Annotated in this window: 109 protein-coding genes and 2 pseudogenes (1 of these 111 cut by a window edge); 63 read left to right on the top strand and 48 right to left on the bottom strand. The window is 70.5% G+C overall.

Going from position 1 to position 112141, the window contains the following annotated elements; translation table 11 throughout:
• The 3 genes from ACIHCQ_RS33200 to ACIHCQ_RS33190 all read right to left on the bottom strand — a co-directional run.
• Window positions 1-2187: the 5' portion of a hypothetical protein gene (locus ACIHCQ_RS33200; protein WP_399670822.1), read on the bottom strand. Its footprint begins 435 nt before the window's first position; 2187 of the gene's 2622 nt are visible here — the first part of the coding sequence; it begins with the start codon at window positions 2185-2187; its stop codon lies off the left edge, out of view.
• A 190-nt stretch (window positions 2188-2377) separates the two neighbouring features.
• Window positions 2378-2611 carry a hypothetical protein gene (locus ACIHCQ_RS33195; RefSeq protein WP_399670819.1) on the bottom strand — a complete coding sequence of 78 codons (234 nt, stop codon included), beginning with the start codon at window positions 2609-2611 and terminating at the stop codon, window positions 2378-2380.
• Between the two features lie 53 nt (window positions 2612-2664).
• Window positions 2665-2832: a hypothetical protein gene (locus tag ACIHCQ_RS33190; protein ID WP_399670816.1), complete on the bottom strand. Its 168-nt coding sequence runs from the start codon at window positions 2830-2832 to the stop codon at window positions 2665-2667.
• Window positions 2833-3082: 250 nt separating this feature from the next.
• Between ACIHCQ_RS33190 and ACIHCQ_RS33185 the strand changes: the two are divergent.
• A pseudogene (locus tag ACIHCQ_RS33185) lies at window positions 3083-3325 on the top strand (hypothetical protein); the annotation flags it as partial.
• Here the strand turns inward: ACIHCQ_RS33185 and ACIHCQ_RS33180 are convergent.
• Together ACIHCQ_RS33180 and ACIHCQ_RS33175 are read right to left on the bottom strand one after the other, a co-directional pair.
• On the bottom strand, window positions 3236-3736 hold the full coding sequence (locus tag ACIHCQ_RS33180) for a hypothetical protein (RefSeq protein WP_399670813.1): 501 nt from the start codon (window positions 3734-3736) through the stop codon (window positions 3236-3238). The pseudogene ACIHCQ_RS33185 and the gene ACIHCQ_RS33180 overlap by 90 nt on opposite strands.
• A gap of 173 nt (window positions 3737-3909) precedes the next feature.
• The gene (locus tag ACIHCQ_RS33175) at window positions 3910-4464 is read right to left on the bottom strand and encodes a precorrin-3B C(17)-methyltransferase (protein ID WP_399670810.1); all 555 of its coding nucleotides are present in this window, start codon (window positions 4462-4464) and stop codon (window positions 3910-3912) included.
• Between the two features lie 317 nt (window positions 4465-4781).
• On the opposite strand from ACIHCQ_RS33175, the gene ACIHCQ_RS33170 reads away from it, so the two are divergent.
• The gene (locus ACIHCQ_RS33170) at window positions 4782-6677 is read left to right on the top strand and encodes an NB-ARC domain-containing protein (protein WP_399670807.1); all 1896 of its coding nucleotides are present in this window, start codon (window positions 4782-4784) and stop codon (window positions 6675-6677) included.
• Window positions 6620-7204, top strand: coding sequence for a tetratricopeptide repeat protein (locus tag ACIHCQ_RS33165; RefSeq protein WP_399670932.1), 585 nt, complete (start codon window positions 6620-6622; stop codon window positions 7202-7204). The genes ACIHCQ_RS33170 and ACIHCQ_RS33165 overlap by 58 nt, the downstream gene beginning before the upstream one ends.
• 24 nt (window positions 7205-7228) lie before the next feature.
• On the opposite strand, the gene ACIHCQ_RS33160 is transcribed toward ACIHCQ_RS33165, so the two are convergent.
• Entirely contained in the window at window positions 7229-8620 is a 1392-nt protein-coding gene (locus ACIHCQ_RS33160) for a hypothetical protein (protein ID WP_399670804.1), read from the bottom strand.
• 627 nt (window positions 8621-9247) lie between these two features.
• Here ACIHCQ_RS33160 and ACIHCQ_RS33155 point away from each other — a divergent pair.
• The 4 genes from ACIHCQ_RS33155 to ACIHCQ_RS33140 are packed head-to-tail and all read left to right on the top strand — an operon-like array spanning window position 9248 to window position 13685.
• A complete protein-coding gene (locus tag ACIHCQ_RS33155) occupies window positions 9248-10312 on the top strand; it encodes a hypothetical protein (RefSeq protein ID WP_399670929.1) in 1065 nt (354 codons plus the stop codon).
• A 10-nt stretch (window positions 10313-10322) separates the two neighbouring features.
• On the top strand, window positions 10323-11498 hold the full coding sequence (locus ACIHCQ_RS33150) for a toxic anion resistance protein (protein WP_399670801.1): 1176 nt from the start codon (window positions 10323-10325) through the stop codon (window positions 11496-11498).
• Window positions 11495-13069: a substrate-binding domain-containing protein gene (locus ACIHCQ_RS33145; RefSeq protein ID WP_399670798.1), complete on the top strand. Its 1575-nt coding sequence runs from the start codon at window positions 11495-11497 to the stop codon at window positions 13067-13069. The genes ACIHCQ_RS33150 and ACIHCQ_RS33145 overlap by 4 nt, the downstream gene beginning before the upstream one ends.
• Window positions 13056-13685: a hypothetical protein gene (locus ACIHCQ_RS33140; RefSeq protein WP_399670795.1), complete on the top strand. Its 630-nt coding sequence runs from the start codon at window positions 13056-13058 to the stop codon at window positions 13683-13685. Before ACIHCQ_RS33145 ends, ACIHCQ_RS33140 begins: the two co-directional genes overlap by 14 nt.
• A 104-nt stretch (window positions 13686-13789) precedes the next feature.
• Here ACIHCQ_RS33140 and ACIHCQ_RS33135 read toward each other — a convergent pair whose 3' ends face one another.
• Together ACIHCQ_RS33135 and ACIHCQ_RS33130 are read right to left on the bottom strand one after the other, a co-directional pair.
• Window positions 13790-16564: a hypothetical protein gene (locus ACIHCQ_RS33135; RefSeq protein ID WP_399670792.1), complete on the bottom strand. Its 2775-nt coding sequence runs from the start codon at window positions 16562-16564 to the stop codon at window positions 13790-13792.
• 179 nt (window positions 16565-16743) lie between these two features.
• The gene (locus ACIHCQ_RS33130; protein WP_399670789.1) at window positions 16744-17820 is read right to left on the bottom strand and encodes an EamA family transporter; all 1077 of its coding nucleotides are present in this window, start codon (window positions 17818-17820) and stop codon (window positions 16744-16746) included.
• A 106-nt stretch (window positions 17821-17926) separates the two neighbouring features.
• Between ACIHCQ_RS33130 and ACIHCQ_RS33125 the strand changes: the two genes are divergently transcribed.
• On the top strand, window positions 17927-18442 hold the full coding sequence (locus ACIHCQ_RS33125; protein WP_399670786.1) for a CGNR zinc finger domain-containing protein: 516 nt from the start codon (window positions 17927-17929) through the stop codon (window positions 18440-18442).
• A gap of 189 nt (window positions 18443-18631) precedes the next feature.
• Here the strand turns inward: ACIHCQ_RS33125 and ACIHCQ_RS33120 are convergent, their stop codons facing one another.
• The 3 genes from ACIHCQ_RS33120 to ACIHCQ_RS33110 form a co-directional block, all read right to left on the bottom strand.
• The gene (locus ACIHCQ_RS33120; protein ID WP_399670783.1) at window positions 18632-21097 is read right to left on the bottom strand and encodes a SpoIIE family protein phosphatase; all 2466 of its coding nucleotides are present in this window, start codon (window positions 21095-21097) and stop codon (window positions 18632-18634) included.
• A gap of 127 nt (window positions 21098-21224) precedes the next feature.
• A complete protein-coding gene (locus tag ACIHCQ_RS33115) occupies window positions 21225-22913 on the bottom strand; it encodes a bifunctional 3'-5' exonuclease/DNA polymerase (RefSeq protein WP_399670780.1) in 1689 nt (562 codons plus the stop codon).
• A gap of 85 nt (window positions 22914-22998) precedes the next feature.
• Window positions 22999-24288 carry a hybrid sensor histidine kinase/response regulator transcription factor gene (locus ACIHCQ_RS33110; protein ID WP_399670777.1) on the bottom strand — a complete coding sequence of 430 codons (1290 nt, stop codon included), beginning with the start codon at window positions 24286-24288 and terminating at the stop codon, window positions 22999-23001.
• 125 nt (window positions 24289-24413) lie between these two features.
• Here ACIHCQ_RS33110 and ACIHCQ_RS33105 point away from each other — a divergent pair, with 125 nt between their 5' ends.
• Window positions 24414-25331 (top strand): NADP-dependent oxidoreductase, encoded by a 918-nt coding sequence (locus ACIHCQ_RS33105; RefSeq protein ID WP_399670774.1) that lies wholly within the window; start codon window positions 24414-24416, stop codon window positions 25329-25331.
• A gap of 118 nt (window positions 25332-25449) precedes the next feature.
• Entirely contained in the window at window positions 25450-26109 is a 660-nt protein-coding gene (locus ACIHCQ_RS33100; protein WP_399670771.1) for a lipoprotein, read from the top strand.
• Window positions 26110-26356: 247 nt separating this feature from the next.
• On the opposite strand, the gene ACIHCQ_RS33095 is transcribed toward ACIHCQ_RS33100, so the two are convergent.
• A complete protein-coding gene (locus tag ACIHCQ_RS33095; RefSeq protein ID WP_399670768.1) occupies window positions 26357-28489 on the bottom strand; it encodes an ABC transporter permease in 2133 nt (710 codons plus the stop codon).
• Window positions 28483-29208: an ABC transporter ATP-binding protein gene (locus ACIHCQ_RS33090; RefSeq protein ID WP_399670765.1), complete on the bottom strand. Its 726-nt coding sequence runs from the start codon at window positions 29206-29208 to the stop codon at window positions 28483-28485. Before ACIHCQ_RS33090 ends, ACIHCQ_RS33095 begins: the two co-directional genes overlap by 7 nt.
• Before the next feature lie 122 nt (window positions 29209-29330).
• On the opposite strand from ACIHCQ_RS33090, the gene ACIHCQ_RS33085 reads away from it, so the two are divergent.
• Window positions 29331-30446 carry a DUF2786 domain-containing protein gene (locus ACIHCQ_RS33085; protein ID WP_399670762.1) on the top strand — a complete coding sequence of 372 codons (1116 nt, stop codon included), beginning with the start codon at window positions 29331-29333 and terminating at the stop codon, window positions 30444-30446.
• Here the strand turns inward: ACIHCQ_RS33085 and ACIHCQ_RS33080 are convergent.
• A complete protein-coding gene (locus tag ACIHCQ_RS33080; RefSeq protein WP_399670758.1) occupies window positions 30439-30690 on the bottom strand; it encodes a DUF397 domain-containing protein in 252 nt (83 codons plus the stop codon). The two genes, ACIHCQ_RS33085 and ACIHCQ_RS33080, sit on opposite strands and share 8 nt — an antisense overlap.
• A 1-nt stretch (window position 30691) precedes the next feature.
• A pseudogene (locus tag ACIHCQ_RS33075) lies at window positions 30692-30949 on the bottom strand (Scr1 family TA system antitoxin-like transcriptional regulator); the annotation flags it as partial.
• Between the two features lie 97 nt (window positions 30950-31046).
• On the opposite strand from ACIHCQ_RS33075, the gene ACIHCQ_RS33070 reads away from it, so the two are divergent.
• Together ACIHCQ_RS33070 and ACIHCQ_RS33065 are read left to right on the top strand one after the other, a co-directional pair.
• Entirely contained in the window at window positions 31047-31382 is a 336-nt protein-coding gene (locus ACIHCQ_RS33070; RefSeq protein ID WP_399670755.1) for an ArsR/SmtB family transcription factor, read from the top strand.
• A gap of 1 nt (window position 31383) precedes the next feature.
• Window positions 31384-32073 carry a cation transporter gene (locus ACIHCQ_RS33065; RefSeq protein WP_399670752.1) on the top strand — a complete coding sequence of 230 codons (690 nt, stop codon included), beginning with the start codon at window positions 31384-31386 and terminating at the stop codon, window positions 32071-32073.
• A 96-nt stretch (window positions 32074-32169) separates the two neighbouring features.
• Here the strand turns inward: ACIHCQ_RS33065 and ACIHCQ_RS33060 are convergent, their stop codons facing one another.
• Genes ACIHCQ_RS33060 through rpmB form a run of 3 tightly spaced genes read right to left on the bottom strand, consistent with a single transcriptional unit; the run spans window position 32170 to window position 33204 of the window.
• Window positions 32170-32637, bottom strand: coding sequence for a hypothetical protein (locus tag ACIHCQ_RS33060; protein ID WP_399670749.1), 468 nt, complete (start codon window positions 32635-32637; stop codon window positions 32170-32172).
• Between the two features lie 25 nt (window positions 32638-32662).
• The gene (rpsN, locus tag ACIHCQ_RS33055; RefSeq protein ID WP_399670746.1) at window positions 32663-32968 is read right to left on the bottom strand and encodes a 30S ribosomal protein S14; all 306 of its coding nucleotides are present in this window, start codon (window positions 32966-32968) and stop codon (window positions 32663-32665) included.
• The gene (gene rpmB / locus ACIHCQ_RS33050; protein WP_399670743.1) at window positions 32968-33204 is read right to left on the bottom strand and encodes a 50S ribosomal protein L28; all 237 of its coding nucleotides are present in this window, start codon (window positions 33202-33204) and stop codon (window positions 32968-32970) included. Before rpmB ends, rpsN begins: the two co-directional genes overlap by 1 nt.
• 73 nt (window positions 33205-33277) lie before the next feature.
• On the opposite strand from rpmB, the gene rpmG reads away from it, so the two are divergent.
• The 5 genes from rpmG to ACIHCQ_RS33025 all read left to right on the top strand — a co-directional run bounded on the left by rpmG (window position 33278) and on the right by ACIHCQ_RS33025 (window position 35577).
• Window positions 33278-33442 (top strand): 50S ribosomal protein L33, encoded by a 165-nt coding sequence (gene rpmG / locus ACIHCQ_RS33045; RefSeq protein ID WP_399670740.1) that lies wholly within the window; start codon window positions 33278-33280, stop codon window positions 33440-33442.
• Between the two features lie 8 nt (window positions 33443-33450).
• A complete protein-coding gene (locus tag ACIHCQ_RS33040) occupies window positions 33451-33699 on the top strand; it encodes a type B 50S ribosomal protein L31 (RefSeq protein ID WP_399670737.1) in 249 nt (82 codons plus the stop codon).
• A complete protein-coding gene (locus ACIHCQ_RS33035; RefSeq protein ID WP_399670734.1) occupies window positions 33696-34868 on the top strand; it encodes a CobW family GTP-binding protein in 1173 nt (390 codons plus the stop codon). The genes ACIHCQ_RS33040 and ACIHCQ_RS33035 overlap by 4 nt, the downstream gene beginning before the upstream one ends.
• Window position 34869: 1 nt before the next feature.
• Entirely contained in the window at window positions 34870-35115 is a 246-nt protein-coding gene (gene rpsR, locus ACIHCQ_RS33030) for a 30S ribosomal protein S18 (protein ID WP_399670731.1), read from the top strand.
• Window positions 35116-35343: 228 nt separating this feature from the next.
• Complete coding sequence (locus ACIHCQ_RS33025; protein WP_399670927.1) at window positions 35344-35577, top strand: DUF397 domain-containing protein; 234 nt, start codon at window positions 35344-35346, stop codon at window positions 35575-35577.
• A 73-nt stretch (window positions 35578-35650) separates the two neighbouring features.
• Here ACIHCQ_RS33025 and ACIHCQ_RS33020 read toward each other — a convergent pair whose 3' ends face one another.
• Window positions 35651-36163, bottom strand: coding sequence for an ATP-binding protein (locus tag ACIHCQ_RS33020; protein WP_399670728.1), 513 nt, complete (start codon window positions 36161-36163; stop codon window positions 35651-35653).
• A 317-nt stretch (window positions 36164-36480) separates the two neighbouring features.
• Between ACIHCQ_RS33020 and ACIHCQ_RS33015 the strand changes: the two genes are divergently transcribed.
• The 3 genes from ACIHCQ_RS33015 (at window position 36481) to ACIHCQ_RS33005 (ending at window position 39567) form a co-directional block, all read left to right on the top strand.
• Window positions 36481-37344: a helix-turn-helix domain-containing protein gene (locus ACIHCQ_RS33015; protein WP_399670725.1), complete on the top strand. Its 864-nt coding sequence runs from the start codon at window positions 36481-36483 to the stop codon at window positions 37342-37344.
• A 90-nt stretch (window positions 37345-37434) separates the two neighbouring features.
• Window positions 37435-38895 carry an aldehyde dehydrogenase family protein gene (locus tag ACIHCQ_RS33010; protein WP_399670722.1) on the top strand — a complete coding sequence of 487 codons (1461 nt, stop codon included), beginning with the start codon at window positions 37435-37437 and terminating at the stop codon, window positions 38893-38895.
• Window positions 38896-39015: 120 nt separating this feature from the next.
• A complete protein-coding gene (locus ACIHCQ_RS33005) occupies window positions 39016-39567 on the top strand; it encodes a DinB family protein (protein WP_399670719.1) in 552 nt (183 codons plus the stop codon).
• Between the two features lie 298 nt (window positions 39568-39865).
• On the opposite strand, the gene ACIHCQ_RS33000 is transcribed toward ACIHCQ_RS33005, so the two are convergent.
• Window positions 39866-40513, bottom strand: coding sequence for a bleomycin resistance protein (locus ACIHCQ_RS33000; protein WP_399670716.1), 648 nt, complete (start codon window positions 40511-40513; stop codon window positions 39866-39868).
• Between the two features lie 84 nt (window positions 40514-40597).
• Here ACIHCQ_RS33000 and ACIHCQ_RS32995 point away from each other — a divergent pair, with 84 nt between their 5' ends.
• The 5 genes from ACIHCQ_RS32995 (at window position 40598) to ACIHCQ_RS32975 (ending at window position 45434) form a co-directional block, all read left to right on the top strand.
• Window positions 40598-41239, top strand: coding sequence for a PadR family transcriptional regulator (locus ACIHCQ_RS32995; protein WP_399670713.1), 642 nt, complete (start codon window positions 40598-40600; stop codon window positions 41237-41239).
• 77 nt (window positions 41240-41316) lie between these two features.
• Entirely contained in the window at window positions 41317-42294 is a 978-nt protein-coding gene (locus tag ACIHCQ_RS32990; protein WP_399670710.1) for an ATP-binding cassette domain-containing protein, read from the top strand.
• Window positions 42291-43115 (top strand): ABC transporter permease, encoded by an 825-nt coding sequence (locus ACIHCQ_RS32985; protein WP_399670707.1) that lies wholly within the window; start codon window positions 42291-42293, stop codon window positions 43113-43115. The genes ACIHCQ_RS32990 and ACIHCQ_RS32985 overlap by 4 nt, the downstream gene beginning before the upstream one ends.
• A 137-nt stretch (window positions 43116-43252) precedes the next feature.
• A complete protein-coding gene (locus ACIHCQ_RS32980; RefSeq protein ID WP_399670704.1) occupies window positions 43253-44578 on the top strand; it encodes an exo-alpha-sialidase in 1326 nt (441 codons plus the stop codon).
• A gap of 94 nt (window positions 44579-44672) precedes the next feature.
• Window positions 44673-45434: a MerR family transcriptional regulator gene (locus tag ACIHCQ_RS32975; RefSeq protein WP_399670701.1), complete on the top strand. Its 762-nt coding sequence runs from the start codon at window positions 44673-44675 to the stop codon at window positions 45432-45434.
• Between the two features lie 65 nt (window positions 45435-45499).
• On the opposite strand, the gene ACIHCQ_RS32970 is transcribed toward ACIHCQ_RS32975, so the two are convergent.
• Window positions 45500-45865, bottom strand: coding sequence for a YbjQ family protein (locus tag ACIHCQ_RS32970; protein WP_399670698.1), 366 nt, complete (start codon window positions 45863-45865; stop codon window positions 45500-45502).
• A gap of 200 nt (window positions 45866-46065) precedes the next feature.
• On the opposite strand from ACIHCQ_RS32970, the gene ACIHCQ_RS32965 reads away from it, so the two are divergent.
• Window positions 46066-46782, top strand: a complete 717-nt coding sequence (locus ACIHCQ_RS32965) for a DedA family protein (protein WP_399670695.1) — start codon at window positions 46066-46068, stop codon at window positions 46780-46782.
• A 15-nt stretch (window positions 46783-46797) separates the two neighbouring features.
• Here the strand turns inward: ACIHCQ_RS32965 and ACIHCQ_RS32960 are convergent, their stop codons facing one another.
• On the bottom strand, window positions 46798-48456 hold the full coding sequence (locus ACIHCQ_RS32960; protein ID WP_399670692.1) for a threonine/serine exporter ThrE family protein: 1659 nt from the start codon (window positions 48454-48456) through the stop codon (window positions 46798-46800).
• Window positions 48457-48672: 216 nt separating this feature from the next.
• Entirely contained in the window at window positions 48673-49167 is a 495-nt protein-coding gene (locus ACIHCQ_RS32955) for an inorganic diphosphatase (protein ID WP_018959738.1), read from the bottom strand.
• A gap of 234 nt (window positions 49168-49401) precedes the next feature.
• On the opposite strand from ACIHCQ_RS32955, the gene ACIHCQ_RS32950 reads away from it, so the two are divergent.
• The 6 genes from ACIHCQ_RS32950 to folE all read left to right on the top strand — a co-directional run bounded on the left by ACIHCQ_RS32950 (window position 49402) and on the right by folE (window position 56917).
• The gene (locus tag ACIHCQ_RS32950; RefSeq protein WP_399670924.1) at window positions 49402-50871 is read left to right on the top strand and encodes a D-alanyl-D-alanine carboxypeptidase/D-alanyl-D-alanine-endopeptidase; all 1470 of its coding nucleotides are present in this window, start codon (window positions 49402-49404) and stop codon (window positions 50869-50871) included.
• 98 nt (window positions 50872-50969) lie between these two features.
• Window positions 50970-52100, top strand: a complete 1131-nt coding sequence (locus ACIHCQ_RS32945; protein ID WP_399670689.1) for a zinc-dependent metalloprotease — start codon at window positions 50970-50972, stop codon at window positions 52098-52100.
• Window positions 52101-52285: 185 nt separating this feature from the next.
• Window positions 52286-53386, top strand: coding sequence for a tRNA lysidine(34) synthetase TilS (gene tilS / locus ACIHCQ_RS32940; protein WP_399670686.1), 1101 nt, complete (start codon window positions 52286-52288; stop codon window positions 53384-53386).
• Window positions 53387-53441: 55 nt separating this feature from the next.
• Window positions 53442-53981: a hypoxanthine phosphoribosyltransferase gene (gene hpt / locus ACIHCQ_RS32935; RefSeq protein WP_399670921.1), complete on the top strand. Its 540-nt coding sequence runs from the start codon at window positions 53442-53444 to the stop codon at window positions 53979-53981.
• A gap of 171 nt (window positions 53982-54152) precedes the next feature.
• Window positions 54153-56186: an ATP-dependent zinc metalloprotease FtsH gene (gene ftsH, locus ACIHCQ_RS32930; protein ID WP_399670683.1), complete on the top strand. Its 2034-nt coding sequence runs from the start codon at window positions 54153-54155 to the stop codon at window positions 56184-56186.
• A gap of 125 nt (window positions 56187-56311) precedes the next feature.
• Complete coding sequence (folE, locus tag ACIHCQ_RS32925) at window positions 56312-56917, top strand: GTP cyclohydrolase I FolE (protein ID WP_399670680.1); 606 nt, start codon at window positions 56312-56314, stop codon at window positions 56915-56917.
• 55 nt (window positions 56918-56972) lie between these two features.
• On the opposite strand, the gene ACIHCQ_RS32920 is transcribed toward folE, so the two are convergent.
• The 6 genes from ACIHCQ_RS32920 to ACIHCQ_RS32895 all read right to left on the bottom strand — a co-directional run bounded on the left by ACIHCQ_RS32920 (window position 56973) and on the right by ACIHCQ_RS32895 (window position 61987).
• Entirely contained in the window at window positions 56973-57458 is a 486-nt protein-coding gene (locus ACIHCQ_RS32920; RefSeq protein WP_399670677.1) for a DUF3180 domain-containing protein, read from the bottom strand.
• A 47-nt stretch (window positions 57459-57505) separates the two neighbouring features.
• Window positions 57506-58165, bottom strand: coding sequence for a 2-amino-4-hydroxy-6-hydroxymethyldihydropteridine diphosphokinase (folK, locus tag ACIHCQ_RS32915; RefSeq protein ID WP_399670673.1), 660 nt, complete (start codon window positions 58163-58165; stop codon window positions 57506-57508).
• Complete coding sequence (gene folB, locus ACIHCQ_RS32910) at window positions 58162-58521, bottom strand: dihydroneopterin aldolase (protein WP_399670918.1); 360 nt, start codon at window positions 58519-58521, stop codon at window positions 58162-58164. The genes folK and folB overlap by 4 nt, the downstream gene beginning before the upstream one ends.
• Window positions 58522-58738: 217 nt before the next feature.
• A complete protein-coding gene (locus ACIHCQ_RS32905) occupies window positions 58739-59188 on the bottom strand; it encodes a nuclear transport factor 2 family protein (RefSeq protein WP_399670670.1) in 450 nt (149 codons plus the stop codon).
• Window positions 59185-60042 carry a dihydropteroate synthase gene (folP, locus tag ACIHCQ_RS32900; protein ID WP_399670667.1) on the bottom strand — a complete coding sequence of 286 codons (858 nt, stop codon included), beginning with the start codon at window positions 60040-60042 and terminating at the stop codon, window positions 59185-59187. Before folP ends, ACIHCQ_RS32905 begins: the two co-directional genes overlap by 4 nt.
• A 79-nt stretch (window positions 60043-60121) precedes the next feature.
• A complete protein-coding gene (locus tag ACIHCQ_RS32895) occupies window positions 60122-61987 on the bottom strand; it encodes a phosphatidylglycerol lysyltransferase domain-containing protein (protein WP_399670664.1) in 1866 nt (621 codons plus the stop codon).
• A gap of 130 nt (window positions 61988-62117) precedes the next feature.
• Here ACIHCQ_RS32895 and ACIHCQ_RS32890 point away from each other — a divergent pair, with 130 nt between their 5' ends.
• Entirely contained in the window at window positions 62118-63230 is a 1113-nt protein-coding gene (locus ACIHCQ_RS32890; protein ID WP_399670661.1) for an alpha/beta hydrolase, read from the top strand.
• A gap of 40 nt (window positions 63231-63270) precedes the next feature.
• Here ACIHCQ_RS32890 and ACIHCQ_RS32885 read toward each other — a convergent pair whose 3' ends face one another.
• Window positions 63271-64425, bottom strand: a complete 1155-nt coding sequence (locus ACIHCQ_RS32885; protein WP_399670658.1) for an ABC transporter ATP-binding protein — start codon at window positions 64423-64425, stop codon at window positions 63271-63273.
• Window positions 64426-64542: 117 nt separating this feature from the next.
• On the opposite strand from ACIHCQ_RS32885, the gene ACIHCQ_RS32880 reads away from it, so the two are divergent.
• From ACIHCQ_RS32880 to ACIHCQ_RS32860, 5 genes are all read left to right on the top strand, one after another.
• Complete coding sequence (locus ACIHCQ_RS32880; RefSeq protein WP_399670654.1) at window positions 64543-65250, top strand: ABC transporter permease; 708 nt, start codon at window positions 64543-64545, stop codon at window positions 65248-65250.
• Window positions 65251-65311: 61 nt separating this feature from the next.
• On the top strand, window positions 65312-66037 hold the full coding sequence (locus tag ACIHCQ_RS32875) for an ABC transporter permease (protein WP_399670651.1): 726 nt from the start codon (window positions 65312-65314) through the stop codon (window positions 66035-66037).
• A gap of 60 nt (window positions 66038-66097) precedes the next feature.
• Complete coding sequence (locus ACIHCQ_RS32870) at window positions 66098-67069, top strand: ABC transporter substrate-binding protein (protein ID WP_399670648.1); 972 nt, start codon at window positions 66098-66100, stop codon at window positions 67067-67069.
• 105 nt (window positions 67070-67174) lie between these two features.
• A complete protein-coding gene (locus tag ACIHCQ_RS32865) occupies window positions 67175-68278 on the top strand; it encodes a hypothetical protein (RefSeq protein WP_399670645.1) in 1104 nt (367 codons plus the stop codon).
• Window positions 68275-68769: a GNAT family N-acetyltransferase gene (locus ACIHCQ_RS32860; protein ID WP_399670643.1), complete on the top strand. Its 495-nt coding sequence runs from the start codon at window positions 68275-68277 to the stop codon at window positions 68767-68769. The genes ACIHCQ_RS32865 and ACIHCQ_RS32860 overlap by 4 nt, the downstream gene beginning before the upstream one ends.
• Before the next feature lie 16 nt (window positions 68770-68785).
• Here ACIHCQ_RS32860 and ACIHCQ_RS32855 read toward each other — a convergent pair whose 3' ends face one another.
• Both ACIHCQ_RS32855 and ACIHCQ_RS32850 read right to left on the bottom strand, forming a co-directional pair.
• Window positions 68786-69928 carry an NADH-quinone oxidoreductase subunit D gene (locus ACIHCQ_RS32855; protein ID WP_399670640.1) on the bottom strand — a complete coding sequence of 381 codons (1143 nt, stop codon included), beginning with the start codon at window positions 69926-69928 and terminating at the stop codon, window positions 68786-68788.
• Window positions 69925-70959 (bottom strand): SAM-dependent methyltransferase, encoded by a 1035-nt coding sequence (locus ACIHCQ_RS32850; protein WP_399670916.1) that lies wholly within the window; start codon window positions 70957-70959, stop codon window positions 69925-69927. The genes ACIHCQ_RS32855 and ACIHCQ_RS32850 overlap by 4 nt, the downstream gene beginning before the upstream one ends.
• Before the next feature lie 120 nt (window positions 70960-71079).
• Here ACIHCQ_RS32850 and ACIHCQ_RS32845 point away from each other — a divergent pair, with 120 nt between their 5' ends.
• The 3 genes from ACIHCQ_RS32845 to ACIHCQ_RS32835 are packed head-to-tail and all read left to right on the top strand — an operon-like array spanning window position 71080 to window position 73632.
• Window positions 71080-72282 (top strand): sensor histidine kinase, encoded by a 1203-nt coding sequence (locus ACIHCQ_RS32845; RefSeq protein WP_399670637.1) that lies wholly within the window; start codon window positions 71080-71082, stop codon window positions 72280-72282.
• A gap of 36 nt (window positions 72283-72318) precedes the next feature.
• The gene (locus tag ACIHCQ_RS32840; RefSeq protein WP_399670634.1) at window positions 72319-72996 is read left to right on the top strand and encodes a response regulator; all 678 of its coding nucleotides are present in this window, start codon (window positions 72319-72321) and stop codon (window positions 72994-72996) included.
• Between the two features lie 33 nt (window positions 72997-73029).
• Window positions 73030-73632: an AAA family ATPase gene (locus tag ACIHCQ_RS32835; RefSeq protein WP_399670631.1), complete on the top strand. Its 603-nt coding sequence runs from the start codon at window positions 73030-73032 to the stop codon at window positions 73630-73632.
• Between the two features lie 26 nt (window positions 73633-73658).
• Here the strand turns inward: ACIHCQ_RS32835 and ACIHCQ_RS32830 are convergent, their stop codons facing one another.
• Complete coding sequence (locus ACIHCQ_RS32830) at window positions 73659-74780, bottom strand: DUF5937 family protein (RefSeq protein WP_399670913.1); 1122 nt, start codon at window positions 74778-74780, stop codon at window positions 73659-73661.
• Window positions 74781-74885: 105 nt separating this feature from the next.
• Here ACIHCQ_RS32830 and ACIHCQ_RS32825 point away from each other — a divergent pair, with 105 nt between their 5' ends.
• From ACIHCQ_RS32825 to ACIHCQ_RS32775, 11 genes are all read left to right on the top strand, one after another.
• Window positions 74886-75095 carry a hypothetical protein gene (locus ACIHCQ_RS32825; protein WP_399670628.1) on the top strand — a complete coding sequence of 70 codons (210 nt, stop codon included), beginning with the start codon at window positions 74886-74888 and terminating at the stop codon, window positions 75093-75095.
• Window positions 75096-75562: 467 nt separating this feature from the next.
• Window positions 75563-76483, top strand: coding sequence for a Rossmann-like and DUF2520 domain-containing protein (locus tag ACIHCQ_RS32820; RefSeq protein WP_399670625.1), 921 nt, complete (start codon window positions 75563-75565; stop codon window positions 76481-76483).
• A 23-nt stretch (window positions 76484-76506) separates the two neighbouring features.
• Window positions 76507-77511 (top strand): pantoate--beta-alanine ligase, encoded by a 1005-nt coding sequence (panC, locus tag ACIHCQ_RS32815; protein ID WP_399670910.1) that lies wholly within the window; start codon window positions 76507-76509, stop codon window positions 77509-77511.
• Window positions 77512-77516: 5 nt separating this feature from the next.
• Window positions 77517-79274, top strand: a complete 1758-nt coding sequence (locus tag ACIHCQ_RS32810) for an L-aspartate oxidase (protein ID WP_399670907.1) — start codon at window positions 77517-77519, stop codon at window positions 79272-79274.
• Entirely contained in the window at window positions 79271-80302 is a 1032-nt protein-coding gene (nadC, locus tag ACIHCQ_RS32805) for a carboxylating nicotinate-nucleotide diphosphorylase (RefSeq protein WP_399670622.1), read from the top strand. Before ACIHCQ_RS32810 ends, nadC begins: the two co-directional genes overlap by 4 nt.
• Window positions 80302-81099 (top strand): type III pantothenate kinase, encoded by a 798-nt coding sequence (locus ACIHCQ_RS32800; protein WP_399670619.1) that lies wholly within the window; start codon window positions 80302-80304, stop codon window positions 81097-81099. Before nadC ends, ACIHCQ_RS32800 begins: the two co-directional genes overlap by 1 nt.
• 160 nt (window positions 81100-81259) lie before the next feature.
• Window positions 81260-81907: a hypothetical protein gene (locus tag ACIHCQ_RS32795; RefSeq protein ID WP_399670904.1), complete on the top strand. Its 648-nt coding sequence runs from the start codon at window positions 81260-81262 to the stop codon at window positions 81905-81907.
• Window positions 81908-81921: 14 nt separating this feature from the next.
• Entirely contained in the window at window positions 81922-82095 is a 174-nt protein-coding gene (locus ACIHCQ_RS32790) for a hypothetical protein (protein ID WP_399670616.1), read from the top strand.
• Window positions 82096-82222: 127 nt separating this feature from the next.
• A complete protein-coding gene (locus ACIHCQ_RS32785; protein ID WP_399670613.1) occupies window positions 82223-82618 on the top strand; it encodes a BlaI/MecI/CopY family transcriptional regulator in 396 nt (131 codons plus the stop codon).
• A 9-nt stretch (window positions 82619-82627) separates the two neighbouring features.
• Window positions 82628-83149 carry an amino-acid N-acetyltransferase gene (locus tag ACIHCQ_RS32780; protein ID WP_399670610.1) on the top strand — a complete coding sequence of 174 codons (522 nt, stop codon included), beginning with the start codon at window positions 82628-82630 and terminating at the stop codon, window positions 83147-83149.
• A gap of 143 nt (window positions 83150-83292) precedes the next feature.
• A complete protein-coding gene (locus tag ACIHCQ_RS32775) occupies window positions 83293-83628 on the top strand; it encodes an Lsr2 family protein (RefSeq protein ID WP_399670607.1) in 336 nt (111 codons plus the stop codon).
• Here ACIHCQ_RS32775 and ACIHCQ_RS32770 read toward each other — a convergent pair.
• Window positions 83607-84248 carry an SCO3374 family protein gene (locus ACIHCQ_RS32770; RefSeq protein ID WP_399670604.1) on the bottom strand — a complete coding sequence of 214 codons (642 nt, stop codon included), beginning with the start codon at window positions 84246-84248 and terminating at the stop codon, window positions 83607-83609. The genes ACIHCQ_RS32775 and ACIHCQ_RS32770 overlap by 22 nt on opposite strands.
• A 433-nt stretch (window positions 84249-84681) precedes the next feature.
• Between ACIHCQ_RS32770 and ACIHCQ_RS32765 the strand changes: the two genes are divergently transcribed.
• The gene (locus tag ACIHCQ_RS32765; protein ID WP_399670601.1) at window positions 84682-87207 is read left to right on the top strand and encodes an ATP-dependent Clp protease ATP-binding subunit; all 2526 of its coding nucleotides are present in this window, start codon (window positions 84682-84684) and stop codon (window positions 87205-87207) included.
• 78 nt (window positions 87208-87285) lie between these two features.
• Here ACIHCQ_RS32765 and ACIHCQ_RS32760 read toward each other — a convergent pair whose 3' ends face one another.
• Genes ACIHCQ_RS32760 through dacB form a run of 3 tightly spaced genes read right to left on the bottom strand, consistent with a single transcriptional unit; the run spans window position 87286 to window position 92533 of the window.
• On the bottom strand, window positions 87286-90495 hold the full coding sequence (locus ACIHCQ_RS32760; protein WP_399670598.1) for an NACHT domain-containing protein: 3210 nt from the start codon (window positions 90493-90495) through the stop codon (window positions 87286-87288).
• Window positions 90492-90848 (bottom strand): trypco2 family protein, encoded by a 357-nt coding sequence (locus ACIHCQ_RS32755; protein WP_399670594.1) that lies wholly within the window; start codon window positions 90846-90848, stop codon window positions 90492-90494. The genes ACIHCQ_RS32760 and ACIHCQ_RS32755 overlap by 4 nt, the downstream gene beginning before the upstream one ends.
• 41 nt (window positions 90849-90889) lie before the next feature.
• Window positions 90890-92533, bottom strand: a complete 1644-nt coding sequence (dacB, locus tag ACIHCQ_RS32750) for a D-alanyl-D-alanine carboxypeptidase/D-alanyl-D-alanine-endopeptidase (RefSeq protein WP_399670592.1) — start codon at window positions 92531-92533, stop codon at window positions 90890-90892.
• A 319-nt stretch (window positions 92534-92852) separates the two neighbouring features.
• On the opposite strand from dacB, the gene ACIHCQ_RS32745 reads away from it, so the two are divergent.
• Window positions 92853-93476 carry a M23 family metallopeptidase gene (locus ACIHCQ_RS32745; protein ID WP_399670589.1) on the top strand — a complete coding sequence of 208 codons (624 nt, stop codon included), beginning with the start codon at window positions 92853-92855 and terminating at the stop codon, window positions 93474-93476.
• 56 nt (window positions 93477-93532) lie between these two features.
• Here ACIHCQ_RS32745 and ACIHCQ_RS32740 read toward each other — a convergent pair whose 3' ends face one another.
• On the bottom strand, window positions 93533-94108 hold the full coding sequence (locus ACIHCQ_RS32740; protein WP_399670585.1) for a TetR/AcrR family transcriptional regulator: 576 nt from the start codon (window positions 94106-94108) through the stop codon (window positions 93533-93535).
• A 110-nt stretch (window positions 94109-94218) separates the two neighbouring features.
• Here ACIHCQ_RS32740 and ACIHCQ_RS32735 point away from each other — a divergent pair, with 110 nt between their 5' ends.
• The 3 genes from ACIHCQ_RS32735 to ACIHCQ_RS32725 all read left to right on the top strand — a co-directional run bounded on the left by ACIHCQ_RS32735 (window position 94219) and on the right by ACIHCQ_RS32725 (window position 96901).
• On the top strand, window positions 94219-95817 hold the full coding sequence (locus ACIHCQ_RS32735) for an MDR family MFS transporter (protein WP_399670582.1): 1599 nt from the start codon (window positions 94219-94221) through the stop codon (window positions 95815-95817).
• A gap of 113 nt (window positions 95818-95930) precedes the next feature.
• The gene (locus tag ACIHCQ_RS32730) at window positions 95931-96395 is read left to right on the top strand and encodes a helix-turn-helix transcriptional regulator (RefSeq protein WP_399670902.1); all 465 of its coding nucleotides are present in this window, start codon (window positions 95931-95933) and stop codon (window positions 96393-96395) included.
• Window positions 96396-96454: 59 nt separating this feature from the next.
• On the top strand, window positions 96455-96901 hold the full coding sequence (locus tag ACIHCQ_RS32725; protein ID WP_399670579.1) for a VOC family protein: 447 nt from the start codon (window positions 96455-96457) through the stop codon (window positions 96899-96901).
• An 84-nt stretch (window positions 96902-96985) separates the two neighbouring features.
• Here ACIHCQ_RS32725 and cseC read toward each other — a convergent pair whose 3' ends face one another.
• The 6 genes from cseC to ACIHCQ_RS32695 all read right to left on the bottom strand — a co-directional run bounded on the left by cseC (window position 96986) and on the right by ACIHCQ_RS32695 (window position 102262).
• The gene (cseC, locus tag ACIHCQ_RS32720; RefSeq protein WP_399670576.1) at window positions 96986-98308 is read right to left on the bottom strand and encodes a two-component system sensor histidine kinase CseC; all 1323 of its coding nucleotides are present in this window, start codon (window positions 98306-98308) and stop codon (window positions 96986-96988) included.
• A gap of 7 nt (window positions 98309-98315) precedes the next feature.
• Window positions 98316-99050, bottom strand: coding sequence for a two-component system response regulator CseB (gene cseB / locus ACIHCQ_RS32715; RefSeq protein WP_399670574.1), 735 nt, complete (start codon window positions 99048-99050; stop codon window positions 98316-98318).
• A gap of 9 nt (window positions 99051-99059) precedes the next feature.
• Entirely contained in the window at window positions 99060-99797 is a 738-nt protein-coding gene (locus tag ACIHCQ_RS32710; protein ID WP_399670571.1) for a hypothetical protein, read from the bottom strand.
• A complete protein-coding gene (locus tag ACIHCQ_RS32705; RefSeq protein ID WP_399670568.1) occupies window positions 99785-100360 on the bottom strand; it encodes a SigE family RNA polymerase sigma factor in 576 nt (191 codons plus the stop codon). Before ACIHCQ_RS32705 ends, ACIHCQ_RS32710 begins: the two co-directional genes overlap by 13 nt.
• 205 nt (window positions 100361-100565) lie before the next feature.
• The gene (locus tag ACIHCQ_RS32700) at window positions 100566-101495 is read right to left on the bottom strand and encodes an A/G-specific adenine glycosylase (RefSeq protein ID WP_399670565.1); all 930 of its coding nucleotides are present in this window, start codon (window positions 101493-101495) and stop codon (window positions 100566-100568) included.
• A gap of 155 nt (window positions 101496-101650) precedes the next feature.
• Window positions 101651-102262 (bottom strand): phosphatase PAP2 family protein, encoded by a 612-nt coding sequence (locus ACIHCQ_RS32695; protein WP_399670562.1) that lies wholly within the window; start codon window positions 102260-102262, stop codon window positions 101651-101653.
• Window positions 102263-102498: 236 nt separating this feature from the next.
• Here ACIHCQ_RS32695 and ACIHCQ_RS32690 point away from each other — a divergent pair, with 236 nt between their 5' ends.
• Entirely contained in the window at window positions 102499-103323 is an 825-nt protein-coding gene (locus tag ACIHCQ_RS32690) for a hypothetical protein (RefSeq protein WP_399670559.1), read from the top strand.
• 27 nt (window positions 103324-103350) lie between these two features.
• Here the strand turns inward: ACIHCQ_RS32690 and disA are convergent, their stop codons facing one another.
• The 3 genes from disA to ACIHCQ_RS32675 all read right to left on the bottom strand — a co-directional run bounded on the left by disA (window position 103351) and on the right by ACIHCQ_RS32675 (window position 106719).
• Window positions 103351-104472, bottom strand: coding sequence for a DNA integrity scanning diadenylate cyclase DisA (disA, locus tag ACIHCQ_RS32685; protein WP_399670556.1), 1122 nt, complete (start codon window positions 104470-104472; stop codon window positions 103351-103353).
• Window positions 104473-104644: 172 nt separating this feature from the next.
• Window positions 104645-106069: a DNA repair protein RadA gene (gene radA / locus ACIHCQ_RS32680; protein ID WP_399670553.1), complete on the bottom strand. Its 1425-nt coding sequence runs from the start codon at window positions 106067-106069 to the stop codon at window positions 104645-104647.
• Window positions 106070-106116: 47 nt separating this feature from the next.
• A complete protein-coding gene (locus ACIHCQ_RS32675; protein ID WP_399670550.1) occupies window positions 106117-106719 on the bottom strand; it encodes a dihydrofolate reductase family protein in 603 nt (200 codons plus the stop codon).
• 200 nt (window positions 106720-106919) lie between these two features.
• On the opposite strand from ACIHCQ_RS32675, the gene ACIHCQ_RS32670 reads away from it, so the two are divergent.
• A complete protein-coding gene (locus ACIHCQ_RS32670) occupies window positions 106920-108623 on the top strand; it encodes a hypothetical protein (RefSeq protein ID WP_399670899.1) in 1704 nt (567 codons plus the stop codon).
• Between the two features lie 8 nt (window positions 108624-108631).
• On the opposite strand, the gene ACIHCQ_RS32665 is transcribed toward ACIHCQ_RS32670, so the two are convergent.
• Window positions 108632-109462, bottom strand: coding sequence for a hypothetical protein (locus tag ACIHCQ_RS32665; RefSeq protein ID WP_399670548.1), 831 nt, complete (start codon window positions 109460-109462; stop codon window positions 108632-108634).
• Window positions 109463-109512: 50 nt separating this feature from the next.
• On the opposite strand from ACIHCQ_RS32665, the gene ACIHCQ_RS32660 reads away from it, so the two are divergent.
• From ACIHCQ_RS32660 to ACIHCQ_RS32650, 3 genes are read left to right on the top strand one after another with little or no spacing between them, the layout of a single operon-like run.
• Complete coding sequence (locus ACIHCQ_RS32660) at window positions 109513-110484, top strand: Ppx/GppA family phosphatase (RefSeq protein ID WP_399670545.1); 972 nt, start codon at window positions 109513-109515, stop codon at window positions 110482-110484.
• A 32-nt stretch (window positions 110485-110516) separates the two neighbouring features.
• Complete coding sequence (locus ACIHCQ_RS32655) at window positions 110517-111344, top strand: sugar phosphate isomerase/epimerase family protein (RefSeq protein WP_399670896.1); 828 nt, start codon at window positions 110517-110519, stop codon at window positions 111342-111344.
• Window positions 111341-111985 (top strand): TetR family transcriptional regulator, encoded by a 645-nt coding sequence (locus ACIHCQ_RS32650; RefSeq protein ID WP_399670542.1) that lies wholly within the window; start codon window positions 111341-111343, stop codon window positions 111983-111985. The genes ACIHCQ_RS32655 and ACIHCQ_RS32650 overlap by 4 nt, the downstream gene beginning before the upstream one ends.
• Window positions 111986-112141: the final 156 nt, after the last annotated feature.

Here is a 112141-nt window from a genome sequence, read left to right as displayed (position 1 = left end):
GTAATCCGGCAGCGGATTGGCCAGGTGCTCGGCCAGCAGAGCGTCCCAGTCCCAGACGAACCCCTCGGCCAGCAGCCACCCGAGGTCACGGTCGGTGTTCCACTGGCGCATCCGGCGGGCGAGCTGCTTGACCGATCCGGCCTCCTTGGCCAGCTCCCGCAACTGTCGCAGGGCGTCGTCCCGGTCGGATGTCTTGAGCAGTGCGGCGACGGCCGTACGCACCTTGTCCACGAACCAGTCGGGGAGCTTCTCCATCAGCCCGTCCGGTCCCTGCCGTTCCCAGATCCCGAGCGCGAACCGCCACTGCAAGTGCTGCGAACTGATACTGACCCCGTGGAGACAGCTTTCCAGCATTTCCGGATCACCACTGGCGATCCAGGGCGCGAGCCAGACTTTCTTGTCCCTGCGGGTGATCCCCCCGGACAGCTCCGCGAGCACCTCGGCGTCCATGGGCAGCCGCTCGGTGCGGCCGGGGCCGAACGGGACTCCCAGCAGCAGTGCGAGCCGTTCCTCCCATCCGAGTTCGCGCTGGTAGACCAGGCCGGCGTTGACCGCCGGGTCGTCCAGCGCGGCGAGCGCGGTCACCGCCCCGGCCGGCAGATCCCGGCGGCGGGCGAGCAGTACCTGCTCCGTGTGACCGGGGGCCGCCAGCGCTCGTTCCAGCCACTCGGGACGCCAAGTGCCGAGCACCAGCAACTCGTACAGCGTGCGGTCGTCGAGGTGCGGCAGCAGACTCCACTGGATCTCGGGTCCGGCGGCATCGAGCAGCGTCAGGAACGCCGCCCTGGCGCCCTTCGGCGACAGGAGCTCGCTGAATCCGGGCCGGCCGGCCGCCTCCGGCCACGAGCTGTCGGCTCCCTCGCCCTTCGCCGCCCTGGCGGCCGCGTCGTCCAGCAACTCGGCCACGGAGCCCTGGAATCGGCCCAGCCGTCGGCGTACGACCCGCCAGGCCGCCGGCTGGTCGCCGAGCTTCCCGGCCACCAGCGCACCGAGCCGGTCGCGGAAGTCCGTCATCGCGTCCCGCTCCTCTTCACCCGCGGTGGAGACCGCCCCCATCACCTCAAGGACGGCCGCAGCCGGCCGGGCCGCGAGCAGTTCGGCGCCGGACACGGTACGGCCGAGACCCCGCCGGACCACCAGGGTCAACAGTTGCTTGGCGGTGCCGGCGCTCTTGGCCGACGTGGCCGGCTTCGCTCCTGGATCGGGGATGGGGGCGGGGGCGGCCGGCCGGGTGGTCCTCGGCTTGTCGAGCACGGCCAGCGGGAGCGGCCGGCTCAGACCATCCAGCAGCTCCACGAAATGGGGACGACCGACGCACAGCACGGCCAACGCGTCGTCCGGACAGTCCGTCCGCGTCACCAGCGCTTCAAGCACGCCGGGCTCGAACGAGCGATCCTGATGGGCCGCCAGGACCGCGGACCAGTTCAACGTGCCACGCAGCGGCAGGGTGTGCCGCACGCTGCCAGGAGATTCGTAGAGTTCGTCGATGAGGCCTTCCGGGCCCTCGGCGGCCCTGACCGCTGCCCGCAACTCCCCAAGGCCGGCCGGTCCCTGAGCCGCCGCCCTGCCCAGCTCCGCGTCGCCCTGGAGCGCGGCCCGGACCTCCGCGATTCCCAGCAGCCGGACCAGGGCGGCCGGATCACCGTGGACGACCAGCGACTCCATGCCCCGCAACCGCTCCGCGCGTGTCAGCCCGGTGAGCAGATGCTCGACGAGGGCATGCCCCACCACGTCGGAGAAGGGGCAGACCAGCGCCGCCCGCAGCACCACACGGCGGTGCTCGTGGGCCGACGACCCCGCGACCTTCAGCAAATCCCTTGCCGGGCCTCGCTCCTTGCACCAGCGGATATCCGTGGGATCGGCCGCGGCCATCATCGCTCGCAGCTCGGGCAGTTGCCAGCAGGACATGTGGAACACCTGGGCGGCCACCAGTGGGTGCCCCGAGGCCGCCAGGCGCGCCCGCAGGGCGGGATCCGCCCCCATCGCCCCGTCGTTGCCCGCCAGCATCCCCACCCACGGTCCGTCGTCGGCGAGCACCGCTTCCACCAGTGCGGGCGGCACCACCCTGCCGGACGTCAGGAGCGGCTTCAGCACATCCGGCGCCCGCTCGAGCAACTGCCGCAGATCCTCCGGGCGCCCGCGTTCGAGGAGCGGCCGGATTCCCGCGGCAAGTGGTGTATCGATCATGCGGCCCGGCTTTCTTGTCAATAACGGCATACGCACGGGGACCGGGGCAGGGGCCACCGCCGCGTGGCAGCGTGCCCCGCGACGGGCAACACCCTCCCCGCTGAGAAAACCCTAGGTGGCAGGACTGACAACGGAACCGGCCGCACCGGCTGCCGGGCCCCGTCACCGGCAATCACCGGGCAGGGAGCGGTCACCCATGCCGGCCGGCCCGGCAGTTCCCCACGCCCGGTCGGCCGTCACAGGGGCGGCCGTCCCGCGACTCCGGCCGGGCGCCGGTGAAAGCGGCACGGAACCGGCGGTCGCGGAAAACCACGAAAACCGCGCCCGGGTGCACAGCAGGCGCGTCCTCCGACTCCTCCACCGGGGCGCGGGCGACGTGGTTCGTCAGCTCGTCGAGTGCGGGCAGGTTTGCCGAGCGTGTCACCGGGCGGGCCGGTTCGAGCCGCCGCCGGCCCACCGGGAAAGTCCCGGCAGGGTCTACGCGAGCGACAGTGCGCGCACCCGCAGCATCGTGTCGGCGAGATCTCCGACACGGCTCTCCAGTCTGGGTGGTACGCAGTGGGTCGGCGGTGTGCCGCCCGAGATCTGGGCCGTCAGCGAGTCCTCGGCGGCTCGCAGGGCCCCGCCGCGACGATCCGGTCGCACCGGCCCGGCGTGGACGGCTCATGTTCTCGGCGCGGCAACGCGCCAGCAGCTCCACCCGCAACTGCTCGGGCCGCGGAAGCCGAGGTGTCCCTGGATCTGCGCGTCGGCCCTTGTTCTGGCCGGAGGTGATGACGAGTTTGCTCGCGATCTGCGGTACGGGCACGCCGGGGCCGACACCAGTTGGTCTCCGAGTTGACTCGGCATCGGGTGTCCCGGTCGGTTGTCAGTGGGTGCTGTCATATTCGACGGCATGACGACTCCACTCGCGTGGGTGCCCGCGATTCACGGCCATGAGCTGGCCTTGGACGAGACGGACCTGAAATGCCGGAAGGCCGATGGCCAGGTCTTGAAGTCCATCCCCCGTGCCGTACGGAGAAGTCGCGTCGGTGAGCAGTTCGCGGCGCTACAGGAGCAGCGGGCTCGGCATGAAAAGGAGTGCCGGACCACCGTGGAGTCGTGGTTGCTGAGCGGGATGCCGGTCCCCGCCCGGCTTCTCGCACGGGTGTGGCCGGATCCCAGCTGGCGGACCAGTTTGCAGCACCTGGTGGTGTATGTCGATGGGCGGGTCGGGCTGTTGCATGCCTGTGCTGGTGTCGATGAACCGGCCGTAGAGCCAGTCCGTCTCCACGGCGAAGGGAATCCACTCGCGATGCCATCCCAGGCATTCGCGGTCCGGGTAGGGCGACGGCTCCGTCGCTTCGATCCCGGTGCGCCATTCGTACACCTTCACGATCTGCTCCACGGACAGCAGGTGCCAGCCGGAGGGGAGGAAGCTGCTGTAGGTGCCGGCGAACTTGTCGCTCGCGTCATCGTCAGCCATACGCACGCCGTTGTTGGCCGGCAACCACGTCCACAGTTCCTGCGGGAAGCTCACGCCGAGCCCTGCTTCGGCATCGAAGATCATTTTTTGTGTCGCAGGTCCGCACAGAGCAGCCGCGTTCTTCGGGGCGTTCCGCTCAAGCCACCTTGTGACCCGACCCCACGCCTGCCGTACATTCTCTGCCTCGCGTGACCGTAGTTCATTCATGGTGATCCAACCGCGCCCGGTCTGCCGGAGCCCCCGCCCGGTCCTGTCCGTCAGTGGCCGCCCAGGCCCGGCAGACAGGTTCCATCAGCTGTGCGACCGACGACCTCGGCGTCGGCGTGGCCCGTACTGTCGACCGTGCCGTTCACGCAGACCTTGCCCTCGCCGCCGCCCACCAGTACGCCTCGGAGGGGCGCGAAGTCGTCTCCGCGCAGCTCGATCTGCTCCAGGCCCGTCCCGAGTGCCTCGGCGGTCGCGGCGCGGATACCGGTCTTCGTGGTCCCGGCGTCCGCCAGCTTCGTCAGGGCTGCGGCCAGCGCCTTCGCCCTCGGCGCGGCATTGGCTTTCTGCTCGGCGGTGATCGCCATCGGCTCGCGGTACGCGTGGTTCTCCGCCAACCGCGCGTTCCAGTCGAGCGTGATGCAGGGGGACGGCGTCGCTCGCCGCTCCTCGGGAAGCGGGCAGTAGTCCTTCGCTTCGGCCGAGGAAGTCGTCCGTCCCGGGCCGCCCGCGCGGGGATCTGTCCCCGGATCTGCGCATCCGGCCGTCACGGCGGCGAGCAGAACCAGCGGCAGGGCGGCGATGAGTCGGGGACGTAACCGTGTCATGGTCAGATCATCTCACTACGGCCCGGGCCCCGGCCGGTTCCCACTCGTTTCCGACTCCGCGGGTTCTCCCACCGGCGGCCAAGCGATTTCCTTGGACGGCGAGTCCGCCTTGCGTCAGCGGGGAACAACGGACGCGAGACGGACACTTGCCCTTGTTTCGCGTGAACCTGGCAAACAAAACTCGCGCCGGTGGCGCACCTCCCCGGGCCGGTATGAGTACCGGCGCGAGTCGGTGCAGCGCATGCGCTCCGAGTCCGCGGTCTTGCCGATACGGTTGGCAGAGCAGCGAGTTGGGGGAATACCGCGTGGATCCGTTCATGACCATGGTGCTCTCGGCTGTCGGTACGGTCGCCTCGTCCGCCCTGTCGGGAGCGGGCGGGGAGATGGGCCGACGCAGCTCGGAGAGGCTCTTCGGGCTGCTGAGCCGGGCACGCCCCGAGGACGAGGAAGCCGTCACCGGTGCCGGTGAGAGCGGCGGGCAGACCCCCGCCCTGCCGGTCACCGAGTCCGAGCAGAGGACGGCGACCTCATCGCTCGCCGAAGTGGCCCGTAGGTCCCCCGAGTTCGCCCGCGAGGTGATGGAGTGGGCGCGAGAGGCCGAGTGGCTGGCGCCGCGCTCCGTGCCCGCCGTGGCGCATGGCGCCTCCCGTCCGCAGATGCTGTTGCCGACGACCGCGGTGTTCACGGACCGCGAGAACGTGACGTCGTCGATCACGGAACTGCTGGACGAGGCGGACCGTACGCAGGGCGCGCCGGTCGTCGTCGTCCTCACCGGGCCGGGCGGCATAGGGAAAACCGCCACCGCCACTCACTGCGCGCACCTGATGAAGGAGCGGTTCCCTGACGGTGTGCTGTACGTGGACCTGGGCGGCGCGTCCGCGACGACGGCCCTGTCACCGTCCGAGGCGCTGGGGCGCTTCCTGGACAGACTCGGCGTACCGCCCGGCCTGATGCCGGGCGACGAGGCGCGACAGCAGGACGTGTACCGCGACTGCATGGCTGACCGTCGCATGGCGGTCGTCCTGGACAACGCGCACTCCGACGCCCAGGTCATGCCGCTGCTGCCGGCCGCTCCGGGCTGTCTTGTCCTGGTGACGAGCAGGCACCGGCTCGACCGGCTCGTGGCCGGAACCGGAGCTCGGCACCTCACCTTGCCACCCCTCTCGACCACGGATTCCGTACGTCTGCTGACGCGCATCGTCGGACGCGAGCGCATGGTGGACGCGGAGGTGGGCGCCCTGGCCGTGGCCCAGCGGACCGGCGGAATCCCGCTCGCCGTCTGCACCACGGGTGCGCGCCTCGCCGTACGAGAGCATCTCCGTTGGGACACCGTCGTACGGCAACTGTCCGAGGAGGGCGCATCCATGCAGGACGAAACCTCCGGTACCTCTGGCGCCACCTCTGGCACCCCCGCAGATCCCGTACGGCTCGTACACGACGTCACCTACCGCGAACTGAACGGTGCGTGCGCGGCGTTGTACCGCGCTGTCGCCGTGTGGCCCTGGCCGGCCATCACCGTCAGGGCCGCGGCACACGCCGCCGATGTCAGCGAGGACGTGGCCCGAGGACTTCTGGAGCAGCTGGCCGACGTCCACCTGCTGGAAGAAGTGGGGGAGGAGCGCTACCGGTTCCACGATCTGGTACGTGCGCACGCCCACGAGCTCGCTGTCGCCGAGGACGGGCACGGGCACATGGCGGCTGTCGTCCGCCGCGTGGCCGTCGGATATCTGCGCTTCGCGGCGGGCGCCGACTTCCGGGTCATCCCCTCGCGCTGGCGGCTGGGGCCCGCCTACATCGGGCTCACCCTGCCGGAGAACCGTGACCCCCTGGACGGCAGGCGCGCGCTGGAAGACCTGCGCCATGAGCGCGAGAACCTCGCGGCGGCTGTCCGGGCGGCCGAGCGCTATGGCTTCGACGACCTCGTATGGCAGCTCTGCGAGGCGATGTGGGGCCTGCACCTGCGGCTCGGCTTTCACGAGCAGTGGGTCGACACACATCTACGGGGCGTCGAGGCGGCGCGGCGACGGGCCGCCGAATTCGGCGACGCCCGTGCTGTGGGACGCATGCTGGTCCAGCTGCCTTCGCCTATATGGGGCTCGGGCGAGCACGCGACGCGCAGGAGGCTCTCCGGGCAGCGGCCGACGCGGACGAGGCTCTGGGGCACCACCGGGGGCAGGCGACTGCCGTCGAGGCTCTGGGGCTGCTCCGCCTGAAGCAATGGAAGTACCCGGAGGCACAGCGGTGCTTCGAGGAGGCCCAGCAAATCCTGAGCCGTATCCGGCAGGGTGCTGACGGGTGGCCGGACCTACCGCGCGCCCTGGCCCTTCTGGCACATCACATCGGCCGCGCGCAGGGCAGTCAGCAGCGCTTCGCCGACGCCGCCGGCCACCTCAACCAAGCACTCGCGCAGTTCCGCGCCCTGCCCGGCGGCGACCGCTACAACGAGGGCCGTGTGTACATGAGCCTGGGCGAGACGCACCTGGACGCGGGGGACGCCGCCCTCGCCCGTGTCTGTCTGGACAAGGCCATGGCCGCCATGGCCACCGAGGGTGCCGAGCTTCAGCTTGCCGACGCCGCGGAACTGAGGGCGCGGTGCAACAGGCTCTCGGACCGCCCGGCCGAGGAGTCGGATGACCTCCGCACCGCCGCCGTCCTCTACGAGAAGGGCGGGGACCAGGTGGCCCTCGCCCGGGTGCGTGCGCGGCTTGCCGAGATGGGGCCGGCCGAGTTGGGGGAGTGAGCAGCCGGCCGCGGCTGCCCTGCCCTACTCCCGCGGCGGGCCGATGTACTCCACGGTGACGCGGTGCGCCGTGGCGCCCGTCCATACGGTGATCTCGGGGCCCGCCTCCAGCAGGGACTTCCCGCTGCCGGTCCAGGCGTACAGCGCGGAGGCGTACACGGCGGGGTCGCAGAGGTCCGGCCTTCCGTCCGGGCCGGCAACCGCGGTCAGCCGTACGAGGTCGCCCTCTCGGGTGCGTACGACGCAGCGGTCCGGCCCGTCGATATAGGCGGTCAGACCGCAGTACGGATACTGGGCGAGCGCTTCCGACGTCCAGGCACCGGGCGGGCCGATCCGGGGGTCGTCCTCGTCCGCGCGCCGTACGACGACGTCCGCGATACGCAGCCGGCCGGCCTCCCGCGCCTCCTCGTCGACCGCCGTGTGGGCGGCAGCGGCGTACTCGTACTCGTCCTCGCCTCCCGCTGTCTGCTCGGTCTCGAAGTCGGCCTGGGCGCGACGGACCACTACGACCTCCGGCGGATCGGCGCTGACCACGCGGGTCAGCACGCGGATCGGCACAGTGCGCCGGGCCGGCTCGTAGGGCGGCAGGGCCAGCGGGGCGAGGAGCGCCGGCCGGCCGTCGGGTTCGGCGATGCCTATGAGGCCGTAGAAGAGGCGGCGCAAGAGCGTGGCCGACTCGCCGGGTGACGAACTTGTCTGTTCCGCCAGACCCGCGTACCGGCCGTGCTCATGGGCGGCCATCGCCTGGTCGACCTGCGCCCGCAGGCTGCCACGGCGGAGCAGCTTGGGGGCCGTCCGGCCGAGGGCCGCGACCGGAGAGAGCGGATCGAGGGCTTCCGCGGGGAACGCCCCGAGCAGGACGGGGACGCCGATGGACGCCGCGTAGTAGGTGACGCTGCTGTGGTCTCCCAGCACGCAGTCGGCCGCGATGAGCGCCTGCCGCCAGCCTTCGAGCGGAGGAACGAGGCTGAGGCCGGCGCGCTGGGCGCTGTCCAGCCACGCCCGGACCTGTCCGGGGCCGTGGCCGTGCCAGATGTTCGGGTGCAGCACGGCCACGGTCCGGTACTCGTCGGCGGGCAGTTCGGTGGCCAGGCGCGGCAGCAGCCAGGGCAGCAGATCGCCCCGGCCCGCGCCCGCTTCCGTCTCCCCGTTGTCGTCGCCGAAGAGCGAGCGCGGTGACCAGGTCGAACTGACCACGATCAGCCGCTGACCCGGCCCGACGCCCAGGGCGCGGCGGAAGCGGTCGCGCTGGGGGAGGGCGGCGAGGATGCGGTCGTAGCAGGGGTCTCCCGCCAGGACGGCGGTGGGCGCCGCCTCGGGGCAGGACGAGGTCAGCCTCTGAAGTTGTTCGGGGTGGGACAGGACTGTGTCCGCGGCGAGTGGGCGCCCGTCCTGGAGGAGCCACTCCGGCGACATACCGAAGACCGGCCGTCCGGTGTCCGGTGTCCGGTGTCCGGTGTGGCCAGCCTCTTATTGTACCCAACCCCATGCGAGAGGATGGCCAACGGGCCCTGAACCAACCCCAGTTCGCCTCCGTAGCTCGCCGAAACCGCCAGGTCGAACGTCGTGTCCTTGGCCTGTTCCCAGGGCAGTACCGGCAGTCCCGCCTGCGCCAGCAGTTCGGGTACCCCCGCCAGAAAGGGGGACGATCCTGTGCACGTGGCGAACAGCTGCACGCGAAGGTCACTGTGGAACAGCGGGAGTACATCCAGCAGGCGAGTCGCGGACGTCACGTTGTGGACGATGAACAGGACACGGCGGCAGCCCGCGCGGGTGACCCACCGCTCCGCGTCCCCGCCCACCGGAACTCGCAACCGTGCCGCCATGCTCGTCACGCTCGCCTGTCCCCTTGCCTCGGGTCGAGATTCGCCGCCACTGAACCCCGGGATGGGGAGCGTCTGTCCGCTCCGGGCACTCTAGGCCGCGCAGTTGCCGATGGTGGCCGGTTCCGTTGCGTACTGGGATCGGCCCTTCACCTTCCGTACACCCAACCCCACCAGGAATGTCCGATTCCGTGAGCACTCTGCTCCTGTGAAACGCATCGTGGGAATCGTCCTGGCGGTGCTGCTGATCGGCGGAGTGGCAGTAGCCGTCATCGCAGGCCGCGAGAACCAGGACACGAGCACGGCAACGAAGACCGTGCGTGGAGTGATCGGATCGGAGAAGGCCGAGTTCTTCGCCGATCCGGAAGTGGTGAAGGCCCTCGCTGACCAGGGCTTCATCGTGAAGACGGAGACGTCCGGCTCCTGGGCCATGAATGAACTGCCCCTCAAGGACAAGGACTTCGCCTTCCCGTCCGCCAAGGCCCCCGCCGACGAACTGCGGCGGAAGTCGAAGATCCAGGGCGGGCCGATCCGCCCCTTCTACTCGCCGCTCGTCGTCGTCGCGCACAGTCCCGCGGCGAAGGTGCTGGCGGACAACGGGCTCGCCACCCTGACCGGCAAGTCGACCGGGACGCTGCGCATGCGTCCGTATCTCGACGCCGCGAAGGCCGACCGGACCTGGCAGCAGCTCAAGGGGGCCACCCGCCACGCCGAGCTGACCGGGACCGTGTTCATCACCAGCACCGATCCTGTCGCCTCCAACTCGGGCGCCCTGTATCTGGCCGCGGCGTCGTACGTCGCGGACGGCGGCAAGGTCGCCGCCGACGACGCTGCCCTCGGCCGTACCGCCCCGCTGCTGAAGAAGCTGATCAGCGTCCAGGGCGCGCAGCAGACCAGCAGCGACGCACCGTTCCGGGACTTCATCAGCGGCGTCGGCAATCCGCTGGTCCTGGTGTACGAGTCCCAGGTGGCATCTCTGCTGATGCGGAAGCAGGAGGTGGGCGACCTCGTCGTCCTCTACCCGGACACCACGGTCTCCAGCGACCACACGCTCGTACCGCTGTCGGAGAACGGCCGCGCACTCGGCGAACTGCTCGGCTCCGACAAGCGGTTGCGGGAGCTGGCCGTGCGCCACGGCTTCAGGCCGCAGGGTGCCGCGGCCGAGTTCACCGCCGCGACCGCGGGCCACACGGCCTATCTCAATCAGACGTTGACCGGTGTCCATCAGGCGCCCGTGCCGACCGCCGAGGTCCTGCGTGCGATGGCCCAACGGACCCGGTCCTAGGGGGATATGAATGACCGAGCAGAACGAAGCCCTGATCCTCACACCGCCGGAGCCCGTCGCTCCCGTCCGCACCGAGCAGGCAGCCGGCCTGGTGCCGCTGGACGACTCCGTACGTACGGAGATGACCCGCCGCGCCACCGACTATGTCGCGTCACTGGCCGGACTCGACGCCCGCTCGCCCGAGTTCACCACCCGCATCGGCGAGATCGCGGCGCTGGGCTCGGGCGAGATCCGCAGCGCCGCCCAGCAGTCCAACCGGATGCTGGACCGCACCGTACGTTCCCTCTCCGTCGCCGGGGAGGACGCCCAGTCCCGGGTCGGCTCCTCGCTTGTCGAACTCCGGCGCACGGTCGAGGACCTGGACCCGCGCGACACTCCCGGCAGGGGCGCGCGCCGGCTGCTGTCGAAGCTGCCCGGCGGCAACAAGTTCCGTGACCATGTCGCGAAGTACGCCTCCTCGCAGGCCACTCTCAACAAGGTCGTGGGCTCGCTCCGCGGCGGCCAGGACGAACTGCGCCGGGACAACGCCGCGCTCCACACCGAGCGCGCCCGCCTGTGGGAGACGATGGGCAAACTCCAGGAGTACACGGTCCTGACCTCGGCGCTGGACGTGGCCATCGAGGAACGCGTCACCTCCGTCGAAGCGACGGACCCCACGCAGGCGGACGCACTGCGCGCGGATGTGCTCTTCCCGGTCCGGCAGAAGCATCAGGACCTGCTCACTCAGCTCGCGGTCTGCGCGCAGGGCTATCTGGCCATGGACGTCGTACGCCGCAACAACGAGGAGCTCATCAAGGGCGTCGACCGCGCGGCGACGACCACGGTCGCGGCGCTGCGCATCGCCGTGATGCTGGCGTCGGCGCTGGAGAACCAGCGCAAGGTGACCCAGCAGGTGGACGCCCTGCGCTCGACGACGGAGGACCTGATCCGCGGCAATGCGGAGATGCTCGCCTCCCAGAGCGGCGAGATCCAGCGCATCGCGGCGGATCCGGCGGTGGGGGCGGAGACGCTGCGCACGGCGTTCCAGCAGATCTATCAGACGCTGGACGCGATCGACACGTACAAGGCCCGGGCGACGGAGTCGATGGCGGCGACGGTGGAGTCCCTTACGGGCGAACTCCAGGCGGCCAGTGCGTACATCGACCGTACGCGGTCCACGAGCGCGCTCGACGGGGGTCCCGCATGAGACGCCCCGCGATACGCCCGCACCTGCTTCCGGTGCTTGTGCTCGTGCTCTTCGCTCTCGTGAGCGGCTGCAGCGGCAGCGGCAGCAGCAGCAGCGACGACCCCGCGCCCACCGCCAAGGGGAACAGCACCACCATCCGGGTGCTCGCGTCCAGTGAGCTCAGCGACATGGCACCCGTCCTCGACGCCGCCCGCGAAGCCACCGGCGTCACCGTGAAGGCGACCTGGAGCGGAACGCTCGACGCCGTCGAGCAGGTCGTGTCCGGGAAGGCCGACGGGGTGTACGACGCCGTGTGGCTGTCGTCCAACGACTATCTGCGGCTGCGTCCCGGCATCGGCGGGAAGATCAGTTCCGAGACGCCGGTCATGACCTCGCCCGTCGCCCTCGGGGTGCGGAACGAGGCCGTCAAGCGGCTCGGCTGGCAGCCCGCCCGGGTCACCTGGACGCAGGTCCACCGAGCCGTGGCCGACGGGAAGCTGACCTACGGGATGACCGACCCCGTACGCTCCAACTCCGGCTTCTCCGCGCTGATCTCGGTCGCCTCCGGGCTCTCCGGCGCCCAGTCCGCGCTCACCGACGCGGATGTCCGGCGCGCCACGCCCAGGCTCAAGGAGTTCTTCGCCGGACAGCAGCTCACCTCCGGCTCCTCCGGATGGCTGGCCGCCGCGTACGAGCGGCGCGGCACCGTCGACGCGCTCGTCAACTACGAGTCGGTACTGCTGTCCATGAAGGGGCTCACCGTCATCCGGCCCAGCGACGGCGTCGTGACGGCGGACTACCCCTTCACTCTCCTCACGTCCGCTCCCCAGAAAGCCCGTGAGGCGGGCCGCGCCCTGACCGAGTATCTGCGCAGCCCCGAAGCGCAGCGGGCGATCACCGAGAAGACGCTGCGGCGGCCCGTTGTCGCCGGCGTGCGGCCCGCCGCCGCGCTGGACGCCGCGCCGCGGCGCGAGCTGCCCTTCCCCGGTACGCGATCCGTCGCCGACGGGCTTCTCGACGCGTACGAGAACAAGTTGCGCCGCCCCTCCCGCACGGTCTACGTGCTCGATACCTCGGGCTCGATGAAGGGCGACCGGCTCACGCGTCTCAAGGCCGCGTTCACCGAGCTGACCGAGGAGTTCCGGGACCGCGAGGAGGTGACGCTCATGCCGTTCGGCTCGACCGTCAAACAGGTCCGTACGCATACGGTCGACCCGGCGAGCCCCACCACCGCCCTGGCCGCGATCCGTGCCGACGCCGGCGCGCTGACCGCCGACGGCGGGACGGCGATCTACAGCAGCCTGGAGGAGGCGTACAAGCGGCTGGGCGCCGCGGACTCCTCCGAGACCTTCACCTCTGTCGTGCTGATGACGGACGGCGCGAACACCGAGGGCATTTCGTCCCGGGCCTTCGAGGCTTTCTACCGGAGGCTGCCCGCCGAGCGCCGGCACACCCCCGTGTTCCCCATTCTCTTCGGCGACTCCGACCGTACGGAGCTGTCGGACATCGCCGCCCTCACCGGCGGCCGGCTCTTCGACGCGACGAAGGGCTCGCTGGACGGCGCCTTCGAGGAGATCCGTGGATACCAATAAGCCTGCTAAGCCTGCCCAGGGACTCCTCCGGTATCTGGAGTCCCGGAAGAACCTCGCCGGGTGTGCGCTGGGGCTCGTCGGGCTGGCCCTGACCTTCGCCGGGCTCGCGGGCGCGTACTGGCCGTTCGTGATCGCGGGACTGTACGGCGCCGGGGCGCTGATCGCCCCGCCCGAGCGCCCGGCGGCACCCGGCTTCGCCGACGCGGTCGCTCAGCTGGATCAGCTGCGCGACGACTTCGCCACCCTCCACGGCTATCTGGGCGAGGTCGATCTGCCACCCGCGGCGGCCGGCAAACTCACCGAGCTCAACGGCCTCATCGCCGTGCTGCTGGAGCCCGGCTGGGTCACCGACGCGCTCGCCGTGGACCCGGAGGCAGTGCACTCGCTGTCCCGGGCGATCCGCCAGGACATCCCCGAGTCGGTGGACACCTACAACCGCACCCGCTGGTGGACCCGGCTCAACCCGGGCACCGAGTCGCCCGAACGCCATCTGGAGCGACAGCTCGGGCTGCTCTTCGACGAGGCGGACGCCATCGCCACCGCCCTGCGTGAGGTGGAGTCCCGTCGTCAGCAGACTCACACCCGCTATCTGGAGGACCGTAACGGCGCCCCATAGAAGACCCCCCGGCAAAGGGCGCGGGGCGCCGAAGACTTCCGGCACCCCGCGCCCGCTTTCCGCACCGCTTTCCGCACCGCCTGGTGTGCGTCCTGCTGTGCGTTCTACTGTGCGTCCACCACCGTGCCGGTGAGCACCGGGCCCTCCACGGACCCGTCCTCTCCGTCGTAGACGCGCGTCTGGAGCCGCAGCAGTTCCTCCGGCTCGCCGATCCCGTCCGCGAGGGTGGGGACCGTGATCTCGCTGCTCAGCTGCCCCGCGGGTACATCGGCGTACAAGAAGAGTCCTTCCACCTCGGACAACGCTCGCGCCGGGTCCGGAGACTCCTCCTCCCGGGAGTGCTCCGCGAACCAGACCGGGTCGACATCCTTGCTGGACAGCTCGACGCCGTCGCTCACCGGCAGGACATTCACATCGATCCACATATCGGCGTCGGCGACCGCCGACATCGTCAGCCGCCAGGTCAGAGTGCCCCCTTCGGTGACCCGGTCCGCGACCGGCTTCACGCTGATCGTGGGCATCGGGTCGTCGTCCTCCACGGTCAGGCCGCCCCGGTGGGAGCCGACCACCGCGTTCCGGACCGCCTTCACGAACACGGTGTGGCTTGTGCCGCGACCGAAGCGGGTGTTGCCGTGGACATCGACCGGTACGTCGACGGTCTGGCTGCCCGGCCGCACCGTCACCAGCCGGGACGTGGACTCGTCCGTGGCCGGATCGGTCACGAACAGCCGGACCTGGCCGCTGCCCTGCCCCGAGACCCGTACCGGCACGGAAAAGGTCCGCACTCCGGAATCGCCTTCATCGACCGTCAGCCGGCCGATGTCGACGCGAGGCTGCTGGGTCGGCCGCACGGCGGGCGTGCCGGGGCGCCAGCCCCAGGCGTCCACCAGCCAGGCCTGACCGGACCCGCTGCGGGGCGTCAGCTCCAGGCTCTTCAACCGCCTCAGGTCCAGACCGGCCCGGGCCGCGGCCGTCAGCGGTACGCGTACCTCCCGCGCCCAGTACGAGGCTGTCCGCTCGCTTCCCGGCAGCCCGTCGACACGGACCCGGCCGAGGGTCGCCCGCCGGCCGGTGGCGTCGGCGACGGAGACGTCCATCGAGGTGCCGGTGGTGTTCGGCGGGACGATGACCCGAAGGGTCAGCGCCTGGGCGCCGGCGAGGGAGACCGGCCGCACGGGACTCATCCGCACCACGGAGCCGGGTGCCGACCAGCGCAACGCCACCGCGTGGCGGCCCGGTTCCGGCGACGTCTCCCACTCTGCGAAGTGCGGCGAGGCCCCGGGCTCCTCCGGGTTGAGGCAGGCGGTGGCCGGGTCGGCATCCACCTGCGCGCACAGCCGGCCGCCGTTCACCGCGACCGACGCGTCCGGCAGGAACGAGCCGGTCCGGTTGGCGCCGACGGCGTGCGTGAGTACGCGAGCGGGGCCCGCCGACTTCGCCCGTACGCTCGAGCCGTCCAGGAGCGGACGTACCCGGTCGTCACCCGCGACGAACAACCTGGCCGCGGCGGCGATGTACGTGGAGCCGACGGCCTGTTGCCGCGTGGCGGTCAGCCGGGTCGCCGTGCCCACCGAGCACACCGGGTCCGGTTGTTCTTCGTCCTCATAGAAGTCGTCGTTGGCCGGCGCCTCGGCCTGCCCCGGCGTCCACTCGCTGTTGAAGAAGTTGTGGTTGGCGCCCGTCACATAGACCGCGCTGTGCAGGGCGGCACCACGGCTGACACCGCGCGTGCCGTCCACGTAGATCTCACCCTGCAGATCCGAGACGTCGCCGTCGCAGCCGGGCAGGATCGTCACGGACGGCACCTCGGGCGCCGGATTCTGCCCGAAGATGGTGGGGCCGATGAGGACGGTGCCGCGGATCTTCCAGCGCACCGGGCCCCGGTAACCGTCCTGGTCGGCGGGCGGCTTGGAGAGGCTGTCCATCGCGGCCCGGTTCACGCCCTCCCCGCCCCGTGAATGGCCGACCAGCAGCACCCGGGACAAGTCGGCGGGCGGTGCCGCCCGTACGCTCGCGGGTGCCGTGGCGCGGTCGGCACCCGCCCAGGCCGCCCAGCGGGCGAGGTGCAGCCGTACCAGGGACGAGCGGGCCTGCGCCCCGCCGTCGTCGGCCAAGTAGTCCTGCCCGTTGATGCCGTTGGCGGAGATGGACACCGTGACGTACCCCTGGGACGCCAGGACCTTCTGGGCACTCAGGTAGCCGCGGTGGCTCGGTATCGGCTGCTCGCCGGCCGGGCATGGCCACTCGCCCGAAATCTCGCCCTCGGGGGTGAAGCAGGTGGAATGGCGGCCGTGCAGGAGCAACGCCAGCGGGCGGCGGCCCGGGGCACCGGCCGGCGCCACCACCTCCGCGCGCATCTCCACGGGAGCGGGGAAGCCGGGCAGCTGTACCGACTTGAGCGTGTACTCGCCGGTGACCGTCCGGTACGGGCCCGGGACACCGGGGTCGACGGGGTTGGCCGGCAGTGGGAGACCCGGCAGCTTCGCCACGGGTGGTACGGAGCGTCGGCCCCGGGCGCCTGCCTCGGCGCCCGCCTTGGCGCCCGCTTTGGCACCGGCTTCGTCGAGGCGGCGCCCACCGGCGCGTACCTGCAACTCCGTCACCGGTCCCAGCTGTACGCCGGCGAGGCTGAGGCTGAACGCACGGCGGTCCTTCGCGGCCACGGGCGTGCCGAGGAGCCGTTCTCCGGCGTAGAACTCGACCTGGGCGTCGCCCATGGGCACCGGCTTGGCCGAGTGCCAGGTCAGCTGCTGACCGGAGTCGCCGCCTGTGAACTGCCAACCCTCCGGGAGTTCGCCGTCCGGGCTGGTCCGTGGCGCGGACGGCAGGGGAGCGGCCGACTGATGAGCACTCGCCGGCCCTGGCGAGGCCACGGCCATGGTGAGTAACGCCGTAGCGGCGACCAATATGCTCCGGGCCCCAATCAATGTGCTCCTCCTGGTGGTTGGCACTCCTGCCGAGGCGTCCGGGATTTTTCGGGCGCCTCTTCTACCACACGAGGATGTGAATCAAGACCAAAGGGTTGCTTGGCGTTACTGCCCGGGCGTCCGGTCGGCTCTCACCTGAGTGACTTCGCTGCCGGGACCGACCTCAGCAGGTGACCGTCCACCAGCACCGTCAGGCAGCCGCATGGTGACGTGCAGTATTCGACCAGGCCCTCCGTCGTACGGTGCTGGGATTCCAGCGTCCAGGTGAAGTCGCCCGGCCGTCCGCAGATCGGGCACTGGTCCTCGCCCCGGGGCTCCGGGGCGTGCGAGGGCTCGGGAGCGTGGTCGTCGGCGTCGCGCGGGTCCCGTGAGGCGCCGATGGACCACGCCGTCGCCCCGACCACCAGCGCGAGCGCCAGCACCTGCCGTGAGGTGAGGTGTTCGTCGAGGAACAGAGCACCCACCGCCGCGCCCACCGCCGGGCTCAGCGAGAGCAGGATCCCGAAAGTGCGGACGCTCACGCGGCGGAGGACCGTCATGTCCAGGGCGTACGGGATGAGGGAGGACAGCACCGCCACCAGCAGGCCCACGCCGAGCAGACCCGGGTGCGCGGCCAGCTCGGGGGCTCCGGACAGAACCGCCACCGGGGTCAGCGCGCACGCGCCCACCGCCAGCGCCAGCGTGAGGCCGCTCGCGTCCGGGAACCGCCGGCCCACGCGGCGGCTGAGCACGACGTAGGCGGCGCGGCAGAGCGCCGCCGAGGCGGCGAGCAGCAGGCCCGCCGCAGGGAGACCGCCGTCCGGGGTCGCCAGCAGTAGGACGCCGAGCAGTGCCAGCAGCCCCGCGGCCAGGTCCCTCGTGCGGCGGGACAGGGCGATCGCGAGCGTCAGCGGGCCCAGCAGTTCCACCGTCGATGCGATGCCGATCGGCAGATACCTGATGGCCTGGAAGTACGCGACGTTCATGGCCGCGAGGACCAGGCCGAGCGCGATCACGGCCCGCCACTGGCGCCCGTCGAGCCGCCGGGGGCTGGGACGGACGATCGCCCACATGATCAGGGCGGAGAACAGCAGTCGCATACCCGCCAGCGCGGTGGGTCCGACCTGTGGATATACGCCCTTGGCCACCGCGGATCCGAGGTGCAGGCTGCAGATCTGCGCCAGCACCAGAGCCAGCGGAAGCAAGCTCGCGTGACGATGCCTGGACATCCTGGACATGGCGTGCGGCTCCCTCTTGGACGCCCTCTTGGACCCCTTTGGGCGCCCTTTTGGACTCCCTCTTCGGTCGGGATCACCACCATGCTGTAATTGCTTTATGCAGTTCAACCATTACGGGGGTGAGGCGGCCCGCCTTGCCGCCACTCTCGCCAACAGCCGTTCCCCGTGGACGCCGGAGGAGCTGGAGCGCATCCTCGGCGCTCATGGATCGAGCGGGCGCGTCCTCTCCCCGGCGCAGACGCGCGAGGTCTGGGAGTGGAGCCGGCGGCTCGGTGTCTGCTTCGGGGAGCAGCCCGTCGACCGGCGCTGTGCGGAGATCAACGCCCTGCTGGTGGAATCCGCCAGCCGTCCGCACATTTCGCTGCACGACGGGACGCCCCATCTGCACTACAGCTCCGACGGCGCCGACCCCGCCGCGCACATCAAGGCCCTCACCGCCGCAGGGCTGTCCTACGTTGTGTGCTTCGCGGCCCCGGGGCGGCTAGGCAGGTGTGCACGCGAGACCTGTGACCTGGTCTTCGTCGACACCTCACGCAACGGCCGGCGTACCTACTGCTCCCTCAGGTGCGCCAACAACGACGCCGTACAGCGGCACCGCGGGAAAAAGGGCTGAAACGTCTTATCGGCCGCCTCACTGACCAGAGACGCTGCAACTCCGAAAGCTTGCTCGAAATCTCGCTGGTGTCCATCCCCTCGGCCCCCAGGCGGAGCACACCGATCTCACGCACGGACCTGGCCGGTGGCGGCCCCGCCGCCGAGCCGTAAAGCGTTCTGACAAGGCATCAGCCTGGCCGGCCGTGCCTCAGCCAAGGGGGAACTTGGCCCAGATGGTCTTGCCTGTGTACGTCTGGCGGGTGCCCCAGTCCTGAGTGAGCTGCGCGACCAGCAGCAGGCCACGGCCCCCTTCGTCGAAGATCCGGGCCCGGCGCAGATGCGGGGCGGTGCTGCTGGCGTCGGAGACCTCGCAGATGAGAGCGGAGTCATGGATCAGCCGTAGCTGGATGGGCGGCGCGGCGTGCCGGATGGCGTTGGTGACCAGCTCGCTGACCACCAGCTCCGCGACGAACCCCGCCGCCTCCAGATGCCAGGCGGCCAGCTGCCTGCGGACGCCTCTACGGGTCTCGGCGACCGCGGCGGGGTCGGGCCGTATGTCCCAGGTGGCGACATGGGCCGCGTCCAGGGCACGCGTACGGGCCAGCAGCAACGCCACATCGTCGGTGGGGCGGTCGGGCAGCAGCGACTTGAGCACGGTGTCGCAGGTGGCTTCCAGCGACGGGGCCGGCTGGGCCAGCACTTCGCGCAGCGCGCCGAGGCCTACGTCGATGTCGCGGTCACGGGCCTCGATGAGACCGTCCGTGTACAGGGCGAGGATGCTCCCTTCGGGCAGCTCCAGCTCCGTGGCTTCGAAGGGCAGGCCGCCCAGCCCCAGGGGCGGGCCCGCGTGGAGGTCGAGCAGCTCGACGGTGCCGCCCGGGGTCACCAGCGCGGGCGAGGGGTGGCCCGCGCGGGCCAGGGTGCAGCGGCGGGAGACCGGGTCGTACACGGCGTACAGGCAGGTGGCGCCGATATCGCCGAAGTCGCGGAAACCGGCCGCGATGGCGGATTCGCTGTCGGCGGTCTCGGCGGCCTCGGAGGCCAGCCGGTTCACGACATCGTCCAGGTGCGTGAGCAGTTCGTCGGGCGGCAGGTCGACATCGGCGAGCGTGCGTACGGCGGTGCGGAGCAGTCCCATGGTGGCCGAGGCCTGGATGCCGTGGCCGACGACATCGCCGACGACGAGGGCGACCCGGGCGCCCGACAGCGGGATCACATCGAACCAGTCGCCGCCGATGCCCTCCTGTGTGCTGGCGGGCAGATAGCGGGAGGCGAACTCGACGGCGGCCTGCCGGGGCAGTCGTTGCGGCAGCAGACTGCTCTGGAGGGTGAGAGAGGTTGCGCGCTCGCGGGCGTAGCGGCGGGCGTTGTCGATGCATATGGCCGCCCTGGCGGTGATCTCCGCGCCCAGCAGTAGATCGTCCTGCTCGAAGGGGACCGGGTGCCGGTGCCGGGAGAAGGTCGCCACGCCGAGGGTGATGCCGCGGGCGCGTATCGGTACCGCCATCACCGAGTGGAAGCCGTACTGCAGCACCCGTTCGGCCCGGTCCGGGGCCTGGGCCGCCCACTCGACCACCGTGGCGGGGCCGGTCCTGCGGATCAGCGGGCGACCGGCGGCCAGGCACTCGGCCACGGGCGTCCCGTCCGGGTACGCGGTCATCTTTCCGCGCTCGACCACGGCCTCGGGGCAGCCGTCGAGGACCGACTGGTGCGCGACCCGGCGCAGCATCACGGGGCTGGGCGGTGTGCCCGCGCGCGGTTCGTCGCCGCCCTCGATGGAGGGGAGCAGATCGACGGTGGCGAAGTCCGCGAGCTGCGGAATGGCCACGTCCACGAGTTCCTGGGCGGTGCGGGAGAGGTCCAGGGTGGAGCCGATGCGGATGCTGGCGTCGTTGAGCAGGGCGAGCCGCCGCTGGGCCAGGTGCTGCTCGGTCACGTCGTGCGCGGCGAGGATCACCCCCCGCGTCTTTCCCTCGGCGTTCCGCACCGGAGCGAGGGACGTCAACCAGACGCTCTCGCCCCGGTGGCCCGGCAGGTTCATGGTGGTGTCCACCTGCTGTCGCTCGCCGGTCTCCAGCGCCTGCCGTATGTGCTGCTCGATCCATTGGATCTGTGGGTGGATCACGATCTCCGACAGGCGCAGCCCGCGCATCGCGTCCTCGGGCAGGCCCATCGTGCGCTCCATGTCCGCGTTCACCCGCAGCAGCCGCAGGTTCGTGTCGTAGAGCGCCATCTTGCACGGGGACTCGGTGAACGCGGGCATCATCAGCGGCTCGTCCTCGGGAGGCGGCGACGGGCCTCCCAGCGGCGAGACCAGCAGCCATTCGACGGCGGCGGCGTTGCCGTCGCCGTCGCTGTCCGGCTCCAGGTGGTGGGCCAGCAGGCTCACCGCGACCCGGTGCCCGTCCCGGTGCAGCAGCGTCAGCGTGCCGTCCCACCTCGGCAGCGTCTCCAGGGCCCGCAAGGTCTCGGCGGGCGGCTCCTCGGCGAGCAGCCTGGCCGCGGCCCGGCCCACGACCTCCGCGGGCCGGTAGCCGAGCAGCCGCTGGGCTCCCTCGCTCCAGCCGGTCACGAGGCCACGCGCGTTCACGGTGGCTCTGGCCGTGTCCGCCTGGCCGGCGGGAGCCTTTGACCGCGCCGCCCCATTGCCCCTGACGGTTTCAGATCTCCTCATGCCGCTCATCTCGCCCTTGCGTCATTGCTTCCACCATGGGCCGCAGCTCGCTCAGGGGCAACCGATGGCCGGACGGACAAGGTCCGACGATCGACGGCGTACGTCAGGGTTCACGTGGGGGTCCAGGTCACTTCGCGTCGGCGTAGCACTCCACCACCGCCGTCGTGAACGGAAACCGCACCGGCGTATCCCCGAAGGCGATCCGCCCGGCCAGCTCCCCGGCCGCGCGGATCGCAGCCGCCACCCCCTCCGCCTCCTCCGCCGGACAGTGCACGATCACCTCGTCGTGCTGGAAGAACACCAGCTCCGCGCGCATCGGAGCAATAGCCTGCCGCAGTGCCGCCAGCATCAGCAGCGCCCAGTCGGCCGCGCTGCCCTGCACCACGAAGTTGCGGGTGAACCGGCCACGCGCCCGGGCGTTCGACGAGGCGTAGCCCGGCGTGAACTCCGTGTTCCCGGAGGGGAGCTCTGTGCTCTCCTGCGGGATGCCCGCCTCCTCGTCGTCGCCCGCCCCGGCCGCGCGCGGGCTGGTCCGGCCCAGCCAGGTCCGTACGAGACGGCCTTCCTCGCCGTCCCGCGCCGCGTCGTCCACGTACCCCACGGCCTTCGGGAATCTGCGTCTGAGCATGGCCAGGTTCTTCAGCCCGTCGCCCGAGGTCTGGCCGTAGATCGCGCCCAGCAGCGCCAGCTTGGCGTCGTCGCGGTCGCCGGAGAACGCCCGGTCGGAGAGCGCCTTGTACAGGTCGCCGTCGTGTCCCGCGACCTCCATCAGGCCGCGGTCACGGGAGATCGCGGCCAGCACCCGGGGCTCCATCTGGTCGGCGTCCGCGACCACCAGTCGCCAGCCCTCGTCCGCGACCACCGCCCGCCGGATCACCTTCGGGATCTGCAGCGCCCCGCCCCCATTGGTCGTCCAGCGGCCGGAGACCGTACCGCCGGGCAGATACTCGGGCCGGAACCGGCCGTCCCGTACCCAGTCCTGGAGCCAGCTCCAGCCGTGCGCCACCCAGATCCGGTACAGCTTCTTGTACTCGATCAGCGGCTTCACGGCCGGATGGTCGAGCTCCGCCAGCTCCCAGCGGCGCGTCGACTTCACCCTGATGCCCGCCTGCGCGAACGCCTTCACCACATCCGCGGGCAGATCCGGCCGCACCCGCCGCCCGAACGCCGCCGACACCTCGTCCGCCAGCTCCGCCAGCCTGCGCGGCTCGCCCCCGCCCGCGTACCGCTCGCCGAGCAGCTCATGCAGCAGATCCCGGTGCACATCGGCCCGCCACGGCAGCCCCGCGACGTTCATCTCGGCGGCCACGAGCATCGCGGCCGACTCGGCGGCGGTGAGCAGCCGCAGCCGCCCCGGGTGCTCGGCGGCGGCGTGTCTTCGCTGCTGCTCGGCGTAGACCTCAAGGAGCGCTTCGAGCGGTACGGAGGCGGGCTGCGGCTCGAAGAGGGAGGACTGCGAGCCGGGCACGGCCGCGCGCGGCGGCGGATCGGGCGGTACGGGCCCGCGGTGCAGCCGCGCCCAGGCCGCCGCGGCAGACCGGGGCTCCCCGAGCCGCCCCTCGTGGCCGAGCACCAGCAGCTCGGCGGCCTCGATGTCGTAACACCGCTCGACGCGGACCCCGGCCGCCAGCAGCCGCGGACAGATCTCGGCGGTGGAGCGCCACACCCACCGCCCGACCTCGGGCAGCCGGGACCGGACGGCCTCGACCAGATCGGGTTCTTCCAGGACGGGTCCGGCGGGCAGGGAGTCGGGGCCGAGGGGGACGAGCCGTGCCCCGTCTCCCTCGGTAGTCGCCAGAGCCCATCGTTCGCTCATGGGTGCGAGTGTGGCAGCAGCCACTGACAACGCCCGTGACCTGGGACGACCCGCCCTAGGGCGACACGCCCTAGGGCGACACGCCCTACGCCGCCGCGTGGAAGAGCGCCGACGCCTCGCCCCGCGAGGCGACCCCCAGCTTGGTCAGGATGTTCGCCACATGGAACTTCACCGTCGACTCGCTGATGTGCAACTGCTCCGCGATCACCCGGTTGCGGTGCCCGCGGGCCAGATACGTCAGCACCTCCAGCTCCCGTGCCCCCAGTGAGCCGAGAGGAGCGGCGGGCGCGGTCTCCGGCGCCCCCAGCGGGATCGTCGCCGTGACCGTCGTACCCCAGCCCGGCACCGCGTCCACGTCCAGCCGCCCGCCCAGCGCGGCGAGCCGCTCGCCCACCCGGTGCGGGGTGAACGTGCAGGCAGAGAGGGAGCCGGGCCCGTCGTCCCGTACCGTCGCCCGCAGTTCGCTCTCGGTGAGGTGCCAGCCGACGTGGACCCGGCCCACCTCCACCTGCTCCAGCGCGGTCATCAGCACCACCCGCACGACTGCCCGCGCCGCGTGCGCCACATCGGAGGCCAGCGGGCGGCTGGAGTCGGGCGCGCCCAGCTCCAGACGGACCGGGCTGTGGCGCACCAAGGGCCGGAGCGAGTCCGCGAGCCGGGCGAAGGCCGCCCCGGCGGGCTCCTCGGCGACCGCCCGGTCCCGTTCCGTCTCGGCGCGCAGTTCGAGCAGCGCGCTCACCGCCAGCTCGACGGCGGTGGCGCGGGCCCCGGCATCGTCCAGATTCCGGCTGCGGAGCACACCGAGCAGCCCGGACAGCGCGGTCGCATGCGCCTCGCTCAGCTCGGCGATCACCCTGGCCCGCTCCCCGGCGGAGGCCCGCGACTGGGCGAGGGTGGTCGGCACCGCCTCGGTGGCGAGCCGGTCGCGGTGGCTGGTCACCAGGGACCACATGGCCTGTACGACGGCGGTGTCCGATGCGGCGAGCGCGCTGCCCTCGCTCCGTACGAGCACGAGCAGCGCCCCTCGCGGCGTCGCGTCGCTCGCCACCGCGAGCACCGGGTGCTCGGCCCCGCCGATCCTGGCGGTGCCCTGCCAGGGCTGCCCGTCGGCCACCGAGGCGACCAGCCGATGCAGGTCGGCGGCGGTGATCCGGTGGAGGAGGGAGCTGTCGCCGTGCGTCTTGCCGTACGCCTTGCTGTACGCCTTGAACGGGGAGTGCGCGCACTGCGGCGACAGTTCCGCCGCGGCCACATGCGGCACGAGCCTCTCCAGCGTGGCGGACAGCCGCGGCAGGATCTCGCCCATCGGCTGCCGGAGTACGTCGGAGGCGGCGGCCAGGGCGGACGCGGCGGACACGGATCCGGTGAGTTCCATGACGGCCAGCGTACGGCCGGGCCGGGCGCGGGCCCCTGTTCCTTCGGCCAGGTCGAACTGTCCGAAAGACGGGCCGGGCCTGGCCCGCGCGACACCGAGAGTTGATCACGGCGGAAGGAGCCACCATGGAAGCGATCGTCTTCGAAGAGTTCGGCGGATCCGAGGTACTGCGTCTCACGCAGGTCGAAGAGGTGCACGCAGGCCCCGGCCAGGTGCGGGTCAAGGTCAAGGCGGCCGGGGTGAACCCGGTCGACTACAAGATCCGTAACGGCTGGATGGACCAGCTCTTCCCGACCACGTTCCCCGCGGTCCCCGGCCTGGAGTTCGCCGGCATCGTGGACGAGGTCGGCGAGGGAGTGACGGGTACCGCGGTCGGTGACGAGGTCGTGGGGTGGAGCGTCACCGGCGCGTATGCCACCTACGCCCTGGCCGAGTCCTTCACCCGCAAGCCCGCCGGACTCGACTGGGCTCAGGCCGCGGCCCTGCCGATCGCGGTCGAGACCGCCCAGCGGGTGCTCGACCTGCTCGGTGTCCGGAGCGGCGAGACGCTGCTGCTGCACGGGGCCGCGGGCGCGGTCGGCGCGGCCGCCGTCCAGCTGGCGGTGGCGGCCGGTGCGACGGTGATCGGCACCGCCTCCCCGGCCAACCACGGCTACCTGCGGGAGCTGGGCGCGATCCCGGTGGCGTACGGCGACGGGCTGGTCGAGCGCGTTCGCGCGGTCGCTCCCCAGGGCGTGGCCGCCGTTTTCGACGCGGCCGGCAAGGGCGCGCTCCCGGCCTCGGTCGAGCTGCGAGGCGGCACGACCGACCGGATCGTCACCATCGCGGACCCGGACGCGGCGGCGCACGGGGTGACGTTCTCCGCGAAGACCATGGAGCGTCCGGAGATCGCCCTGGCGGAACATGTCCGGTCGGCGGCGCGGGGCGGGCTCAGGATTCCGGTGGTGGAGAGCTTCCCGCTGGAGGCGGCGGCCAAGGCCCAGGCGCTGAGCGAGGCCGGTCATGTGAGGGGGAAACTGCTGATCGTTCCGACGGGGGCGTAAGAGGTACGGATGACTTCCCCCGCTGGTCGGCTCTCTAGGATCCATCGTGTTTGCCGAACTGAGCCAGGAACCAGGGTGGGGATTCGTAGTGAGAAGTCTGGTGCCAGCAGTGCTGGTGATGGGGATGGTACTGACCGGCTGTTCGACGGAGCCGGAGACGGAGACGGAGCCGGAGCCGGAGAGACCCGCGGCGGCCACGAAGGCCGCCGCGGAGAAGACGGGGGAGAAGGCGGGGGAGAAGGCGGGGGAGAAGACAGCGGAGCCGCCGAAGCCGGCCGCCGAGAAGGGCGGCACGGTCGGTGCTGCGGGGTCGGCGTGCGTCCTGCCGGTCTCGTTCGACCTCGCGGCCGACTGGAAGCCGGAGGCAGTCAAGGCGGACACCGGAGGGGAGTTCGGGGGGCTGTTCACCCAGGGCACGGTCACACTCGCCTGCGAGATCGATGCGAAGCCGGCCGGGAACATCGGCTACATCCGCGTGTGGACCGGAGGCAAGAGCGGCGAGGACGTACGCAAGGCGCTCGAAGCGTTCGTCGCGGATGAGGCGAAGAGCCGGAAGCAGGAGGTCTACAAGGAGATCAAGGCGGGCGACCTCGCCGTCACCGAGGTCACCTACCTCAACACCGGCGAGCTCCTGGACGCGCCGAAGAACGAGCGGGCGTTCGCCGTCACGACCGGGCGCGGCGTGGTCGTCGTGCACCTGGGCGGACTCGACTCCGAGGAGCACAAGCAGATGCTCCCCGCCTACGAACTGGCGAAGAAGAGCGTGCGCACCACCTGAAGCTCCCCGGGGTCGTAGCCCCCGCTCCGCCGCGCGGCGGAGCGGGACACTCCCGTACGTAGGGCGAGCTCGTCCCGGGGCTGCTGGGCGCGGGACTGGGCGACGGATTCGACGGCAGCCCGTTCCAGAACGCGCTGCTGATCATCTGATACGACCCGCTGCTGGCGGCGGTGGCGATCGCGTACGACCGCCGCAGGCGCGCGGAGCGTACCCGCGGAGCGTACGCGCGGGGTCGATCACGCGCCGATCAAGCCCGCGTAGCCCGCCACGCCGACGGCAGCGCGCCCACCACCGCGACCAGCGCGCAGACCCCCGCCGCCGCACCGGCCGTCCCCCACGGAACCGCCACCGTCACCGGCGCGGACACCGAGGCGAGCGCGGCCCCCACCCCCGCCAGGTTGACGGCTGTCACCGCCGCGCCGAGCACCGTGCCGATCACCACCGCGAGCAGCGTCTCGCCCGTGACGACCCGCAGGATCTGTGCCCGGGTCGCGCCCGACAGCCGCAGCGAAGCGAGTTCGCCGGTCCGTGCCGAAGTGGCCATCAGCAGGGTGCCCGCGAGCGCGATCGCCGTATAGAGGAGGGCGATGCCGAGGACGACGAGCATCCCGAGGCGGGTATGCGCGCTGGTACGGGGATGGGTGGCGGCGGCCCACGCGTCGAGGGTCCGCACCGTCCCGCCGCTGCGCTCGCGAAGCTCGCGCCGAAGAGACTCCGCTTCGGCGCGCCCCAAACCCACACCCACCCGTACATCCATGCGGTCGATCTTCGCCGAGGGCGCGTTGGCGGCGGTGACGTACGGTCCGTTGCTGCCGGTCCCGACGGCCAGTACGGCGACGATCCGCAGCGAGACCGGGCGGCCGTCGCCGAGCCAGACGTCCACCGTGTCGCCCACCGTATGGCTGCGCCACTCCTCGTTGACGACGATCGAACGGTCGTCGAGGTCGCCCAGCTCACCCGCGACGACCGGCAGCCGCGCCAGCTCCGCGAAGGCGGCCGGGTCGGCGACCGCGCGGGCCTCCGACCGTACGAGGGCGGTGTCGTCCTCCCGTACGAAAACGGCCGTGGCCGCGGAGGCGGAGACAGTGGCCCCCGCCAGCTCGACGGGCCGCAGATCCTCGCCGGTCACGACCAGCTGCGCGGCGGTCTGCTCGCGCGCCTCGGCCGCCTTCGCCTCCGTCACCGACGCCGCGCTGCCGAGCAGCGAACCGGCCAGCGCTACGGTGACCAGCACGGGCGCGGCCACCGCTGCCGTACGGCGCACAGCCGCCGCGGTGTTCTCCCGTACGAGCATCCCGATGGCCCCGGGCAGCGGCAGCAGCCGGGCCGTACGGCGTACGAGCAGCGGCGCGAGCAGCGCGACGGCGGTGATCAGAACCATGGGCTGGGTGGTGTACGACTTGCGCTTGAGCAGGCCGGACGGGTCGGTCGCCAGTGTCCAGACCAGCAGCCCCACGCCGCCCAGCAGCAGCGCGGCACCCGCCAGCCGCCGCCCCGGCGGCATCGCGTCGGTGTCCACATCCGCCTCGCGCAGCGCCTCGACAGGCCCGATCCGCCCGGCCCGGCGCGAAGCGGCCCACACCCCGGCGAGCGCCACCAGCAGCCCCGTCCAGAACGCGACATGGAACGGCCAGGCGGCCTCGCGGATCGTGAACCACCCCGGGGCCACATCCCCGTCGACCAGCAGCCGGGCGAGCCGCGGCGCACCCCACGCGCCGAGCACACACCCGGTCGCCGAGGCGAGCGTGCCGACGACGAGGGCTTCGGTCAGCAGCAGCCGACGCAGCTGACCCGGCGTCGCGCCCGCCGTGCGCAGCAGCCCGAACTCCCTTCTGCGCAGCGCCACCGCGAAGGCGAACGTCGACGCGACGACGAAGACGGAGACGAAGGCGGACACGCCACCGGCGGTGCCGAGGAGGGAGTTGACTGCGACGAGGGCCTCGGCGTCGCGCTCGGGCTCGGGGTCGGCGCGCCGGCGGTCGTCGCCGGTGAGGACGTGGCCACGGTCGCCCACAACCTCACGTACGGCGGCGACCCGAGCATCCACACCGACGGCATCCAACCCCCCTCGCCGCACCACGGGCCCGAGGGAGGCCAGCTCCCGCACCAGCCCGGCGTCCAGACGATGCGGATGGGCGAGCTTCTTCGAGATCTGCCGGGTCGAAGGACCGCGCCGCACCTCGACGGTGAGGGTGTCCTTGCCCATCACGACGACCGGCGATGACGCGAACCGCTGCGGCGCACGTTCGGGGGCGTCGAAGGTCGAGCCGATGCCGAGCCCCATGGCGGCCAGCAGCCCGACGCCGAGCGCCAGGGCGACGAAGCTCGCGAGGAAGGTGGCCCAGCGGGCGCGCAGCGCGGTGAGTGCGACGGTCAGCACGCCACAACCTCCAGCCCCGCGAGCTCGGCCGCGACCCGCCCGGCGGTCGGCGCGACCAGCTCCCCGCCGACCCGCCCGTCGACGAGGAAGACGACCCGGTCCGCGTACGACGCCGCCACCGGATCATGGGTGACCATCACGATCGTCTGCGCTTCGCGGTCCACCAGCTCCCGCAGCATGACCAGCACGTCTCGGCTGGTCCGGGTGTCCAGCGCCCCGGTCGGCTCGTCACCGAAGAGCACGGCGGGCCGCGTGATCAGCGCCCGCGCGATCGCCACGCGCTGCTGCTGCCCGCCGGACAACTCCCCGGGCCGGTGTCTCGTCCGCCCTTCGAGCCCCACCCGGGCCAGCGCCTCCCGTATCTCCGCACGCACGGGCCGACGGCCCGCCAGCCGCAACGGCAGGGCGACATTCTGCGCGGCGGTCAGCGACGGAATGAGGTTGAACGCCTGGAACACAAACCCGACCCGCTCCCGCCGCAGCAGCGTCAGCCGCCGCTCACTCAGCCCGCCCAGCGCGATCCCGTCGATCTCGACGGCCCCGGACGTCGGCCGGTCGAGTCCGGCGGCGCACTGGAGCAGCGTCGACTTCCCGGACCCGGAGGGCCCCATGACGGCGGTGAAGGACCCGCTGCGGAAGTCGAGATCTACGCCGTCGAGGGCGACGACTTCGCGATGCAGGCGGCGGAGGGCGGTGAGCCGTACGGTGGTGGTGTTCATGCCTCCACGCTCCCGTTTCCCGGAGCGGAGATCACGACCACTGGGGGGCATGTGGGGGGTAGGGCCTGCCATACCCCCCGCCTGGGATCATTGGTACGAACACGCCCAGGAGGAGGAGCCCCGTGAGCACGGTCGAGAAAGCCCTGTCCGCAGCGTTGTACGCGGACGGGCACGAGGGCATCGACACGGGCGCGTCCCTGCTGGCCGCCGACCCGTCCGCCGACGCCGAACTGCGACGGCGCGGCGAGGAGTTCGTACGCCGTGCCTGGGAGCGCGGCTGGCAGCCCGCGGATGTCGTACGGCTTGTCCGCCGCGACCTCGGCGAGGCGCACGAGCGGCTGCTTGCGGAACTGATCGAGAGCGAGAGCGCCCGGTACGCGCACCTCGCCCCGCGCTGGCAGGCTCAACTCACGGAGCTGAAGCCCTCGGCCCCTTACCGAGCCGACCGCTTCTCGTACGCCACGACAGTGCTGGAGCTGTACGGGCTACTCGCCCGCCTTCCCGCGATCGAGCCGGTCGCCCCGCCCCCCGGCGCCCCCTTCACCGCGCCGCCCTCCCCGCACGAGCCGCGCATGCTCACCCGCATCCGCGCCCTGCTCGCCAAGGCGGAGGGCACGGACTACCCGCAGGAGGCGGAGGCGCTCACCGCGAAGGCGCAGGAACTGATGGCCCGTTACAGCATCGACGAAGCCCTGCTCGCGGCCCAGACCCACCGCCCGGACACGCCCGCGGCCTGCCGCATCGGCGTGGACACCCCGTACGAAACGGCGAAGGCGATCCTGCTCGACGCGGTCGCCTCCGCGAACCGCTGCCGCGCGGTCTGGAACAGCGCCTTCGGCTTCTCGACGGTCGTCGGCTTTGCGGGCGACCTGGACGCGGTGGAGCTGCTCTACACGTCACTCCTGGTCCAGGGCACCACGGCGATGACCCGCGCGGAGGCGACACAGCGCGCGGGCGGCCGAAAGCGTACAAAGGCCTTCCGCCAGTCGTTCCTGATGGCGTACGCCAGCCGCCTCGGCGAACGCCTGGCGGCGGCGACGGAGAGCGTGACGGCGGCGGAGGACCTGCTGCCGGTACTGGCATCGAGGGACGTGGCGGTCACGGACCGTACGGAGCGGATGTTCCCGGAGACGACGAGCACGAGGGTGCGCGGGGCGACGGACCTGGCGGGCTGGGAACACGGCACGACGGCGGCGGACGGCGCGCAGATGCCGAGGGCGTACCCGCGGATTACTTGAGGGCGGAGATGAAGGGGGCCCAGGAGTGGGCGGGGATGAGCAGGACGGGGCCGTGGGGGCGTTTGGAGTCGCGGACGGGGACGATGCCGGGGATGTTGGCGACCCCAAGGCGTTCTCCGCTGGTGGCATCGCTGTGGTTGCTCTTACGCCAGCGGGCCGCACCGGGGAAATCCTGGGCGACCTCGACACAGAGCCCGCCCTCGCCGTTGGTGTAACTGTTCTTGCGGCAGGTGACGGAGCTCAAATCAACGTGAGTGCTTGCCGTTTCGATAGTCCTCAGCCGCTGCCTCGATCATCTTTAGGGACGCCTCCGGCGGCAGCGCGGCGGCCCGGAGCCGGTTATAGGCGTTCATGTACTGCCTCACGAGTCCTGGATCGTCGATGATCTGGCCGCTGTACATGCCCTCGGTGTACATGAGCGGTGGGGCATCGTTAAAGGTCAAGAACCTTGTCGTGCCCATCACGAAGGGGTGCGCCCCGGCGTTCCACGGAAGGATCACAAGACGACGGGCCGCGAACCGCCAAGGTCCGCGGCCCGCTCCACCGCGCCCCATGGATGCAGGAAAGGATGAATTCAGGTTTTCGTGTACTGTCGGCGATGTGCTGACTCTCGCTCCCGACATCGAGGTGCTGGCGCGGTTCGGCCGCGCCCTCGCCGACCCGATCCGCTGCCGTATCCTCCTCGCCCTGCGCGAGGCACCGGCCCATCCCGCCGACCTCGCCGACGCCATGGAGATCTCCCGGACCCGGCTGTCGAACCACCTGGCGTGCCTGCGCGACTGCGGCCTGGTCGTCGCCGTGCCCGTCGGCCGCCGCACCCGCTACGAGCTCGCCGACGAACGCCTCGGGCACGCGCTGGACGATCTGCGCACCGCCGTGGTGGCTGTCGAGGCCGACAAGACCTGCCTGGACGCGGATGAGAAGGGCTGCTGCTGAGATGACCGCCGGGATACCCATCGGCATAGGCTCGGCCCCGGCCCGCCGGGACGTCCTGACTCGCCGGATACGGCTGCTGGTCGCGGCGACGATCACCTACAACGTCATCGAGGCGGTCGTCGCGATCACTGCCGGGACGATCGCCTCCTCCACCGCGCTGATCGGCTTCGGCCTGGACTCGGTCATCGAGGTCTCCTCGGCCGCGGCGGTCGCCTGGCAGTTCTCCGCCCGTGAGCAAGCTGTGCGCGAAGTGCGGGAGAAGACCACCCTGCGGATCATCGCGGTGTCGTTCTTCGTGCTCGCCGCGTACGTCACCTTCGACGCCGCCCGCGCGCTGGCCGGCACCGGCGAGGCCGAACGCTCCATCCCCGGCATCGTCATCGCCGCGTTGTCCCTGGCCGTGATGCCGTTCCTGTCGGCCGCCCAGCGCAAGGCGGGCCGCGAACTCGGCTCCGCCTCGGCGGTCGCCGACTCCAAGCAAACCCTGCTGTGCACCTATCTCTCCGCCGTGCTCCTCGTCGGACTCGTACTGAACGCCACCCTCGGCTGGTCCTGGGCCGACCCGATCGCCGCCCTCGTCATCGCCGTCATCGCTGTCAAGGAAGGCCGCGACGCCTGGCAGGGCAAAGGCTGCTGCGCGGCCCCCGCCGCCACAGCGGGCTGCCGCGCCGGTTGCGACTGCTGCGGCTGAACCCGACGCCCTCAAAACCCGCGCCCGCGCCACACGGCAACGGGCCGCGAACCCGTCAAGGTCCGCGGCCCGCAATCGACGCAAGTCGGCCAGGCGTCAGGGAGTAGGCAGCCCCGACGGGAGGCCCGGCGGAAGCGCGCCCGCCGCGGACTTCGAGAGCGTGTCCTTCGCGCCGGCGTCCCAGGAGATGACCAGGCTCTTGTCAGTGCTGGACTCGATCGTGCCCATCGTGCGGTCCGTGTTCCCGTCCGCGCACTTCAGCGACAGCATCAGCTTGCCGTGGTCCGCCACCTCGCCCGTGCACGCGTGCCCGTCGGCGAGCAGCACCACCTTCGTGCCCGTGACGGCGAGGTCGATCGACTTGCCGTCGCTCGTCTTGCCGGACCACGCGCCCTCGATGCTCGCGGAGCCCGTTTCCGCTCCCGAGCCCGCCGGTGTGGCCGAGGCCTTGTCCGAGGCCGAGTCGTCGCCGTCACTGCCGCAGCCCGTCAGCGCGAGTGCGGCGACAAGACCCGCCGCGGCCACTGACATACGTACGCGCTTGTGCACTGATCTGTCCCCCATGTCGCGGTTGCAAGACCGCGCCAAGTTACCAGGAGGACTTGCGCACCCCCGGCAGGAATCCGGCGTGGGCCTGCTCACGCAGCCGCACCCTGGACAGGCCGAATTTCCGCAGGTGGCCGCGCGGACGGCCGTCCACGCTGTCCCGGTTCCGTACCCTCGTCGCGCTCGCGTCGCGCGGCTGACGTCGCAACTCGCGCTGCGCCGCGAACCGTTCGTCCTCGCTTGTGCCCGGCCTGCGGATGATCTCCTTCAGCTCCGCCCGCCGCGCCGCGTACCGCTCGACCACGACCTTGCGCCGCTCATTGCGAGCGATCTTGCTCTGCTTCGCCATCAGACTTTCACCCCGCGGGCACGGATCCGGGCCACGGCCGCCTCGATCCCGATCGTGTCGATGGCCTTGATCGCGCGGGCGCTCAGCGTGAGCCGGACATGGCGGCCCTCGCTCGGCAGCCAGTAGCGCTTGCGCTGGATGTTGGGGTTGAACCGGCGGGACGTACGCCGGTGCGAGTGGGAGATGTTGTTGCCGAAGCCCGGCTGGGCGCCGGTCAGCTGGCAGTGCGCGGACACGAGTGATGCACCTCTCATTGGCGGTCTCGATCGGCCCATTTGGTAATGGAAACCATTTCCATATACTAGCCCCATGGCTCGCAACGAACTCCGCCCGATCGTCAAACTCCGCTCCACCGCGGGCACCGGCTTCACCTACGTGACCCGCAAGAACCGCCGTAACGACCCCGACCGCATGACGCTGCGCAGGTACGACCCCGTGATCCGCAAGCACGTCGACTTCCGAGAGGAGCGCTGAGCCGCTCTATGAAGCCCGGCATTCACCCTTCGTACGGCCCCGTCGTCTTCCGCGACAAGGCGGCCGACTTCGCCTTCCTCACCCGCTCGACCGCCACCAGCGAGAAGACGGTCGAGTGGGAGGACGGCAACACCTACCCGGTCGTCGATGTCGAGATCTCCTCGGCGAGTCACCCCTTCTATACGGGGACGGCGCGCGTGCTCGACACGGCAGGACGCGTGGAACGCTTCGAGCGGCGTTACGGAGGCCGGGGATGACGCAGCCCCATGAGCAGGCCCATGAGCGGCCGCATGAACTGGCGGTCGTCATCGTCGGCGGACTGCACTCCGACGCCCGCAGGGCCACCGTCGAGCGGCTGCTCGCCACCGTGCCCGGCAGCGTCGCGCTCCACCACGACCTCTCGACCGCCGTACAGGGCACGGTCGTACGCACCGTCCGCGACGCCCTCGGCGTCCGTGACACCGGTGAGACGCCGCTGGTCAACGACTGCGCCTGCTGCGCGCTCCGCGAGGACCTGGTACCGGAGCTGACGCGCCTCGCGGCCGGCGGCTCCGCGCGCCTCGCGGTCGTAGAACTGTGGGACTCCGTCGAGCCCAAGGTGATGGCCGAGGTCATCGAGGCCCACGGCGGCGACGGCCTCACCGTGACCGCGGTGATGACCGCCGTCGACCCGGCCCTGCTACTGCCGTACCTCGGCAACGGCGACGACCTGATCGACGCCGGGCTCGCTGCCGCCGCCTCCGACCAGCGCACGGTCGCCGACACCTGGGCCCGCCAGCTGGAGTACGCGCCTGTGCTCGCCGTGGTCGACAGCGAAGAGGCCGACGACGAGGACCGCGCGCTGCTGGCCCAGCTCCATCCGACCGCACGGCAGGTCGCCGTCTCTGGGCCCGGACTGGCCGTCGCCGCGCTGGCGGGGTTCGACGTCAGGGCGGCAGCCGCCGCGCAGCACCCGGCGTGCGCGCTGCTGCCGCAGGACGCGGACGACCGCGGGGTGGCTACGTACGTCTGGCGCCGCCTGCGCCCCTTCCACCCGGAGCGGCTCTACGCGGCGCTGGAGGACCTGACCTGCGCGGCGGCCCGCAGCCGGGGCAGGTTCTGGCTCGCCGACCGGCCCGACACACTGCTGGCCTGGGACGCGGCGGGCGGGGCGCTCTGCGTCGAGAGCGCGGGGCCGTGGCTCGCCTCGCTGCCGGACGCCGCCTGGGAGCTGGTCGAGCCGGTACGCCGGGCAGCTGCCGCACTGGACTGGCATCCCGAGCACGGGGACCGCTGCCAGCACCTGGTCTTCATTTCGCCCGGTCTGGACCGCGACGGGATCGAGCAGCTCCTCGACTCCTGCCTGCTGACGGATGCCGAGTACGCCGCCGGGCGCGACGCCTGGAAGCTGCTGCCGCCCGCCTTTGATTCCCTCCTGGAGGTCTGACATGCCCCGCCGCCCCGATCCGCGCAGCAAGCCCGTCAAGTCCCGGCCCAACCCGCTGGACCAGGCGAAGATCACGTACATCGACTACAAGGACACCGATCTGCTGCGGAGGTTCATCTCGGACCGAGGCAAGATCCGCAGCCGCCGGGTGACGCGGGTGAGCGCCCAGCAGCAGCGGAAACTGGCGCGGGCGATCAAGAACGCTCGCGAAATGGCCCTGCTGCCGTACTCATCGATCGGCCGCTGAACCGTAACCGGTCGTAAGCGGACCGGAATCAGTCCGAACAAGGGAGCCAAACGGGCCCGGGGCACGTCTTCTAGGGGAGTGCTGGAGAAGCTGTTGCCGTCGTGGTGACCGGAGTTGTAACCAAGGGACCACTGCGCGTGCACGTGCATTTGCTCATGCAGTGGCACGTGAAACACAGCTATGATCCGGGACAGTTGACCCATGCATCTTGTCTCCCGGGAGCTACTCGTGCACCACGCGTACAACGGCATGGCGGCCACGGAGCTTCATGGGGTCGTCTGGCAGAAGAGCAGGCACAGCAACTCGCAGGGTTCCTGCGTGGAGTTCGCCAAGCTGCCCGATGGGGATGTGGCGATGCGCAACTCACGGCACCCCGACGGACCCGCCCTGGTCTACACGCCCGCGGAGATCGAGGCGCTGCTTCTGGGCGTCAAGGACGGGGAGTTCGACCATCTGATCTGAGGTGGCCCGGGCGCGGGCCGATTCCCCGGCCGGTCCGGTGGACCGGCCGGGGAATCGGCCGTCGGTCTCTGGCTCAGGTCTGGCCCAGGCGGAACAGCGCCCAGACGACCTTGCCCTGCAACGCCCCCGCCAGCGGGTGCCAGCCCCAGCTGTCGCTGAAGGAATCCACCAGGAACAGTCCCCGGCCCGACTCGGCCGCGCCACAGGGGTCGGGAAACTCAATGTCGTCGCCGTCGCCGTCGCCGGGGCTCTCCTGGCTGGGGTCGCGCACCGCGCACACCAGCCGGCTCGTCCAGTGCATCAAGTGCAGCCGTACGGGCGGCTGGTGGGTCTCCCGCTGACCCTCGGCGGGCACCGCGTGCCGTAGCGCGTTGGTGACGAGTTCGGAGACGACCAGCGCGACATCGTCGAAGCGATCGGTCAGTTCCCACTGGCCCAGCGTCGACTTGGTGAACTGCCGTGCCCCGCGCACCGCTTCGTAGTGTGCGGGCAGCGCGCACGAGGCAGAGCTCGAAGCCGCGGCGGGATCTATAGGAGGAAGCCCTTGCCTTAACGGCTCAAGCATGGTCGATCCATTCATCCCCATGCGAGGCACTCCCGGAAATCGCGGCTGTGACGCTGGAACACGAACGAGCACGCAGGTGCGCGAGGACCATGGTTCCCAATGCGTAGAGCAGATGCAAGGGCAGATGCACGTGCAGGCGCCGGACCTGTCCGATCACATACCGGTTCTTTACCTTTTCTTCCATCAAACTCTTTCGCCCCGCCCGGCGAGCCTTCTCATCTCCGTAACCGAACGAGTACGCGCTGAAAGCGTTTTGATGGCAGAATCCGGCCCTTGAGGGTCGGGGGCAACCCAAACCATCAAGTAGTGATGTAGCAGCGACGAGGAGGGTTGGGGTCGTGACCGCAGGCGAGTCGAGCGGGTCAGTAGTGCGGCGCATCCTTTTGGGTTCCCAGCTGAGGCGGCTGCGAGAATCGCGTGGCATCACCCGCGAAGCCGCCGGGTACTCGATCCGCGCATCAGAATCCAAGATCAGCCGCATGGAGTTGGGACGGGTGAGCTTCAAGGCGCGGGACGTCGAGGATCTGCTGACGCTCTACGGGGTCGCTGACGAAGCGGAACGCGGATCGCTGCTGGGGCTCGCCAAGGAGGCCAATGTGGCCGGATGGTGGCACAGCTACGGCGACGTACTTCCTGGCTGGTTCCAGACGTACGTGGGCCTGGAGGGCGCCGCATCACTCATCCGTATTTATGAAGTGCAGTTCGTGCACGGCCTGTTGCAGACCGAGTCGTACGCACACGCCGTCGTCACACGCGGCATGCCCGGCGCTTCGCGGGCCGAGATCGACCGGCGCGTCGCGCTCCGGCTGGAGCGCCAGAAGGCGCTGGTCTCCGAGCGGGCGCCGCGCTTCCACGCCGTACTGGACGAGGCGGCGCTGCGCCGCCCGTACGGTGACAGGGCCGTGATGCAGGGCCAGTTGAGGCACCTCATCGAGGTGTCCGAGCAGCCGAACATCACGCTTCAGATCATGCCGTTCACCTTCGGCGGGCACGCGGGCGAGAGCGGCGCGTTCACGATGCTGCGCTTCCCGGAGTCGGATCTGTCCGACGTCGTATACCTGGAGCAGCTCACCAGCGCCCTGTACCTCGACAAGCGCGAAGAGGTCGCCATGTACGAGCGGGTGATGGAGCGGCTCCACCAGGACAGTCCAGATCCGGCCGAGAGCCGGGATCTTCTCCGGGGGCTGCTCCAACTGATGTGAAACATCAGTACGATGACGGGAAACCGGACATCCGTTTGGAGGCTGTCTCCAGTCGTCCTCTGCTCACCTCTGCGGTAAGGAATCGGATCAATGTCGTCCCTCTTCACCGAGCTGGCCCACCAGTACATCGACGGCGAGTGGAAGCCCGGCGACGGCTCATGGGACATCATCGATTTCAATCCGTACGACGGGGAGAAGCTCGCGTCGATCACGATCGCCACGGCCGACCAGGTCGACCAGGCCTACCGCGCCGCCGAACGCGCGCAGGTCGGCTGGGCCGCGACCGATCCGAACTCCCGCCGGCTGGTCTTCGAGCGCGCGCTGCGCGTCATAGACGACCGTGAGCAGGAGATCGCCGAGGCGATCATCGCCGAGCTCGGCGGCACCCACCTGAAGGCGGCCTTCGAGCTGCGCCTCGTCAAGGAATTCCTGTGCGAGGCGATGCAGCTGGCGCTGCGGCCCGAGAGCCGGATTCTGCCCTCGCCGGTCGAAGGCAAGGAGAACCGTATCTACCGTCTCCCGGTCGGCGTCGTGGGTGTCATCAGTCCGTTCAACTTCCCCTTCCTGCTGGCGATCAAGTCCGTCGCGCCCGCGCTGGCGCTCGGCAACGGTGTGGTGCTCAAGCCGCACCAGAACAGCCCGATCTGCGGCGGGTCGCTGGTGGCCAAGGTGTTCGAGGAGGCGGGCCTGCCCGCGGGCCTGCTGAATGTCCTGATCACGGACACAGCCGAGATCGGCGACGCGCTGCTGGTGCACCCGGTGCCCAAGGTGATCTCCTTCACCGGCTCGGACAAGGTGGGCCAGCACGTCGCCACCGTCTGCGCGCAGCAGTTCAAGCGCATCATCCTCGAACTGGGCGGCAACAGCGCGCTGATCGTGCTGGAGGACGCCGACCTCGACTACGCCGTGGATGCCGCCGTCTTCAGCCGGTACGTGCACCAGGGCCAGGTCTGCATGGCGGCCAACCGCGTTCTGGTGGACCGGCGGGTGGAGAAGGAGTTCACCGAGAAGTTCGTCGCCAAGGTCAAGACGCTGAAGGTCGGCGACCCGGCGGACCCGCAGACCCACATCGGCCCGCTCATCAACTCCAAGCAGGTGGAGGCGGTGACCACGCTGGTCGACCAGGCGGTCGGGGCCGGGGCCACCGCGCTGCTGCACGGCACGGCCGTCGGTAATCTGGTGAGCCCGTCGGTGCTGACGGACCTCGCGGCCGATTCGCCGTTGCTGTCGCAGGAGATATTCGGGCCGGTGGCGCTGCTGGTGCCGTTCGACGGGGAGGACGAGGCGGTCAGGATCGCCAACGACACTCCGTACGGCCTGAGCGGCGCCGTGCACACCGGCGACATCGAGCGCGGTGTGCGGATCGCCCAGCGGATCGAGAGCGGCATGATCCACATCAATGACGGTACGGTCCACGACGAGCCCACCGTGCCTTTCGGCGGCGAGAAGCACTCCGGCAGCGGGCGGCTGAACGGCGAGTCGATGATCGAGGCGTTCACCACCCAGAAGTGGATCTCGATCCAGTACGGCCGCTCGCGGTTCCCCTTCTGATCTCGTCTCGTCCTTCCTTGCGGACAGAAGCTGACCGCAAGGGTCCGTAGCTTGGTTGTTGTCGGAGCAGGACGGCAACGGCAATGGCGACCCAGCCAAGCTCGGAAGGCGGACACCATCATGGTCACTCACGTTCCCGCAGAGGCTCACGGCGACGAGCGCGGCGCGCTGCTCGCCTTTGTCGAGGCACAGCGCGGTGCGCTCCGCCGCTCGGTGCTCGGACTGGCGGAGGAACAGGCGGCGAGCCGCCCGAGCGCGAGCGAGCTCTCGCTCTCCGGCCTGCTCAAGCATGTCGCCGAGACGGAGCTGAACTGGCTGCGGATGGCCCAGCAGCGGCCGAACGAGAAGGCGCGCACCCAGGAGACCTGGAGCGACAGCTTCCGCCTCGTCGAGGGCGAGACAATCCCGGAGATGCTGGCCTTCTGGGAGTCGGTGGCCAAGGAGACGGAGGAGTTCATCGCCTCGGTGCCCAGCCTGAACGACACCTTCCCGCTGCCGCCCGCGCCCTGGTTCCCCAAGGACGGCGCGGTGTCGATGCGCTGGCTGCTGGTGCATCTGGTCGAGGAGATCGGCCGGCACGCGGGCCACGCGGACATCATCCGCGAGTCGCTGGACGGCAAGGGCGCGTTCGACCTGGTGGCTGAGGAGCAGGGCGGCGGCAGCTGGGGCTAGGGCGTGTTTGAGAAGTCCCTCCCCCTGGACTTCGTCCGGTGGGGGGCCCCTGGGGGCACCTCCCGTGCGAAGCCACGGGGGAGAAGCCAGGGGAGGACCCCCAGCCCCGCGACGCCTGGCACGCGCACTCGCGGTGTTGCACGCGCACTCGCGGTGTTGTCGGAGTCGCCCAATTACTCCCCCAGAGCTTCGCCTGGGGGTGCCCCCACCGCCTTGCGATTGCACGCACCAGACGCCGCAGGGCCCGCCCTTCGGGCGGACGGCGCTACTTCAAAACACGCCCTAGCGGCAGCTGGGATCAGTCGGCGAGCGTGACCGCCGCGGCCCGCTCGCGCAGACGAGCCGCGGCCTCGTCGTCGTAGAGCCGGTGGGCGATCTCCGCGCGCAGCTCCAGCAGCTGTACGAGCTGCGCCGGGGTGGGCCGCTCGTCCTCCAGCGCCAGCACCCGGTCCAGGATCTTCGCGGCGCCCGCCGGATCCTCCTTGGAGTCGGCGAAGAGCGTCGCCTGGTGCAGGGCGCGCGCGAAGGTCTCCTTGGGCGCGGGCCGGTGGTGCAGGTCCTCGCTGATCTGCTGGCCCACGCGGATGCAGTTGCCGCCCGGGTCGCTCAGCAGGAACTGCCGCACCCCGTAGCTCGTGTCCTTGAGCTGCCCGATCCTCGGCAGACCGCGGGTCGGGATCTTTCCGTACGCTGCCTTCAGGCCCGTCCGGAACGACTCGTACAGGCCGTCGACGTCGTCCGTGAGGACGTAGCAGGTGGAGAGCGAGGCGGCGGGGTCGTGCTTCTTCATCCCGAAGAACTGCAACTGGATACCGCCGCGCTCGACCACGCCGTACGGATTGGGGCTTTTCTGGTGGAAAGTTACCTCGAAGCCGAGTGCGGTGTAGAAGTCGAGTACGGGCTGAAGGGTCTGGCAGGGCAGGATCGGAACTGTCTTCTCGGTCATGACGACTAATCTAGTCAAACTTGAATAGAAGCAGTGGCAATGCAGTGACAACGCAGTGGCAATCAGGAGAACTGAGGTAAGCGGATGTCTGCGATCCGGCTGCTGGTCCTGGGGGCCGTACGCCAGCACGGGCGGGCGCACGGCTACCAGGTCCGCAACGATCTGGAGTACTGGGGCGCGCATGAGTGGTCCAACGCCAAGCCCGGCTCGATCTATCACGCGCTGAAGCAGATGGCGAAGCAGGGCCTGCTGCACGCGCATGAGATCGCGCCGTCGACGGCCGGTGGGCCGCCGCGTATTGAGTACGAGCTCACCGAAAGTGGCGCCGAGGAGTACTTCGGCCTGCTCCGCACGTCGCTGACCAGCTACGACCAGAAGATGGACTACCTCTCGGCGGGGCTCGGCTGCATTGTCGACCTGGGCCGGGAGGAGGCTGTGGCGCTGTTGAAGGAGCGGGTGCGCGGCCTGGAGGCGTGGCGTTCCGCGGTCACGGAGTACTACACGCCGGAGGAGGGGCCCGAGTCGCTCGGGCACATCGGCGAGATCATGAACCTGTGGGTGTCCTCCTCGGACTTCGGGGCGGAGTGGACGCGGGGCCTGATCCGGCGGATCGAGGGCGGGGCGTACACCTTCGCGGGGGAGGGTGAGCCCTTTGTCGGCGTGCTCGCGGAGGGCGAGAAGAACCCGTACGCGGCGGGCAGGCCGCGTGAGGAAGATCAGACCTAATCAAGTTTGACTAATCGCGCTCACTGGTCTACTTTGGCGACCTAGTCAAATTTGACTACCTGTTTTTGGGGGAGTGTATGCCGGACGCGATCGTCGTAACGGGCGCGCATAAGCGGTACGGGGAGAAGAGCGCCCTGGCCGGGCTGGACCTGGTGGTGGAGCAGGGCACGGTGCATGGAGTTCTCGGGCCCAACGGTGCGGGCAAGACCACCGCCGTACGCGTCATGGCGACGCTGCTGAACCACGACGAGGGCGTGGTGCGGGTCGCGGGCCACGACGTACGGACCGAGGCGGCCGAAGTACGGCGGCGGATCGGGCTGCTCGGCCAGCACGCGGCGTTGGACGAGAAACTCAGCGGCCGGCAGAACCTGGAGATGTTCGGGCGGCTGTACCACCTGGGGGCGCGGCGGGCCGGCGTACGGGCGGACGAGCTGCTCGAACGGTTCGGGCTCGCGGACACCGGGCGCAAGGCGGTGCTGCAGTACAGCGGCGGGATGCGCAGGCGGCTCGATCTGGCGGCCTCGCTGATCACCGAGCCGGACGTGCTGTTCCTGGACGAGCCGACGACCGGTCTTGACCCGCGCGGGCGGGCCGAGGTGTGGGGCGCGGTGCGCTCACTGGTCGGCGGCGGCACGACCGTACTGCTGACCACGCAGTATCTGGAGGAGGCCGATCAGCTGGCCGACCGGATCTCGGTGATCGACTCCGGGCGGGTCGTCGCGGACGGCACGGCCGACGAGCTGAAGGCGAAGGTCGGCGGCGACCGGATCACTGTCGTCCTGCATGACGCGGCCGAACTGGCGGCCGGCGCGGCGGCGTTGGCGCGCGCGGTGGGAGTTGGTGGCGCGGGCGCGGGCGCGGGCACGGCCGCGGGCACGGTCGACATGGACGAGGACAGGCGGTTGATCAGCGCGCCGGTGGCGGACCGGATGGCGGCGCTGATCGCGACCGTACGGGAGTTTGAGGCGGTCGGAATCAAGGCGGAGGACATCGCGCTGCGCCGTCCCACGCTGGACGAGGTCTTCCTGCATCTGACGAAGGAGGTCGCGGCATGAGTACGAACCTGAGCGTGCGTACGAATATGGGCGTGCGGACCGGTACGAGTCTGGGCTGGGCGCTGGCCGACTCCTGGACCATGACCCGGCGCGAACTCGCCCACTGGGCGCGACAGCCGGTGGCGGTCGTCGTCGGTCTGGTCTTCCCGGTGATGCTGCTGCTGATGTTCGGCTATCTGATCGGCGGCGGGCGGGGCGTCGAGGGGGCGTACGTCGGCTATCTGGTGCCCGGCATGCTCGCGCTGACCATGGCCTTCGGCCTGGAGTCCACGATGCTGGCGGTCACCCAGGACCTGGGCAAGGGAGTCATCGACCGGTTCCGCTCCATGCCGATGGAGTCCTCGGCGGTGCTGGTCGGGCGAAGCGCGGCGGACATGCTTCAGTCGGCGCTGGGCCTGGCCGTGATGATCGGGGTCGGCTACGCGATCGGGTGGCGCTGGGACGGCTCGTTCGGCGGCTTCCTGGGAGCCGTGGGGGTGCTGCTTCTGCTGCGGTTCGCGATGCTGTGGATGGGGATCTACCTGGCGATGGTGGCGGGCAAGCCGGAGATGCTGCAGGCGGTGCAGATCCTGGTCTGGCCGATCGGCTTTCTCTCCAACGCCTTCGCGTCGCCGGAGTCGATGCCGGGCTGGCTGGGCGCGGCGGTCGAGTGGAACCCGATGTCGGCGACGGCCACGGCGGTACGGGACCTGTCGGGCATCCCGGTGGGCGACTCGTGGGCGGCGGAGCATGCCGGGCTGATGGCGGTGGCGTGGCCGGTGGCGCTGGTGGCGGTGTTCTTCCCGCTGGCCGTGCGGCGGTTCAGGCGGCTCAGCAACTAACTCGTTTGGAATTACCTCCGCATGGAGCGGAACCCGAAGCCGGTGGGCGGTGTATCAGAGGCAGCACGGTCTTCCGTGCGGGTCGTCTGAAGGCAGGGGGAAGCTTCATGCGCGGGTGTGCGGGGACGGGCGCGGGGATGCCCGGGTTTCTGGCGGCGGCGCTTGCGGCGCTGCTCGCGGTGTTGCTGGCGGGCTGTTCGGCGGACGGGCCGTCACCTCCGCCGGGCGGGGGCGCTGTCCGGGGCGCGGACAAGGGTCAGGAGCCTGTCGGGACCGGGACCCGGGACGGGAACGGGGACGGGGACGGGGACGTGGACAGGAAGGGGAACCGGGACAGGGACGGGGACAGGGACGGGAAGGGGGACGGGAAGCGGGAGCGGGGGCGGGCGGTTCCGCTGCCCCGCATACCGTCCTCGCCGGGGCTGCCCGGCTGGGCCCACGAGGTGCGGTTCGCCGCCGACGGCAGCGGTTTCGCGCTGCTCGCTCAATGTGTGCCGGAGGACCCGGCAAAGTCGGTGAAGGCCTTCTGCAAGCAGTACGTCGCGGTGCTCGACCGGGGCGCCGCCTCCTGGGTCCTGCGCCGCTCGCCGCTGCCCGACGTGCACGGTGACTCGGGCATCAGCGCGGAACTGCAGGTCCTGGGCCCGGCCCGCGCCTGGATCAGGGAGCACGGCGAGACGCAGCGCCGCCGTACCTGGTTCACGGCGGACGGCGGCCGGTCCTGGCGGGCCGGCGACTGGAAGGCGCACGGCACGGTGACGGCGATACCGAAGGGCGCGGTGCTGTCCACCGAGTGCGTGTCATCGGCCGACCCCGAGGAGCAGGAGTGCACCCGGCACCGGATGGCGGTGCTCTCGCCCAAGGACGGGCGGCGCTGGTTCCTCGCGCAGGGCCCGCCGCTGGACATGGCGCCGGTCTACGCGAGTGCGGCAGAGCCGGACGGCTCCTGGTGGGTGTCGGGCAGAGACCCGGCCTCCGGCGCGGTGGCGGTCGCGGTCTCGCGTGACTCGGGCCGGCACTGGGCGGTCAGCCCGTTGCCGAGTCCGACAAAGAAGCCCGCCCGCGAAGTGGTGGTCTCGGTCGGCCAGGACGCGGTCTACGCGGCGGAAACCGGGAGTCTTGATCCCGACGACGTGAAGAACGGGCTGCGGGCCCTCCACCGCTCGCTCGACAGAGGCCGCACCTGGGAGCGGATGTGGACGACGGGTCCCGAGCGGGAGCCCCGGACGCTGCTCGGCCACGTGGTGCCCGGGCGCGGCGGCGACCTTGTGCTGTACGGGGAGCAGGACGTCTACACCAGCAAGGACGGCGGGCGCACCTTCGAGCAGACGGACTTCCGTTCGGGGTACGTCATGCGGACCCCGCTGGGCTTCATGGCGGTCGACAGCCGCTGCGAGTACCGGATATCCCCGGACGGCGTGCGGTGGACGGTGTTCCGGCTGGCCTGCCAGAACCAGCCCTGAAACGACAATGCGAAGGACAACGTGGGCTTGCACCTCACGTGGCGTGAGGACCCAGGCTGAGGCGCGTACCGAGAAAACGAAGGAGCGGACGGCGATGAGCTACTCCGTGGGACAGGTCGCCGGGTTCGCCGGAGTGACAGTGCGCACCCTGCACCACTACGACGAGATCGGACTGCTCTGCCCGAGCGGGCGCAGCCACGCGGGCCACCGGCGTTACGAGGACGCCGACCTGGACCGGTTGCAGCAGGTCCTCTTCTACCGGGAGCTCGGCTTCCCGCTCGACGAGGTGGCGACGCTGCTGGACGACCCGGACGTGGACCCGCAGGAGCACCTGCGCCGACAGCACGAGTTGCTCTCTGGCCGGATCGCCAAACTACGGCAGATGGCCGCCGCCGTCGAACAAGCCATGGAGGCGAAGAAGATGGGCATCAACCTCACGCCCGAGGAGAGGTTCGAGGTCTTCGGGGCCAAGGACCCCGAGCAGTACGCAGAGGAGGCCGAGCGCCGCTGGGGCCACACCGCCGCCTACGCCGAGTCGCAGCGGCGGGCCGCCGGCTACACCAAGGACGACTGGAAGCGCATGCAGGAGGAGGTCTCTGACTGGGGGACACGCTACGAGGCGCTGATGGCGGCCGGTGAGGCGCCGGCAGGCCGGGGGGCCATGGATATGGCCGAGGAGCACCGGCTCCACATCACCAAGTGGTTCTACGAGTGCACCTATGAGATCCACACCTGCCTTGGCGAGATGTATGTGTCCGACGAGCGCTTCAAGGAGTTCTACGACTCCATGAGGGCGGGTCTGGCCGAGCATCTGCGGGACGCGATCCTGGCGAACGCGCAGCGCCACAGCGGCTGAGTACGCCTCCGTTCCGGCGCGCGTCTCAGCCCTGATCGCTCAGCCCTGATCTCTCAGGCATGCGCTCAGACGCGGGTCAGGACCACCGCCGTGCCGTACGCGCAGACCTCCGTGCCCACATCCGCCGCGTCCGTCACATCGAAACGGAACATCAGCACCGCGTTCGCCCCGCGCGAGCGCGCTTGCTCGATGAGCCGCTCCATCGCCTGGTTGCGCGTCTCGACCAGGGTCTTGGTCAGCCCTTTCAGCTCGCCGCCGATCATCGACTTGAGGCCCGCGCCGATCTGGCTGCCCAGGTGGCGTGAGCGCACGGTCAGCCCGAACACCTCACCGATCACCTGCTGCACCTGAAATCCGGGTACGTCGTTCGTAGTGACGACCAACACGTCGGCACCGACAGCCTGTCCGCCGCCGTAGTCCTCGATGCTCATCCGCGCCCGCCTTTCCTCGGTCTTTCCTCGGCTCTTCCCCGACGCACAGCTTTGTCCCAGTCCCAGCACAGTGCATCCCCAGTGGGCCGGTGGAACGTGGGGTACGGCCAATCCGTTGATAACTTGGCGGGTAGCTTGGAGCGGCGGCCTACCACGCCGATCGACGAGCGACCGACTATCGACTCAGGAGCCCGGACTTCGTGACTACCCTTGCGCTCGGACCGAGCTGGCTGGACCCGGACTATCTGATCGGGACCTTCGGCCTGATCGGCGTCCTGGTCATCGTCTTCGCCGAGTCCGGCCTGCTCATCGGCTTCTTCCTGCCGGGCGACTCGCTGCTGTTCACCACCGGCCTGCTGGTGACCACCGGGAAGCTGGACGACCTGCCGCTGTGGGCGGTGTGCACCCTGGTCGTGCTCGCCGCGATCGCCGGTGACCAGGTCGGCTATCTCTTCGGGCGCAAGGTGGGCCCCGCCCTCTTCACCCGCCCCGACTCCAGACTCTTCAAGCAGGAGAACGTCGAGAAGGCGCACGAATTCTTCGAGAAGTACGGCCCGAAGTCGCTGGTCCTGGCCCGGTTCGTGCCCATCGTCCGTACGTTCACGCCGATCATCGCCGGTGTGAGCCGGATGAACTACCGCTCGTTCATCACGTACAACGTCATCGGCGGCGTGCTCTGGGGAGCGGGCGTGACGCTGCTCGGCGCCGCACTCGGCAATGTCGAGTTCGTTCACGCGCACATCGAATCGATCCTGCTCCTGATCGTGCTGATCTCGGTCCTGCCGATCGCGATCGAGTTCCTGCGGGCCCGCTCCAAGGGCAAGAAGGCAGCTGCCGCCGCCGGACCGGTCGCGGATCTGCCTCCGGGCCCGGATCTGCCTCCGGGCCAGCGTGGTGGCCGCCACGCCAAGCGCTGACCGAACGGGATCGCCCTAGAAGCCGCGCGTCCGCTTGGCCGCGCGGCGCTCGGTCGGCGCCGGCGCCTCGGTGCCCGGCACCCGCAGGAACAGCCGGGAGATCTCCCCGCCCAGGTTCACCCCGATCGCGATGGCCAGCGCCAGGGCCGCCGCCTTGGACAGTGAGGCGAGGCCCGCGTTCAGGTTGTTGCGGGCGATCTCCAGCAGCCCGAAGTACGTCGCGCTGCCGGGCAGCAGCGGCCCGATCGCGGCCGTGACGTACGGCAGGGCGGACGCGAACCGGTAGCGCGAGAGCACGTGCCCGAACAGGCCCACCAGACCGGCCGCCGCGGCCGTCGCCGCTACCGGCGAGGCGTTCGCGGTGTCGGCGAGCGCCCCGTACACCACCCAGGCCACTCCGCCGTTCAGCGTCACCAGCAGCACGGTGTTACGTTCCTGCTGAAGCAGTACGGCGAAGCACAGCGACAACCCCATAGCCGCCAGGGTCTGGATCACCGGCCGTTCCACGCTGTGGATGGCGGTCTCCGGATTGAGACCCGCGTCCAGCGCGACCCCGAGATACAGCACCATCAGCACCCCGAAGACGATGCCGACGACGAGATAGCCGACTTCGAGGAGCCGGGCGGCGGCGGTGATGTAGAAGCCGGTGAGCCCGTCCTGCACACCGGCGACCAGCGCCCGCCCCGGGATCAGCGCGAACAGCCCACCGGTGATCACCGCGGAGGCGCGCAGGTCCCACGGTGTCAGCGTCAGCGCCACACCCATCGCGGCCGACGGCATGGCCGCCGCCACGAACTGGTAGAACTCCGGCAGCCCGCGCCCCGCGCACAGCCACGCCAGCCGGTCGCCGAGCATCGCGCTGACCGCCGCCGCTAGGAACACCAGCAGATCACCGCCCACCAGCACGGACGCCGATCCGGCCAGCAGACCGCCGGCCGAGGTGAGCGCCCAGCCGGGGTACGGGTGCCGGTTGCGCCGGATCTCCGCGAGGCGGCGGTAGGCCTCCTCCAGGGAGACGTCGGCCTCCTCCGAACTGATGTCGTGGACCAGGCGGTAGACCGCCGCCAGCCGGGTGTAGTCGGTGCCCCGCCGTCGTACCGTCCGGTTCGCGGTCACCGGGTCGTCGACGAGCGAGGGCTGGTAGGTGATCGACAGCAGGGTGAAGGTGACGGTCGGCTCGCAGCGGTCCAGGCCGTACGACCGGGAGATGGCGAACATCGCCGCCTCGACGTCCTCCGCGCCCTCGCCGCCCGCGAGCAGCAGCTCGCCGATACGCAGTGTCAGGTCCAGCACGCGGGGTACGGCAGGGCCACCGTCCTCCTGCCGCTGCACCACCTCCAGGACCGGCCGCTCGCTGACCGGAATGCGCAGTATCTCCCGCATCCGGTGCTGCCAGGGCGTGTCCTTGGTGAGCCGGACGAGCGGGACGCCCTGCCCGGGCGTGAAGGCGGGTGGCGAGTGCTTGGCGCTGTAGGTACGGGGCGGGGCGAACGCGGAACCCTCCGGCTCGGCCGGCGTCTCGGTGCCGATTCCCTGCGGAACGGAGAACTCCGAGGTCGGCTGATCCTCCTCGGGGGCCTCCGGCTGACCCACCCCGACCGGTGGGGAGAAGGCACTGTGCGCCTCGTCGGACTGAGGCTTCCGGTCGTCCGGACCCTCCCGCTCCGCCACCACTTCGCTGTCCTCGCTCCTTCTGGCCTCTGGGCTCTGGGCTCCCTCTGGGCCGCTCGCATGTTCCCGGGTCACCCAGTATGTGCATGGACGCGCGGACACACGCGAGCGGGCGGCACACCCCGGAGGGTGGGCCGCCCGCACACGAGCAACTCAGCGGCGCGTCAGTGCCCCGTCAGTACCGCGCCAAAATCGCGCCAAAATCGCGCCAGAACCGCGTCAGTGCGCGCCGCCCTGGGCCTCAAGGCGCTTGTAAGACGCCTCGATCTCCGCCTCGGCCTCCGTGCGGCCCACCCAGTCGGCGCCCTCGACGGACTTGCCGGGCTCCAGGTCCTTGTAGACCTCGAAGAAGTGCTGGATCTCCAGGCGGTCGAACTCCGACACGTGGTGAATGTCGCGCAGGTGCTCCACTCGGGGATCGGAGGCCGGCACGCACAGCAGCTTGTCGTCGCCGCCTGCCTCGTCCGTCATCCGGAACATGCCGATGGCGCGGCACTTGATGAGGCAGCCGGGGAAGGTCGGCTCGTCGAGGATGACCAGCGCGTCCAGCGGGTCGCCGTCCTCGCCGAGGGTGTTCTCGACAAAACCGTAGTCGGCCGGGTAACTGGTCGAGGTGAAGAGGCGACGGTCCAGGCGGATCCGACCCGTCTCGTGGTCCACCTCGTACTTGTTCCGCGACCCCTTCGGGATCTCGATGGTGACGTCGAACTCCACGGGTGGCTCCTCCATGATCAACACATACGTCTGGTGATTAAGTGTCCCTCACGCAGGTGTCTGATCGCGAAAGGGGGCTGGTGCGAGGTGCCGGAGGTCAGGTCGTGGCACACATGGCGGTCGTGGCGGACATGGCGCGCCTGGCTGACGCGGCAGCTGTCGCAGGCGTGGCAGACCTGGCGAACACGGCCGGGGCAGCCGTCGCGGGCGTGGCAGCTCCCCGCGGGCGCCGCCGTGGCCGGCCTCGCCCTCGCCGCCGGGGCGGTGGCCGCGGCCGGCCCGTGGGACTCCGGCCAGCGTAAGGCCGAGAGGGAGTGGGCAGCGGCCCGTGGCGTCGCGGGTGGCGCACATCACCGCGCGCCCGCGCCCACGCGCCCGGGGCCCGTTGCCGCGCCCGCGCCTGTGCCCGCGCCCAGCGCGCCCTCCGTGCTCGCCGCCTGGGACGCGGCGGGGACCGCCAAGGCCACGGCCCCGGCGACCGCCCCCGGCCACCTGGCCAAGCAACTCGCCACGAAACTCGCCCCGCTCCTCGCCGATCCGGCCCTCGGCGGATCTCCCGCGGCATCGGTCGTCGACGTCGCGACCGGCACGCAGCTGTACGGGATGAGGACCGGGGCACCCATGACCCCGGCCTCCACCACCAAGATCGCCACGGCGGTCGCGGCCCTGTCGGCGCTCGGCCCCGACCACCGCGTACCGACCACTGTCGTCTCGTCCAAGGACGGCAAGGGGCTCACGCTGGTCGGCGGCGGCGACGCCACCCTCGACATGGCCGCCCTGGGCACACTCGCCGACCGTACGGCGCGCGCCCTGCGCGACCTCGGGGTGACCACGGTGCGCCTGACGTACGACGCTTCGCTCTACAAGGGCCCGGCGCTGCACCCCATCGGCCCCAACCCGAACCTCGCCCCGGTCAGCGCGCTGATGGTGGGCGAGGGCCGCCTCGACCCCAAGTCCACCGGGGCGGCGGACCGCAGCGGCGACCCGGCGGGCGACGCGGCCCGCGCCTTCGACCGGCTGCTCGGCGAGCGAGGAATCGATTCCCCCGGCGCGCCCGTTGCCGGTCGGCCCGCCGCCGGGGCCACGCCCGTCGCCAAGGTCCTCTCCGCCCCGCTTCCGGCGCTGGTCGAGCGCGCGCTGACCAGCAGCGACAACGACATCGCCGAAGCCCTCGCCCGGCAGACCGCGCTGGCGAGCGGCGAGGAGGCGAGTTTCGCGGGCGCCGAGCGGGCCATCGCCCGGCAACTGACCGGCCTGAAGCTCCCGTTGCCCCAAGCCAAAGCCAAAGCCGGTACTGGTACTGGTACCGGCATTGGCCCCTTTGCCCCGACCGGTCCCCTCAGCGGCGCCCGCTTCGCCGACGGCAGCGGCCTGAACCGTACGGACAGGCTCTCCGCGGGCCTGCTGACCGCTTTGCTGGCCCGCGCCGCCGACCCGGCCCACCCCGAACTGCGCCCGGTCCTGACCGGCCTGCCCGTCGCGGGGTTCAGCGGGACCCTCTCGACCCGGTACGGCGCCACCTCGCCCGCCACCGGCCTGGTCCGCGCCAAGACCGGCACGCTCAGCGGCGTCAACACCCTGGCCGGCACGGTCGTGACCCCGGACGGGCGCCTTCTGGCCTTCGCGTTCCTGGCCGGAAACACCACGTCCCGGGACGGAGCGCAGTCCGCCCTCGACAGGCTGGCCGCCGCCCTGGCGTCCTGACCCGGCTGGGCGCGCCCCGGCGAAAACCGGCGCTCTGCGCCCAACGGGCCGCCGCCCACACCTCACCGCCGCCGGAGCCGACAACGTACGGTTGACGCATGACGAGCATCAGTGGTGCCGAGATGGTCGACTGGAACCTCGCTGTGGCGACCGCGACCCGCTTTGTGCGGCCGGGCCCCGAGGTGAGCAAGGAAGAGGCGCGTGCCGTCGTCGCCGAGCTCCGCAGGCATGCCAAGGCCTCCGAGGAGCACGTGCGGGGATTCACCCGGATGATCCCGGAAGGGTCCGAACCACAGGACACCCCTGTCCTCGTGGTGGACCGGGCGGGCTGGATCAGAGCGAACGTCGCGGGCTTCCGCGAGCTGCTCAAGCCGCTGCTGGACAAGATGCGCGAGCGCCGCCCCGGTGGCCCCGGCGGCGCGGTGCTCGGCGCGGTCGGCGGCAAGGTGACCGGCGTCGAGCTGGGCATGCTGCTGTCGTTCCTGTCGTCGCGGGTCCTCGGACAGTACGAGACGTTCGCCCCCGCCACCCGCGAGCTGCCCGCAGGGAGCAACGGCGGCGGACGGCTGCTTCTGGTCGCCCCCAACATCGTCCACGTCGAGCGGGAACTGGAAGTGGACCCGCACGACTTCAGGCTCTGGGTCTGTCTCCACGAGGAGACCCACCGCACCCAGTTCACCGGCGTGCCGTGGCTGCGCGACCACCTCGAAGGCGAGATCCAGTCCTTCCTGGGCGAGACGGACGTCGATCCCATGACCGTTCTCGAGCGGTTCCGGGAGGTTGCCCAGTCGCTGGCCGGCGCCCGTCCCGAGGGCGAGGAGGACGAGGGCGGACGCTCCATCGTCGAGCTTGTGCAGACCCCCGCCCAGCGCGAGATCCTCGGCCGCCTGACGGCAGTGATGTCCTTGCTGGAGGGCCATGCCGACTTTGTGATGGACGGCGTAGGACCCGAGGTCGTGCCGTCCGTCGCCGAGATCCGGGAGAAGTTCCAGCAGCGCAGAGCGCGTGGCGCGAGCCGCCTCGACCAGGCGCTGCGCAAGCTCCTGGGACTCGACGCGAAGCTGCGCCAGTACCGCGAGGGCGAGCGTTTTGTGCGTTCCGTGGTCGATGAGGTCGGGATGGACGGTTTCAACCGGGTCTGGACCTCCCCGAACACCCTCCCGACCAAGGGAGAGATCGCCAAACCAGCGGACTGGGTCGCGCGGGTGCACCGTAAATCCGAGTCGTGAACGAGTGACAGCCGACGGCAGAAGGACGCCCCCCTAATCACCCATCCGAGGGACCCTGGGCAATGGGTAGGCGTGCAATGCTCGGGTAACGGCTCGGTTCTGTCACCATCAATGCACTCTGAGTGATTGGACCTCTCGCCCGCACTCCGACGAGGCACCCCCAACTTTCACGAAGGGCACCGGACATGGGTCCCCATCCTGCGGTCGCGGCGATACGCCTGGCGGTTCGCCGCGTACTCCACGACGTACTCACCGAATACCCCCCATACCCCCAGCACTCCGCGCGAAAGACCGAACGCGCCGAACTCTCCGTCGGCACGGCCGGCTCCTCATCCTCCATCGCGTCCGCCGCGATGCCCGCCTCCGCGGGCGAGCCGCCGCTGGTCCTCGTGGCGTGCTCCGGCGGCGCGGACTCCATGGCCCTCGCCTCCGCCCTCGCCTTCGAGGCCCGCAAGCTGTCCGTCCGCGCCGGCGGCATCACCGTCGACCACGGCCTTCAGGACGGCTCCGACCTCCGCGCCACCGAAGTCGCCGCCCGCCTCGCCGCGCTGGGGCTCGACCCTGTCGAGACCGTCACCGTGCGCGTCGGCCGCGCGGGCGGCCCCGAGGCAGCGGCCCGCGATGCCCGCTACGCCGCCCTGGACGCGGCCGCCGAGCGCCACGGCGCCGTGGCCGTTCTGCTCGGCCACACGCGCGACGACCAAGCGGAAACCGTTTTGCTGGGGCTCGCCCGCGGCTCCGGCATCCGTTCGCTCTCCGGAATGGCCGCCGTCTCCGGGGCGGCCGGCCGTTACCGCCGCCCCTTCCTCCACCTCGACCGGCAGACCGCCCGTAAGGCATGCATGGTCCAGTCGCTGCCCGTCTGGGACGACCCGCACAACACCGACCCGGCCTACACCCGCTCACGGCTGCGCCACGAGGGCCTGCCCGCCCTGGAGAAGGCGCTCGGCAAAGGAGTCGTCGAGGCCCTGGCCCGTACCGCGCGGCTGTCCCGCGACGACGCCGACGCCCTGGACATCTGGGCCGCCGAGGTCGACGCCTCCGTACGGGACGAGGCCGGGCAGCTCGAATGCGCCAAGCTCTACGCCCTGCCGCCCGCCGTCCGCCGCAGAGTGCTGCGCCGGGCCGTCATCGAGGGCGGCGCACCCGCCGGTTCGCTCTCCGCCCGCCACATCGAGGAAGTCGACCGGCTGATCACCGGCTGGCGCGGCCAGGGGGCCATCAATCTGCCCGGCCGCGTCGAGGCACGGCGGCAGGGTGGCAGACTGGTCGTTCGGCAAGGCTGACGCAGCGCTCAGCGACGCAGGCGCAAAGAAAGTGACCCGGGTGAACGAGAAGGACATGGGCGCCGACCTACAGTCGGTGCTCATCACCAAGGAAGAGATCGACGCGAAGCTGGTCGAACTGGCCGCGAAGATCGACGCAGAGTACGCGGGCAGGGACCTGCTCATCGTCGGTGTCCTCAAGGGTGCCGTGATGGTCATGGCGGACCTGGCGCGTGCCCTGGCCACCCCCGTCACGATGGACTGGATGGCGGTGTCGTCCTACGGCGCGGGCACCCAGTCCTCGGGAGTGGTCCGGATCCTCAAGGACCTGGACACCGACATCAAGGGCAAGCACGTCCTGATCGTCGAGGACATCATCGACTCCGGCCTCACGCTCTCGTGGCTGCTGTCGAACCTCGGCTCACGCGAACCGGCCTCCCTTGAGGTCTGCACCCTGCTTCGCAAGCCGGATGCGGCGAAGGTTGCGATCGATGTGAAATGGATCGGTTTCGACATTCCCAATGAGTTCGTCATCGGGTATGGCCTGGATTACGCCGAGAAGTACCGGAATCTGCCGTTCGTCGGCACCCTCGCACCACATGTGTACGGCGGCTGACCCCGCCCACAGCCCCCTTGGGGACACGGGAACCCTGGCCTCCTCCCCGCCGTTGGAGCAAAGGAAGACGGCCGCGGGTGACAATGCTGGGGTACCGTCCGAAGAACAGTCTTTTCTCACAGCAGCATTTACCTACGGGCAGGAGGGACGGAGCGTTTTCGCTCCGTATGGATGGACGTGAAGCGATACTTCCGTGGGCCGGTCATGTGGATCGTGCTGGCCGTCCTCGCCGTGGTCGTGTTGATGCAGGTCGTCGGCTCGTCCGGCGGCTACAAGACGGTGGACACCGGCGAGGTCGTCCAGGCGATCGACAAGAACCAGGTCGACCAGGTCAAGCTGACCACTGGCGACGAGCACATCATCAAGGTCGACCTCAAGGACGGCCAGAAGGTCAAGGGCAGCGACAAGATCCAGGCCAGCTACATCGGCACCCAAGGTGCTGATCTCGCTGTGCGGCTGCAGACCAAGTACGAGGCCGGCGACATCGAGAAGGGTTACACCGTCTCGCCGTCGAAGCAGAGCCCGTTTGTCTCGGTGCTGCTCTCGCTGCTGCCCTTCGTCTTGATCGTCGTGGTCTTCCTGTTCCTGATGAATCAGATGCAGGGCGGCGGCTCCCGAGTCATGAACTTCGGGAAGTCCAAGGCCAAGCTGATCACCAAGGACACTCCGAAGACGACCTTCGCCGATGTGGCGGGGGCCGACGAGGCCGTCGAGGAACTTTACGAGATCAAGGAGTTCCTCCAGGAGCCGGCCAAGTTCCAGGCGGTCGGCGCCAAGATCCCGAAGGGTGTGCTGCTGTACGGCCCGCCCGGTACGGGCAAGACGCTGCTCGCTCGCGCTGTCGCGGGCGAGGCGGGCGTCCCGTTCTACTCGATCTCGGGCTCCGACTTCGTCGAGATGTTCGTCGGCGTCGGCGCCTCCCGAGTGCGTGACCTCTTCGAACAGGCCAAGGCGAACGCCCCGGCGATCGTCTTCGTCGACGAGATCGACGCCGTCGGCCGGCACCGCGGCGCGGGTCTCGGCGGTGGCCACGACGAGCGCGAGCAGACGCTGAACCAGCTGCTTGTCGAGATGGACGGCTTCGACGTGAAGGGCGGCGTCATCCTGATCGCCGCCACCAACCGGCCGGACATCCTCGACCCGGCGCTGCTGCGCCCGGGCCGTTTCGACCGGCAGATCGCGGTCGACCGTCCGGACATGCAGGGCCGTCTGGCGATCCTCAAGGTCCACCAGAAGGGCAAGCCGGTCGCCCCGGACGTCGACCTGGGCGCTGTCGCCCGTCGTACGCCCGGTTTCACCGGCGCGGACCTGTCGAACGTGCTGAACGAGGCCGCGCTGCTCACCGCGCGCAACAACGGGAAGCTCGTCGACAACCACGCCCTGGACGAGGCGATCGACCGCGTCGTGGCGGGCCCGCAGAAGCGGACCCGGATCATGTCGGAGAAGGAAAAGAAGATCACCGCGTACCACGAGGGCGGTCACGCCCTGGTCGCGGCGGCTTCACCGAACTCCGACCCGGTCCACAAGATCACGATCCTGTCCCGTGGCCGGGCGCTCGGTTACACCATGGTCCTGCCGGACGAGGACAGGTACTCCACCACGCGCAACGAAATGCTCGACCAGCTCGCCTACATGATGGGCGGGCGCGCGGCGGAGGAGCTCGTCTTCCACGACCCGACCACCGGTGCTGCCAACGACATCGAGAAGGCCACTGCCACGGCCCGTGCGATGGTCACGCAGTACGGCATGACCGAGCGGCTGGGCGCGATCAAGTTCGGTGGCGACAACTCCGAGCCGTTCGTCGGCCGTGAGATGGGTCACCAGCGCGACTACTCGGAAGAGGTCGCGGCGCTGGTTGACGAAGAGGTCAAGAAGCTCATCGAGACCGCGCACAACGAGGCCTGGGAGATCCTGGTCGAGAACCGCGACGTTCTCGACGCCCTGGTCCTCGAGCTGCTGGAGAAGGAGACCCTCAGCAAGGAGCAGATCGCTGAGATCTTCGCTCCTCTCGTGCGGCGCCCGGCCCGTCCCGCGTGGACCGGCTCCTCGCGGCGTACGCCTTCGACGAGGCCTCCGGTGCTCTCGCCGAAGGAGCTGGCGCTCACCAACGGCGCGGTCAGCGGCAATGGCGGGGTGCCCGCGACGCCGGACACCACGCCGAAGCAGGGCATCGAGATCGCTCCGGAGGACAGAACCGAGAGCTGACACGCCGTGCTCTGGTCACACAGGGCCCGGAATGGATGCCGCGCCCCCCAGGTTTAGCCTGGGGGGCGCGGCATTCTCGTATGCAGGTGTGCACGCAGCTGAGAACAAAAAGGAACGAGGCACAGATGACCGACCCCGTAACGCTGGACGGCGAGGGCACGATCGGCGTGTTCGACGAGAAGCGCGCCGAGAACGCCGTGCGCGAGCTGCTCATCGCAGTCGGGGAGGACCCGGACCGCGAGGGCCTGCGGGAGACCCCGGCGCGGGTGGCGCGCGCGTACCGCGAGATATTCGGTGGTCTGTGGCAGAAGCCGGAGGAGGTGCTCACCACGACGTTCGACCTCGGCCACGACGAGATGGTCCTGGTCAAGGACATCGAGGTGATGAGCTCCTGCGAACACCATCTTGTGCCCTTCCACGGCGTCGCGCACGTCGGCTACATCCCGTCGGCGGACGGCAAGATCACCGGCCTGTCGAAGCTGGCCAGGCTGGTCGACGTGTTCGCCCGCAGGCCACAGGTGCAGGAGCGGCTGACCACGCAGATCGCCGAATCGCTGATGGAGATCCTGGAGCCGCGCGGAGTGATCGTGGTCGTGGAGTGCGAGCACATGTGCATGACGATGCGCGGGGTGCGGAAGCCGGGCGCGAAGACGATAACGTCGGCGGTGCGGGGTCAGCTGCGGCACCCGGCGACGCGCAACGAGGCGATGAGCCTGATCATGGCGCGATAGCGGTACGGCGCGTACGGGGCGCTGCGCGGGCCCTTGTCGGGGGCGGAGCCCCCAGTTACGCCCGGGCCGCGCCCTGGCCCCCCTGGCCCTCGTCCTCCGGGAGCTTGCAGACTCGCTCCAGGAAGAACGCCGCCGCGATCACCGCGATGCCCGCCGCCACCGAGAACGCCGCGTAGATCGCCTGGTCCCGGCGCGCCGGGACGTCGAGGGAGCCGAGCAGGAAGACTCCCGTACCGCCGTACATCCCGGAGACCAGCGCCGCGACCAGCGCGCTCGCCTGGCCGAAGACCACCGCCCGCGCCGCCATCAGCGGCTCGACGCCCTTCGCGCCCGGACGCCGCTCGCGCTGGGCCCGCAGCCGCGCGCGGAGCGAGATCGCCGTCGCGGTCAGTACGGCGGCGATCGCCGCCAGCACGATGGGCGCGGCCAGCGGCACGCTCGGCAATGTGCCGAACGCCTCCCAGAGCCGGGCGCCGCCCCAGCTCAGCACTCCGGCCACGATGAACAGACCGGCCAGTACCCCGAGCCGAAGTTGCTTCACCCAGCGCCCCTCACATCATGTGCCGTACGGATCCGACAGCCTAACGACTAGTCCGGCAGGCGGAGTTCCAGGTCGGCGCGGTGAAGTACCTGCTGCGGGCTGACATCGGCCAGCAGCTGTCCGACCGGGCCGCGACCCGGCAGCTGGGCCTCCGGGTCCACGTCGTACCACGGGGCGAGCACGAAGGCGCGCTGGTGGGCGCGGGGATGCGGAAGGGTGAGCTCAGGATCGTCGGAGACCACATCGGCGTACGTCACGATGTCCACGTCGATCGTGCGCGGGCCCCAGCGCTCCGCCCGGACCCGGTCGAAGGCCTCCTCGATGGCCTGTCCCCGCTCCAGCAGGGAGGAGGGCGGCAGCGTGGTCTTGATCACGACCACCGCGTTCAGGTACGAGGGCTGGCTGCCGGGGTCGACGCCCCACGGCTCCGTCTCGTACACCGGGGAGACGGCTTTGACCCGCAGGCCCGGCGTGTCCTCCAGCGCGTCGATGGCCCCCTGGAGCGTCTCCAGGCGGTTGCCCAGGTTGGAACCGAGGGAGATCACGGCCTGCTTCGGATTGGAGAGCGTGACGTCCGCCGCGTCGACCTGCTCCACCACGGACGCGGGCACGGGCTGCACGGTCGGATCGCTCTGCGTCCCCCAGGACAGCAAGGGGGGCGAGGAGAAGGAAGAGGAAGAGAAGGGCGAGGGGGACGACGACGTCATACTCGGCTCCGGGTGATCGTGACGGTCACGTCGTCGAAAGGCACCGTGATGGGCGCATCCGGCTTGTGGACGACCACCTCGACCTCCTCCACGCGGTCATGCTTCAGGCATTGCTGAGCGATCCGCTCTGCCAGCGTCTCGATCAGGGCGACAGGTTCCCCCTCGACCACCGCGACGGTCTCCTCCGCGACCACGCCGTAGTGCACGGTCTTCGACAGGTCGTCACCGACCGCCGCGGGGCGGGTGTCCAGGCTCAATACAAGATCCACGATGAAGGTCTGGCCCTCCTCGCGCTCCTTGGGGAAGACACCATGGTGCCCGCGGGCCCTGAGGCCGCGCAGCGCGACACGATCCACGCGAATCACTCCGTCTTCGTAGTCCTTGCGGGCTTTGCGGGTAAGCGGGCAACGCCCGGAGCGCGTGCCCGCCATCGAATCTACCTGCGAGCACCGACAATGCTCTCCCGTAAGAGACCCGGCCGGAAGCTCGGGGCCGAGTAGCCGCCCCTACCCGGAGCCCGAACTTTCAATCCCTCTTCGATCTCCCGTTCGCCCCAAAGACTCGCCTGCCCACCTACGGTGGGGTTTCATCGTTGTCTTCGTCCTCGGTTTCGGCCAGCACGGGTGATCCGTGGTGTGACCAGAGTTTCCAGCCTTCGGATGTGCGGCGAAACACATTGGTGGCCACGACGAGCTGCCCGACGAGAGGGCCGAGCTCGCCGCTCTCCTCGGCCGGGCCGCCGCTGAGGATGTTCTCCGTGCATGTCACCAGCGCGGTGTCCGAGGCGAGGCTCACCTTCACATCGGTGAGGAAGAACTGGATGTACTCGGTGTTCGCCATGATCAGGGCGTACGAGCGGAGCACCTCGCCACGGCCGGAGAGCACCGGCCAGCCGGGGTGGATGCACGAGATGTCCTCGTCGTCGCACCAGAGGCCGGAGAGCTCTTCGAAGTCACCGCGCTCCATCGCCTCGTAGAACCTGGTGTTGGCCTCTTCGACCAGTTCTACGTCGGTACGGCTCACCGGGCCGCCTCTACGGCCCGCGCGACCCGGACGGCGTCGGCGCTCGCCCGCACCTCGTGCACGCGTACGGCCCACGCGCCCTCGTGCGCCGCGATGGCGGAGACGGCGGTGGTCGCGTGGTCCAGCTCGCGGGCGGGCGGGATCGCGCCACCCTTCGCCAGTACGCGGCCGAGGAACCGTTTGCGCGATGCGGCGATCAGCACGGGGTGGCCCAGTGCACGCAATTCGCGCAGATGGGCGAGGAGAGTGAGGGTGTGTTCGGCCTGTTTGGCGAAGCCGAGACCGGGGTCGACGACGAGGAGTTCGGGCGGGATGCCGCCCGCGACCACGGCGTCCATACGCGCGCGCAACTCGGCGACGACTTCGGCGACCACATCGTCGTAGACCGCGCGGCTGTACATGTTCTCGCTGAAGCCACGCCAGTGCATGACGACGAAGGGGACACGGGCGGCGGCGACCACCGGGATCATGCGGGGGTCGGCGAGGCCGCCGCTGACGTCGTTGACGAGCACCGCGCCCGCCGCGACGGCCTGCTCGGCGACGGCGGCACGCATGGTGTCGACGGAGACTGTGACGCCTTCGGCCGTGAGGCCGCGTACGACAGGAACAACCCGCCGCAGCTCCTCCTCCTCGTCGATCCGGCCGGCACCCGGCCTGGTGGACTCGCCGCCGACGTCGACCAGGTCGGCGCCTTCCACGACGAGGTCGAGGCCGCGTTTGACGGCGGCCGTGGTGTCGAACCAGCGGCCGCCGTCCGAGAAGGAGTCGGGTGTCACATTGACGACACCCATGACCGCACAGCGATCCCACTCAGGCAGGCCGCCGACCGTGCCGCGTCCGCGCAACGTACTCATACGCCCAGCCTAGGCCCGTGGGCCGGGCAAGAAGTCACACCGGCCCGCCGTGGCGGGTCTGCCCCCTCATCCGTGGCAGCTACGCGGTGCGGACTTCCGGTTCCTTCGCCTGGACGCTCATGTGCGGGCACGGACGGCTCTGGCGGGGCGGGCGGCCGCGGAGAAAGAGGCGGGGGAGCGCCACATTGACGAAGCCCTCCGCCTGCATCGCGGCGAAGCCGATCCGTGGCAGATCGCGCGTGGAGCGGAAGACCACGAAGCGCGGCTCCCAGCGCGGCTGGAACTTCGCGTTGAACTTGTACAGCGACTCGATCTGGAACCACCGGGACAGGAAGACCAGCAGGCCACGCCACAACCGCAGCACCGGGCCCGCGCCGATCTTCTCGCCGCGGGCCAGTGCCGAGCGGAACATCGCGAAGTTCAGGGAGACCCGCTCGATCTTCAGGCCGGGGCAGGCCTGGAGCGCGGCGACGATCAGCAGTTCGTTCATGCCGGGGTCGGCGGAGCGGTCGCGGCGCATCAGGTCCAGCGACATGCCGTCCGTACCCCACGGGACGAAGTGGATGATCGCCTTCAGGTCTCCGTAGGGCGAGCCGTCCGACGTGCCGTCGGTCGTACCGTCCGCGGAGTCGTCGGCCTTGTGGGCCGTGGCGATCACCGCGTCGCCGTCCGCCGGGTCACCGATCCGGCCGAGCGCCATGGAGAAACCGCGCTCGGTGTCCGTGCCGCGCCAGTCCGCCGCTGCCCGGCGCAGCTGCGCCAGCTCCACGTCGGAGAGGTCACGGGCGCGCCGTACCTTGGTCTCGTAGCCGTTGCGTTCGATGCGCTTCACCATCTGGCGTACGTTGCGCATCGCGCGCCCGGTGAGGGAGAAATCCGCGACGTCGACCACCGCCTCGTCGCCCAGTTCCAGCGCGTCCAGACCTGTCTCCCGCGTCCAGACCTCGCCACCGGTCTCGGAGCAGCCCATCACCGCCGGGGTCCAGGAGTGCGCCTTGGCCTCGTCCATGAACCGCTCGATCGCGCCCGGCCACGCCTCGACGTCGCCGATCGGGTCGCCGCTGGCGAGCATCACGCTGGAGACCACGCGGTAGCAGACGGCCGCCTTGCCGCTGGGCGAGAAGACGACGCCCTTGTCGCGGCGGAGCGCGAAGTGGCCCAGCGAGTCCCGGCCGCCGTGTCTGGCCAGCAGGGCGCGCAGGCGCAGCTCGTCCTCCTCGGTGAGGCGCGCGGCCGGGTGCTCGGGGCGGAAGGCGAAGTAGATGGTGGTGACGGCGGTCAGCAGGCCGAGCGACCCGAGGGAGTAGGCGACGGTCCAGGACACCTGGCCGTGGTAGTCGACGGGGCCCTCGAAGCCGAACAGCCCGTACAGGACGTGTTCGAGGCGGTCGGTGATGCCGGGGTCGCCGACGATCCTGCGGGGATGCGCGCTGACGATGACAAGGCCCAGGCCCAGCGACCCCGCGCCCATGAGGATGAAGTTGGCGAGCGCCTTCCACCGGCTGCGTGGATCGGGCAGCGCGACGAATTCACTCCGGTGGCGCAGCAGCAGCGCGAGCAGGATCAGCGACAGCAGTGCGCCGATGACCGAGTTCCGGTAGACGAACTGCCCGACGGCCCCGGCCGGCAGCAGCACCACCGCGGCCCGCCAGGCGCGGCGCTTGTGCCGCTTGAGCCCGTGGGCGAGGAGCAGCAGCAGTACGCCCGCGCTCAGCGAGAGCGCCGCGGCGAAGGGACCGGTGGATCCCGGCAGCACTTCGGCGAGCGCGTGCATCCTGCTGTGCCGGAACCGGGGGAACACCCCGGCGGCAATGTCGATCAGGCCGACGAGCATGCAGGCCGTACCGACCAGCGTAGGGACCGACTCCGGACGAGGGCCGCGCAGAAGGCGGCGTACTCCGTCCGGAACCAACCCTGATGTGTCCCCATCTACCGTTGCAGACATCGCTTCCCGTGGTTCCGCGAGAGATCCTGTGTCCGTTCTCCGGACGATTTGCGTCCTCTAGGACGGTGCTTGCGGGGGGCGGGTTCACTCATTCACAGGAAATTCTCAAGAAAGAAAGCTCACGCGACTCATGGGTCTGACCAGCAACAAAGTTCTGGCCGTGGCGATCATCGTCGCCGTGCTGCTGTTCGCGGCCACCATCTGGCTCTGGCCGAGGCTCGCCGGCCGCGGCTGGCGGGCGGTGACCGGCAGGATCGGCCTGATGCTGGCGACCCAGCTCGCACTGTTCGCCGCGATCGGCTTCGCCGCCAACAACTCCTTTCTCTTCTACGGCTCCTGGGCCGACCTTTTCGGGCGGCAGCAGGACCTCGGCGTGGTCGTGGACCACTCGGCGGGCGGAAAGCGCGTCAAGGTCGTGGAGACGCAGGCGACGGATGTGCCGGGCGGCACGCGGCCCGCGCTGGGGGGCCAGATCCAGAAGGTCGTCATCGCGGGCGAGAAGTCGAAGATCGACAGCCCCGCGTATGTCTATCTGCCGCCGGAGTACTTCCAGGCGGAATACGCGAAGAGCACTTTTCCGGCCTCGCTGGTGCTGACCGGATACCCGGGCACCGCGGAGGCCCTGATCAAGGGGCTGAAGTACCCGAGGACGGCGTACCAGCAGGTCAAGGCCGGCAAGATGCAGCCGATGATCCTGGTGATGCTGCGGCCGACCGTCGCGCCGCCGCGGGACACCGAGTGCGTGGACATACCCGGCGGACCGCAGACCGAGACCTTCTTCGCCGAGGATCTGCCGCGGGCGATCTCGCAGAGCTACCGGGTCGGGACCAAGCCGCGGAACTGGGGGTTCATGGGGAATTCCACCGGCGGTTACTGCGCCCTGAAGATCGCGCTGCACCACCCCGAGCGGTTCGCGGCGAGCGCCGGCCTCTCCCCGTACTACAAGGCGGCCGAGGACCCGACGACCGGTGATCTCTTCCACGGAAACAAGGGGGAGAAGAAGCGGGCGAATCTGCTGTGGAGCCTGGACCATCTGCCGCAGGGCAAATCGTCTTTCCTGGTCACCAGTTCGCGGGAGGGCGAGGGAAACCTCAAGTCCACGCTGCAGTTCATCGACAAGGTGAAGCCGCCCGCGCGAGTCTCGTCCATCATGCTCGACAGCGGCGGGCACAACTTCAACACCTGGCGGCGCGAGGTCCCGCCCGCCCTCGCCTGGCTCAGCGGCCGGCTCAGCGCTTCCTGACCGGCGCTTCGTCATCAGCGCTTCGTAAGCGGCGTTTCGCTCAGCTCTTCGTCAGCGTCTCGATGGTCTCCAGCGCGACTTCCGTACGGGGGATGTCCTGAGCGTCGGCGTCGATGGAGCGCCGCAGCGCCTCATGCAGCCGGGCGGGCGTGAGGACGCCGAGGAACCGCCCGGTCTCCTCCTTGTCGATGACCGCGATCCAGCCCGCGTCGTGCTGGAGCATTGTGGCGAAGGCCTGCTTGAGGGAGCCGCCCACGGGCAGCCACGCCTCCATCCGGCGGGCGTGTTCGCGTACGGAGCCGGGGAGCCGGGCGTGCTCGGCGGAGATCCAGCCGTGCAGATTGTCCTCGCTGTCCAGGACGACGGCCCAGCGCGAGCCCAGTTCGCGGGGCAGCGGATCGTCCAGGTGGACGACGGGCGGCTGCTCCAGATCGCCTTCCTCGACGGGGGTGACGGAAAGCCGCTTGAGGCCGCGGTCCGCGCCGACGAAGTCCGCGACATACGGGGTGGCGGGGGCGCCGAGCACGGCGGCGGGCGCGTCGAACTGCTCGATGCGCCCCTGCCCGTAGACGGCGATACGGTCGCCGAGCCGGACGGCCTCCTCGATGTCGTGGGTGACGAAGAGCACGGTCTTGCGGACCTGGGACTGGAGCTTCAGGAACTCGTTCTGCAAATGCTCGCGCACCACCGGGTCGACCGCTCCGAACGGCTCGTCCATCAGCAGTACGGGCGGGTCGGCGGCCAGCGCCCGCGCCACGCCGACGCGCTGGCGCTGACCGCCGGAGAGCTGCTCGGGGTAGCGGTCGCCGTACGTCCCGGGGTCCAGGCCGACCAGATCGAGGAGCTCGGCGGCGCGTTCACGGCCCTTGGCGCGCTTCCAGCCGAGGAGGTGGGGGACGGTCGCGGTGTTCTCCAGGACCGTCTTGTGCGGGAAGAGACCGACCTGCTGGATCACATAGCCGATACGGCGGCGCAGCTGGACCGGGTCGATGGCGGAGATGTCGTCCCCGTCCAGGAGGATCCGGCCGCTGCTCGGCTCGATGAGGCGGTTGACCATCTTCATGGTGGTGGTCTTGCCGCAGCCGGACGGTCCGACGAGCGTGACCAGTTCGCCCTCGGCGACCTCGAACGACAGGTCGTCCACGGCCGTGGTGCCGTCCGGGTACCGCTTGGTGACGTGCTCGAAACGGATCATGGTTCCCCATTGTGACGGGTGCGGTGTGAAGGCCATGTTGCTGCACTGTGGCGGTCCCCGGCGATTGTCAGTGGTCGGGGATATGGTCATCAATGATGAACGGGGAGGTGGGAATGGATGAGTACGCAGGCTGCCGCGCAGGCCGCGAAGAGCTGTCTGGCGGCCAATGACTGGATCTGCGGGGAGTACCTCCGCACCCGCAGCCAGGAATTGACCGACGCGACCGTCCAGCATGTGTGGATCACGGTGGCCTCGGTGCTGATCGGCCTGGCCGTGGCCTTTCCGCTGGCGCTGCTCGCCCGCGCCAAGCCCCGCTTCGCCGGTCCTGTGCTCGGGCTGACGACCCTGCTCTACACCATTCCGTCGCTGGCGATGTTCTCGCTGCTGCTGCCGTTCTTCGGCCTGTCGGCGGGGCTGGTGGTGACCGGTCTGGTGCTCTATTCGCTCACCATCCTCGTACGGAACATCATGGCCGGCCTCGACGCGGTGCCCGCCGAGGCGCGGGAGGCCGCGCTCGGGATGGGGTACGGACCGGGCCGATTGCTCTGGGAGGTCGAACTGCCCCTCGCGCTGCCCGCGCTGATGGCGGGCCTGCGCATCGCCACGGTGTCGACGATCGCGCTGACGACGGTCGGCGCGCTGGTCGGCAAGGGTGGTCTGGGCAATCTCATCGACGACGGCGTGCAGACCACCTTCAAGGCGCAGGTGCTGACCGCGTCCGTGCTCTGTGTGCTGCTGGCGGCGGTCGCCGACCTGCTGCTGCTCGGCGCGCAGCGGCTGCTGACCCCCTGGACCCGCATACGCACGGCGAAGGCCGTGGCGTGATGGGCCTGATGGGTGCGACGGGGCTGACGGGCGCGACCGGTGTAATGGATGTGACGGGCTGATGGACGTAGTGGCCGACGCGTGGACCTGGCTCACCACCGGAGCCAACTGGTCGGGGGAGAGCGGCGCCTGGCACCGGCTGGGCGAGCATGTGTACGTCAGCGGGGTGGCCCTCCTGCTGGCCTGCGCGATCGCCCTGCCGATCGCTCTCTGGCTGGGGCACCTGGGCAGGGGCGGCGCCCTCGCGATCAATATCTCCAACGCCGGGCGGGCCATCCCGGTCTTCGCGGTGCTCGCGCTCTTCATGCTTACGCCGCTGCGCAGCGCGGGCTATCTGCCGACGATCATCGCCCTGGTGCTGTTCGCGGTGCCGCCGCTGCTGACCAACGCCTATGTCGGGATGCGGGAAGTGGACCGGGCGGTGGTGGAGGCGGCGCGCGGGATGGGGATGTCGGGCGGTCAGCTCTTTCTGCGGGTCGAGCTGCCCCTCGCCTACCCGCTGCTGATGACCGGGCTGAGGTCCGCCGCCGTACAGGTGGTGGCGACGGCGACCATTGCGTCGATGGTGGGCCAGGGCGGTCTGGGCCGGATCATCACCGCGGGCTTCAACACGTACAACACCCCGCAGGTCGTGGCGGGGGCGCTCCTCGCGGCGGTGCTCGCGCTGCTGGTGGAAGGGGTGCTGGTGGTGGCCGACCGGCTGCTGAACCCCCTGCGCAAGCCCGCGGCGTCAGCGTCCGCGTCCGCGCCGGTGCCGGCGCCGACGTCATCCGTAAAGCCCCTGTGAAAAGCCCCTGTGACGACACATTTAGCTTCCACCAACCCATTGCTGTGGACGGAGAACCTCATGAGCAAGAACTCGCGCATCGCGGGCGCGGTACTCGGCCTGGTCGCCCTGACGGGTTCTCTCGCCGCGTGCGGCGGCGACAGCCTGGAGAACGAGGAGGGCGGTGCGGCGTCGGGCGGCGCCTCGGGCAAGAAGGGCACGCTCGTCATCGGCGCCGCGTCCTTCTCGGAGTCCAAGGTGCTCGCCGAGCTCTATGCGCAGCTGCTGAACGACGCCGGTTACAAAACGTCCATCACCACCGTGAAGAACCGTGAGCTGTACGAACCCTCCCTGGAGAAGGGCGAGATCGACATCGTGCCGGAATACGCCGCGACGCTCGCCGAATTCCTCAACGCCAAGGTGAACGGGGTGAAGGCGCCCGACGAGAAGCCGGTGGCATCCAGCGATGTCACCGCCACCGTAGAGGCGCTCACCAAGCTCGCCGAGCCGCGCGGACTGAAGGTGCTTCCCGCGGGTACGGCCGTCGACCAGAACGCCTTCGCGGTGAGCAAGGAATTCGCCGAGGAGCACAACCTCAAGACGCTTTCCGATCTCGGCAAGTCGAAGCTGAAGGTGAAGATCGCGGCGGGCGACGAGTGCGAGGTGCGGCCGTTCTGCGCGCCGGGTCTGAAGACGACGTACGGCATCGACGTGGCGGGCATCGACCCCAAGGGCGTCGGCACCCCGCAGTCCAAGCAGGCGGTCAAGGACGGTGACGACCAGCTTCTGCTGACCACCACCACGGACGCGGTGATGGACGGCCTGGTCTTCCTGGAGGACGACAAGAAGCTCCAGAACGCCGACAACGTCCTGCCGGTGCTCAATGCCAAGGACGCGGGGGCGAAAGAGATCGGTGACGCGCTCGACAAGCTCACCAAGGTCCTGACGACCGAAGACCTCGCCGAGTTGAACCGCAAGGTGGATGCGGAGCGCGCCAAGCCGCAGGACGCGGCGAAGGCATATCTGGAGTCCAAGGGCCTGCTCAAGAAGTAGTGATCGGTCGGCCCGGCGCTCTTTCACCGAGCTTCTTCAAGCTTCGTCGAGAGATTTGCCGGGCTGACACCCCATTCGGCGACCGCGCACGGTAAATTTCGGGCCATGCCACGTGGACGCCACCGCCATTCCCCGCCCCTGCACAGGCTGCTGCCGCCTTCCGCGGTAGCCGGAGCGTCGGTTCTGTGTGCCGCCGGCGCGTGGTTCATGGCGGAGCCGGTCATGCTCCGGTCCCTGGTCGCGGTCACCGCGGCCGCGGCGGTCACCGGCGCGGTCCTCATGCGCAACTGGGACCGGAGCGCGGGCCACAGGGTCGCGGAGCTCATGCGCGCCCGCGTGAGCGACGAGTGGAAGAACGAAGAGCGCGTGGCCGAGCTGGAGACGGACGTCGAGGAATCGCGCGAGCTGCGCCTCAAGCTCGACACGAAACTGCGCGTCAAGCGGGTCGAGCTCGCCGCGCTGCGCACCGAACACGCGGCGCTGCTGCGTCGGTACGCGACCGCCGAGACCGAGCGGGCGGGCGCGCTGGAAGGCCGCAGGCAGCTCGTGCTCGGAGCGGGCTCGCAGGCCAGGGCGTTGCCCCCGGCCGGGTCCACGCCCACCCCCTCCACCTACCTGCGCGCCGCCAAGGCGCTGGAGAACCTGTCGCGCAACGCCGCCGCGCAGAAGGCGAAACGTACCGTCGAGGAGGTCCGCCGCCGCGATCAGGCCGAGCAGTCGGCCCGGGAAGAGGACGAGCCGCAGGGCAAGCAGGCGGCAGCCGGCGGGAGTGAGCAGCACAACCGGCCACCGGCCGCCGTCCTTCCCGTCCGGCGCACTGCCCCCGGAGCGGCGGCGATCGTTCCGTACGGACCGTTGCGCCGCACCGGCCAGCAGCACGAGAGCGGTTTCGACTTCTTCGGCACGGCCACGGGCTCGGGTGTGGGCGCGGGCGTGCAGAAGGCGATCGAGGCGGCGCAGCACGAGGACCTCGCGGATGTGGTGGGCGAGGAGGCCCTGGCGGCGCAGCGCGCGAAGGATTCCCGTAGTACTGGTATGGATGCCGGTACCGACGCGGGTACGGATGCCGGTACCGACACCGAGGCCGACTCCGGTACGGACTCCCGTCCGCGCGCCGAGTCGCGTGCGGTCGGCAAGGTGATCGATCTGACCGCGCACGACGAGACGGAGCATGTGGACGTCGTGGAGCTGCGCAGCGCGATCTCTTGATCACGGAGGTGCGGGCGGCGGAGGTTCCCGCGCTGCGCGAGGAGCTGATCGCGCTCTGCGCGCAGGCGTTCGGCCGCCCGCCGTGGCACGACCCGCCGTCCCGGTCGATCCGGCAGGTCGACCGTATGCTGATCGCCGCCGCCGAGGCGCAGGGCTTCTGCTGCGTGACCGCCACCGACGAGGCGGGGGCGCTGGCGGGCTTCGCCTGCGGCTGGACCGACAGCTTCTGCGCCCGGCTCTCCAGCGCGGCGGACGACATCGAGACCGCCTTCGAACTGGCCGAGCTCGCCGTCGCCCCCGCCCACCAGGGCAGGGGCCTGGGCCACGCCCTGCACGACGCGCTGCTCGCGGACGCGCCGACGCCCCGGCTGCTGCTGACGCTGCCCGTGCCCGAACTGCGTGACCGGTACGAGCGGTGGGGCTGGCGGGTGCTGGACGAGATCGTGATGAAGGAGGGCGAGACGCCCTACGCCCTGATGCGGCAGGGCTGACCGCCCCGGTACACCGTTACTTGTCGATGTCGCCGACGACGAAGAACAGCGAGCCCAGGATCGCCACCATGTCCGCGACCAGTGTCCCCGGCAGCAGCTCCGTCAGCGCCTGGATGTTGTTGAACGACGCCGAGCGCAGCTTCAGCCGGTACGGGGTCTTCTCGCCCTTGGAGACCAGGTAGTACCCGTTGATGCCGAGAGGGTTCTCGGTCCAGGCGTACGTATGACCCTCGGGCGCCTTCAGCACCTTCGGCAGCCGCTGGTTGATCGGCCCCGGCGGCAGCTCCGCGATCCGGTCCAGGCACGCGTCCGCCAGCTCCAGCGCGTTGTGGGTCTGGTCGAGCAGAACCTCGAAGCGGGCCAGGCAGTCGCCCTCGGTCCGGGTGACGACCTTGAGCGTGTCCTGAAGATCGGCGTAGGCGAGATACGGCTCGTCGCGGCGCAGATCGAAGTCCACGCCGGAGGCGCGGGCGATGGGCCCGCTCACCCCGTACGCGTGCACCGCGTCCGCCGACAGGACGCCCACGCCGCGCGTACGGCCGCGGAAGATCTCGTTGCCGACGACGAGGCGGTCGTACACGTCCATCCGGGAGCGGAGCTCGGCCACCGAGTGCCGCGCCCGGCCGAGCCAGCCCGCGGGAAGGTCCTCCTTGAGGCCGCCGACGCGGTTGAACATGTAGTGCATCCGGCCGCCGGAGACCTCCTCCATGACGTGCTGGAGGTCCTCGCGCTCACGGAACGCGTAGAAGATCGGGGTGATCCCGCCGAGTTCGAGGGGATACGACCCGAGGAACATCAGGTGGTTGAGCACCCGGTTGAGCTCGGCGAGGAGCGTACGGGTCCAGACCGCGCGCTCCGGGACCTCCATGCCGAGCATCCGCTCGACCGCCATGACGACGCCGAGCTCGTTGGAGAAGGCGGAGAGCCAGTCGTGGCGGTTGGCCAGCACCACGATCTGGCGGTAGTCGCGCGCCTCGAAGAGCTTCTCGGCGCCGCGGTGCATATAGCCGATGACCGGTTCGGCGTGCTGGATCCGCTCTCCGTCGAGTACGAGACGCAGGCGGAGCACGCCGTGGGTGGAGGGGTGCTGCGGGCCGATGTTGAGCACCATGTCGGTGCTCTCCGCCGCGCCGCCGATGCCGACCGTCGTCTCCGTCATGCGGGCCAGTATCCCTCCATCGGGGCACCGACAGGCTGCAGCAGCCAGCCGAAGTCGCCGAGACCGCCGCGGGCCGTCAGCTCCGCCGCCTCGCCGGCGGCGGAGAGCCCACGGACGTACGCCGCCGGGTCGGACGCCGCCAGCGAGAGCGGGGGGCGCCGGCCGGAGACCCCCAGGCGGGCGAGGGCCTCCCGCTGGGTCAGCAGCTCCGCGCCCGGCAGCGCGCACGCGTCCAGCGCCACATGCGCGGTGAGGTCGCAGCTGCCGTCCGGGACCGGACGTACTTCCCGGCCCTCGCGAAAGCCCGTCAGCGTGCCGAACGGCGGCCTCTTCCCGGGGTGGTGGGCATAGTCGACGGCGACGGCGAGACCGCGGTCCAGGGTGGACACCGCCCGCGCCCACGCCTCGTCCCGCGGGCGGCCGATCTCCGCCCGCGTCCCCGGCTCCGTCAGCGGCCACCGGCGCGCCAGCCAGTCGGCGTCCGCGCCGGACACCGGGGGGCCGAGGCGTTCGGCGCCGTCGCGGCGTACGAGGACGTACCGCGCGACCCCGTCCGGGTCGGCTTCGGCGACATCCACCGGGATGTTGTCCAGCCACTCGTTGGCGAAGAGCAGTCCGCTCACGCCGGCGGGCGGCTCGGCGGACCAGACGATGCGCGGGTCCAGGCCCGCCGGGCGCGCCGCCCGCTCGACGGCGTACGCCCGTACCGGGAAACCGGGCGGCAGCGCCGCCAGCACGCCGGTGAGCAGTTCGCCGCGCCCCGCGCCGATATCGACGACATCCACGGCATCCGCGGCATCCACGACATTCACGACCGAGGGCGGCACCGCCGGCCTCTGCCCCAGAGCGACCAGCAGGCGGGCGATCGCCGAGGCGAACAGCGGCGACGCGTGCACCGACGTACGGAAGTGTCCGGCGGGCCCCTCGGGCCGCAGATAGAAGCCGCCCGGCCCGTACAGCGCGGCTTCCGCGGCATCCCGCCAGCGCTGCCAGCCCCGCCGGCCCTGCCACCGGCATGTTTCGTCGGTCACGTCCTGCGTCACGTCATCCGTCACGCGCCCCAGTCTCCACCTTGGGGAGTACGCTTCCGCCGACCGGATCGCTCCTCCGGTTGACCCTTGGACCTTTCTGTCTTCCCTACGCTGGGTTACGTGCAGCGCTTCTACGAGTTCATCCGCAGACACCCGACGGGCGTCGACAGCTTCTGGGCTGTGGTCCTGTTCGGGTTCTCAATGCTGGCGATGATCGGTGTCCCGGTCGGGATCAACGACAGCCTCACCATGGCTCTGATCGTTCTTCTCCTGAGCCTGACGGTCGCGCTGCGCCGCCGTATGCCGGAGAAGATGCTCGGCCTCGCCGTCGCCCTGGGCGTCGCCCAGCTGGCCCTGGACGTCGAGGTCAACCCCGCCGACTTCGCGTTGCTGGTGACCATCTACACCGTCGCCGCGCACGACGGCCCACGGCTGATTTCCCGGCTGGCGCTCGCGGCCGGGCTGGCCGCGGCGCCGCTCGCGGCGATCCGCTGGCCCGTGCCGGAGAGCAACAGCGCCGCGGGCCATGTCTTCTTCGCGATCATCATGACGGTGCCCTTCGTCCTCGCCTGGGTGCTCGGCGATTCGATACGTACCCGGCGGGCGTACTTCGCGCAGCTTGAGGAACGTGCCACCCGGCTGGAGAGGGAGCGCGAGGCCCAGGCGAAGGTCGCGGTCGCGGCCGAGCGCGCCCGGATCGCCCGCGAGCTGCACGATGTCGTCGCGCACAACGTCTCGGTGATGGTGGTGCAGGCCGACGGCGCCGCGTATGTCCTCGACGCCGCTCCCGACCAGGCCAAGCAGGCGCTGGAGACCATCTCGACCACCGGCCGCCAGGCGCTCGCGGAGATGCGCAGGCTGCTCGGCGTACTGCGCACCGGCGATGCCCGCGAGAGCGGGGAGTACGTTCCGCAGCCGGATGTGCAGCAGATCGAGGATCTGGTGGAGCAGGTGCGCAGCGCGGGCCTGACCGTGGACTTCAAGATCGAGGGAACGCCGCGACCGCTGCCGAGCGGCGTCGAGCTCACCGCGTACCGCATCGTCCAGGAGGCGCTGACCAACGCGCGCAAGCACGGCGGCCCGGAGGTCGGGGCCAGCGTGCGGCTGGTCTACTTCGACGACGGGCTGGGGCTGCTGGTGGAGGACGACGGCCGCGGCGCGGCGCACGAGCTGTACGAGGACGGCGGCGCGGACGGCCAGGGCCACGGGATGATCGGCATGCGCGAGCGCGTCGGTATGGTCGGCGGCACGCTGGACGCGGGGCCGCGGCCCGGCGGCGGCTTCCGGATCAGCGCGCTGCTCCCACTCAAGCCCGCCCACTAGCCACAGACCAGGCCCCCAGAAAGAAATCGAGGCCCCATGTCCATCCGCGTGATGCTCGTCGACGACCAGGTGCTGCTGCGCACCGGCTTCCGGATGGTGCTCGCCGCCCAGCCCGACATGGAGATCGTCGCGGAGGCGGGTGACGGCGCCGAGGCGATAGAGAACCTCCGCTCCACCGCCGTGGACGTCGTGCTGATGGACGTACGTATGCCGAGGCTGGACGGCGTCGAGGCGACACGGCGCATCTGCGCCGAGCCGGACGCCCCCAAGGTGCTGATCCTGACGACCTTCGACCTGGACGAGTACGCGTTCTCCGGGTTGAAGGCGGGCGCCAGCGGCTTCATGCTCAAGGACGTGCCGCCCGCCGAACTGCTGAGCGCGATCCGCTCGGTGCACAGCGGCGACGCGGTTGTCGCGCCGTCCACGACGCGCAGGCTGCTCGACCGCTTCTCGCCGATGCTGCCGAGCAGCGGCAAGCAGCCGGGCCACAAGGCGGTCGAGAGGCTCACCGGGCGCGAGCGCGAGGTGATGCTGCTGGTCGCGCAGGGCATGTCGAACGGCGAGATCGCGGCGCGGCTCGTGCTCTCCGAGGCCACGGTCAAGACTCACGTGGGCCGCATCCTCACCAAGCTGGGGCTGCGGGACCGGGTGCAGGTGGTGGTGCTGGCGTACGAGACGGGGCTGGTGCGGGCGGGCGGCGGCGGGACCGGCTGAACCGGCTGAGAACCGGCTGAGGGGGTGCCTCCTGTGCTGCTGTGGATCAACGGCCCCTTCGGGGGCGGCAAGACCCAGACCGCGTACGAGCTGCTGCGGCGGCTGCCGGGGAGTGTCGTCTGCGATCCGGAGCATGTCGGCTTCGGGCTGCGGCGGATGCTGCCGCCCGGACTGCGGGCCGATTTCCAGGACATTCCGGCCTGGCGGCAGGGCGTGTACGAGGTGCTCGATCTGACCTTGCGTACGTACGAGGGCGTGGTGATCGCCCCCATGACGCTGGTCGAACCGGCGTACTTCGAGGAGACGGTGGGGCGGCTGCGCGAAGCCGGGCACGAGGTGCGCCACTTCGCGCTGCTCGCGGAGCGCGAGACGGTACTGCGGCGGCTGAAGGAGCGGGGTCTCGGCGGCGGGCTGAAGCGGGAGAGCTTCGCCGTGCGGCGGCTGGACGACTGCCTGGAGCGGCTGAGCGGGTCGCAGTTCGCCGAGCACATCCATACGGACCGGGTGAGCGTGGTGGGGGTGGCGGACCGGATCGCGGCGTCGGCGGGGCTGACACTGGAGCCGAACAGGGACGGGCCGCTGAGGCACCGGCTGCGGCGGGTGCGGATCAGCCTCAGGCACATCCGCTTCGACTGACGGCTCTTCTTCAGCGCAGGACAGTTTCAGCGCAGGACGGTCTCCAGGAAATCGCTGCCGATCCGGGCGACGGCGGTGACGTCCAGCTGGTGCAGTACGTACCGGCCGCGCCGCCGGGTGGAGAGCAGCCCGGCCTTCTTCAGCACAGCGAGGTGGCGGGAGACCTCGGGCGCGGTGATCCCGTACGCGTCGGCCAGTTCGCTCGTCGTGTACGTGGTACGGGCGAGACTGCGGCACAGGAGCATCCGCATGGGGTGGGCCAGGGCGTCCATCCGCAGCTTGAGGAGTGCCAGGGAGGCGGGGCCCGGCAGTTCGGGCGAGCCGACCGGGTAGTGGATCACCGGCCGCCAGCCCGGCGCATGGAGCACCATCAGATGCGGCCAGCCGAAGCTGGACGGGACGAACGAGATCCCGGCGCCGACGGCGGGATCGACGGCGGTCGTACGCCCGTCCACGATCTTGTCGGCGCTGATACGGGTACGGTCCTCGTCCACCGCCAGCGCGGGGGAGACGGCGTGCAGCGCCTCGGCGAGGCCCTTGCGGCGCAGCAGGTCGGTCTTGTGCCGGGCGTCGGCGGCGAGCTGGGGGGAGACGCGTCGCCAGGTGTCGGCGAAGAAGGCCTGGTCGCAGTCCTCGAACAGACGCCGTACCCAGGCGCGTACGGAGGCGGGGTCGTCCAGCAGCCGCCGGGTGAAGTCGAGCGGCTTGGGGCCGCGGTTGGCGGCGAGTTCGAGGGCGCGCTCGCGGCGGGAGGGGTCGGCGAGCGGGGAGGGGCCGTCGATCCCGTACGTACTGACGCACGTGAACTCCAGGGCCGCCGAGACGAACCGGTCGTCGTCGAGCCGGTCGAGCAGATCCAGCTCATCGGCGAGGGTCGCCCCAGCACCTGGCGCCCCGTTGAGGGCGGTGGACAGGCCGGCGAACGGCATGAAGACGTCCGAGAAGGTGGACCGCCACAGGAAGTCGGCCTCGTGCAGCCGGTCGGCGAGATCGGGCTTGAGCCCGGCGGCGGTGGCGGTGGCCCAGCCGTGCAGCCCTGGATGATGCGCGGGCTCGTGCAGCGCGTGCAGTGCCACGCCGAGCTCGGCGAGGGGAGAAATCTCGAAGACGACACGCTCGGGCGGCAGGCCCGCGATCTCGATGGTCACACTCACGCCTCTATGGTGCGGGTCGGCGGGGTGGGGGCGGTGCCAGTTGACGGGCCCGGTCAATCGGCGCGACGGGGGATGGGGGGGCGGGCGCAGCGTGACGGCATGAACGCCATGCATCAGTACCTGCTCGACAGCTACCGGGCGTCGCAACGGGGCGACCGCCGTCCACCGCAGCCGGGCCGCCACGACTGGCAGGTGGTGCGGGAACTCGGCGACTACGCGCACTTCCGCGGGCGCGCCGGCTCCAGGGGCCGCACGGGGGCCGCGGTGGCGCGACTGGCGCGTCTGCTGCGCCTGCTGGGCCGCGGCTGAGGCTTTCCGCGGGCGGCGGCGCGGGCGGGCCTGTGGGGTTTCCATGGGGTGCCCCCCGGGAGCGCGAAGCTGCGCCCGCGCGGCGGGGGTTCCGGCCGCGAGCTCGCGGCTGAGGCTTTCCGCGGGCGGCGGCGCGGGCGGGCACCCGTGCGCCCGCCTTTTTTCCGGGGCCTGGGGCACCGCGACGCCGCCGGGGCGGCTGTCGTTTCGCCGACGGGTGCTTGCCCAGCGCCGCGACGCCGGCGCTCCGCGGCCCGCGGGCGTCAGCCCACGTCCTCCTCGCCCCGGGGGCCTGGGGGCATCCCCCAGTTTCGGGAAGAGGGCGGGCCTGGGGAAACCACCCCGCCGTCACCCCAATCGCCTCGCCCACAGCCTGTGGACAACTGGAAGGCACCGGGAAACGCTGGCGTAGCATGACCAGAAATCGTCCGGTACCCCCCGCGGACTGGAACGGAAGGCCCCACCGCGTGAACCCCACAGCATCACAGGAACCTCTCGACCCGCGGGACCGGCCCGCTCGCCTCGCCGTCGGCGTTGTCGGCGCGGGGCGTGTCGGCCCCGCCCTCGCCGCCGCGCTGCAGCTCGCCGGGCACCGCCCCGTCGCCGTCTCCGGCGTCTCCGACGCGTCCGTACGGCGGGCTGCCGCGCTGCTCCCCGGCGTGCCCCTGGTGACCCCCGCCGAGGTCTTCGCCCGCGCAGAGCTCGTGCTGCTGACCGTCCCCGACGACGCGCTGCCCGCGTTGGTCGAGGGGCTCGTAGAGACCGGAGCCGTACGCCCCGGGCAGCTGCTTGTGCACACGTCCGGGCGGTACGGCACGAACGTCCTCGCCCCCGCCACGCGCTCCGGCGCGCTGCCGCTCGCGCTGCATCCCGCGATGACCTTCACCGGGACCAGCGTCGACGTGCAGCGGCTCGCCGGGTGCTCCTTCGGGGTCACCGCCCCCGAGGAGCTGCGGCTGGCCGCCGAGGCGCTGGTCATCGAGATGGGCGGCGAGCCCGAGTGGATCGCGGAGGAGGCCCGTCCGCTCTATCACGCGGCCCTCGCCCTCGGTGCGAACCACCTCGTCACGCTCGTCGCCCAGTCGATGGAGCTGCTCCGTACGGCCGGTGTCGACGCCCCGCACCGCATGCTCGGCCCGCTGCTCGGCGCCGCCCTCGACAACGCCCTGAGGTCCGGCGACGCCGCGCTCACCGGACCCGTGGCCCGCGGCGACGCGGGCACCGTCGCGGTGCACATCGCCGAGTTGCGCAAGCACGCCCCCGGCACCGTCGCCGGGTATCTCGCGATGGCCCGCACCACCGCCGACCGGGCGCTCGCGAACGGCATGCTCAAGCCCGAGCTGGCCGAGGACCTGCTCGGCGTCCTCGCCGAGGGGGACACCCCATGAGCCCCACCGTCCGCACCGTAGAACTGGTCCCGACGCGCGAGGCCCTCGAACAGACGCTGACGGCGTCACAGGCCCGGTTCACCGCTGTCGTCATGACCATGGGCGCCCTCCACGCCGGGCACGCCACCCTCATCCGCTCCGCTCGCGAACACGTCGGCCCCGACGGCTTCGTCACCGTCACCGTCTTCGTCAACCCCCTCCAGTTCGGCGCGGGCGAAGACCTCGACCGGTACCCCCGTACCCTCGACGCCGACCTCAGGACCGCCGGACAGGCAGGCGCCGACGTGGTCTTCGCCCCCTCCGTCGACGAGGTCTACCCCGGCGGCGAACCGCAGGTCCGCATCTCCGCGGGCCCCATGGGCGAGCGCCTCGAAGGAGCCTCCCGCCCCGGACACTTCGACGGGATGCTCACCGTCGTCGCCAAACTCCTCCACCTCACCCACCCCGACGTCGCGCTGTTCGGCCAGAAGGACGCCCAGCAGCTCGCCCTGATCCGCCGTATGGTCCGCGATCTGAACTTCCCGGTCGAGATCGTCGGCGTACCGACCGTCCGCGAGAGCGACGGCCTCGCCCTCTCCAGCCGCAACCGCTACCTGTCGACCACCGAGCGCCGCACCGCCCTCGCCCTGTCCCGGGCGCTGTTCGCGGCCCACGACCGCCTCGCCGCCCAGCAGGCCCTGCACGCCCGCGCCGAGGCCATACCCGCCCCGCCCGCCCGCGCCGCCGCGCTCTCCGCGATCGGAGAGGCCCGCGCCGCGGCCGACGCGCACGCGCTCGCCCAGGCGGCACCGGGCAGCAGCCCCAGCGGCGGTGCCGACGCCGTCCGCAGCGCCGCCCGTGCCGTCCTGGACGAGGCCGCCAAGGCCCACCCGCCCCTGGTCCTGGACTATCTGGCTCTCGTCGACCCCAGCACCTTCACCGAGGTCCCCGACGACCACACAGGAGAAGCGGTCCTCGCCGTCGCCGCGAAGGTCGGCGCGACCCGACTGATCGACAACATCCCCCTCACCTTCGGAGCCCTCAAGTGAGCGACGTGACCGGAATACGGCTGAACGCCCCCGCTCCTGGCTGGGCCATCGAGGCCGACGTCGTCGTGGTCGGCTCCGGCGTCGCGGGCCTGACCACCGCGCTGCGCTGCACCGCCGCCGGGCTGAGCACGGTCGTCGTCACCAAGGCCCGCCTGGACGACGGTTCCACCCGCTGGGCGCAGGGCGGCATCGCCGCGGCGCTCGGCGAGGGCGACACGCCCGACCAGCACCTGGACGACACCCTCGTCGCGGGCGCGGGCCTCTGCGACGAGCAGGCGGTACGCATCCTGGTGACCGAAGGCCCCGACGCCGTACGCCGCTTGATCGCGACCGGCGCGCACTTCGACACCTCCGAGGCCGGCGAGATCGAGCTCACCCGCGAGGGCGGCCACCACCGCCGACGCATCGCGCACGCGGGCGGCGACGCGACCGGCGCCGAGATCTCCCGCGCCCTGGTCGAGGCGGTCCGCGACCAAGGCGTACGCACCATCGAGAACGCCCTGGTCCTGGACCTGCTCACGGACGCCGAAGGCCGTACGGCGGGCATCACCCTCCACGTCATGGGCGAGGGCCAGCACGACGGCGTGGGCGCGGTCCACACCCCCACCGTCGTCCTGGCCACCGGCGGCATGGGCCAGGTCTTCTCCGCCACCACCAACCCCGCGGTCTCCACCGGCGACGGCGTCGCGCTCGCGCTGCGCGCCGGGGCCGAGGTCTCCGACCTCGAATTCGTGCAGTTCCACCCCACGGTGCTCTTCCTGGGCCCGGACCGCGAAGGCCAGCAGCCCCTGGTCTCCGAGGCGGTACGGGGAGAGGGCGCCCATCTCGTCGACGCCTCCGGCACCCGTTTCATGCTCGGACAGCACGAACTGGCCGAGCTCGCGCCCCGCGACATCGTCGCCAAGGGCATCATGCGCCGCATGCAGGAACAGGGCGCCGCGCACATGTACCTGGACGCGCGTCACTTCGGCGCCGAGATGTGGGAGCACCGTTTTCCCACCATCCTCGCCGCCTGCCGCGCCCACTCCATCGACCCCGTCACCGAGCCGATACCGGTCGCGCCGGCCGCCCACTACGCCTCCGGCGGCGTCCGTACGGACCTGCACGGCCGTACGACCGTCCCGGGCCTGTACGCCTGCGGAGAGGTCGCCTGCACCGGCGTCCACGGCGCGAACCGCCTCGCGTCGAACTCCCTCCTGGAGGGCCTGGTCTTCGCGGAGCGCATCGCCGCCGACATCGCCGCGAACCTCACCTCCGGCCCCACCTCCGGCCCCACCTCCAGTCTCCCCTCCGGCACACCCGCCGCGCGCGCGCTCCCGCCCGCGAACCCCTCCGTGCTGCCGCTCATCGCCCCCGAGGCGCGCGCCGAGATTCAGCGGATCATGTCCGAGGGCGCGGGCGTCCTCCGCTCCGCCCGCAGCCTGACCACCGCTGCGGCGGCTCTCGACGCGGTCCACCTCAACGCCGTACACGACGAGGCGGGCGCCGCCAAGACGGCCGAGCCCGGCGTCGAATCCTGGGAGACGTCGAACCTTCTGTGCGTGGCGCGCGTGCTGACCACCGCGGCCCTCGCACGCGAGGAGACCCGCGGCTGCCACTGGCGCGAGGACCGGCCCGAGCGCGACGACGCCGAGTGGCACCGCCATCTCGTCGTACGCCTGGCCCCTGACCGGAGCCTCCTCGTCAGCCGCACCGAGAACACCGCCTTCACCCCCACAATCCGGACCGCCGTCCCCGAAGCCCCCAGGGAGCCCCAGCCGTGAGCACGCCCGAAGAACGCCCGCGTCCCGTGGACGTACCGCTGATCCAGATCGGCACACCCGCGCAGGCAGCCACCCAGGACGCCGCGGGGGGCTGCGGCGACGGCTGCGGCTGCTCCGACGCCGAAGAGGCGTACGAGTGCGGCCTCGACCCCGGTCTCGCCCGCATCCTCGCCGACCAGGGCCTCGACCCCGTACAGGTCGAGGACATCGCGCACCTCGCCATCGGCGAGGACCTCGACGGCGGCCTGGACGTGACCACCGTCGCCACCGTCCCCCAGGACGCCGTCGCCACCGGCGACTTCACCGCCCGCGAGGCCGGTACGGTCGCGGGCCTCCAGATCGCCGAGGCGGTCCTGTCCATCGTCTGCACCGACGAGTTCGAGGTCGAGCGGCACGTCCAGGACGGCGACCGCGTGGAGGCGGGCCAGAAACTGCTGTCCGTCACCACCAACACCCGCGACCTGCTCACCGGCGAGCGCAGCGCGCTGAACATCCTGTGCCGCCTCTCCGGCATCGCGACCGCGACCCGCGCCTGGGCCGACGTACTCGAAGGCACCAAGGCGCAGGTCCGCGACACCCGCAAGACCACGCCGGGCCTGCGCGCCCTGGAGAAGTACGCGGTGCGCTGCGGCGGCGGCGTCAACCACCGCATGTCGCTCTGTGACGCCGCGCTCGTCAAGGACAACCACGTAGTGGCGGCGGGCGGCGTGGCACAGGCCTTCAAGGCCGTACGGGGGCGCTTCCCCGACCTGGCGATCGAGGTCGAGGTGGACACCGTCGGCCAGGTCCGCGAGGTCCTCGACGCGGGCGCCGACCTGATCCTCCTGGACAACTTCTCCCCGGCCGACACCGCCGAGGCCGTGGTGACCGTCGCGGGCCGTGCGGCCCTGGAATCCTCGGGCCGCCTCACCCTCGACACCGCCCGCGCGTACGCCGAGACGGGCGTCGACTACCTCGCGGTGGGCGCGCTCACGCACTCCTCCCCGATCCTCGACATCGGCCTCGACCTGCGTGAGGCAGGCGTCTGATGCTGCTGACGATCGACGCCGGCAACACCCACACCGTCCTCGGCCTCTTCGACGGCGAGGAGATCATCGAGCACTGGCGCATCTCCACCGACGCCCGCCGCACCGCCGACGAACTCGCCGTCCTGCTCCAGGGCCTGATGGGCATGCACCCGCTGCTCGGCGTCGGACTGGGCGACAACATCGAGGGCATCGCGATCTGCTCCACGGTCCCCTCCGTCCTGCACGAGCTGCGCGAGGTGACCCGCCGCTACTACGGCGACGTCCCGTCGATCCTGGTCGAGCCCGGCATCAAGACCGGTGTGCCGGTCCTGGTGGACAACCCCAAGGAGGTCGGCGCGGACCGCATCATCAACGCGGTCGCCGCTGTCGAGCTGTACGGCGGCCCGGCGATCGTCGTGGACTTCGGTACGGCGACGACCTTCGACGCCGTCAGCGCGCGCGGCGAGTACGCGGGCGGTGTGATCGCCCCCGGCATCGAGATCTCGGTCGAGGCGCTCGGCGTCAAGGGCGCCCAGCTCCGCAAGATCGAACTGGCCCGCCCGCGCAGCGTCATCGGCAAGAACACCGTCGAGGCCATGCAGGCGGGCATCGTGTACGGCTTCGCGGGCCAGGTCGACGGCGTGGTGGGGCGGATGAAGGGCGAGCTCGCCGACGACCCGGACGACGTCACCGTGATCGCGACCGGCGGTCTTGCCCCGATGGTGCTGGGAGAGTCGTCCTCGATCGACGAGCACGAGCCGTGGCTGACGCTGATCGGCCTGCGCCTGGTCTACGAGCGGAACGTCTCCCGTATGTGATGACGGCTGCGGTGCCGACCCCGGTGCTGACACCGGTACCGGTACCGGCACCGGCGCCATGTGACGGTCCGGCGCGCCGGAAATCATCGCATTAAGCGGATTTTGCTGCATTGGCACATATCGTCGGGCCATGCCCACGCCATACGGATCCCGCGGCGGCATGGCGTTCAGCGCAGACGAGCTGCGTGTGCTCCGACGCGCCCTCGCCATCGCCCTTCATCCTGTCCCTCTCGCTGCCCCTCTCGCCGACGAGGAAGTCCAGGACTGCCTGCGTCTGGTCGATTCCGTGGACGAGGCGGTCCGCGAGGCCGGCCGGCTGCGCGCGTTCCTCCACGCCGATCTGGCCCGCTACCGCGCGGCGCTCCCCGGCACGGCCGCCGGCTATCTGGAGCTCCTCCAGGACGCCCTGGCCGCCGGCTACGACCCGCGCCCGGAGGACCTGGCGGCCCTGCGCACGCTGCGCGCCCTGCCCGCCGGAGCGGCCGTTCTGCGCCGCTGCCAGACGCTGACAGAGCAGTCGGTACGAGCCCGGCTCGCGGGCCACTCGCTCGCCGAGCCGCCCCCTGTCGCCATTCCCGCCCCCATTCCCGCTCCCGCCCGCGCCACCGCCACCGTCCCCGCTCCCGCCCGCACCTCCGCTCACGCCCGCGCCCGGCTCCTCGCGCTCCCCGGCGGCCGCGCCGCCGAAGGACCGAAGCCGCAGCCCAAGCCTCCCGCGCCCGCCGAGCGCCCGGTGCCCAAGCCCTCCGAGGTCTTCCCGCCCCGCCGCCGCCCCGTGCCCCCGCCCGAACGGCTCGCCGCCGGATAGCTACTCTGGGAGCCATGGAATACGTATCCGCGCTCCTGCCCCCCGTGGTGATGGCCGTCTTCTTCACCGTCCTGGTCGTGACGATCGTCAAGAGCCAGGGCGGCCCGAACAAGGCCAAGGAAGACGCGATCGTGGACGCCGCGTTCGCCCGCGCGGAGTCCCGGGAGCAGGCCGTCCGCGGCGACTGACGCCCCGCTCCGGACCGAGGCTCCACATCGGGGCCCACATCGAGGACGTACGGCAGATTCTTCGCCGTACGTCCTTTTTGTTGGCTTAATAGTCGGTCATTCCTAGATCTCCCTCTATGGTGGTGTTGTGCCCCGCCCATTGGGAGAGCTTGAAGACGCCGTCATGACACGCATCTGGCAATGGAACCGGCCGGTCACCGTCCGGGAAGTCCTCGAAGACCTTCAGCAGGAACGGTCCATCGCCTACACCACCGTCATGACGGTAATGGACAATCTCCATCAGAAGGGCTGGGTGCGCAGGGAAGTCGAGGGCCGCGCCTATCGATATACGGCGGTCTCCACCCGCGCCGCCTACGCCGCCGCACTCATGAACGAAGCCTGGTCGCGGAGCGACAACCCCGCGGCGGCCCTTGTCGCCTTCTTCGGCATGATGTCGCCCGAGCAGCGTGAAGCCCTCCATGCCGCCGTCCGCATCGTTGAGGGCTACGAGGCCGCCGAGGGCGGGACGGCACCGGGGCGATAGCGTCGAGGCATGCCTTATGGAGCAGCAAATGCCATCACCGTCAGACGGGCCAGGACCAGCGATGTGGCCGCGGTCCGCCGACTGGTCGACCCGTACGTGAGTGAAGGCATCCTGCTCGACAAAGCGACGGTGACGCTTTACGAAGCCATCCAGGAGTTCTGGGTCGCGGAACGCGACGAGGATGCCCGGGTGGTCGGCTGCGGCGCACTGCACGTCATGTGGGAAGACCTCGCCGAAGTGCGCACTCTCGCGGTGGATCCCCAGTTCCAGGGCGCGGGCATCGGCCATCAGGTACTGGACAAGCTGTTGCGGACAGCCCGCTGGCTGGGCGTGCGCAAAGTTTTCTGCCTCACCTTCGAAGTGGACTTCTTCGCGAAGCACGGCTTCGTCGAGATCGGTGAGACGCCGGTCGACGGAGATGTCTACAGCGAGCTGCTGCGCTCCTATGACGAAGGCGTCGCCGAGTTCCTCGGGCTCGAACGAGTGAAGCCGAACACCTTGGGCAACAGCCGGATGCTACTGCACCTGTGATCACCAACTCCGACGGAACCCTATGTCCGAATCGCGCACGTTTCCCGCCCTCTTGAGGTTCTGAACCTCTGCCAAGGGTTTGTGTTTTTCAAGGAAAAGCGGTTTCCTTTCCGCGTACTGCATTTTCGATGAAAGGAAATCCCGTGGCACAGAAGGTTCAGGTCCTTCTTGTCGATGACCTCGACGGCGGCGAAGCGGACGAGACCGTGACGTTCGCTCTGGACGGCAAGACCTACGAGATTGACCTCACCACCTCCAATGCGGACAAGCTTCGCGGTCTGCTGGAGCCGTACGCCAAGAGTGGCCGGCGTACCGGTGGCCGTGCGGCGTCCGGCCGTGGCAAGGGGCGTGTGGCGGTCGGCGGCAACAAGGACACCGCCGAAATCCGCGCCTGGGCCAAGGCGAACGGCTTTGAGGTCAACGACCGCGGTCGCGTTCCGGCCACGGTCCGCGAGGCTTACGAGAAGGCCAACGGCTGAGAACTGGCGCACGGCGCAGTTGAACGCTGCGTACGTGCCGCACGGTCCGCGTGCTCTACACGGTCCATGCGGTCCGCGCGCTCTGCACGCAGCAGACGGGCCCGGTGGCACTGCGTTGCCGCCGCGTGCACGAGTCGTACGAGATCGGGGCCGTTTCCCTCCCCGGAACCGGCGCTCTGCCCGAACGGGGCGAGGGCCGGCAAGGTCGGCTCCACCTCGCGCCCCGGCACGGGGGGTCGCAGCCATACGGCGGCCCCCCGGGAGCCAGGCAGCCCGGGGGGCGCCGGGGCGGTCATGAGCCCGCCCGCGCCCATGGCGGTCAGATCCAGAGCGATCCCGCCCCACTCCAGCCAGTCGAGCAGCCCAGGCAGCTCCTGAGAGCTCCCTGCGGCCACCAGGAACCGCATACGGCACCCCATCAGGGCTACGGGCCCGGTGCGGCCCAGCCGGCGCAGCACGGCCGCGCCCGCGTCCGCGGGCAGCTCCAGCACGTCGAAGCGCAGCCCGGTGAGCAGCCGCACCGGAGCGCCCTCCGCGACGGCCCAGCCGAGCTCGTTCTCGTACCACTGCGCGACAGCGCCGTTGAAGGGCGCGCGGGGGAGCGGAACGGTGAAAGACATACCCCGGGAACTCCCGACGCGGTCCGGGAGTTACGCAGTGTGGAGTGACAAGTGCGAAGCGTGTCCGGATCAGGGGCCCGCGAGGGCATTCGAGCAAAAGAAGTTGTTCGCCCTCAGCTGAGGGCAGGGGTGCGCGCCGCATGGAGTGTCTGTACTTACGGGTAAGACATTCCTAGTGGAAGGGGCGACACGGCCGCCCGTCGGCCCCCGCGTTCGCCATCGGCGTAGCGGTGGTGAGGGTATCGGCCTGGCCTGCGGGAACATCGTCTCGCACCATCGGGTTGGAACAGGTGTCGGCGTTCAGGGGTCAGGAGGCCACTACCGGGTGTCGGCAGTTGAAATGAGCGGTCCCCGCTTGCGGGACTAAGCTGCGGAAGGACAGGGAGGGGACCGACCCCTTTTACTGCCTGACCGCTCTGAGGAGCGATTAACGATGTTCGAGAGGTTCACCGACCGCGCGCGGCGGGTTGTCGTCCTGGCTCAGGAAGAAGCCCGGATGCTCAACCACAACTACATCGGCACCGAGCACATCCTCCTGGGCCTGATCCATGAGGGTGAGGGTGTCGCCGCTAAGGCCCTGGAGAGCCTCGGGATTTCGCTCGAGGCGGTCCGCCAGCAGGTGGAGGAGATCATCGGACAGGGCCAGCAGGCTCCGTCCGGCCACATCCCCTTCACCCCCCGTGCCAAGAAGGTCCTGGAGCTGTCGCTCCGCGAGGCCCTTCAGCTGGGCCACAACTACATCGGCACCGAGCACATCCTGCTCGGCCTGATCCGCGAGGGCGAGGGCGTCGCAGCCCAGGTCCTCGTGAAGCTGGGCGCCGATCTCAACCGGGTGCGGCAGCAGGTCATCCAGCTGCTCTCCGGCTACCAGGGCAAGGAAGCCGCCACAGCGGGCGGCCCGGCCGAGGGCACCCCCTCGACCTCCCTCGTCCTGGACCAGTTCGGCCGCAATCTCACCCAGGCGGCCCGCGAATCCAAGCTCGACCCGGTCATCGGGCGCGAGAAGGAGATCGAGCGGGTCATGCAGGTGCTTTCGCGCCGTACGAAGAACAACCCGGTCCTCATCGGCGAGCCCGGCGTCGGCAAGACGGCGGTCGTCGAAGGACTGGCGCAGGCCATCGTCAAGGGCGAGGTGCCCGAGACCCTCAAGGACAAGCACCTCTACACCCTGGACCTGGGCGCGCTGGTCGCCGGCTCCCGCTACCGCGGTGACTTCGAGGAGCGCCTGAAGAAGGTCCTCAAGGAGATCCGCACCCGCGGTGACATCATCCTGTTCATCGATGAGCTCCACACCCTCGTGGGTGCGGGTGCCGCCGAGGGCGCGATCGACGCGGCTTCGATCCTGAAGCCGATGCTCGCCCGCGGTGAGCTGCAGACCATCGGCGCGACCACGCTGGACGAGTACCGCAAGCACCTGGAGAAGGACGCCGCGCTGGAGCGCCGCTTCCAGCCGATCCAGGTGGCGGAGCCGTCACTGCCGCACACGATCGAGATCCTGAAGGGTCTGCGCGACCGTTACGAGGCCCACCACAGGGTCTCCATCACGGACGAGGCGCTGGTCCAGGCCGCCACCCTGGCGGACCGGTACATCTCGGACCGGTTCCTGCCGGACAAGGCGATCGACCTCATTGACGAGGCCGGGTCCAGGATGCGAATCCGCCGGATGACCGCGCCGCCGGACCTCCGCGAGTTCGACGAGAAGATCGCGGGCGTCCGCCGCGACAAGGAGTCGGCCATCGACTCCCAGGACTTCGAGAAGGCAGCTTCGCTCCGCGACAAGGAGAAGCAGCTGCTGTCGGCGAAGACCAAGCGGGAGAAGGAATGGAAGGCCGGCGACATGGACGTCGTCGCCGAGGTCGACGGCGAGCTGATCGCCGAGGTTCTCGCCACGGCCACCGGAATCCCGGTCTTCAAGCTCACCGAGGAGGAGTCCTCGCGGCTGCTGCGCATGGAGGACGAACTCCACAAGCGCGTCATCGGCCAGAAGGACGCCATCAAGGCACTCTCGCAGGCCATTCGCCGTACGCGAGCGGGTCTGAAGGACCCGAAGCGCCCCGGTGGCTCGTTCATCTTCGCCGGTCCGTCCGGCGTCGGTAAGACCGAGCTGTCGAAGACGCTCGCCGAATTCCTCTTCGGTGACGAGGACGCGCTGATCTCCCTCGACATGTCGGAGTTCAGCGAGAAGCACACGGTTTCCCGGCTCTTCGGTTCCCCGCCCGGATACGTGGGCTACGAAGAGGGCGGCCAGCTCACCGAGAAGGTGCGCCGGAAGCCGTTCTCGGTCGTCCTGTTCGACGAGGTCGAGAAGGCCCACCCCGATATCTTCAATTCCCTTCTGCAGATCCTGGAGGACGGTCGCCTGACCGACTCCCAGGGCCGCGTCGTGGACTTCAAGAACACGGTCATCATCATGACGACCAACCTCGGGACCCGGGACATTTCGAAGGGCTTCAACCTGGGCTTCGCCGCCCAGGGCGACGTCAAGTCGAACTACGAGCGGATGAAGAACAAGGTCAATGAAGAGCTGAAGCAGCACTTCCGGCCCGAGTTCCTCAACCGTGTCGACGACACGGTGGTCTTCCACCAGCTGACCGAGGAAGACATCATCCAGATTGTCGACCTCATGGTCGACAAGGTGGACGAGCGTCTGAAGGACCGCGACATGGGCCTGGAGCTCAGTGCCTCGGCCAAGTCGCTCCTCGCGAAGAAGGGCTACGACCCGGTTCTGGGCGCCCGGCCGCTGCGCCGGACGATCCAGCGGGAGATCGAGGACATCCTCTCGGAGAAGATCCTCTTCGGTGAGCTGCGCCCCGGTCACATCGTGGTCGTGGACAGCGAGGGCGAGGGTGAAGCGGAGAAGTTCACCTTCCGCGGCGAGGAGAAGTCGGCGCTGCCGGACGTCCCGCCGATCGAGCAGGCGGCCGGCGGTGCCGGTCCGAACCTGTCGAAGGAAGCGTGACGTGAGGCTCGTGCGCTGAGCTGAGCGATTGAAGGGGCTGCCCCGGACCGTTTCGTACGGTCTGGGGCAGCCCCTTTTTCAGTCCGGCCGGTCGACCGTCAGACGGTCACCGAAAGCTTCGCCGCCGATGATGGACAGGCGTGTCTCGGCGTCGTGCCAGACCTCGATCTCCAGGCCCGGCAGGCCGTGCAGGGGCGTTAGATCGAGCGGCTCGGGTACGTCTGTGCTGACGTGCAGCGTGGTGAGGGAGGGGAAGAGACGCGGAAGGTGCTCAAGACCGGCATGGTCGGATCTCAGTTCCAGGCTCACCGTGACGACCCCAGGGGCCGGTCTGAGGCCCCCCTCTGCCAGCCAGGTACAGGAGTCGATCGTCAGCCCGAGGCGTCGGAGTCCTCGCCACTCCGGCAGAGTGTGCAGGTCGACCGCTTCCGGGCTATCGATGTTGAGAACTCCGACGCCAGGGTGCGCCGTGGGTAAGTACTGCATGGCGTTCGACCCCTGAAAGTGGAGCTGCAGTCCCGTCAGTTTCGGGGTGTGCTGGATCGTCGCGAGTGCTTTGGGCGCGAGCTGGCCGACATTTAGATAGAGGAGGTCGATATGTGCATCTTTGAGCCCGGAGAGATCCTTCAGTCCGGGACAATGACTAATGACTAGCTGCCTCAGGTGGGGAAGCGCGTGCAGGAACGACAGATCGCCGAGCACCTTGCTGCTGAGGGACAGACGCCGTGCTTTCGCTTCGGGCAGATACCGGAGCAGGTCAGAGCTGGGGAAGTTGCCGACGAGCACAAGGCTTCCGACCTTCGGCAAGTGGTGCAGCAGGCGCAAGTGGCGGTGATCGCTGACCGTGACGTCCATGTCCGTGAGCGACATGGTGGCGAGTACCTCACGCGCGTACTCCTCAGCCGGGAATCGACGCCAACTCCGCGCGAACTGCCCGCGCACGATAGAGCCATCCCGCAGGGCGTGCCGCTTGGCCGAGGGCATGGCCTCGCTGCCGCCGATCTCGCAGATGAGCCTGGCGACCCTCTCCGCCTCCGTCTCGTTGAGCTCCGCCGGTTCGGGCAGGAAGGACAGCACGTAGGCCCCCAGGGAAGCCAGCCTCTGCGCCTGTGCCATCGTGCTCGGCGGCAACAGCGCGCGGATGCGTGCGGCGACGGCGTCGGCGACCATGTCGTCCACCACGACCGCGTCGATGAGACACCGGGCCGCCAGCACATGCAGCATCGGGTGCGAGTTGTCACCCTGGGCTATCAGGCCCTGGATCAGCCTACGGACCTCACCCGGACGGCAGTGGCCCACCGCCAGCAGCAGAGTGTCGTGCCACAGTTCATCCTCGGCGTGCAGGAGCAGTTCCGGCAGGCAACCGCCCTCAACGAATGAGCGGGCCGCCAGATAGTCCTGGAAGGTGCGGTGAATGAACTGGATCACGTCGTCCGTGCGCTCCTGGAGCAGGCCGCTACGGTTCATCAGATGCCTCAGGACCGCTGTGGGCGTGCCCTGAGCCCGCACCTGCGGCAGCCGCTGCATGGCCTGCTCGATCTGGCGCTCCGCGTCCTCGCGGGACAGTTCCGACTGGCCGCTTCGTACCAGCCAGGCAGCGATCGACTGCAGCAGCTGCTGGTGCTCCTCCACGCCCATGGTGATGCCGTCAGGGTCGGCGATCTTGCGCTGGGCGTCGCGGTTGCCGAGGAGCATCGCCAGCGTGGAACGGTACAGCTCCCAGCGGGTCTCCGGGAGCAGGCCGCCCCGGCGGCGGTGCAGGGCGCAGATGACCGCGCAGAGCAGCGGGGTCTGGGCGAGCGTGCGCAGGGCCGCGTTCTGCCGGAACTGTGTCTGCAGCTCGCTCTGGAGGCGGTGTAGTTCCGAACGCTCGGCCTCGGCGCGCGGCTCGTTCCGTGCCGCGTTGTGCCAGGCGATGACGAACGCCTGGATGTCCCCGTCGCGCATGGGCAGGAGCTGGAGCTCCTCGAACTGCTCGGAGAGTAGCCAGTCGGGGTCGACGGCGTTCGGGCGGACCGTGGCGAGGCAGCGCGTGCCGGGGTAGAGATCCAGCAGTTCGCAGAGCCAGTTCCGGGCGTTTTCGCGTTCGTCCGCGGGTACTTCGTCCACACCGTCGACCAGCAGGAGAGCACGGCCCGACTTCAGCACCCGGCTGGCCCAGCCGGGCGAGGGCTCGTCCGTCAGGATCTTGGCCACAGTGTGCAACTGGGCCGGGCCAGGTAAGTCGAGGCCTTGGGCGTGCAGGGCCCGCAGCGGGACGACGAACGGCACGAGCCCGTTGAGCTCGGCCAGTTCGGGGCCGAGCGTGGAGCAGGCGGCATGGGCGGCGAGCCACCACACCAGGGTGGTCTTGCCCGCGCCCGCCTCGCCGCGCAGGAGCGTCCGGGGCCGGTCCGACAGCAGTTGGTCGATACGGCGGGGCTGAGCGGGGACAGGAGGACCGTGCGGCTCGCCGCCGGTCAGTAGGGGGCGCTCCCGCTGTACGGCCTCCAGGCTGAGATATGCGGTGTCCAGGTCCCACGTCACCTCGCTGGTGCCCAGTTCGTCGATGCCGAAGATCCGGGTCTTGCTGTAGCGGGTCTTCAGGGCCCTCGCGTATTCCTCCTCGAAGAGGAAGTCCTGCGGATGGAAGTGGGTGACCGGCTCGGCATAGGTTCTGGCCGGGTTCCCGAAAGCCCGGAGCGCGTCCTTGAAGGGTTCTCTCTCCTGCAGCAGCCGCACCGGCACGCCTTCGACGCGCAGATGGCCGCGGCCCCGCGGCACATCGGTAACGATGCCGAGCAGGACCGGCCCCGCGAAGATCGGCGAGCCCGAGAGCCCTTCCAGCGGCGAGCTGCCGTTATCGCGCTCGGCGGCCGGCGGGCGGTCGAATTCGCAGACCAGCGCGGAGCGGAGCGTGCCCGCCGCGGGGAGCACGGTGACGAGGTACTGGTCGAGTTCCAGTGCGCGCTCGTTCCCGTACCGCTGGATGTCGGGGAAGCCCACGATCTGGCAGTTCGGCAGGGGCGAGCTGTGGGACAGGGAGCCCAGGCGGATATGGCCGAACGACGCGTGACGGGCCATGTCCGCGTCGATCACATCGTGGTCGGCGAGCAGCAGTGCGGCGTCGAGGGTCTTGCTGGACCAGTAGACCTGGCAGCCGACCCGCCCCGCCCGGCTGGGATGCGCGACCTCGAGCCGTAGGTCACCGCCGAGGACATGCTCGCAGGTGAGGATGAAGCGGGGCGAGAGGAGTACGCCGGTGCCCTGCTTGGCGCCCAGTACCGCGACGACACGCGCCGCCGTCACGTCGTCCCGCCGCCGCCGAAGCCCGCCGTGCTGCCCTGCTGCCTGTTGCCCACCTTCCAGGACCCGTTGGTGGCCGCGTCCAGCGGCTTGAGGGTGAAGGCGACCTTGTGGGTGCGGCCCGTGGCGCGGCTCGTGTCCGCGCCCGCCTCGACCACCCACGCCTTGACCTTCGCGCCGCCCTTGGTTTCCTTGCGGAGTTCCACGGTGAACTCCATCTGGATGTCCCCGACTTCGAACAGCATGGGCTGGCCGGTGGCGCGGGTGGCCGCGTCGAGTAACTGGTCGCGTACGGACTGGATGGCGTCGGCCAGGTCGATGCCGTCGAAGGCGTGGCCGTCCGATGAGCTCGTCATGGCCCGGACCGTACAGCGCGTACGGTCCGGGCGGCCGACGTTCAGCAGAACGCGGGCTTCTGCCAGGCGCATTCGAGGTCGGCGGGCGGCTTTGCGCGGCGTTCGCGCTGCGGCGGTACGGGTACGGGCATGGGCACGGGTACGGCGGCGATCGTGCCGCCCGCCGTATCGGACTTCGCGAGGGTCACCACGATCGCGTCCTCGACGCTCTTCACCGACGACGCCAGGTAGTTGTTGAGGACGACGCTGAAGACGAGCTCGCGCCCGCCCGCGTCGGTGACATACCCGGAGAGCGCGGACGCGCCGGTCAAGGACCCTGTCTTGGCGCGCGCGTTGAGGGCGGCCGGGGTGGCGCACATACGGGAGCGCAGCGTGCCGCCCACGGCGCGGTCCGTGGCGCAGGCCACCGGCAGAGACGCGTGCCAGTCGGCGTACCAGGGGGCGTCCCGTACCGACAGCAGCAGCGTCGTCAGCTGCCCGGCCGGGATGACGTTCATCCGGGACAGCCCGGAGCCGTCGACCTGGCGCAGGGTCGTCGTCGTGACGCCTTCCTTCTTCAGATAGCCGTTGATCGCCGCCAGGCCCGCGGACCAGCTGCCGCGGCCCGCCGTCTCGTAACCGATGGCCTTGGTGAGCGTCTCCGCGTGCATGTTGTTGGACAGCTTCATGAACGGCAGCAGCAGCTCCTTCAGTGGTATGGAGCTCTTCGAGGCCACCGGCCGCGCGCCGGGCGGGGTGGGACGGCCCAGGAGCGGCCTGCCCGCGACCCGTACGCCATGGCGGGCGAGCGCGTCGGAGAACACCGCGGCGGCGTAGCCGGTCGGCTCCCAGACGGCCACCCACTCCTTGGTGGCGCTCGCGCCGACCGGGATGTTGCCGCTGACGGTGATGGTGTTCGTGCCGTGCTGCCGCTCGACGGCGAGAGTGTCGGCCTGGCCCGGGGCGACCGTGGTGCCGCTGATGTCGATCCGTACGTAGTCGGTGGGCGGCGTGAGCCGTACGAGCGGCTTGTCACCGGGCGCGGCGCCGGGGAGAGCCTCCACGACGACCGTGCCGGAGTCGTAGTCCGTGTCGGGCGCGAGCGTCAGCGGCGAGATCTGCGCGGAGTAGTACGAGGACTCGTCGTCGGCGGCCCAGGCACGGCCCAGGCGCTGGTTGTCGAAGCGGGTGTCGTCGGCGACGACGCGGCCGGTGACGCGGGTGACGCCCGTCGCGGCGAGGTCGGCGGCGAGCTGGTCGTAGTCCTTGGCGAGGGTGGTCGGGTCGCCGCCGCCGCGCAGATAGAGGTCGCCGCGCAGGACCGTGCCATGGCGGCGGCCGGTGGACAGGACGTCGGTCCGGAAGCGGTAGTCGGGGCCGAGCAGCTCCATGGCCGCGGCGGAGGTGACGAGCTTGGTGTTGGAGGCGGGCATCAGGCGGTCCGTGGAGTCCCGCTGATAGAGCCGCTCCCCGGTGGCGGCGTCGGCGATCACCACGCTCGCGGCTCCGCCGTCCATCCGGCTGTCGGCGAGGATCGTGTCGAGGGCGCCCTTGAGGCCGGTGTCGGAGGGGCCCGCCCCGGCGGGCGAGCTCACGACGGATAAGGCGGTGAAGGTGAGCGTCAGAGTGCAGGCGAGCCCGAGGACGACGGGCCCGAGCCTGCCGCGGGGGCGGCGGCGGTCGGCGTGGATCACGGGTCTACTCATGGCACAGGAGCATCCCGGACGGGGGTGCGCGCGGGAAGGACGCGTCACTGCGGCACCGCTGTCGCTCCTTGAATCCGTGACAAGCACCACAGGTGAAATCTCACCTACTAGAAGGAATAGTCGGTTTTGCGGACTCGGGTTCATGATGAATCCGGGTGGATGTCTGTTTCGTGCGTGTTCGTACGACGATTTCGGGCGCACTGGCTACGACCCGGGCTCGTAGAAGGGGTGTTTGTGGCTGGGCGGGTGCGCGGGTTAACAAGGTGGAGCAAGCCCGGCGCGTCGGTGCCGGGTTCCCCTTATGCCCGGAGGCTCCCGTATGTCGAAGCGCACCGTGTCCCACTATCTCCGCCCGTCCGCTCTCCGTACGCGTGGCGCCGTCGTCGCCGCCGGACTGAGCGCGTCGATGGTGCTCGGGGCCGGCGCCGCATTCGCCGCCGGGTCCGTCGCCCCCGAGGCGGGCACGACCAGTGCCGTAGCCGCTCAGGCTCAGGTTCAGGCGCAGCCCCAGGCCAAGAAGGCCGCGGGCTGGGGCAAGCCGGTGGCCACCTACACGCTGAGCGCCACGTACGGCAAGGCCGGCAACATGTGGTCGAGCAATCACTCCGGGCAGGACTTCGCTGTGCCGGTCGGCACCAAGGTCGCGGCCGCGAGCGGCGGCACCGTGGTCAAGAGCGGGCCGGGTGGCGCCGGTGACGGGGCGGCGTACGGCAACGCCGTCGTCATCAAGCACGACAACAACACGTACACGCAGTACGCGCACCTCTCCCGTGTCGACGTCTACCCGGGCCAGACGGTGAAGACCGGCCAGAAGATCGCGCTGTCGGGCAACACCGGCAACTCCAGCGGACCGCACCTGCACTTCGAGGTCCGTACGAACGCGAACTACGGCTCGTCGATAGACCCCGTCAAGTTCCTGCGGACCGTCGGCGTCACCGTCTGACGTTCCCGCTGACCTTCCCTGCCCCAGGTCGGCCTTTCGGCCGACCTGCCCAGGGCTCAGCCGGGAACGTGGTGGGCCTGGCTCACCAGATCGACCGCGACCTCCAGGACCGCCTTGCGCAACTCCTCGGGGCCGGCGTCGATGTTGTTGAGTACGAACATCCCGGCGTGCATCGAGAAAAGCGCGCTGATGCAGCGGACCTGATCGGCCAGGGCCGCCTCCGGATCCTTGATGAGTTCGAGCATCACCATCATCCGGTCCTTGAACGTCGTTCCGACACTCAGCTCGCGCACCGTGGCCTGGTTCTCCTGCATGAAGCGGAACAGCGGCGCCGCGCCGGCGAGCGCCTCGCTGTAGCGGCGCAGGATCTCCTTCTTGGTGTCCAGGGTGGGCGGCCGGCCCTTCGCCCACTCGATCAGCTCGTCCATCGGTCTGGTCAGGTCGTGGAACAGGCTGACCAGGATGTCTTCCTTGGTCTTGAAGTGGTAGTACAGCGCCGCCTTGGTGACCCCGAGAACCTCCGCGATCTCGCGCAGTGACGTCTTCTCGTAACCCTGCTCGGCGAAGAGTTCCAGGGCGACGTCCTGGATGCGCTGGCGCGTATTGCCCCGGCGCGGCTGCGTGCTGCCCATGCTGCTCTCCTGGCTCCCATTACTTACTTGACGCCCGGCTAGTTACGGGTCTACCTTCCCAGTGTAGTCAACTAGCCGGGCGGCAAGTAAGTACCAGGGGAGCGGGAACGATGGCGGATATAACAAAAGACCAGAAGCAGCCGGACGGGCAGGTGAAGGCCGGAGCCGACGGGCAGCCGCGAGAGCGCAGTGTGCGGGTCGTGATCCTCGCGCTCATGATCGCGATGCTGCTGGCCATGCTCGACAACATGATCATCGGCACCGCGATGCCGACGATCGTCGGCGAACTCGGCGGTCTTGAGCACCTGTCCTGGGTCGTCACCGCGTACACCCTGGCCACCGCCGCCTCCACCCCCATCTGGGGCAAGCTCGGCGATATGTACGGCCGCAAGGGCACCTTCCTCATCGCCATCGTGATCTTCCTGGTCGGCTCCGTACTGAGCGGCATGGCCCAGGACATGGGCCAGCTCATCGGCTTCCGCGCCATCCAGGGACTGGGCGCGGGCGGTCTGATGGTCGGCGTGATGGCGATCATCGGAGACCTCGTACCGCCGCGGGAGCGCGGCAAGTACCAGGGCATGATGGCCGCCGTCATGGCCATCGCCATGATCGGCGGACCGCTGGCCGGCGGGACCATCACCGACCACCTCGGCTGGCGCTGGGCCTTCTACATCAACCTGCCGCTGGGCGCCGTCGCACTCGCGATGGTCACCATGGTTCTCCACCTGCCGAAGAAGCAGCGGACCGGCGCGCGCATCGACTATCTGGGCGCCGCTCTGCTGACCGTGGGCATCACCTCGATCGTGCTGGTCACGACCTGGGGCGGCACGGAGTACGCCTGGGGCTCGGCCGAGATCCTGGCACTGATCGCGCTCGGCGCCGTCTCGCTCGCCACCTTCCTCTACGTCGAGACCAAGGCCGCGGAGCCGGTCCTGCCGCTGCACATCTTCCGCAGCCGCAACTTCTCGCTGATGTCGGTGATCGGCTTCCTGACCGGCTTCGTGATGTTCGGCGCGGTGCTCTTCCTGCCGCTGTACCAGCAGTCCGTCCAGGGTGCGTCGGCGACCAACTCCGGGCTGCTCCTGCTGCCGATGCTGCTCGCGATGCTCGCGATCTCGATGGTCGCCGGGCGGGTCACCACGCAGACCGGCAAGTACCGGCTCTTCCCGATCCTCGGCGGCGGGCTGATGATGACGGGCCTGTTCCTGCTCTCGACCATGGACACCGAGACCTCACGGCTGGCCTCCGGGATCTACATGGCGGTGCTCGGCGCCGGCATGGGCTTCCTGATGCAGATCACGATGCTCGTCGCGCAGAACAGCGTCGAGCAGAAGGACATGGGCGTCGCCTCCTCCGGCGCCACCCTTTTCCGTACCCTCGGCAGCTCCTTCGGCGTCGCGATCATGGGCGCGCTGTTCACCGGCCGGGTCCAGGACGAGATGACGGCGCGGGGCGGCTCGCAGGCCACGGAGGGCTCGGCGCAGCTGGACGCGGCGAGCCTGGCGAAACTGCCGGATCCGGTGCGGGAGGCGTACGAATTCGCGGTGGCGTCCGGGACGCACGCGGCCTTCCTGCTGGGTGCGGTGGTCGCGGTGATCGCCTTTGTGGCGGCGTTCTTCGTCAAGGAGGTACCGCTGCGCGGGGCGGGTCCGGCGCCGGCCGCAGGGCCGGAGGACACCGCGAAGGCGAAGGTGGCGGAGACCGTCTGACGCGCCCGCACTCTACGAATTCCCTGGCCGACGGCCCCCGGTGTGCGCACCGGGGGCCGTTGTCAGTGGTGCGTGTCAGCATCGGATGTATGCAGAGCAGCACCGTCACCGCCATGAGCGCCACGACCACCACGAGCGCCACGACCGCCGCGTCGGCGCGTCTGGCGCATCTGCGGCAGCTGCGCCTCGCCAAGGACGCCATGGACCGTGACTGGGCCGAGCCCCTCGACCTGGACGCGGTGGCCGCCCACGCCGGTTACTCCCGCTACCACTTCGTCCGCGCCTTCAAAGCGGTGTACGGGCAGACACCCGGCCAGTATCTGTCGTGCAGGCGGATAGAGCGGGCCGAGGAGCTGCTGCGCTCGGCGAGTCTGTCGGTCACCGAGATCTGCGCGCTGGTCGGCTTCAGCAGCCTCGGCACCTTCTCCACCCGGTTCAAGAAGCAGACGGGGCTGACGCCGAGCGAGTACCGCGCCAAGCACGTGGGGCGCGGAGCCGCCCTGATACCGGGGTGCTACGCGCTGCTGTGGGCGGGCGGTTTCCCCGGCAGGCTGAGCAATTCTGAAGAAGCGGACTGATCGGGCCGCGGCCTACGGTGGCAGGGCAGCGGAAGCCACCCCTCTCCGAGGAGCACCACATGATCAAGGGTCTCGCCATTGCCACCGTCTGGGTCCTGGACCAGGACCGGGCGAAGGAGTTCTACACGGAGAAGCTGGGCATGGAGGTCCGCACCGACATGACCATGGGCGAGGGCGGAATGCGCTGGGTCACCGTCGGGGCCAAGGACCAGCCGGATGTGATGCTGACGCTCATGGTGCCGGGCGCGCCGGCGATGGACCCGGAGTCCGCAGAGATGATCAAGAAGCTCGTCTCCAAGGGAGTCATGGGCGCGGGGGTGCTGGCCACCGACGACATCCACGGGGACTACGAGAAGCTCAAGGCGCGCGGCGTGGAGTTTCTCCAGCCGCCGCAGGAGCGTCCGTACGGCACAGAGGCGATCCTGCGCGACGACTCGGGCAACTGGTACTCCTTCACCCAGGAGCGCAAGGGCGGCCTCGACCTCGACCAGGACTGGGCCTGCTAGCCCCCCTTTGCGGCTAAACCGCCGCCGCTCTCGCGGATGTGGCTTATGGCCGTCGGGGTTCCTCAATTGATGGTTGCGCGCCCGCTAGTCCGCCAGCGGCAGCATAGGGAAGCTGCCGCTGTTGGTCGGGGCGTGCTCGGGCAGCCACAGCACCGCCACCGCGCCCCCGGACTCGCCCAGCGGCGTCACCGTCCCCACCGGCGCGGCGTTGCGGAACGTCAGCCGGGCGCCGAGGACGCGTGCCTGCCCCGCGGCGATCGTCAGGCCCAGGCCGTGGCCCGTCCCCGCGCGGTCGCTCGCGCCCGTACGGAAGCGGCTCGGGCCCTCGCGCAGCAGCGCGTCGGGGAAGCCGGGCCCGTGGTCGCGCACCCGCACCACGCGCCCCTCGACCATGACTTCGATCGGCCCCCTGCCGTACTTGGCGGCGTTGGTCAGCAGATTGAAGAGGATGCGCTCCAGCCGCCGCGGATCGGTGCTGACCCATGACTCGTGGACGATCCGGATCGTCACCTCCGGATTGAGCGCCGCGACCCGGCGGCCGACGAACTCCCCGAGCGATATCTCCTGAAGCTCGGCCCGCTCCGACGCGCTGTCGAGCCTGGCCACCTCGAGTACGTCCTCGACGAGCGTGCGCAGCGCCTGCGCCCGGTCCCGTACGAGCTCGGTGGGGCGACCGGGCGGCAGCAGCTCGGCCGCCGTGAGCAGCCCGGTCACCGGCGTGCGCAGCTCGTGCGCGATGTCCGCGGTGACCCGCCGCTCCGCCTCTATGCGCTCATTCAGCGCGTCGGTCAGCGCGTCCACGGCGCGCGCCAGATCGTCGGTCTCGTCGCGGACGACCCCGCCGATCGCCTCCCGTACGCGTACGTCCGTATTGCCCCGCGCGACATTGGCCGCCGCGGCGGCAGCCTTGCGCAGCCGCCGTGAGAGCTGCCCGCCGATCAGCACACCGAGCGCGCAGCCGCCGAACACCACCGAGACCGAGCCGATGACCAGCGCCCGGTCGAGGTCCTTCATGACGACGGCGCTGCGGCCGCCGAACCGGGTGCGCAGCGAGAGCACATCGCCGTTGGCCAGCGGCACGGCAGCCCAGATGTCGGGCTCACCGCCGTGCCGCTCCTCCACATAGCTGCCGCGCCGCTGATCCCGCATCAGCCGCTGGAGGCCCTTGGGCAGCGAGGGGTCGTTGACCTTGGTGGAGAAGCGCGGCTCCTTGTTCTTGGACGATTCCTGCCAGCGCTGTGCGAGCAGCACCCGGTCCATCTGCACATCGCGCGCGTTGTCGAGCATCGAGACGCGCGCGGCCTTGTGCACGACAAGGCTCAGCGTGATGGCGATCAGCGCGCCGACACCCGCGATCGCGACACTGATCTTCCAGCGGACTCCGGTGCGCAGGACGAATCGCTTCATACCCGCTTCATGCCTTGAGTTTGTAGCCGAAGCCACGGACTGTTTCGATCCGGTTCTGGCCGATCTTGGCGCGCAGCCGCTGGACATGGACGTCCACGACCCGGGTGTCGCCACCCCAGCCGTAGTCCCAGACCCGCTCCAGCAGCTTGTCCCGGGAGAGCACGATCCCGGGCGTGGCCGAGAACTCCAGCAGCAGCCGCATCTCGGTCGGCGTCAGCCCCACCGGCTCGCCGCCCTTGCGTACCTCCATGCCCTCCGTGTCGATCTCCAGATCGCCGAAGGACAGCACGCCCTGCTGCTCCTGCCGCCCCGCAGGGTCCGCGTACCCGCCGGGCGCGCCGTATCCGCCGTAGCCGCCCGCCGGTCCGCCCGCGTGCCCGAAGCGCCGCAGCACCGCGCGGATCCGGGCCACCAGCACCGCCCCGTCGAAGGGCTTGGTGACGTAGTCGTCGGCGCCCGCCTCCAGGCCCAGCACCACATCGATCGAGTCGGCACGCGCCGACAGCATGATCACCGGTACGGTCGACTCGTCCCGGATGCGGCGGCACAGGCTGACCCCGTCCAGCCCCGGCACCATCACATCGAGCAGCGCGATGTCCGGCCGGTCCGCGCGGAAGGCCTCCAGGCCCTGGAGCCCGTCGGGTTTCGCGGTCACCACGAAGCCGTCACGCTCCAGCGCGAGCTGGGTGGCCTCGCGGATGACGTCGTCGTCCTCGACGAAGAGGACGTGGGTATCGGCCATCCGCTGCTCTCAGTTCTCGGGTTTCTCTGTCACGGGCGGTTCCGGTTCCGGTCCCAGTTCCGTCAGGTCCGCCGGCTCCGTCGGTTCCGGGGCGACCGCGAGACCCTCGCCGACCGCTCCGCTGAATTCGTTGCGTACCCAGTGCTGCTGCGTGAACTTGCCGCTCGTCCAGTGGTACGTGGTCAGTTCCTCGCCGGACGGCTCGGTCAGAGCGTCGCCCTTGGTGTACACCTCCTTGGTCACCACCAGGTCGCCCCGGTCGATCGCGGAGTACACCGCCGGCTCTTCGACCATGAAGACATTCACATACTTCTCGCCGCTCTCGCCGCTCGGTCGGTACACATACGTGCCCATGCCGAGCGCATCGTCGCACGTCATCACGTTCACGACGACGTCGGGCCAGGCGGCGCCGGTCAAATACCCGTAAGAGGTGTCCACCGGGTACGTGTCCCGGTCGCACGGCTTCAGATCGGCCTTGACCTGCTTGCTGACCTTCGGATCTTCCTGGAGCAGCCGCACCACGTCAACGGTCCTGGTGCCCCGCCCGGCGGCGGTGGACGACGGGACGGCGGAGGGCACCGCCTTGGCCGCCTTCGAGTCGCCGAGCGCCGCGCCCTCGTCCTGCACCCCGCTGCCACCCGCGGAACACGCGGCGGCGGCGAACACGCCGAGAGCGGCGAGTGCGGCCGTCGCCGCACCACTCGCCGCCCGCTTCCTGCCGCCGCTTCTGTCTGTCAGGCCGCGCACCGCTCCCGCCCCCGTCCGTCCCGCTCACGCTCGCGCCGCGCCTCGGCACGCTCCAGGGCACGGGCGTCCAGATCCCGGCTCTCCAGTTCCTGGCGGAGGCGGGCGAGCGCACGGTGCAGCGTGCTCTTCACCGTACCGGCAGACATGCCGAGCGCGGCGGCGGTCTCCTCGGTGCTCATCTGTTCCCAGTGGCGCAGCACCACGACGCTGCGCTGCTTGGGAGCCAGCACCTTCAGCACATCCATCAGCAGGGCGCGGTCGGCGCGCTGCTCGCTGCCGTCGTCGACGCGGGCGTCGTCGGGCAGCTGCTCGGTGGGGATCTCTTCGAGTCTGCGGGCGCGCCACCACTCCGTACGCGTATTGATCATGACGCGGCGGAGGTAGGCGTCGGCGAGCGACTTGTCGGCGATGCCGTCCCAGCGGCCGTACGTGCGGACCAGGGCGGTCTGCAGGAGGTCCTGGGCGTCGATGGGGTCAGGGACGAGACGCCGGGCACTGCGCAGCAGGGCCTCCTGCCTGTTGCGTACGTACTCTTCGAATCCGAGCACCTCGCCGTGCGCCATGAAAACCGCCTCCGTCCCCGTAAATCCCCGTGACAAGCAACTGCTGTCCCCTTACGTCGCTAGAAGCTACGGAGGTGTTGTCACGGGGCTGTGCGGGCCAGCCGTCGGTGGGCGCACGGCCATCCATCGGTTGTGTAACAGCCGATGTTTCAGGTGCGGGCCGGGTGGGGAAGAGCCGGTGCTCGGTGTCGGTTCGGTGTCGGGTTCAGCGCAGCGGCAGGCGGTACGCGCCGTTCTCCAGCGGCTCGACAAGCCCGTCGGCGACCAGCCCGTCCAGCGCCCGCGCCCGCTGCACCGGCTCGTGCCAGACCGCGTCCAGCGCCGACTGCTCGACCGGTGTCACCGCATCGCGCAGTACGGCGAGGAGCTTGCCGCGCACCTGCCGGTCGGTGCCCGCGTACGTCTGCGCGCGGCGCGCCGGACCTGTGTGCGCGGGTTTCCCGGCCAGCCGCCAGGCGCACCGCATGGCGATCGGGCAGCGCGAACAGTCCTCGTTCTTCGCGGTGCACACCAGCGCGCCCAGCTCCATGGAGGCCGCCGCCCAGCGGGCGGCGGTCGTCTCGTCCTCCGGGAGCAGCGCGCGGGCGAGCTTGCGTTCGGCGGCGGTCGTCGCGGTCGGCGGGTACTGGATGCCGGTCGCGGCGCGGGCGAAGACCCGGCGGACGTTGGTGTCGAGCACGGGATGCCGCTGCCCGTACGCGAAGGAGGCCACCGCGGCTGCCGTGTACTCGCCGATGCCGGGCAGCGAGAGCAGCTGTGCGTGCTGGCTCGGTACGTCGCCGCCGTGCCGTTCTGTTATTGCCTGCGCGGCCCCGTGCAGGCGCAGCGCGCGCCGCGGGTAGCCCAGGCGGCCCCAGGCGCGGACGGCCTCGCCGGGCGCGTCGGCCGCGAGATCGGCGGGGCGCGGCCAGCGGGCCAGCCACTGCTCGTACACCGGGATCACCCGGTTGACCGGGGTCTGCTGCAGCATGAACTCGCTGACCATCACACCCCAGGCGCCGGCCTCGGGGCGGCGCCAGGGCAGGTCGCGGGCGTGCTGGTCGAACCAGGCGATGACGGGGGTGTGCAGGGAGGCGGCGTCAGGGGTAGCCGTGAGGTCGCGTGCTGGGGCTGTATCTGTGCTGGTGTCAGTCATGGCACCCCGATCCTGGCACGTCCGGGCGGGCGGACCGTGCATACGCTCCCGGCGCCGCCGCCACCCGGGGGTGGCGGATTCACCCCCGGCTCACCCGCGGCTCGCCCCTGGCAACCCCTGGCAACCCCTGGGCTCACCTCCCGCCCGGCCCCGGCTCACCCCCGGCCCGGCCCCGCGAACCAGACGACGACGCCCGTACGGCTCGTACGCATCGTGGTGACGAGCGCTGTCGCCGGGCGGGTCAGCGCCGCGACGAACAGGGCCGCGACCACGCCGCCCACCGTCAGACCGACCAGGACGTCGTGCGGGTAGTGAACCCCGACGAAGACGCGGGAGAAGGCCATCAGCAGCGCCATCGGCACGGTCAGCAGGGCGATCCGGGGCCAGGCGAGAGCGAGCGCGATGGCCGCCGCGCCCGCGATCGCGGCGTGGTTGCTGGGGAAGGACCAGTCGCCGGGCGCCGGGCAGGGCACCAGAGAGGCGACCGCGCCCGCGACCGTACGGCAGGGACGCTCCTCGTCCACCGCGGACTTCAGCAGCTCGCTGACGACATACCCGGTGGCGGTCGCGAGCGGGGCGAGGACGGCGACGGCTGTCGCGCGCGGGTCCCCGGGGCGGGCGCGCCACCAGGCGACGACGAAGAGCACCCCGAAGAGCAGCAGTCCGGCCTCCGTCCAGAGTTCTGCGAGGTGCTGCACCCAGGAGGGTGTGGTGTGGGCGAAGTCGGTTATGTCGCGGTAGAGGCCGCGGGTGATGCTGCTGTCCATGGTCAGGGACGCTACCGCGCAGGCGGGGGCAGTCATCCCCGGCCAATGGCCACAGGTGCCCCCGACGAAAGTCGGGGCGTGGGCTCGGGGGCGGAGGACGCGGGCTCGGGCTCGGGCTCGGGCTCGGGTGTGAGGGACCGTTGAGGGCCGCCGCCCGGCATGATGATCGGCGGAACTTGCGAAGTCGGGCGGCGGTGCGACGGGAGTTGGCCCAGTTCTCTCGTAGAGTTTGGGCCGTGGGATCTCTGCGCAATCCGATCGGGCCGCTTCCCTCCTCCATCTACTGGCGACGGAGGGGAGTCGCGGCGTCCTTGATCGCGCTCCTCGCGTTGCTGAGTGTATGGGCCGTCAGTTCTTCCGGCGGAGGCAGCGGAGGCACGGGCACAAGTGACGCCAAGGGCTCCAGTCCCGTGCCCTCCATCACGCCCGGGCCCTCGCAGTCCGGGCCCGCGATCAGCGAACAGCCGGGCGGGCGCGACGAGTCGGGCGACTCCAGCGGCACCGGAACCGGAACCGGGACCGGCGACGGCACCGGAACCGGCGATCAAGGCGGTACGGCCGCGGGCGCGGGCGGCGATCCGGGCAAGAACGGCGACAACGGAACGGGCGGCGCGTCCAGCGGCGGCGCGGGCGGCCAGCAGGTCCCGGCCGGCTCGAACCTCCCCGACTGCGCCCCGGGCAGTCTGAAGTTGACGCTGCGCAGCCTCAAAGTCTCGTACGACCCGGGGGAGAAGCCGACGTTCCAGCTGGTCGTCTCCAACTCCTCGGCGACGACCTGCAAGGCGGACCTCGGGCCGAAGGCGGCGGTGCTGACGGTCATCGACGACGATGACGAGGGCGTGTGGTCGTCCAAGGACTGCCCGCGCGCGGCGGGCAGCCTGCTGCTGAGGGTTCCGGCGGGCGCGAGCATCACGCACACCGTGGAGTGGGACCGCAAGCGGAGCGCGCCGCAGTGCGCCACACCGCCGGCCGGGGCGGTGGCGGCCGGTACGTACTTGGTGGAGGCGCAGGTTCCGGGGGCGACGGTGCTGCCCGCATCGTTCCGCCTGGAGAAGGACTGAGGAACTGGCCGGTCCAGACGCCTGGCCCTACACGTACCGCTCAAGGATTGACGATTCAGCGAGCCGCGAAAGCCCCTCGCGCACGCTGCGCGCCCGCGCCTCGCCCACCCCGTCGACCGTCTGCAGATCGTCGACGCTCGCCGCGAGCAGCTTCTGCAGTCCGCCGAAGTGCTCGACCAGCCGCTCGATGATCGCGCCCGGCAGCCGCGGCACCTTCGCCAGCAGCCGGTAACCACGCGGCGAGACCGCGGAGTCGAGCGTCTCCGGCGAGCCGCTGTAGCCCAATGCCCTGGCCACTATCGGCAGTTCGAGCAGCTCCGCGTGCGTGAGGTCGTTCAGCTCGGTCAGCGCCTCGGCGACCGTACGGGACCGCTTCGCAGTCGGCTCCGGCACATAGTCACGGACGACCAGCTCCCGCTCCGGCTCCACGCCCGCGATCAACTCGTCCAGCTGGAGGGAGAGGAGACGGCCGTCGGTGCCCAGCTCCACCACGTACTCGGCGATTTCGGTGGCGATCCGGCGCACCATCTCCAGGCGCTGCGCCACGGCCCCGACGTCCCGGACCGTCACCAGGTCCTCGATCTCCAGCGCGGAGAGCGTGCCGGCGACCTCGTCCAGCCGGAGCTTGTACCGCTCCAGAGTCGCCAGCGCCTGATTGGCGCGCGAGAGGATCGCGGACGACTCCTCCAGGACGCGGCGCTCCCCGTCCACGTACAGCGCGATCAGCCGCATCGACTGCGAGACGGAGACGACGGGGAAGCCGCACTGCTTGGAGACCCGGTCCGCGGTGCGGTGGCGGGTGCCGGTCTCCTCGGTGTGGATGGACGCGTCCGGGACCAGCTGGACACCGGCCCGGTGGATCTTGGTGATGTCCTTGTCGAGGATGAGCGCGCCGTCCAGCTTGCACAGTTCGCGCAGCCGGGTCGCGGTGAACTCCACGTCCAGGACGAAACCGCCCGTGCACATGGATTCGACGGTTTTGTCCATGCCGAGGACGATCAGGCCGCCGGTGTTGCCGCGGAGGATCCGCTCCAGGCCGTCGCGCAGTGCCTGGCCGGGCGCGACGGCGCTCAGGGTGGCGCGGATCAGCGCTTCGGTGCCGGAGCCTCCGCCGGGCTTTCCGGGTGATGCCCGGTCGATGGCTGCCACTGCACTCCTCCGGCTCGTACGAATGGGCGAGACCAGGCAAAAGTCTACCGGCGCGCATCACCGTCCCGTGGGGCGTACGCCCGCTCTCTGCCCGCATTCGCCGCAGAAGCCCGGCGGGAGGGCCTGTCTGAACCCCTGCCCGAAGTCCTGTTTCCGATGCTCGGCCCGGTGTTCAGTCCAAGGCCTTCTCCGCCGCTCTGTCCGCCGCTCTGTCCGAGGCTTTGGGCCGCCCGCGCGGGAGTACGCGCAGTGCCTCTCCTATGTCGGCCACTTCCGTGACCTTCATACCGGGCGGGATCTTGCCCGGGTCGGACGGCACCAGCGCGTGCGTAAACCCGAGGCGGTAGGCCTCGGCCAGCCGGCGCTGGACACCCGTGACGCGTCTCACCTCGCCCGCGAGGCCCACCTCGCCGATCGCGACCAGATTCTTGGGCAACGGAGTGTCACTGGCGGCCGACGCCAGCGCCAGCGCGATCGCCAGGTCGGCGGCGGGCTCGGTGAGCTTCACACCGCCCACGGTCGCGCTGTAGATGTCGCGCTTGCCGATCGCGGTGATCCGCCCGCGCTGCTCAAGGACCGCGAGCATCATCGAGACCCGGGAGGTCTCCAGCCCTGAGGTGGTGCGCCGGGGCGAGGGAATCTGCGAGTCGACCGTCAGCGCCTGCACCTCGGCGACGAGCGGGCGCTTGCCTTCCAGAGTGACTGTCAGACAGGTGCCGGGGACGGCCTCGGCCCGGCGGGTGAGGAAGAGGCCAGAGGGGTCGGCGAGGCCGGTGATGCCCTCGTCGTGCAGTTCGAAGCAGCCGACCTCGTCCGTCGTGCCGTAGCGGTTTTTGACGCCCCGTACGAGACGTAGCCGCGCGTGCCGGTCGCCCTCGAAGGACAGCACCACGTCCACCAGGTGCTCCAGCAGCCGGGGTCCGGCGATCGAGCCGTCCTTGGTGACATGGCCGACCAGGATGGTGGACATCCCGCGCTCCTTGGAGACGCGGATCAGCGCGCCCGCGACCTCGCGGACCTGCGCCATGCCGCCGGGCGCGCCGTCGATCTCGGGCGAGGCGACGGTCTGTACGGAGTCCAGGACCAGCAGGGAAGGCTTGACCGCGTCCAAGTGGCCGAGGACGGCGGAGAGATCGGTCTCGGCGGCCAGGTACAGGTGGTCGTGCAGGGCGTTGATCCGGTCGGCGCGCAGGCGGACCTGGCTCGCGGACTCCTCGCCCGTGACATACAGCGTGCGGTGCTGCTCGTCGGAGGCCTTCGCGGCGACGTCGAGCAGCAGGGTGGACTTGCCGACGCCCGGCTCGCCCGCGAGCAGCACGACGGCGCCGGGCACCAGCCCCCCGCCGAGTACGCGGTCGAGCTCGTCCACGCCGGTGGTACGAGCGGTCGCCTGCCGCCCGTCGACCTGCCCGATGGGAAGGGCGGCGGTGGAGACGCGCCCCGCCGCGGTCGTACGGACAGCGGGCGCGCCGTACTCCTCGACGGTGCCCCAGGCCTGGCATTCGGGGCAGCGGCCGAGCCACTTGGCAGTCGTCCAGCCGCAGCCGGTGCAGCGGTAGGACGGCCGGTCCTTCGCGGATTTTGTGCGCACAGCCATGCCGGAACCGTAGCTGCCTCCACTGACAACGGGCCCGCCGCGGTGCCTCAAGCCCCTTTCGCAGCCCTTACGTGCCCCCTCCCCTCACTCCCCTTCACGACCTCGAAGCGCAGGTGGGTGACGTCCGGGGAGGCCACGGACCAGGTGCGCCGCAGTTCGACGGGCCCGCCGACATGGTCGAACAGCCGCTTGCCCGCGCCCAGCAGAACCGGGACGAGCATGATGTGGATCTCGTCCAGCAGCCCCGCGTTCAGCGCCTGCCGCGCGGCGGTCGCGCCGTGCACGCCGACATCCCCGCTCCCCGCGGCGGCCTTCGCCCGCGCGATCGCCGACTCGATACCGTCCGTGACGAACGTGAACACATCCGGGGCGACCACGTCCGCCGGGTCCGGCGGCAGATGGGTGAGGACGAAGCAGGGGGTCTTGCCGACCGGGCCGCCGTCGCCCCAGCCGCCGTCCCCCTCGCACACGTCGTAGGAGTGCCGCCCCATCACGACGGCGCCGACGCTCCGGATCATGTCGTCCAGGACCTTGGCGTCGGTTTCCCCAAGGTCCCGCAGCCAGGCGTGCAGGCGCTCCCCGCCCACGCCCAGCGGGTTCTCACGGGTGTCGTCAGGGGCGGTGATGAAGCCGTCCAGCGACATAGACATGCCTGAGATCACTCTGCTCATAACGGGTTGACTACCCGGTGGACCGGAACTCATCGGACACCCCAGGCGTACGCCGGGGGTCCAGTAGGGGCGGAATTATCGATTCCTGTCCCCCTTCGAGCGAAGTGTTCACCCGTAAGAATTAAAAGTGGGCAAGGGGTACGGAGTAGGTGTGCTTCTGCGTCTACGGTCGCGGCGTGATGAGCAGCAGGCTGGAATCATCCACGCACACCACCGGCGCACACCGGGCGCAACGACGCTCGCAACGACACTCGCCGCGTCCGCCCGCCCAACGGCCGCCCGCGCGTTATGAGCCCTACCTCGACGGCCTGTTCACGTACTGCCTCTCCGTGCTCTGCGACCACGACGAGGCGACCGCTCTCATCGGCGACGTACTCGCCATCGCCGAGCGCCAGTACGGGCGTTGCCCGGCCGGTGAGGTCGAACGCAAGGCATGGCTGTACGCCCTCGCGCGGTGGGCCTGTCTGCGCCGGCTGACCGAGCAGCGGCACGAGCGGCAGGGGGCGCACACCGGGCGCTCCGCGCCCCCCGCGCAGCGCGCCGTTTCCGCGGAGCCGCGGCCGGGTCTCCCGGCGGAGGCCGCCGAGCGCCGCCGCCGCGAGCTGGCGCTGCTGGCCTGGCCGGAGGCGGCCGGTACGACGCCCGAACAGCGCGAAGCGCTCGAACTGGCCGTACGACACGGGCTCGACGCGCCCGAAGTCGCCTCGGTCCTCAGCCTCGACACGCCCGCGGCGCGCGAACTGCTGGCCGCCGCGGCCTGCGAGGTCGAGCGCACGCGTGCCGCGCTCGCCGTGGTGGAGACCGGCACCTGTCCGGCCGTCGCCCGCCTGGCGGGCGACCACCGCGTGCTGCTCTCCGCCGCGCTCCGCCACGAACTCGTCCGGCACGTCGACGACTGCCCGCGCTGCCGCCGCGCGGCCGAGCGCGCGGGAGCGGGCGCGCCGTGGCCGGGGTCGGCCGTCACCCCGGCGGCGCTGCCCCTCGTGGAGGCGGAGCGGGCAGCCGCGTACGCCGCGATGCTGGACGTCCCGCGCACCCGCGCGGGCGGGCCGCGCTTCGGCCGGGGCGGCTTTCCGCTGGACCCGAAGGACCAGGCGGCACGGCGGGAGCGGATGCGGGCTCGGGCCGTGACGACCACGGTCGTGGCGACGGTCATGGCGGCTCCGGTGCTCGCCCTGTGGGCGGCGTACCGGGGCGAGTCGCGGACCGAGGAGGCGCACGGCGGCCCGTCGGTCACGGCGAGCGAGGCGGAGGGACAGGGCGGGCGCGCCGGGCGCGGCTCCACTCCGTACGACTACTACAAGAAGGCGGGCGGCGCGCGTACGGAGCGGGACACGGAGCTCACGGCGGACGGGCGGCTTTTGGCGGACGGCCGCGCGCCGGGCGTCTCGGTCGAGGTCATCAGCCGGGGCGCGCCCGCCTTACCGTCCCGTTCCCGCCGCGCGGCCCCCGGCCGTCTCACGGTCGAGGCGCAGCCGTCCGGCGACACCACCTGGATCACGCTCTCGGCGTCCGGCGGCTCTCCGGTGACCTGGTCGGCGCGTACGGACGTGGAATGGCTGTACCTGAGCCGGTCGTCGGGGACGCTGAACCCGGGCGAGTCGATCACGATCCAGGTGTCCGTCGACCATGGGCGGGAGCCGGAGAGGGCGTGGAGCGCGCGAGTGGCGGTGGACCCGGCGGGAGCGGTGGTGAAAATCGAGGGCCGCGGCACGCCCCCCGCACCTCCCGCGCCCTCCGCGCCGTCCCCGGACCCGGCGCCCCACCCGTCGGACGTCCCGGACCCGGACCCGGCGCCTTCGCCGTCCTCGCCCCCGACTCCGGTGCCGACGCCTACCGCTTCACCTTCGGAACCGTCGGAATCTTCGGAACATTCGAGCTGAAGCGTCCCTTATGTCTCCGGGTCCGCCGGGTGCGGGGCCAGCAAGGGAAGCTGGGAGGACAGGCGCGTCTCGCACAGCTCCACCAGCACGTCGTACGCCTCCTTGCCCATCAGCTCCGTCAGCTCCGGCCGGTACGTCACGTACACCGGGTCCCCGGCCCCGTGCGCCGACGTCGCCGACGTACACCACCAGTGCAGGTCGTGCCCGCCCGCGCCCCAACCCCGCCGGTCGTACTCGCCGATCGACACCTGGAGCACCCGCGTGTCGTCGGGGCGGTCGATCCACTCGTACGTCCGCCGCACCGGCAGCTGCCAGCACACATCCGGCTTGGTCTCCAGGGGCTCCTTGCCCTCCCGCAGCGCCAGGATGTGCAGCGAGCAGCCCGCCCCGCCCGCGAACCCCGGCCGGTTCTGGAAGATGCACGAGCCGTCCCAGCGGCGCGTCTGGCGTTCGCCGTCGTCGTCGGTCTGGGTCCAGCCCGACTCCGTACCGACATCGTGGAACTGCCACACGTCGGGGGTGAGGCGGGCCACGTGAGAAGCGACCCGCTTCTCGTCGTCCTCGTCCGAGAAGTGCGCGCCCAGCGTGCAGCAGCCGTCGTCCGCGCGGCCCGCCTCGATGCCCTGGCAACCGCTGCCGAAGATGCAGTTCCAGCGCGAGGTCAGCCAGGTCAGGTCACAGCGGAAGACCTGCTCGTCGTCGGCGGGGTCGGGGAATTCGACCCAGGCACGCGCGAAATCCAGGCCCTTCTCGTCGCTCGCCCGAGGGGACTGGGGGTTTGACCGGTGGTCTTTCGGGGGCTTGGCTTTGCCCGGTTTCGCCTTTTTCGTCTTTGGCACGACACCAGCGTATGCGCGCGACCGCTGTAGCACCGCAGTAGCGTGCGTCCATGAGACTCGGAGTCCTCGACGTCGGTTCGAACACAGTGCACCTGCTGGCAGTGGACGCGCACCCCGGCGCCCGCCCGCTGCCCGCCCACTCCCACAAGGCGGAGCTGCGGCTCGCTGAGCTGCTCGACGCGGACGGGGCGATCGGCCCCGAGGGCGTCGACCGGCTGATCGACGTCATCACCAAGGCGTTGCAGGCCGCCGAGGACAAGGGCTGCGAAGAGGTCCTGCCCTTCGCCACCTCCGCCGTCCGCGAGGCCAGCAACGCCGACCTGGTCCTGGCCCGGGTCAGGACCGAGACCGGGATAGACCTCGCCGTGCTGACCGGCGAGGAGGAGGCCCGGCTCACTTTTCTCGCCGCGCGCCGCTGGTTCGGCTGGTCCGCCGGAAAGCTCCTGGTCCTCGACATCGGCGGCGGCTCGCTGGAGATCGCGTTCGGGATGGACGAGGAACCGGACGCCGCGGTCTCCCTGCCGCTCGGCGCGGGCCGGCTGACGGCGATGCTGCCCGGCGACCCGCCCGACCCCCAGGACGTCAAGGCGCTGCGCCGCCATGTGCGGGCCCAGATAGCCCGTACGGTCGGCGAATTCAGCCGCTTCGGCAAGCCCGACCACATCGTGGCGACGTCCAAGACGTTCAAGCAGCTCGCCCGTATCGCGGGTGCCGCGCGCTCCGCCGAGGGGCTGTACGTGCAGCGCGACCTGAGTCGAAAATCACTGGAGGAGTGGGTGCCCAAGCTCGCCGCCATGACCGTCGAGCAGCGCGCCGAACTCCCCGGCGTCTCCGAGGGCCGCGCCCGCCAGGTGCTGGCGGGAGCCCTGGTCGCCGAGGCCGCGATGGACCTCTTCGATGCGGCGGAGCTCGAAGTCTGCCCGTGGGCGCTGCGTGAGGGCGTCATTCTGAGACGCCTTGACCACCTCACGGCCCGCCTGGATCCCTCTCCGGCGCGCCTTCCCCACCTCCCGACCGCGTAGTGCGGGCCCGTACCCTGTCTCACGTGGCAGAAGTGGCAGATCCAGTGGTGCGCATCCCGGATGCGAAGGTTGTCCTGTCGACGGCCTCCGTCTATCCGGAGTCCACGGCGACGGCCTTCGAGATCGCCGCACGCCTGGGCTACGACGGCGTCGAGGTCATGGTCTGGACCGACCCCGTCAGCCAGGACATCGAGGCGTTGCGCCGTCTCTCCGACTACCACCGGATGCCGATCCACGCGATCCACGCACCCTGTCTGCTGATCACACAGCGGGTCTGGTCCACCGACCCCTGGGTGAAACTCCAGCGCGCGCAGGCGGCGGCGGAGAAACTGGGCGCCTCGGTGGTCGTCGTGCACCCGCCCTTCCGCTGGCAGCGCCAGTACGCGCGTGACTTCGTCGCCGGGATCTGGCGGATGGCGGACGAGACGGACGTACGGTTCGCCGTCGAGAACATGTACCCGTGGCGCTACCGGGACCGCGAGATGCTCGCGTACGCCCCCGACTGGGACGTCACCACAGAGGACTACCGGCACTTCACGATCGACCTCTCGCACACCGCGACCTCGCGCACGGACACGATGGCCATGGTCGACCGGATGGGCGACCGGCTCGGCCACGTCCACCTCGCCGACGGCAAGGGTTCGGCGAAGGACGAGCACCTGGTGCCGGGGCGCGGCGACCAGCCGTGCGCCGAGCTGCTGGAGCGGCTCGCCCGCAGCGGGTTCGACGGCCATGTCGTCATCGAGGTCAACACCCGGCGCGCGATGTCCGCCGCCGAACGCGAAGCCGACCTGTCCGAGGCGCTCGCCTTCACCCGGCTGCACCTCGCATCGGCCACGTCCGGGATCCGCGGCTCATGACGGACACGGCCCCACGGCGGCGCGGGCGCCCGGCCCGCACGGGCGCGGAGACCGGCCCCGGCGCCCGTGAGCGGATCCTCGATGCGGCCCGTACGGAGTTCGCCGAGCGCGGCTACGACAAGACGACCGTCCGCGGCATCGCCAAGGCGGCGGGCGTGGACCCGGCGCTGGTCCACCACTACTTCGGCACGAAGGACGAGGTCTTCGCGGCGGCCATCGAGGTCTCCTTCGAGCCCGCTCTGCTGGTCCCGCTGATCCTGGGCCAGGGCACGGCAGGCATCGGCGAACGGCTCGCCCGCTACTTCATCGGCGTCTGGGAAAACCCGGCGACCAGGGGCCCGCTGCTGGCGGTCATCCGTTCGGCGCTGACCCATGAGGCGGCGGCGAAGGTGCTGCGGGGCTTTGTGCTGCGGCGGCTGCTGGAGCGGATCGCGGCGGACCTGGACGTACCGAACCCGAAGTTCCGGGCGGAACTGGCGGCCTCGCACATGATCGGCATCGCGGTGCTGCGGTACCTGATCAAGGTGGAACCGCTGGCATCGGCCCCTCCGGAGGACATCATCACGATGGTGGCCCCCACCCTCCAGCGCTACCTGACAGACCCGGGCCCCGCCGCCCCCTCAAGCCCCTCCGGCGTTTGAGGAGCGGGGTCTGGGGCGGAGCCCCAGTTTCGGGCCCGGCCCCCCCCCCCCCCCCCCCCCCCCCCCCCCCCCCCCCCCCCCCCCCCCCCCCCCCCCCCCCCCCCCCCCCCACCCCCCCCCCCCCCCACCCCACCCACAAACACCCCCCCACACCAC

It is taken from the genome of Streptomyces sp. NPDC052236 (genome assembly GCF_044548015.1).
In the GTDB taxonomy this organism is placed as follows: Bacteria; Actinomycetota; Actinomycetes; order Streptomycetales; family Streptomycetaceae; genus Streptomyces.
The sequence above is the reverse complement of the archived record's forward strand: the minus strand, read 5'-3'. Positions and strand labels throughout refer to the sequence as shown.

Bases quoted from the DNA above. Each gene is read 5' to 3' on its own strand.
- ACIHCQ_RS32770 (WP_399670604.1), bottom strand. From the start codon at position 84,248: ATGTCTTTCACCGTTCCGCTCCCCCGCGCGCCCTTCAACGGCGCTGTC.
- ACIHCQ_RS32895 (WP_399670664.1), bottom strand. From the start codon at position 61,987: ATGTCTGCAACGGTAGATGGGGACACATCAGGGTTGGTTCCGGACGGA.
- ACIHCQ_RS33060 (WP_399670749.1), bottom strand. From the start codon at position 32,637: ATGGGGGACAGATCAGTGCACAAGCGCGTACGTATGTCAGTGGCCGCG.
- ACIHCQ_RS32990 (WP_399670710.1), top strand. From the start codon at position 41,317: ATGCCGGACGCGATCGTCGTAACGGGCGCGCATAAGCGGTACGGGGAG.
- hpt (WP_399670921.1), top strand. From the start codon at position 53,442: ATGGGCGCCGACCTACAGTCGGTGCTCATCACCAAGGAAGAGATCGAC.
- ACIHCQ_RS32705 (WP_399670568.1), bottom strand. From the start codon at position 100,360: ATGGCGCACGGCGAGGTGCTCGGATTCGAAGAGTACGTACGCAACAGG.
- folE (WP_399670680.1), top strand. From the start codon at position 56,312: ATGACCGACCCCGTAACGCTGGACGGCGAGGGCACGATCGGCGTGTTC.
- rpsN (WP_399670746.1), bottom strand. From the start codon at position 32,968: ATGGCGAAGCAGAGCAAGATCGCTCGCAATGAGCGGCGCAAGGTCGTG.
- ACIHCQ_RS32735 (WP_399670582.1), top strand. From the start codon at position 94,219: ATGGCGGATATAACAAAAGACCAGAAGCAGCCGGACGGGCAGGTGAAG.
- ACIHCQ_RS33180 (WP_399670813.1), bottom strand. From the start codon at position 3,736: ATGATCTTCGATGCCGAAGCAGGGCTCGGCGTGAGCTTCCCGCAGGAA.
- ACIHCQ_RS33035 (WP_399670734.1), top strand. From the start codon at position 33,696: ATGACGCAGCCCCATGAGCAGGCCCATGAGCGGCCGCATGAACTGGCG.
- ACIHCQ_RS32745 (WP_399670589.1), top strand. From the start codon at position 92,853: ATGTCGAAGCGCACCGTGTCCCACTATCTCCGCCCGTCCGCTCTCCGT.
- cseB (WP_399670574.1), bottom strand. From the start codon at position 99,050: ATGGCCGATACCCACGTCCTCTTCGTCGAGGACGACGACGTCATCCGC.
- ACIHCQ_RS33065 (WP_399670752.1), top strand. From the start codon at position 31,384: ATGACCGCCGGGATACCCATCGGCATAGGCTCGGCCCCGGCCCGCCGG.
- ACIHCQ_RS32855 (WP_399670640.1), bottom strand. From the start codon at position 69,928: ATGACGGAGACGACGGTCGGCATCGGCGGCGCGGCGGAGAGCACCGAC.
- ACIHCQ_RS33130 (WP_399670789.1), bottom strand. From the start codon at position 17,820: ATGTCCAGGCATCGTCACGCGAGCTTGCTTCCGCTGGCTCTGGTGCTG.
- tilS (WP_399670686.1), top strand. From the start codon at position 52,286: ATGGGTCCCCATCCTGCGGTCGCGGCGATACGCCTGGCGGTTCGCCGC.
- ACIHCQ_RS32650 (WP_399670542.1), top strand. From the start codon at position 111,341: ATGACGGACACGGCCCCACGGCGGCGCGGGCGCCCGGCCCGCACGGGC.
- ACIHCQ_RS33175 (WP_399670810.1), bottom strand. From the start codon at position 4,464: ATGACACGGTTACGTCCCCGACTCATCGCCGCCCTGCCGCTGGTTCTG.
- ACIHCQ_RS33170 (WP_399670807.1), top strand. From the start codon at position 4,782: ATGACCATGGTGCTCTCGGCTGTCGGTACGGTCGCCTCGTCCGCCCTG.
- ACIHCQ_RS33000 (WP_399670716.1), bottom strand. From the start codon at position 40,513: ATGACCGAGAAGACAGTTCCGATCCTGCCCTGCCAGACCCTTCAGCCC.
- ACIHCQ_RS32980 (WP_399670704.1), top strand. From the start codon at position 43,253: ATGCCCGGGTTTCTGGCGGCGGCGCTTGCGGCGCTGCTCGCGGTGTTG.
- ACIHCQ_RS33150 (WP_399670801.1), top strand. From the start codon at position 10,323: ATGACCGAGCAGAACGAAGCCCTGATCCTCACACCGCCGGAGCCCGTC.
- cseC (WP_399670576.1), bottom strand. From the start codon at position 98,308: ATGAAGCGATTCGTCCTGCGCACCGGAGTCCGCTGGAAGATCAGTGTC.
- ACIHCQ_RS32740 (WP_399670585.1), bottom strand. From the start codon at position 94,108: ATGGGCAGCACGCAGCCGCGCCGGGGCAATACGCGCCAGCGCATCCAG.
- ACIHCQ_RS32755 (WP_399670594.1), bottom strand. From the start codon at position 90,848: ATGACGAGCTCATCGGACGGCCACGCCTTCGACGGCATCGACCTGGCC.
- ACIHCQ_RS32995 (WP_399670713.1), top strand. From the start codon at position 40,598: ATGTCTGCGATCCGGCTGCTGGTCCTGGGGGCCGTACGCCAGCACGGG.
- ACIHCQ_RS32825 (WP_399670628.1), top strand. From the start codon at position 74,886: ATGAACGCCATGCATCAGTACCTGCTCGACAGCTACCGGGCGTCGCAA.
- rpmG (WP_399670740.1), top strand. From the start codon at position 33,278: ATGGCTCGCAACGAACTCCGCCCGATCGTCAAACTCCGCTCCACCGCG.
- ACIHCQ_RS32800 (WP_399670619.1), top strand. From the start codon at position 80,302: ATGCTGCTGACGATCGACGCCGGCAACACCCACACCGTCCTCGGCCTC.
- ACIHCQ_RS33125 (WP_399670786.1), top strand. From the start codon at position 17,927: ATGCAGTTCAACCATTACGGGGGTGAGGCGGCCCGCCTTGCCGCCACT.
- ACIHCQ_RS33110 (WP_399670777.1), bottom strand. From the start codon at position 24,288: ATGGAACTCACCGGATCCGTGTCCGCCGCGTCCGCCCTGGCCGCCGCC.
- ACIHCQ_RS32780 (WP_399670610.1), top strand. From the start codon at position 82,628: ATGCCTTATGGAGCAGCAAATGCCATCACCGTCAGACGGGCCAGGACC.
- ACIHCQ_RS32790 (WP_399670616.1), top strand. From the start codon at position 81,922: ATGGAATACGTATCCGCGCTCCTGCCCCCCGTGGTGATGGCCGTCTTC.
- ACIHCQ_RS33105 (WP_399670774.1), top strand. From the start codon at position 24,414: ATGGAAGCGATCGTCTTCGAAGAGTTCGGCGGATCCGAGGTACTGCGT.
- ACIHCQ_RS33010 (WP_399670722.1), top strand. From the start codon at position 37,435: ATGTCGTCCCTCTTCACCGAGCTGGCCCACCAGTACATCGACGGCGAG.
- ACIHCQ_RS32975 (WP_399670701.1), top strand. From the start codon at position 44,673: ATGAGCTACTCCGTGGGACAGGTCGCCGGGTTCGCCGGAGTGACAGTG.
- ACIHCQ_RS33090 (WP_399670765.1), bottom strand. From the start codon at position 29,208: ATGAACACCACCACCGTACGGCTCACCGCCCTCCGCCGCCTGCATCGC.
- ACIHCQ_RS32675 (WP_399670550.1), bottom strand. From the start codon at position 106,719: ATGTCTATGTCGCTGGACGGCTTCATCACCGCCCCTGACGACACCCGT.
- ACIHCQ_RS32695 (WP_399670562.1), bottom strand. From the start codon at position 102,262: ATGGACAGCAGCATCACCCGCGGCCTCTACCGCGACATAACCGACTTC.
- ACIHCQ_RS32890 (WP_399670661.1), top strand. From the start codon at position 62,118: ATGGGTCTGACCAGCAACAAAGTTCTGGCCGTGGCGATCATCGTCGCC.
- ACIHCQ_RS33005 (WP_399670719.1), top strand. From the start codon at position 39,016: ATGGTCACTCACGTTCCCGCAGAGGCTCACGGCGACGAGCGCGGCGCG.
- ACIHCQ_RS33115 (WP_399670780.1), bottom strand. From the start codon at position 22,913: ATGAGCGAACGATGGGCTCTGGCGACTACCGAGGGAGACGGGGCACGG.
- ACIHCQ_RS32880 (WP_399670654.1), top strand. From the start codon at position 64,543: ATGAGTACGCAGGCTGCCGCGCAGGCCGCGAAGAGCTGTCTGGCGGCC.
- folK (WP_399670673.1), bottom strand. From the start codon at position 58,165: ATGACGTCGTCGTCCCCCTCGCCCTTCTCTTCCTCTTCCTTCTCCTCG.
- ftsH (WP_399670683.1), top strand. From the start codon at position 54,153: ATGGACGTGAAGCGATACTTCCGTGGGCCGGTCATGTGGATCGTGCTG.
- ACIHCQ_RS32765 (WP_399670601.1), top strand. From the start codon at position 84,682: ATGTTCGAGAGGTTCACCGACCGCGCGCGGCGGGTTGTCGTCCTGGCT.
- ACIHCQ_RS32725 (WP_399670579.1), top strand. From the start codon at position 96,455: ATGATCAAGGGTCTCGCCATTGCCACCGTCTGGGTCCTGGACCAGGAC.
- ACIHCQ_RS32700 (WP_399670565.1), bottom strand. From the start codon at position 101,495: ATGACTGACACCAGCACAGATACAGCCCCAGCACGCGACCTCACGGCT.
- ACIHCQ_RS33040 (WP_399670737.1), top strand. From the start codon at position 33,451: ATGAAGCCCGGCATTCACCCTTCGTACGGCCCCGTCGTCTTCCGCGAC.
- ACIHCQ_RS32970 (WP_399670698.1), bottom strand. From the start codon at position 45,865: ATGAGCATCGAGGACTACGGCGGCGGACAGGCTGTCGGTGCCGACGTG.
- ACIHCQ_RS32945 (WP_399670689.1), top strand. From the start codon at position 50,970: ATGACGAGCATCAGTGGTGCCGAGATGGTCGACTGGAACCTCGCTGTG.
- ACIHCQ_RS33020 (WP_399670728.1), bottom strand. From the start codon at position 36,163: ATGGGGATGAATGGATCGACCATGCTTGAGCCGTTAAGGCAAGGGCTT.
- dacB (WP_399670592.1), bottom strand. From the start codon at position 92,533: ATGAGTAGACCCGTGATCCACGCCGACCGCCGCCGCCCCCGCGGCAGG.
- ACIHCQ_RS32840 (WP_399670634.1), top strand. From the start codon at position 72,319: ATGTCCATCCGCGTGATGCTCGTCGACGACCAGGTGCTGCTGCGCACC.
- ACIHCQ_RS32660 (WP_399670545.1), top strand. From the start codon at position 109,513: ATGAGACTCGGAGTCCTCGACGTCGGTTCGAACACAGTGCACCTGCTG.
- ACIHCQ_RS32795 (WP_399670904.1), top strand. From the start codon at position 81,260: ATGGCGTTCAGCGCAGACGAGCTGCGTGTGCTCCGACGCGCCCTCGCC.
- ACIHCQ_RS32730 (WP_399670902.1), top strand. From the start codon at position 95,931: ATGAGCGCCACGACCACCACGAGCGCCACGACCGCCGCGTCGGCGCGT.
- ACIHCQ_RS33100 (WP_399670771.1), top strand. From the start codon at position 25,450: ATGGGGATGGTACTGACCGGCTGTTCGACGGAGCCGGAGACGGAGACG.
- ACIHCQ_RS32985 (WP_399670707.1), top strand. From the start codon at position 42,291: ATGAGTACGAACCTGAGCGTGCGTACGAATATGGGCGTGCGGACCGGT.
- ACIHCQ_RS32865 (WP_399670645.1), top strand. From the start codon at position 67,175: ATGCCACGTGGACGCCACCGCCATTCCCCGCCCCTGCACAGGCTGCTG.
- ACIHCQ_RS32875 (WP_399670651.1), top strand. From the start codon at position 65,312: ATGGACGTAGTGGCCGACGCGTGGACCTGGCTCACCACCGGAGCCAAC.
- ACIHCQ_RS32885 (WP_399670658.1), bottom strand. From the start codon at position 64,425: ATGATCCGTTTCGAGCACGTCACCAAGCGGTACCCGGACGGCACCACG.
- ACIHCQ_RS33135 (WP_399670792.1), bottom strand. From the start codon at position 16,564: ATGGCCGTGGCCTCGCCAGGGCCGGCGAGTGCTCATCAGTCGGCCGCT.
- folP (WP_399670667.1), bottom strand. From the start codon at position 60,042: ATGAGTACGTTGCGCGGACGCGGCACGGTCGGCGGCCTGCCTGAGTGG.
- ACIHCQ_RS33120 (WP_399670783.1), bottom strand. From the start codon at position 21,097: ATGAGGAGATCTGAAACCGTCAGGGGCAATGGGGCGGCGCGGTCAAAG.
- ACIHCQ_RS33145 (WP_399670798.1), top strand. From the start codon at position 11,495: ATGAGACGCCCCGCGATACGCCCGCACCTGCTTCCGGTGCTTGTGCTC.
- radA (WP_399670553.1), bottom strand. From the start codon at position 106,069: ATGGCTGTGCGCACAAAATCCGCGAAGGACCGGCCGTCCTACCGCTGC.
- rpsR (WP_399670731.1), top strand. From the start codon at position 34,870: ATGCCCCGCCGCCCCGATCCGCGCAGCAAGCCCGTCAAGTCCCGGCCC.
- ACIHCQ_RS32870 (WP_399670648.1), top strand. From the start codon at position 66,098: ATGAGCAAGAACTCGCGCATCGCGGGCGCGGTACTCGGCCTGGTCGCC.
- ACIHCQ_RS33160 (WP_399670804.1), bottom strand. From the start codon at position 8,620: ATGTCGCCGGAGTGGCTCCTCCAGGACGGGCGCCCACTCGCCGCGGAC.
- ACIHCQ_RS32670 (WP_399670899.1), top strand. From the start codon at position 106,920: ATGAGCAGCAGGCTGGAATCATCCACGCACACCACCGGCGCACACCGG.